This is a genomic window from Kitasatospora sp. Ki12 (assembly GCF_054601375.1).
This window is the reverse complement of record NZ_BAAIHT010000002.1, coordinates 1-112,894: the sequence shown is the minus strand read 5'-3', so window position 1 is coordinate 112,894 and position 112,894 is coordinate 1. Positions and strand designations below refer to the sequence as shown.

At 74.5% G+C, this 112,894-nt stretch carries 103 protein-coding genes, 1 tRNA gene and 1 pseudogene; 56 read left to right on the top strand and 49 right to left on the bottom strand.

From position 1 onward, the window contains the following. Positions 1-36 precede the first annotated feature (36 nt). The 7 genes from ACYP53_RS18200 to ACYP53_RS18170 all read left to right on the top strand — a co-directional run bounded on the left by ACYP53_RS18200 (position 37) and on the right by ACYP53_RS18170 (position 8,426). Positions 37-519 (top strand): GNAT family N-acetyltransferase, encoded by a 483-nt coding sequence (locus ACYP53_RS18200; protein ID WP_189922603.1) that lies wholly within the window; start codon positions 37-39, stop codon positions 517-519. Positions 520-594: 75 nt separating this feature from the next. Continuing rightward, complete coding sequence (locus ACYP53_RS18195; protein WP_459648087.1) at positions 595-1,515, top strand: TauD/TfdA dioxygenase family protein; 921 nt, start codon at positions 595-597, stop codon at positions 1,513-1,515. A 128-nt stretch (positions 1,516-1,643) separates the two neighbouring features. Next, positions 1,644-2,849 carry an acetylornithine deacetylase gene (argE, locus tag ACYP53_RS18190; RefSeq protein WP_459648086.1) on the top strand — a complete coding sequence of 402 codons (1,206 nt, stop codon included), beginning with the start codon at positions 1,644-1,646 and terminating at the stop codon, positions 2,847-2,849. A 120-nt stretch (positions 2,850-2,969) separates the two neighbouring features. Then, positions 2,970-4,238, top strand: coding sequence for an MFS transporter (locus ACYP53_RS18185; RefSeq protein ID WP_189922610.1), 1,269 nt, complete (start codon positions 2,970-2,972; stop codon positions 4,236-4,238). A gap of 81 nt (positions 4,239-4,319) precedes the next feature. Continuing rightward, entirely contained in the window at positions 4,320-5,762 is a 1,443-nt protein-coding gene (locus ACYP53_RS18180; protein WP_459648085.1) for a hypothetical protein, read from the top strand. A 28-nt stretch (positions 5,763-5,790) separates the two neighbouring features. After that, a complete protein-coding gene (locus ACYP53_RS18175) occupies positions 5,791-7,023 on the top strand; it encodes a hypothetical protein (protein WP_459648084.1) in 1,233 nt (410 codons plus the stop codon). A gap of 83 nt (positions 7,024-7,106) precedes the next feature. Beyond that, positions 7,107-8,426 carry a cation:proton antiporter gene (locus ACYP53_RS18170; protein WP_189922616.1) on the top strand — a complete coding sequence of 440 codons (1,320 nt, stop codon included), beginning with the start codon at positions 7,107-7,109 and terminating at the stop codon, positions 8,424-8,426. A 70-nt stretch (positions 8,427-8,496) separates the two neighbouring features. On the opposite strand, the gene yczR is transcribed toward ACYP53_RS18170, so the two are convergent. Further along, complete coding sequence (gene yczR, locus ACYP53_RS18165) at positions 8,497-9,939, bottom strand: MocR-like transcription factor YczR (protein WP_459648083.1); 1,443 nt, start codon at positions 9,937-9,939, stop codon at positions 8,497-8,499. 213 nt (positions 9,940-10,152) lie between these two features. Between yczR and yczE the strand changes: the two genes are divergently transcribed. Next, positions 10,153-10,839: a membrane protein YczE gene (gene yczE / locus ACYP53_RS18160; RefSeq protein WP_459648082.1), complete on the top strand. Its 687-nt coding sequence runs from the start codon at positions 10,153-10,155 to the stop codon at positions 10,837-10,839. Between the two features lie 150 nt (positions 10,840-10,989). After that, positions 10,990-13,053 carry a sensor histidine kinase gene (locus ACYP53_RS18155; protein WP_459648081.1) on the top strand — a complete coding sequence of 688 codons (2,064 nt, stop codon included), beginning with the start codon at positions 10,990-10,992 and terminating at the stop codon, positions 13,051-13,053. 88 nt (positions 13,054-13,141) lie between these two features. On the opposite strand, the gene ACYP53_RS18150 is transcribed toward ACYP53_RS18155, so the two are convergent. Further along, a complete protein-coding gene (locus ACYP53_RS18150; RefSeq protein ID WP_189922624.1) occupies positions 13,142-13,363 on the bottom strand; it encodes a hypothetical protein in 222 nt (73 codons plus the stop codon). 318 nt (positions 13,364-13,681) lie between these two features. Between ACYP53_RS18150 and ACYP53_RS18145 the strand changes: the two genes are divergently transcribed. Continuing rightward, positions 13,682-14,299, top strand: coding sequence for a TetR-like C-terminal domain-containing protein (locus ACYP53_RS18145; protein ID WP_459648080.1), 618 nt, complete (start codon positions 13,682-13,684; stop codon positions 14,297-14,299). 27 nt (positions 14,300-14,326) lie between these two features. On the opposite strand, the gene ACYP53_RS18140 is transcribed toward ACYP53_RS18145, so the two are convergent. From ACYP53_RS18140 to ACYP53_RS18130, 3 genes are all read right to left on the bottom strand, one after another. Continuing rightward, entirely contained in the window at positions 14,327-15,691 is a 1,365-nt protein-coding gene (locus ACYP53_RS18140; protein ID WP_459648079.1) for an FAD-dependent oxidoreductase, read from the bottom strand. A gap of 158 nt (positions 15,692-15,849) precedes the next feature. Next, the gene (locus ACYP53_RS18135) at positions 15,850-16,701 is read right to left on the bottom strand and encodes a slipin family protein (RefSeq protein WP_459648078.1); all 852 of its coding nucleotides are present in this window, start codon (positions 16,699-16,701) and stop codon (positions 15,850-15,852) included. 135 nt (positions 16,702-16,836) lie between these two features. Next, entirely contained in the window at positions 16,837-18,273 is a 1,437-nt protein-coding gene (locus ACYP53_RS18130; RefSeq protein WP_459648077.1) for an MFS transporter, read from the bottom strand. 153 nt (positions 18,274-18,426) lie between these two features. Between ACYP53_RS18130 and ACYP53_RS18125 the strand changes: the two genes are divergently transcribed. Beyond that, a complete protein-coding gene (locus ACYP53_RS18125) occupies positions 18,427-19,350 on the top strand; it encodes a LysR family transcriptional regulator (protein ID WP_459648076.1) in 924 nt (307 codons plus the stop codon). A gap of 27 nt (positions 19,351-19,377) precedes the next feature. Here ACYP53_RS18125 and pdxR read toward each other — a convergent pair whose 3' ends face one another. Continuing rightward, positions 19,378-20,778, bottom strand: coding sequence for a MocR-like pyridoxine biosynthesis transcription factor PdxR (gene pdxR / locus ACYP53_RS18120; protein ID WP_459648075.1), 1,401 nt, complete (start codon positions 20,776-20,778; stop codon positions 19,378-19,380). A 46-nt stretch (positions 20,779-20,824) separates the two neighbouring features. Here pdxR and ACYP53_RS18115 point away from each other — a divergent pair, with 46 nt between their 5' ends. Then, on the top strand, positions 20,825-22,009 hold the full coding sequence (locus ACYP53_RS18115) for an MFS transporter (RefSeq protein WP_459648074.1): 1,185 nt from the start codon (positions 20,825-20,827) through the stop codon (positions 22,007-22,009). A 164-nt stretch (positions 22,010-22,173) separates the two neighbouring features. Further along, positions 22,174-22,851: a pyridoxamine 5'-phosphate oxidase family protein gene (locus ACYP53_RS18110; RefSeq protein WP_459648073.1), complete on the top strand. Its 678-nt coding sequence runs from the start codon at positions 22,174-22,176 to the stop codon at positions 22,849-22,851. A gap of 44 nt (positions 22,852-22,895) precedes the next feature. Here the strand turns inward: ACYP53_RS18110 and ACYP53_RS18105 are convergent, their stop codons facing one another. Beyond that, positions 22,896-24,125, bottom strand: a complete 1,230-nt coding sequence (locus tag ACYP53_RS18105) for an MFS transporter (protein ID WP_459648072.1) — start codon at positions 24,123-24,125, stop codon at positions 22,896-22,898. A gap of 55 nt (positions 24,126-24,180) precedes the next feature. On the opposite strand from ACYP53_RS18105, the gene ACYP53_RS18100 reads away from it, so the two are divergent. The 4 genes from ACYP53_RS18100 (at position 24,181) to ACYP53_RS18085 (ending at position 28,300) form a co-directional block, all read left to right on the top strand. Next, positions 24,181-25,170, top strand: coding sequence for an ArsR/SmtB family transcription factor (locus ACYP53_RS18100; RefSeq protein ID WP_459648071.1), 990 nt, complete (start codon positions 24,181-24,183; stop codon positions 25,168-25,170). Between the two features lie 166 nt (positions 25,171-25,336). Continuing rightward, positions 25,337-26,575, top strand: coding sequence for a styrene monooxygenase/indole monooxygenase family protein (locus tag ACYP53_RS18095; protein ID WP_459648070.1), 1,239 nt, complete (start codon positions 25,337-25,339; stop codon positions 26,573-26,575). 187 nt (positions 26,576-26,762) lie between these two features. Beyond that, positions 26,763-27,308, top strand: coding sequence for a hypothetical protein (locus ACYP53_RS18090; RefSeq protein ID WP_459648069.1), 546 nt, complete (start codon positions 26,763-26,765; stop codon positions 27,306-27,308). Between the two features lie 80 nt (positions 27,309-27,388). Further along, positions 27,389-28,300, top strand: a complete 912-nt coding sequence (locus tag ACYP53_RS18085; RefSeq protein WP_459648068.1) for a squalene/phytoene synthase family protein — start codon at positions 27,389-27,391, stop codon at positions 28,298-28,300. Between the two features lie 47 nt (positions 28,301-28,347). On the opposite strand, the gene ACYP53_RS18080 is transcribed toward ACYP53_RS18085, so the two are convergent. The 4 genes from ACYP53_RS18080 to ACYP53_RS18065 form a co-directional block, all read right to left on the bottom strand. Continuing rightward, complete coding sequence (locus ACYP53_RS18080) at positions 28,348-28,956, bottom strand: response regulator transcription factor (protein WP_189922658.1); 609 nt, start codon at positions 28,954-28,956, stop codon at positions 28,348-28,350. Then, positions 28,953-30,128: a sensor histidine kinase gene (locus tag ACYP53_RS18075; protein WP_459648067.1), complete on the bottom strand. Its 1,176-nt coding sequence runs from the start codon at positions 30,126-30,128 to the stop codon at positions 28,953-28,955. Before ACYP53_RS18075 ends, ACYP53_RS18080 begins: the two co-directional genes overlap by 4 nt. Before the next feature lie 16 nt (positions 30,129-30,144). Then, positions 30,145-30,597: a hypothetical protein gene (locus ACYP53_RS18070; RefSeq protein ID WP_459648066.1), complete on the bottom strand. Its 453-nt coding sequence runs from the start codon at positions 30,595-30,597 to the stop codon at positions 30,145-30,147. A gap of 91 nt (positions 30,598-30,688) precedes the next feature. Then, entirely contained in the window at positions 30,689-31,600 is a 912-nt protein-coding gene (locus tag ACYP53_RS18065) for a S41 family peptidase (protein ID WP_459648065.1), read from the bottom strand. 58 nt (positions 31,601-31,658) lie between these two features. Between ACYP53_RS18065 and ACYP53_RS18060 the strand changes: the two genes are divergently transcribed. The 14 genes from ACYP53_RS18060 (at position 31,659) to ACYP53_RS17995 (ending at position 50,560) form a co-directional block, all read left to right on the top strand. Further along, complete coding sequence (locus ACYP53_RS18060) at positions 31,659-32,165, top strand: ArsR/SmtB family transcription factor (protein WP_459648064.1); 507 nt, start codon at positions 31,659-31,661, stop codon at positions 32,163-32,165. A gap of 529 nt (positions 32,166-32,694) precedes the next feature. Beyond that, complete coding sequence (locus ACYP53_RS18055; protein ID WP_189922666.1) at positions 32,695-33,789, top strand: sugar ABC transporter substrate-binding protein; 1,095 nt, start codon at positions 32,695-32,697, stop codon at positions 33,787-33,789. A 168-nt stretch (positions 33,790-33,957) separates the two neighbouring features. After that, on the top strand, positions 33,958-34,746 hold the full coding sequence (locus ACYP53_RS18050) for an ATP-binding cassette domain-containing protein (protein WP_189922668.1): 789 nt from the start codon (positions 33,958-33,960) through the stop codon (positions 34,744-34,746). Then, a complete protein-coding gene (locus ACYP53_RS18045) occupies positions 34,743-36,011 on the top strand; it encodes a sugar ABC transporter permease (RefSeq protein WP_459648063.1) in 1,269 nt (422 codons plus the stop codon). Before ACYP53_RS18050 ends, ACYP53_RS18045 begins: the two co-directional genes overlap by 4 nt. 225 nt (positions 36,012-36,236) lie before the next feature. Further along, positions 36,237-36,401 carry an SflA family class IV lanthipeptide gene (locus ACYP53_RS18040; RefSeq protein ID WP_189922671.1) on the top strand — a complete coding sequence of 55 codons (165 nt, stop codon included), beginning with the start codon at positions 36,237-36,239 and terminating at the stop codon, positions 36,399-36,401. 50 nt (positions 36,402-36,451) lie between these two features. Further along, positions 36,452-39,031: a class IV lanthionine synthetase LanL gene (lanL, locus tag ACYP53_RS18035; protein WP_459648062.1), complete on the top strand. Its 2,580-nt coding sequence runs from the start codon at positions 36,452-36,454 to the stop codon at positions 39,029-39,031. A gap of 485 nt (positions 39,032-39,516) precedes the next feature. After that, a complete protein-coding gene (locus tag ACYP53_RS18030; RefSeq protein ID WP_189922675.1) occupies positions 39,517-39,687 on the top strand; it encodes a thiazolylpeptide-type bacteriocin in 171 nt (56 codons plus the stop codon). Positions 39,688-39,741: 54 nt separating this feature from the next. Further along, complete coding sequence (locus tag ACYP53_RS18025; RefSeq protein WP_189922677.1) at positions 39,742-39,942, top strand: thiazolylpeptide-type bacteriocin; 201 nt, start codon at positions 39,742-39,744, stop codon at positions 39,940-39,942. Between the two features lie 182 nt (positions 39,943-40,124). After that, entirely contained in the window at positions 40,125-42,821 is a 2,697-nt protein-coding gene (locus tag ACYP53_RS18020) for a lantibiotic dehydratase (RefSeq protein ID WP_459648061.1), read from the top strand. A 333-nt stretch (positions 42,822-43,154) separates the two neighbouring features. After that, entirely contained in the window at positions 43,155-44,318 is a 1,164-nt protein-coding gene (locus ACYP53_RS18015; protein WP_459648060.1) for a hypothetical protein, read from the top strand. Continuing rightward, complete coding sequence (locus ACYP53_RS18010) at positions 44,315-46,033, top strand: hypothetical protein (protein ID WP_459648059.1); 1,719 nt, start codon at positions 44,315-44,317, stop codon at positions 46,031-46,033. The genes ACYP53_RS18015 and ACYP53_RS18010 overlap by 4 nt, the downstream gene beginning before the upstream one ends. Then, positions 46,030-47,991 carry a TOMM precursor leader peptide-binding protein gene (locus ACYP53_RS18005; RefSeq protein ID WP_459648058.1) on the top strand — a complete coding sequence of 654 codons (1,962 nt, stop codon included), beginning with the start codon at positions 46,030-46,032 and terminating at the stop codon, positions 47,989-47,991. Before ACYP53_RS18010 ends, ACYP53_RS18005 begins: the two co-directional genes overlap by 4 nt. 58 nt (positions 47,992-48,049) lie before the next feature. Further along, positions 48,050-49,720 carry a thiopeptide-type bacteriocin biosynthesis protein gene (locus ACYP53_RS18000; protein WP_459648057.1) on the top strand — a complete coding sequence of 557 codons (1,671 nt, stop codon included), beginning with the start codon at positions 48,050-48,052 and terminating at the stop codon, positions 49,718-49,720. Between the two features lie 66 nt (positions 49,721-49,786). Then, positions 49,787-50,560, top strand: coding sequence for a GNAT family N-acetyltransferase (locus ACYP53_RS17995; RefSeq protein WP_189922697.1), 774 nt, complete (start codon positions 49,787-49,789; stop codon positions 50,558-50,560). An 83-nt stretch (positions 50,561-50,643) separates the two neighbouring features. Here ACYP53_RS17995 and ACYP53_RS17990 read toward each other — a convergent pair whose 3' ends face one another. Next, a complete protein-coding gene (locus tag ACYP53_RS17990) occupies positions 50,644-51,387 on the bottom strand; it encodes an SOS response-associated peptidase (RefSeq protein WP_459648056.1) in 744 nt (247 codons plus the stop codon). Between the two features lie 93 nt (positions 51,388-51,480). Next, on the bottom strand, positions 51,481-52,224 hold the full coding sequence (locus ACYP53_RS17985) for an AraC family transcriptional regulator (RefSeq protein WP_189922701.1): 744 nt from the start codon (positions 52,222-52,224) through the stop codon (positions 51,481-51,483). A 54-nt stretch (positions 52,225-52,278) separates the two neighbouring features. On the opposite strand from ACYP53_RS17985, the gene ACYP53_RS17980 reads away from it, so the two are divergent. Then, a complete protein-coding gene (locus ACYP53_RS17980; RefSeq protein WP_459648055.1) occupies positions 52,279-53,532 on the top strand; it encodes an MFS transporter in 1,254 nt (417 codons plus the stop codon). Here ACYP53_RS17980 and ACYP53_RS17975 read toward each other — a convergent pair. Further along, on the bottom strand, positions 53,522-54,370 hold the full coding sequence (locus ACYP53_RS17975) for a PaaX family transcriptional regulator C-terminal domain-containing protein (RefSeq protein ID WP_459648054.1): 849 nt from the start codon (positions 54,368-54,370) through the stop codon (positions 53,522-53,524). The two genes, ACYP53_RS17980 and ACYP53_RS17975, sit on opposite strands and share 11 nt — an antisense overlap. Before the next feature lie 75 nt (positions 54,371-54,445). On the opposite strand from ACYP53_RS17975, the gene ACYP53_RS17970 reads away from it, so the two are divergent. Then, the gene (locus tag ACYP53_RS17970; RefSeq protein ID WP_459648053.1) at positions 54,446-55,513 is read left to right on the top strand and encodes an alpha/beta hydrolase family protein; all 1,068 of its coding nucleotides are present in this window, start codon (positions 54,446-54,448) and stop codon (positions 55,511-55,513) included. Continuing rightward, on the top strand, positions 55,510-56,706 hold the full coding sequence (locus ACYP53_RS17965; RefSeq protein WP_459648052.1) for a saccharopine dehydrogenase family protein: 1,197 nt from the start codon (positions 55,510-55,512) through the stop codon (positions 56,704-56,706). The genes ACYP53_RS17970 and ACYP53_RS17965 overlap by 4 nt, the downstream gene beginning before the upstream one ends. Positions 56,707-56,745: 39 nt before the next feature. On the opposite strand, the gene sigJ is transcribed toward ACYP53_RS17965, so the two are convergent. Continuing rightward, positions 56,746-57,762 (bottom strand): RNA polymerase sigma factor SigJ, encoded by a 1,017-nt coding sequence (gene sigJ / locus ACYP53_RS17960; RefSeq protein ID WP_459648051.1) that lies wholly within the window; start codon positions 57,760-57,762, stop codon positions 56,746-56,748. 91 nt (positions 57,763-57,853) lie between these two features. Here sigJ and ACYP53_RS17955 point away from each other — a divergent pair, with 91 nt between their 5' ends. Continuing rightward, positions 57,854-58,303: a hypothetical protein gene (locus ACYP53_RS17955; RefSeq protein WP_459648050.1), complete on the top strand. Its 450-nt coding sequence runs from the start codon at positions 57,854-57,856 to the stop codon at positions 58,301-58,303. A 7-nt stretch (positions 58,304-58,310) separates the two neighbouring features. Here the strand turns inward: ACYP53_RS17955 and ACYP53_RS17950 are convergent, their stop codons facing one another. From ACYP53_RS17950 to ACYP53_RS17930, 5 genes are all read right to left on the bottom strand, one after another. Beyond that, the gene (locus ACYP53_RS17950) at positions 58,311-60,383 is read right to left on the bottom strand and encodes an alpha-galactosidase (protein WP_459648049.1); all 2,073 of its coding nucleotides are present in this window, start codon (positions 60,381-60,383) and stop codon (positions 58,311-58,313) included. A 148-nt stretch (positions 60,384-60,531) separates the two neighbouring features. Next, positions 60,532-62,922, bottom strand: a complete 2,391-nt coding sequence (locus ACYP53_RS17945) for an RICIN domain-containing protein (RefSeq protein ID WP_459648048.1) — start codon at positions 62,920-62,922, stop codon at positions 60,532-60,534. 240 nt (positions 62,923-63,162) lie between these two features. Continuing rightward, on the bottom strand, positions 63,163-63,747 hold the full coding sequence (locus tag ACYP53_RS17940) for a rhodanese-like domain-containing protein (protein WP_459648047.1): 585 nt from the start codon (positions 63,745-63,747) through the stop codon (positions 63,163-63,165). Between the two features lie 54 nt (positions 63,748-63,801). Further along, the gene (locus ACYP53_RS17935) at positions 63,802-64,563 is read right to left on the bottom strand and encodes a sulfite exporter TauE/SafE family protein (protein WP_459648046.1); all 762 of its coding nucleotides are present in this window, start codon (positions 64,561-64,563) and stop codon (positions 63,802-63,804) included. Next, on the bottom strand, positions 64,560-64,988 hold the full coding sequence (locus tag ACYP53_RS17930; protein WP_459648045.1) for a rhodanese-like domain-containing protein: 429 nt from the start codon (positions 64,986-64,988) through the stop codon (positions 64,560-64,562). Before ACYP53_RS17930 ends, ACYP53_RS17935 begins: the two co-directional genes overlap by 4 nt. A gap of 308 nt (positions 64,989-65,296) precedes the next feature. Here ACYP53_RS17930 and ACYP53_RS17925 point away from each other — a divergent pair, with 308 nt between their 5' ends. Beyond that, the gene (locus tag ACYP53_RS17925) at positions 65,297-66,682 is read left to right on the top strand and encodes an MBL fold metallo-hydrolase (RefSeq protein ID WP_459648044.1); all 1,386 of its coding nucleotides are present in this window, start codon (positions 65,297-65,299) and stop codon (positions 66,680-66,682) included. 284 nt (positions 66,683-66,966) lie between these two features. Here ACYP53_RS17925 and uppS read toward each other — a convergent pair whose 3' ends face one another. From uppS to ACYP53_RS17910, 3 genes are all read right to left on the bottom strand, one after another. Next, positions 66,967-67,743 carry a polyprenyl diphosphate synthase gene (uppS, locus tag ACYP53_RS17920; protein ID WP_459648043.1) on the bottom strand — a complete coding sequence of 259 codons (777 nt, stop codon included), beginning with the start codon at positions 67,741-67,743 and terminating at the stop codon, positions 66,967-66,969. 66 nt (positions 67,744-67,809) lie between these two features. Beyond that, positions 67,810-68,598, bottom strand: coding sequence for a hypothetical protein (locus tag ACYP53_RS17915; protein ID WP_459648042.1), 789 nt, complete (start codon positions 68,596-68,598; stop codon positions 67,810-67,812). Next, positions 68,595-68,894, bottom strand: coding sequence for a PadR family transcriptional regulator (locus ACYP53_RS17910; RefSeq protein ID WP_459648041.1), 300 nt, complete (start codon positions 68,892-68,894; stop codon positions 68,595-68,597). Before ACYP53_RS17910 ends, ACYP53_RS17915 begins: the two co-directional genes overlap by 4 nt. An 84-nt stretch (positions 68,895-68,978) precedes the next feature. On the opposite strand from ACYP53_RS17910, the gene ACYP53_RS17905 reads away from it, so the two are divergent. Next, a complete protein-coding gene (locus ACYP53_RS17905; protein WP_459648040.1) occupies positions 68,979-70,040 on the top strand; it encodes a hypothetical protein in 1,062 nt (353 codons plus the stop codon). Positions 70,041-70,218: 178 nt separating this feature from the next. Here ACYP53_RS17905 and ACYP53_RS17900 read toward each other — a convergent pair whose 3' ends face one another. The 7 genes from ACYP53_RS17900 to ACYP53_RS17870 form a co-directional block, all read right to left on the bottom strand. Further along, entirely contained in the window at positions 70,219-71,388 is a 1,170-nt protein-coding gene (locus ACYP53_RS17900; protein WP_459648039.1) for a copper resistance D family protein, read from the bottom strand. A gap of 110 nt (positions 71,389-71,498) precedes the next feature. Then, complete coding sequence (locus tag ACYP53_RS17895; RefSeq protein ID WP_459648038.1) at positions 71,499-72,635, bottom strand: hypothetical protein; 1,137 nt, start codon at positions 72,633-72,635, stop codon at positions 71,499-71,501. After that, positions 72,632-73,183, bottom strand: a complete 552-nt coding sequence (locus ACYP53_RS17890; RefSeq protein WP_459648037.1) for a MarR family winged helix-turn-helix transcriptional regulator — start codon at positions 73,181-73,183, stop codon at positions 72,632-72,634. Before ACYP53_RS17890 ends, ACYP53_RS17895 begins: the two co-directional genes overlap by 4 nt. 197 nt (positions 73,184-73,380) lie before the next feature. Beyond that, positions 73,381-74,328 (bottom strand): M48 family metalloprotease, encoded by a 948-nt coding sequence (locus tag ACYP53_RS17885; protein ID WP_459648036.1) that lies wholly within the window; start codon positions 74,326-74,328, stop codon positions 73,381-73,383. Beyond that, positions 74,319-74,759, bottom strand: a complete 441-nt coding sequence (locus ACYP53_RS17880; protein WP_459648035.1) for a BlaI/MecI/CopY family transcriptional regulator — start codon at positions 74,757-74,759, stop codon at positions 74,319-74,321. The genes ACYP53_RS17885 and ACYP53_RS17880 overlap by 10 nt, the downstream gene beginning before the upstream one ends. Before the next feature lie 297 nt (positions 74,760-75,056). Next, positions 75,057-76,238 carry a cytochrome P450 family protein gene (locus ACYP53_RS17875; RefSeq protein WP_459648034.1) on the bottom strand — a complete coding sequence of 394 codons (1,182 nt, stop codon included), beginning with the start codon at positions 76,236-76,238 and terminating at the stop codon, positions 75,057-75,059. A gap of 7 nt (positions 76,239-76,245) precedes the next feature. Beyond that, entirely contained in the window at positions 76,246-76,473 is a 228-nt protein-coding gene (locus ACYP53_RS17870; RefSeq protein ID WP_459649857.1) for a hypothetical protein, read from the bottom strand. Here ACYP53_RS17870 and ACYP53_RS17865 point away from each other — a divergent pair. After that, positions 76,391-76,606: pseudogene (locus ACYP53_RS17865) on the top strand (AbfB domain-containing protein); the annotation flags it as partial. The gene ACYP53_RS17870 and the pseudogene ACYP53_RS17865 overlap by 83 nt on opposite strands. 271 nt (positions 76,607-76,877) lie before the next feature. Here the strand turns inward: ACYP53_RS17865 and ACYP53_RS17860 are convergent. Further along, positions 76,878-79,133, bottom strand: a complete 2,256-nt coding sequence (locus ACYP53_RS17860) for an MMPL family transporter (protein WP_459648033.1) — start codon at positions 79,131-79,133, stop codon at positions 76,878-76,880. A gap of 154 nt (positions 79,134-79,287) precedes the next feature. On the opposite strand from ACYP53_RS17860, the gene ACYP53_RS17855 reads away from it, so the two are divergent. Next, complete coding sequence (locus tag ACYP53_RS17855) at positions 79,288-79,962, top strand: TetR/AcrR family transcriptional regulator (protein WP_459648032.1); 675 nt, start codon at positions 79,288-79,290, stop codon at positions 79,960-79,962. Positions 79,963-80,017: 55 nt separating this feature from the next. Here ACYP53_RS17855 and ACYP53_RS17850 read toward each other — a convergent pair whose 3' ends face one another. Beyond that, on the bottom strand, positions 80,018-80,179 hold the full coding sequence (locus ACYP53_RS17850) for a LuxR C-terminal-related transcriptional regulator (protein WP_459648031.1): 162 nt from the start codon (positions 80,177-80,179) through the stop codon (positions 80,018-80,020). A 9-nt stretch (positions 80,180-80,188) separates the two neighbouring features. On the opposite strand from ACYP53_RS17850, the gene ACYP53_RS17845 reads away from it, so the two are divergent. Then, a complete protein-coding gene (locus ACYP53_RS17845) occupies positions 80,189-80,461 on the top strand; it encodes a hypothetical protein (RefSeq protein WP_459648030.1) in 273 nt (90 codons plus the stop codon). A gap of 77 nt (positions 80,462-80,538) precedes the next feature. Here the strand turns inward: ACYP53_RS17845 and ACYP53_RS17840 are convergent, their stop codons facing one another. After that, entirely contained in the window at positions 80,539-81,366 is an 828-nt protein-coding gene (locus ACYP53_RS17840; protein ID WP_459648029.1) for a class I SAM-dependent methyltransferase, read from the bottom strand. A gap of 276 nt (positions 81,367-81,642) precedes the next feature. On the opposite strand from ACYP53_RS17840, the gene ACYP53_RS17835 reads away from it, so the two are divergent. Continuing rightward, entirely contained in the window at positions 81,643-82,584 is a 942-nt protein-coding gene (locus tag ACYP53_RS17835) for a TIGR01777 family oxidoreductase (protein ID WP_459648028.1), read from the top strand. 104 nt (positions 82,585-82,688) lie between these two features. Then, on the top strand, positions 82,689-83,561 hold the full coding sequence (locus ACYP53_RS17830; RefSeq protein WP_459648027.1) for a hypothetical protein: 873 nt from the start codon (positions 82,689-82,691) through the stop codon (positions 83,559-83,561). Between the two features lie 229 nt (positions 83,562-83,790). On the opposite strand, the gene ACYP53_RS17825 is transcribed toward ACYP53_RS17830, so the two are convergent. The 3 genes from ACYP53_RS17825 to ACYP53_RS17815 form a co-directional block, all read right to left on the bottom strand. Then, a complete protein-coding gene (locus tag ACYP53_RS17825) occupies positions 83,791-84,057 on the bottom strand; it encodes a hypothetical protein (protein ID WP_459648026.1) in 267 nt (88 codons plus the stop codon). A gap of 127 nt (positions 84,058-84,184) precedes the next feature. Then, positions 84,185-84,619: an SRPBCC family protein gene (locus tag ACYP53_RS17820; RefSeq protein ID WP_459648025.1), complete on the bottom strand. Its 435-nt coding sequence runs from the start codon at positions 84,617-84,619 to the stop codon at positions 84,185-84,187. 46 nt (positions 84,620-84,665) lie between these two features. After that, entirely contained in the window at positions 84,666-86,588 is a 1,923-nt protein-coding gene (locus tag ACYP53_RS17815) for a condensation domain-containing protein (RefSeq protein ID WP_459648024.1), read from the bottom strand. Between ACYP53_RS17815 and ACYP53_RS17810 the strand changes: the two genes are divergently transcribed. Further along, the gene (locus ACYP53_RS17810) at positions 86,544-87,023 is read left to right on the top strand and encodes a hypothetical protein (RefSeq protein WP_459648023.1); all 480 of its coding nucleotides are present in this window, start codon (positions 86,544-86,546) and stop codon (positions 87,021-87,023) included. The genes ACYP53_RS17815 and ACYP53_RS17810 overlap by 45 nt on opposite strands. A gap of 72 nt (positions 87,024-87,095) precedes the next feature. Here the strand turns inward: ACYP53_RS17810 and ACYP53_RS17805 are convergent, their stop codons facing one another. The 4 genes from ACYP53_RS17805 to ACYP53_RS17790 form a co-directional block, all read right to left on the bottom strand. Next, complete coding sequence (locus ACYP53_RS17805) at positions 87,096-87,884, bottom strand: SDR family NAD(P)-dependent oxidoreductase (RefSeq protein WP_459648022.1); 789 nt, start codon at positions 87,882-87,884, stop codon at positions 87,096-87,098. A 59-nt stretch (positions 87,885-87,943) separates the two neighbouring features. Next, positions 87,944-88,762, bottom strand: a complete 819-nt coding sequence (locus ACYP53_RS17800; RefSeq protein WP_459648021.1) for an AfsR/SARP family transcriptional regulator — start codon at positions 88,760-88,762, stop codon at positions 87,944-87,946. Positions 88,763-89,043: 281 nt separating this feature from the next. Next, complete coding sequence (locus ACYP53_RS17795; RefSeq protein WP_459648020.1) at positions 89,044-90,669, bottom strand: serine/threonine-protein kinase; 1,626 nt, start codon at positions 90,667-90,669, stop codon at positions 89,044-89,046. A gap of 136 nt (positions 90,670-90,805) precedes the next feature. Further along, positions 90,806-91,984 carry a Rieske 2Fe-2S domain-containing protein gene (locus ACYP53_RS17790; protein ID WP_459648019.1) on the bottom strand — a complete coding sequence of 393 codons (1,179 nt, stop codon included), beginning with the start codon at positions 91,982-91,984 and terminating at the stop codon, positions 90,806-90,808. A 219-nt stretch (positions 91,985-92,203) separates the two neighbouring features. Here ACYP53_RS17790 and ACYP53_RS17785 point away from each other — a divergent pair, with 219 nt between their 5' ends. Both ACYP53_RS17785 and ACYP53_RS17780 read left to right on the top strand, forming a co-directional pair. Further along, positions 92,204-93,838: an alpha/beta hydrolase gene (locus ACYP53_RS17785; protein WP_459648018.1), complete on the top strand. Its 1,635-nt coding sequence runs from the start codon at positions 92,204-92,206 to the stop codon at positions 93,836-93,838. A gap of 112 nt (positions 93,839-93,950) precedes the next feature. Next, positions 93,951-95,855, top strand: a complete 1,905-nt coding sequence (locus ACYP53_RS17780; RefSeq protein WP_459649782.1) for a glycoside hydrolase family 5 protein — start codon at positions 93,951-93,953, stop codon at positions 95,853-95,855. A gap of 38 nt (positions 95,856-95,893) precedes the next feature. Here ACYP53_RS17780 and ACYP53_RS17775 read toward each other — a convergent pair whose 3' ends face one another. From ACYP53_RS17775 to ACYP53_RS17760, 4 genes are all read right to left on the bottom strand, one after another. Further along, entirely contained in the window at positions 95,894-96,595 is a 702-nt protein-coding gene (locus tag ACYP53_RS17775; protein ID WP_459648017.1) for a phosphotransferase family protein, read from the bottom strand. Further along, positions 96,583-97,122, bottom strand: a complete 540-nt coding sequence (locus ACYP53_RS17770; protein ID WP_459648016.1) for a GNAT family N-acetyltransferase — start codon at positions 97,120-97,122, stop codon at positions 96,583-96,585. The genes ACYP53_RS17775 and ACYP53_RS17770 overlap by 13 nt, the downstream gene beginning before the upstream one ends. Positions 97,123-97,199: 77 nt before the next feature. Further along, the gene (locus ACYP53_RS17765) at positions 97,200-98,588 is read right to left on the bottom strand and encodes an MFS transporter (RefSeq protein WP_459648015.1); all 1,389 of its coding nucleotides are present in this window, start codon (positions 98,586-98,588) and stop codon (positions 97,200-97,202) included. A 138-nt stretch (positions 98,589-98,726) separates the two neighbouring features. Continuing rightward, positions 98,727-99,080, bottom strand: a complete 354-nt coding sequence (locus ACYP53_RS17760) for an ArsR/SmtB family transcription factor (RefSeq protein WP_459648014.1) — start codon at positions 99,078-99,080, stop codon at positions 98,727-98,729. Positions 99,081-99,367: 287 nt separating this feature from the next. Between ACYP53_RS17760 and ACYP53_RS17755 the strand changes: the two genes are divergently transcribed. Together ACYP53_RS17755 and ACYP53_RS17750 are read left to right on the top strand one after the other, a co-directional pair. After that, positions 99,368-100,693 carry a S28 family serine protease gene (locus ACYP53_RS17755; RefSeq protein WP_459648013.1) on the top strand — a complete coding sequence of 442 codons (1,326 nt, stop codon included), beginning with the start codon at positions 99,368-99,370 and terminating at the stop codon, positions 100,691-100,693. Positions 100,694-100,719: 26 nt separating this feature from the next. Next, entirely contained in the window at positions 100,720-101,157 is a 438-nt protein-coding gene (locus tag ACYP53_RS17750; protein ID WP_459648012.1) for a hypothetical protein, read from the top strand. A gap of 70 nt (positions 101,158-101,227) precedes the next feature. Here ACYP53_RS17750 and ACYP53_RS17745 read toward each other — a convergent pair whose 3' ends face one another. Together ACYP53_RS17745 and ACYP53_RS17740 are read right to left on the bottom strand one after the other, a co-directional pair. Then, positions 101,228-101,650: a nuclear transport factor 2 family protein gene (locus tag ACYP53_RS17745; protein ID WP_459648011.1), complete on the bottom strand. Its 423-nt coding sequence runs from the start codon at positions 101,648-101,650 to the stop codon at positions 101,228-101,230. 149 nt (positions 101,651-101,799) lie between these two features. Beyond that, the gene (locus ACYP53_RS17740) at positions 101,800-103,704 is read right to left on the bottom strand and encodes an FG-GAP-like repeat-containing protein (protein WP_459648010.1); all 1,905 of its coding nucleotides are present in this window, start codon (positions 103,702-103,704) and stop codon (positions 101,800-101,802) included. A 231-nt stretch (positions 103,705-103,935) separates the two neighbouring features. Here ACYP53_RS17740 and ACYP53_RS17735 point away from each other — a divergent pair. The 4 genes from ACYP53_RS17735 to ACYP53_RS17720 all read left to right on the top strand — a co-directional run bounded on the left by ACYP53_RS17735 (position 103,936) and on the right by ACYP53_RS17720 (position 106,820). After that, positions 103,936-104,012: transfer RNA gene (locus ACYP53_RS17735), tRNA-Met, on the top strand. 417 nt (positions 104,013-104,429) lie between these two features. Next, positions 104,430-105,266: a Rossmann-fold NAD(P)-binding domain-containing protein gene (locus ACYP53_RS17730; protein ID WP_459649781.1), complete on the top strand. Its 837-nt coding sequence runs from the start codon at positions 104,430-104,432 to the stop codon at positions 105,264-105,266. 119 nt (positions 105,267-105,385) lie between these two features. Further along, entirely contained in the window at positions 105,386-106,033 is a 648-nt protein-coding gene (locus ACYP53_RS17725) for a hemerythrin domain-containing protein (RefSeq protein ID WP_459648009.1), read from the top strand. Positions 106,034-106,304: 271 nt separating this feature from the next. Then, on the top strand, positions 106,305-106,820 hold the full coding sequence (locus ACYP53_RS17720; RefSeq protein WP_459648008.1) for an anthrone oxygenase family protein: 516 nt from the start codon (positions 106,305-106,307) through the stop codon (positions 106,818-106,820). Between the two features lie 136 nt (positions 106,821-106,956). Here ACYP53_RS17720 and ACYP53_RS17715 read toward each other — a convergent pair whose 3' ends face one another. After that, positions 106,957-107,484, bottom strand: a complete 528-nt coding sequence (locus tag ACYP53_RS17715; RefSeq protein ID WP_459648007.1) for a MerR family transcriptional regulator — start codon at positions 107,482-107,484, stop codon at positions 106,957-106,959. An 86-nt stretch (positions 107,485-107,570) separates the two neighbouring features. Between ACYP53_RS17715 and ACYP53_RS17710 the strand changes: the two genes are divergently transcribed. The 3 genes from ACYP53_RS17710 (at position 107,571) to ACYP53_RS17700 (ending at position 109,454) form a co-directional block, all read left to right on the top strand. Continuing rightward, complete coding sequence (locus ACYP53_RS17710) at positions 107,571-108,398, top strand: oxidoreductase (protein WP_459648006.1); 828 nt, start codon at positions 107,571-107,573, stop codon at positions 108,396-108,398. 285 nt (positions 108,399-108,683) lie between these two features. After that, complete coding sequence (locus tag ACYP53_RS17705) at positions 108,684-109,007, top strand: hypothetical protein (RefSeq protein WP_459648005.1); 324 nt, start codon at positions 108,684-108,686, stop codon at positions 109,005-109,007. A gap of 66 nt (positions 109,008-109,073) precedes the next feature. Beyond that, positions 109,074-109,454 carry a hypothetical protein gene (locus ACYP53_RS17700; RefSeq protein WP_459648004.1) on the top strand — a complete coding sequence of 127 codons (381 nt, stop codon included), beginning with the start codon at positions 109,074-109,076 and terminating at the stop codon, positions 109,452-109,454. A gap of 73 nt (positions 109,455-109,527) precedes the next feature. Here the strand turns inward: ACYP53_RS17700 and ACYP53_RS17695 are convergent, their stop codons facing one another. Beyond that, the gene (locus tag ACYP53_RS17695; RefSeq protein ID WP_459648003.1) at positions 109,528-110,865 is read right to left on the bottom strand and encodes a M64 family metallopeptidase; all 1,338 of its coding nucleotides are present in this window, start codon (positions 110,863-110,865) and stop codon (positions 109,528-109,530) included. 196 nt (positions 110,866-111,061) lie between these two features. On the opposite strand from ACYP53_RS17695, the gene ACYP53_RS17690 reads away from it, so the two are divergent. Then, positions 111,062-111,538: an NADAR family protein gene (locus ACYP53_RS17690; RefSeq protein ID WP_459648002.1), complete on the top strand. Its 477-nt coding sequence runs from the start codon at positions 111,062-111,064 to the stop codon at positions 111,536-111,538. A gap of 54 nt (positions 111,539-111,592) precedes the next feature. After that, entirely contained in the window at positions 111,593-111,916 is a 324-nt protein-coding gene (locus ACYP53_RS17685) for a hypothetical protein (protein WP_459648001.1), read from the top strand. Positions 111,917-111,956: 40 nt separating this feature from the next. Here ACYP53_RS17685 and ACYP53_RS17680 read toward each other — a convergent pair whose 3' ends face one another. Beyond that, complete coding sequence (locus tag ACYP53_RS17680; protein WP_459648000.1) at positions 111,957-112,634, bottom strand: hypothetical protein; 678 nt, start codon at positions 112,632-112,634, stop codon at positions 111,957-111,959. Between the last annotated feature and the right edge of the window lie 260 nt (positions 112,635-112,894).

The following is a 112,894-nucleotide window of genomic DNA, read 5'->3' as shown; positions in this document are numbered from 1 at the left end:
CCGGTCCCGTCGCCCCGAGCACGGAACGGGAAGGACATGGCGACTGCTGCACACGGCGCTGCCGTCGGGATCCGGCCGGCCGCGGCCGCGGACGGCGAGGTCCTCGCGGAGATAGCGCGCGAGGCCTACGGGAAGTACCTCGGCCTGGTGGACGAACCGCCGGCCCCCCTGCTGCTCGACTACCGGGAGGTCGCGGCGTCCGGCCGGTGCCACGTCGCGGTCTCGGACGACGGGACGCTCGGGATGGTGACGGTGGAGACGCCGGAGGACGGGGACCCGTACCTCGTGCTCCGGAACCTCGCGGTGCGGCCGTCCTGCCAGGGGCGGGGCATCGGGAGGAAACTCGTCGCACTCGTCGAGGAAATGGCGCGGTCCGCCGGGCTGCGCGGTGTCCGGCTGTGGACCCGGGTGGAAATGGTCGACAACATCGCCTTCTACCAGGGCCTGCGGTACGAGGTCACGCACACCGAGCGGAACGAGCATTCGCACCGGGTATTCCTGCGCAAGGAAATCGCCTGAGACCGGATCCGGTTCCGCGTGGGTGTCGGGGCCGGGTAAACCCAGGTAAAGCGGAACAACGACGGAAGGAATGAAGTGACCGCTGAATCCACGGTCGTCGCGACCAGGGTCTCCGAGACGTTCGGCGCGGAGGTGAAGGAGCTCCGGCTGACCCCCGAGGTGATCCAGGAGCACGGACGCGCGATCTACGAGACGTACCTGGACCACAAGGTCCTGGTCTTCCGCTCCCAGGACATACCGGCGAGCACCTTCGCCCGGTTCGGCACCATCTTCGGCCGGCCCGAGGAGCACCACGTCATCAAGCTGCGCCACCCCGAGGAGCCGACCCTCTCCCTGCTCTCGAACCAGAACGAGCCGGGCCGGAACAAGGAGATGAAGACCTCCGGCCAGGGCTGGCACTCGGACTACTCCTACAAGCTCGTCCCGGGCAGCGCGACGATGCTGCACGGCCTGGAGATCCCGGCGGAGGGCGGTGACACCCTCTTCGCCAACGCCGAGGCGGCGTTCGAGGCGCTGCCGGAGGAGCGCAAGGCGTACCTGCGGACGCTCCGGGTGCGTCACCAGTACCGGTGGTCGCCGGACCGCGAGGACCCGTGGGCGCGGTGGAAGTACATCGGACCGGAGGAGCGCGAGCAGACTCCGGAGATCACCCACCCGCTGGTCCGCCGCCACCCGGACACCGGCCGCGAGACCCTCTTCATCCAGCCCCGGATCATCGGCAGCGTGGTCGGCATCGACGGGCTGCCCGAGGCGGAGAGCACGGCCCTCATCGAGGAGCTGATCGCGCACATCACCAGCGAGCCGTACGTCTACCGGCACCGGTGGAGCCCGCTGGACGTGGTGGTCTGGGACAACCGGTGCGTGCTGCACTCGGCGACCACGAAGGACCTCGACGAGAAGCACGTACGGAAGCTGCTGCGGCTGACCACGCACGGCCAGCCGGTGACGCCCTCGCTGCCGGAGGTCGGCCACAGCCGGCTCTCCCCGAAGGCCTGAGACCGGGGGAGCGCCCCTCGGCGCCGGACCGCGCCCGGGCCGGCGCCGAGGCCCAGGCCCCCACAGACAGTCCGTCCGACCGTCCGCCTGACCGTCCGACCGTCCGTCCGACCCGTGAGCGAGTCACCATGGCATCCGGCATTCCCCTCCGCCCGTCCGACGGCGACCTGTACTCCCGCATGCTCGAAATCCTCGAACGGCTGGTGGGGTTCGACACCACCAGCCACCGGTCGAACATCGAACTCCTCGACTACGTACAGGAGTTGCTGTCCGGCAACGGCATCGAGAGCCGGCTCCACTGGAACGACGAGCACACCAAGGCCAACCTGGTGGCGACCGTCGGCCCCGGCGCGGCCGGCGCGGACGGCGAGCGCGGCATCGTCTGGTCGGCCCACACGGACGTCGTCCCGGTCGACGGGCAGGCCTGGGACACCGACCCCTTCGCCCTCACGCTCACGGACACCGTCGCCATCGGCCGCGGCACCGCGGACATGAAGGGCTTCATCGCCTGCTGCCTGACGATCCTGTCCCGGGTGGACCACGAGCGCCTCACCGTCCCCGTCACGCTGGTGCTCACCTACGAGGAGGAGGTGGGCTGCGTCGGTGCCCGCCGGCTCGTCGAGGAACTGCGCGGCTGGGAGGGCAAGGTCCGGGGCTGCATCGTCGGCGAGCCGACCGGCCTGAAGGTCGTCGTCGGCCACAAGGGCAAGCAGAACCACCGGATCAGCTTCAAGGGCGAGCCCAAGCACGCCGCGCTCGCCCCGCTGCTGCCCAACCCGATCACGGCCGCGGCCGCGGTCATCGGCCGGGCCGACATCCTCAACGAGACCTTCCGGGTCCAGGGGCCGCACGACGACCGGTTCGCCATCGGCCACTCCTGGATCAACGTGGGCCGGGTCGAGGGCGGGGTGAAGCCCAACATCGTGCCCGAGGACTGCGTGGTCGAGTTCGAGATCCGCAACATCCCCGACCACTCCTGCGACGGCATCGCCGCCGAACTCGGGCGCTTCGCGACCGGGGAGGTGCTGGCGGGCATGCGGGCCAAGTCCGACGCCGTCGAGGTGCGCACCGAACAGCTCACCGACACCCCGTCGTTCGCCATCGACCCGGAGCACGAGTTCGTCACCTTCGTACGGGAGGCGCTCGGCGCCAAGGAGGACCCCGAGTTCGTCCCCTTCGGCACCGAGGCCGGCCTGATCTGGGGGCACGCCCGGATCCCGACCGTCGTCTGCGGGCCCGGCGCCATCACCGAGGCGCACACCGCGAACGAGTTCGTCGCCCTGGCCCAGCTGGAGCAGTGCCTGCACTTCCTGCGCTCGCTCCCGCTCGGCTGACGGGCCCGGACGACCCCGCGCGACACGGACGACCCCGCGCACCACGGACGACCCCGCGCACCACGGACGACCCCGCGCACCACGGACACCGCGATCGTCGCATCGCAGAGGGAGAACCGAGTGAAGAGCGACGGCTCGCTGACCACCGAGGCGAGGCCGGACGGCGAGGAGGAACGGCCCGGACTCGGGCGGCAGTTCACCACCCTGTGGACCGCCGCGTCCTCCTCGTCGATCGGCGAAGGGGTGTCGATGGCCGCCGCACCCCTGATGGCCAGCACGTTCACCGACGACCCCCGGCTCATCGCGGGCGTCAGCATGGCCCTGACCCTGCCGTACGCGCTGTTCGGCATCCCGGCCGGCGTGCTCGTCGACCGGGTCGACCGGCGCCGGACGATGGTGCGCATCGACCTCTTCCGGGGCTGCCTCATCACCGGGTTCGTCCTGTCGGTCGCGCTGGGCTTCGGCAGCCTCTGGGCGCTGTACGCGTGCTTCTTCCTGATCGGCACCTGCGAGACCTTCTTCCGCAACGCGGCGCAGATCCTGGTGCCGTCCGTGGTGCCGGAGAAGCACCTGGTGGCCGCGAACGGGCGGATCATGGGGTCCGAGACGGTGGGCAACCAGTTCGTCGGCCCGCTGATCGGCTCGTCACTGTTCCTGCTCGCCCCGGCCGTCCCCTTCGGGGTCAACGCCGCGACCTTCTTCGCCTCGGCGTTCCTGCTCACCCGGCTGCGGCTGCCGCAGGGCGACCACCGGCCCCGGCCGGCGGCCGGGCGCCCCCGGCTGATCACCGACATGGCCACCGGACTGCGCTGGCTCTTCGCGAACCGTCTGCTGCGCACCCTGTCCTTCACCGCCGGCGCGATCAACCTGGTCTACACCGGCGCCCTGGCCGTGCTGGTGGTCTACGCGCACCGAGAGCTGGGCCTGTCCGACCTGGGGTACGGCGGACTGGTCGCCTGTCAGGCGGTGGGCGCGATCAGCGCCGCCAAGCTGTCGCCCTCGCTGGTGCGCCGGATCGGCAACGGCTGGGCGCTGGTGAGCGTGGTCACCGCGATCGGGTGCAGCAACCTGGTCATCTGGCTCGTCCCCCGGGTGTGGGCGGTCGGGGCGGCCCTGGCCCTGGGCGCCTGCGCCTCGGTGACCTGGAACACGGTGGCGGTCGTGCTGCGGCAGACCCTCGTCCCCAAGGACCTGCAGGGCCGGGTCAACAGCATCTACCGGCTGTTCGCCTGGGGCGCCCTGCCGCTCGGGGCGGGCCTGGCCGGCGTGGTCTCCAAGAGCCACGGCACCCCGGCCGTGTACGCGCTCGGCGTGGGGCTGATGGCCGTCGTCGCGATCCGGCTGGCCTTCGGCCTCCGGACCTGGTTCCCGACGCCCGCACCGCGCTGAACCGCGCCCGCACTCTCCCCCCCCCAGCTCACAGCCGTCCCCCCGCACCCCGTTCCGCCGCGACCGAAAGAGAAGCTCCCGATGACGCCACAACTCCCCACCACCGCGCGCGTTCCCCGGTCCGGGATCGGCGCCGAGTACCTCGACGTCCTGAAGCGGCGGGGTGCCGAGCCCGGCGAGCTGATCGAGCACGTCGTCGCGGACGACCTCGTCACCGTGGCCTACCGGGGCCGGTTCCTGGCCGCCCCGGTCTTCCTGTCGGCAGCCGAGCGCGCCCTGGTCGCGGCCGACCTCCTCCAGGTCCACCGGCTGCTCACCGAACTCCCCGAGCGGCTCTTCGACGGCGATGTAGCGGCGATGGCCCGCGCCGTCGGGATGACCGACACCCAGACCGACATCGTCCGCCGCGCCACCACGGCGGATGCGCCGCTCGTACCGCTCGCCCGGTCCGACCTCTACCGCGGCGCGGACGGCTTCAAGCTGCTGGAACTCAACATCACCAGTGCCCTGGGCGGCTTCGAGAACGCGGGCATCAACCGGGCGATGCTGGCGCACCCGGCGCTGTCCGAGTTCGTCGCGGGACGGAAGCTCGGCTACGTCGACACCTTCGCCGGCATCACCAGGACGCTGCGCGCCGAGTGCGCGCGGCACATGGAGCCGCGGGGCCGGCGCCCCGTCGTGGCCCTGGTCGACTGGCCGGAGAGCTTCAAGTCCTACGAGCCCCGGCTGAAGGTCATGGCGGCGCTGTTCGACCGGGAGGGGATCGACGCCGTCCCCTGCCACGTCGGCCAGATCGGCGAGAACGGCGGCCGCCTCGAGGTCGCGGGCCGCGCCATCGACGTGCTGTACCGCTTCTTCCTCGTCGAGGAGATCGCCACGCCCGCCGACGCGGCGTTCGTCGAGCCGCTGCTGCGCGCCTTCGAGGAGGGCCGGGTGGGCATGTTCAGCCGCCTGGACGCGGAGCTGTACGGCAACAAGGGCGCGCTCGCCATGCTCTCCGACGACCGTAACCGGCACCTCTTCACCGCCGAGGAGCGGGCCTGCGTCGACCGCTTCCTGCCGTGGACCCGGCACGTCAGGGCCACCGCGACCGACGCCGAGGGCCGGGAGCTGGACCTCCTGCCGTACGCCGAGGCGCACCGGGAGGACCTGATCCTGAAGCCGACGCTGCTGCACGGCGGCAGCGGCATCGTGCCCGGCTGGACGGTGGGCCCCGAGGAGTGGCGGGCCCGGCTGGCCGAGGCACTGGACGGCCCCTACGTGCTCCAGGAGCGCATCAAGCCGATCCCCGAGGTCTTCCCCGCGGACGACGGCGACGGCACCCAGGAGCTGTTCCTCAACTGGGGCGTGTTCCTCACCGATCCGCTGGTCACCGGGGGCGACGGCTACAACGGCTGCCTGGTGCGCGGGAGCACCGATCCGGAGGTGGGCGTGGTGAGCATGAACGGCGGCGCCCGGGTCGCCTGCTCTTTCTACGAGACCGGCGAGACCGGTGACGCCGCCCCCGCCGTCGACCCGGCCTGACGAACGCGCGCCCCGGAAGGACGTACCGATGAAGATCGCGGTGATCGACGGCTACTCGACCGGCCGACTGCTCGTCTCCGCCCTGCGCGACCGCGGTGCCCGTTGCGTGCACGTGCGGTCCTCCCCGGACATGCCGGAGTACTTCACCCGCGCCTTCGACGCCTCCGACTACACGGAGCTCCTGGACGGCGGCGGCGACCCGGCCGAACTCGCCCGGATCCTGGCCGCGTCGGGCGTGGACCGGGTGGTGGCCGGCACCGAGTCGGGGGTCATCCTCGCCGACACCCTCACCCACCTGATGGGCCTGCCGGGCAACCGCGTCGAGACCCTCGCCGCCCGCCGCGACAAGCAGGCGATGGCCGACACCGCGTCAGCCGCCGGCGTCGCCGTGCCACGGGGCAGGCGCTTCGAGGAGGCCGACGCGGCCGCCGCCTGGCTCGAGGCGAGCGGCCTGACCGAGGCCGTGGTCAAGCCGCCGAACAGCGCCGGCACCGACAACGTCCGGTTCTGCCGGAGCGTCGACGAGGTGCGCGACGCCTGCAAGTCCGTCCTGTGCGCCGACAACCTCTACGGGCAGCCGAACACCGCCGTCCTGGTCCAGGAGCGGGTGCACGGCGTCGAGTACTACGCCAACACCGTGTCGCACGACGGGGTCCACCGCTTCGCGGAGTTGTGGAGGTACACCAAGCGGGCCGGCAGCGTCGGCCACCCCGTCTACGACTACGAGGAGCCGGTCCCCGTCGACTCGGCGGAAGCGGCACCCCTGCTCGGATTCGTCACCGCGGCCCTGGACGCCCTGGGCATCGTCTCCGGGGCGGCCCACACCGAGGTGATGACGACCGCCCGCGGCCCGGTGCTGATCGAGACCGGCGCCCGGCTCGGCGGCGGCACCGCGCCCGCGGTGGTGGAGAAGTACGCCGGGGTCTCGCAGACCTCGCTGCTGGCCGACACCCTGCTCGCCCCCGAGCGGCTCGCGGCCTTCCGGGACACCGCCGTCAGCTGGTCCGGCGCGCTGCGCAACGTCGCCCTGATCAACCCGGCCGCCGGGATCGCCGGACCGCTGGACTGGACCGAGCGCCTGCGGGAGCTGCCCACTCTGGTCCACCTCGCGCACGGCGTCGCCCCCGGCCGGCACCTGCCCGCGACCAGCGACCTGATCAACAGCCCCGGCTACGTCTACCTGGCCGCCGAGGACCCGGCCGAGGTCGAGCGCGACTACCGGGCCCTGCGGGCGCTGGAGGAGGACGGCCTCTACACCTGACCGGGACGGCTACCGGCGGCAGGACCCGTACCACCCCGGCGCGCACCCGCGCACCCGGTCCCCTCTGCATGAAAGGACGTCGGATGGTACTGGCCACGGCGCCCGTACCCGGCATCAGCCACGGCCACCTCCTGGTGTTGCTGGTCCAGGTCGGTACGCTGCTCGCCCTCGCGACCGGCCTCGGCCGGCTCGCCCTGCGCCTCGGACTGCCGGCGGTGGTCGGCGAACTCCTCGCCGGCATCGTGGTGGGGCCCTCCGTACTGGGCGGCGCGGCCCCCGCGGTGTCCGACTGGCTGCTGCCCAGGAACGCCGAACAGATGCACCTGCTCGGCGCCATCGCGCAGTTGGGCGTCCTGCTGCTGGTGGGCATCACCGGCGCCCACATCGACCTGGACCTGCTGCGCCGCAAGCGGGGCGCCATCACCTGGGTCAGCCTCGGCAGCGTGCTGCTGCCGATGGCGCTCGGTATCGGCCTGGGCTTCCTGCTGCCCGGGTCGATGCTGGGCAGGGCCGGTGACCGCACCACCTTCGCCCTCTTCATCGGCGTGGCCGTCGCGGTCAGCGCCCTCCCGGTGATCGCGAAGATCCTGATCGACATGAGGCTGCTGCACCGCAACGTCGGCCAGGTGATCATCGGCGCCGCCGCCGTCAGCGACATCCTGGGCTGGCTGATGCTGTCGGTCGTCTCGGCCATGGCCACCGAGGGCCTGCGGGCCGGCGTGGTGGCGGAGTCCGTCGGCTACCTGCTGCTCGTCCTGGCCGTGACGGCCTTCCTGGCCCGCCCGCTGATCGGCCGGCTGCTGCGGCCGATCGAGCGGGCCGAGAACGGGCGGGAGCTGGGCGCGGCGACCGTCCTGGTGCTGATCGTGTTCGCCGCGGCCGGCACCCACGTGCTCGAGATGGAGCCGATCCTCGGCGCCTTCCTGTGCGGCATCGTCATCGGCTCCCTCGGCGCCGGGGCCCGGCGCTTCCTGGACACCCTGCGGCCGTTCGTCATGGCCGTGCTCGCGCCGCTGTTCCTGGCCACCGCCGGACTGCAGGTCGACCTGACCGCGCTCAAGGACCTCTCGGTGCTCGGCGCCGCGCTGGTCACCCTGCTCGTCGCCGTCGGCGCGAAGCTGGTCGGCGGCTACGCCGGAGCCCGGCTGGGCCGGCTGGACCACGACGAGGCCGTGGCCATCGGCGCCGGGCTGAACGCCCGCGGCGTGGTCGAGATTGTCCTGGCCTCCGTCGGCCTGGGCCTCGGCGTGCTCAACACCGCCTCGTACACCGTCGTCGTCCTGGTGGCGGTGGTCACCTCGGTCATGGCGCCGCCGCTGCTGCGCCGGGCGACCGGCCGGATCGCCCAGACGGCCGGCGAGATCGAACGCGAACGGGACTACGCCACGCAGCTGGTGGCCTGACCGGCGGCCCGGGAGGCGCGCCACACCCTTCCCGGGCCGGTCAGAGCACCGAGTCCCTGACCAACGAGTCTCAGACCACCAGGTGCGGCCGTCGCGCCGGCGACGGGGCCCGCAGCCCCTCGGCCATGGTCGCGGCCATCCGCCGCACCGCCTCGTGCAGGACGGCGGGCGGCATCGTGTACGGGATCCGCAGGCGGTTCTCGAAGACGCCCGGATCGGTGGCGAAGCAGGCGCCGCTCTCGATCCGCACGCCGTGGTCCAGGAGCCGTTCGGCGAGGGCGGTCGCGACCGGCGCCCCGAGGTCGACCCAGAGCGAGAGCCCGCCGGGCGGCAGCTGCCAGCTCCACCGGGGGAGGTGCTCGGTCAGGGCGTCGGCCAGCGCGGCGCGCTGACCGCGCAGCGCGTCCAGCTGGCCGCGCTGCGGCCCGTCTCCGGCGTCGAGCAGGGTGTGGGCCAGCAGCTGGTCCAGGACGGAGCCGCCCAGGTCGGTCGCTATCCGCTGGCCGGCGAGCTCCGTCACGAGCTGCGCCGGCGCGCGCAGCCAGCCGATCCGCAGCCCGCCCCAGTGGGTCTTGCTCATCGACCCGAGGGTGATGACCCCGCCCGCGCCGCCGGACAGGGCACGGCTCGCGAAGGGGGCCGGGGCCGGGCAGTCGAGGGCCAGGTCGGCCATGGTCTCGTCGATCACCAGCCAGGTGCCGTACGCCCGGGCCGCCCGGGCGATCCGGGCGCGGCTCTCCTCGGGCATCAGCAGACCGGTGGGGTTGTGGAAGTCCGGGGTGAGCAGGGCCAGCCGGGGGACCGCCCCGCGGAACGCGGCCTCGACGGCCTCGACGTCCCAGCCGTCCTCCGAGACCGGGGTGGGCACCAGCCGCAGCCGGGCGCGGCGCACGGCCTCCAGGGCGTTGGGGTAGGACGGGTTCTCCACCAGCACCCGGTCGCCCGGCGCGGCCAACAGCCCGAGGACCAGGCTGAGCGCGTGCTGGGCGCCGGAGGTGATCAGGACCTGGTCGGGCACGGTCGGCAGCCCGCGCCGGGTGAACCGGTCGGCCACCGCCGCCCGCAGACCGGGCAGCCCGTACGGGTGGTAGCCGGAGCCGCGGGTGTACACGGCCAGTTGCGGGGCCACCCGGGCGAGGGCGTCGTCCAGCACCTCCGAGGGCAGCCCGGGGGCCGCCCGGGCCAGGTCGATGGCGGCGTCGGGGGCGGGCAGCGCCCGGCTGACCCTGTGCGGCACGACCTCCTCCGGCAGGGCGGTCCAGGTGCCGGAGCCCCGCCGGCTGTGGGCGTACCCGTGCTCGCGCAGCAGTTCGTAGGCGGAGGTGACGGTCGGTCTGCTGAGCCCGAGTGAGGTGGCCAGCGCCCGCTCGGCGGGGAGCCGGACGTGCAGCGGCACCCGGCCGTCCAGGATCAGCGCGCTGATCCCCTCGAACAGGTGGCGGTAGACCGGCCGGGCCCCGCTCAGGCCGGGCAGCAGGGCGGCCAGCTGTCGTGCGCCGAGCGCCTGCGTCATCGGACCGTGTCCCTCGGATCGGCGCCGTGTCCCGCGGAGCGGTGCTGCCTCCCTCGGAGCGGCGCTGCGTCATCCGGACTGGCGCTGCGTCATCCGGATTGGCTATGGGGAACATACCACTTGCCGCCGATTGGCCATCCAATTCCGGTCGGCGGCCCCGGAGACTCCTCGTCAGGTGCACGGCACAGCGCACCAGGACCGGAGGAACACCCCATGCCCGTCACCACCTCGCCGCCCCGCCGTCCGGCCGCCGGACGCGCGCCGCTGCCGCCGCTCGGCTACCTGCCGCTCGCGGAACGCCCGGTGCAGCGCCTCGCCCGGCTGCTCGTCGGGCTGGCCCTGTACGGGTTCAGCCTCTCCCTGCTGGTCCGCGCCGCTCTCGGCGTCAACCCCTGGAGCGTGCTGTACCAGGGTCTGCAGCACCACTCCTCGCTGAGCTTCGGCACGATCAGCGCGGTGGTGGGCGTGCTCGTCCTGCTGGCGTGGGTGCCGCTGCGGCAGAAACCGACGCTCGGCACCTTCGCCAACGTCCTGGTGCTCGCCTTCTCCTCCGACCTGGGGCTCGCGGTCATCCCCGAGGACCTCGGCATGGCGTCCCGCTGCTTCCTGCTGCTGGCGGGCATCCTCCTCAACGGGTTCTCCGTCGCGGTCTACGTCGGCGCCCGGTTCGGGCCGGGCCCCCGGGACGGACTGATGACCGGGCTGGCGGCCACGACGGGCCGCTCGGTGCGGTTCGTCCGGACGGGGCTGGAGGTCACGGTCCTCGCGGCCGGCTGGGCGCTCGGCGGGACGGTCGGCCTCGGCACGGTCCTCTACGCCCTGCTGGTCGGGCCGGTCACCCAGTTCTTCCTGCCGTACTTCACCTACCGCCGGCCCGCCCCGGCCGCTGACCCCGCCTGACGCGACGGTTCGACGAGCCCGTCGCGCGGCGCCCCCGGCCACCCGTCCGGGGGCGCCGCGCCCCGCCGGGGCCACTGCCTCATGTGCCCGGGACACCGGGTGCTGGACACTGCTGCCATCCGGTGGGTCCGCGGAGAGGAACGGGTGCTCATGGCCACGGAGAGTGTGCGGAGAGCCTGGTGGCGGCCCCGGTCCGGCCCGGCGGAGCGGCAACTGGCCCTGGCGGGGCTGTGCGCCGTCGTCTGCCTGGTGGCCGGCGGCCTGTGGATCGGCTACGTGCTGAGCCACCGGGGCGCACCCGGGATCTCCGTGCCCGCCCACCACCTGGCGGTGCTGGGCTACGGCCTCGCCGCCGTGGCCGGCGGGGTACTGCTGCACGCCCACCGCCCGGGCAACCAGCTCGGCTGGGTCCTGCTCTGCTACGGGACGGCGCTGATCGTCCCGCTCGCCGCCCAGACCCCGGTCTGGGTCGAGGTGGGCGACTCGCGGGTGGTCGGGGCCGTCGTGGTCCTGGTGTCGGCCGGGTACACCGTCAGCGGCACCATCTGGCACGCCCTGCCGCTGTGGCTGCCGTACGGGACGCTGCCGAGCCGCCGGTGGTGGTACGCGATCGGCGCGGTGGCGCTGTGGATGCTGCCCCAGGCCTGCTACTACGTGTACCAGCCCACGGTGTTCGGCCGGCCCAACCCGCTGGCGGGAAGCACGGTCGCGAGCTGTCTGCGGACCTTCAACGACCGGCTGCACACCACCCAGCTGATCGTGTTCGTCGTGCTGGCCGTCCTGGTGGTCCTGGTCCCGCTCGCCCGCACCCGCGGGGTGTCGCGGCGGCGCCGGCAGAACGTCCTGCTCGGCCTGGGCGTCTACCTGTTGTGGGGCGGTGCCGAACTCGGCTACTACTTCGACGACCAGAGCACGCCCTCGTACGTCGCCTTCGCGGTCACCTCCGCGCTGTGGACGCTCACCCTGGCCGCCGTCGTCGTCCGGGACGGCTCCTGGCGGCTCGACCGGGCGGCCCGCCGGGTGCTCGTGGGCCTGCTGGTGGCCACCGGGCTGGTCGTGGTGTTCGTCCTGGTGGCCTGCGTGCTCTCCACCATGCTGATGCCCGGGCGGCGCGGCGCCGGGGCGCTGTTGCTGGTCGCCCTGGTCTTCCTGCTGGCGGCCGGGCTGCCCCGGGGCGTGCGCTGGGCCTCCGGCGTCGTGGACCGCTGGTACTACGGCTCGCGGGCGCAGCCCTACCAGGTGCTGCGCAGCCTGGCCGGACGGGTCAGCCAGACCGTCGACCCGCAGGACGTGCCGGCCGTGCTGTGCGCCACCGTCGGTGACGAACTCCGGTTGTCCAGCGTGGCGTTGACCGTCTCCACCCGCGGCGGCGAACGCCCGCTGGCCGCCTTCGGGGACGGTTCCGGCAGCGTCGAGGGCTTCCCGCTGGTCCACCGCGGCGCCGAGATCGGCCGGCTCACCGTCGCCCCGCGCCCCGGCCAGCTGACCCTCGACGACAGCGACCGGGACATCCTGCGCTCGCTCGCCGACCAGGCCGCGCCCGCCGTCGCCTCCCTCCGGCTGATGGAGGACCTCCGGGCCAGCCGCGAGCAGATCGTCGCGGCCCGCGAGGAGGAGCGCCGCCAGCTGCGCCGCGACATCCACGACGGACTCGGCCCGATGCTGGCCGGCCTGCGGCTGCGGCTGCAGGGGGCGGCCGCGGTGGACGACCCGGCGCGGTTCTCCGGTGCGCTGGAGCGGGTCGCGGACGACCTCGCGACGGCCGTCCGGGAGGTCCGGCGGATCACCGACCGGCTCGGACCGACGGCACTGGGCGACTACGGGCTGTCCCGGGCGCTGGGCCGGCTCGCGGAGACCTTCAGCGGTGCGGACCTCTCCGTCACGGCCCGGCTGGAGCCGGACCCGCTGCCGGAGCTGCCCGCCGCCGTGGAGGTCGCGGTCTACCGGATCACCGCGGAGGCGCTCAACAACGTGCTGCGGCACGCCCGGGCGCGCAGCGCCACGGTGTCCGTCCGGGTGGACCCGGGGGCGCTGGAGCTCGTCGTCGAGGACGACGGGCAGGGCCCCGGCCGCAGCGGCCCGGCGCACCCGGGGGTGGGGCTGCGGTCGATGTCCGAGCGGGCCGCCGAGATCGGCGGCAGCTGCACCGTCGACGCCCTCAACCGCGGCACCCGGGTGCACGCGGTGCTCCCGCGGCGCCCCGCGCGCGGCTGAGCGGGGCTGAGCGGCGCGGGTCCGCCCCCGGCGCGGACGGGCGGCCGGGGGCGGGGACGGCTGGCGGACGACGGGATCGGCGGCGCCGTCAGTTGCAGTTCGGCGGATTGGGGCACTTGTGGGTGGGCCTGCCGGAGGAGTGCCCGGTGCTCGGCCGCCGTCTCCGGCCGCCGCCCCCGTGGCCTCCGCGGCTTGTGCCGCCCTCGACCCGGCACCGGCAGGCCCGGGCCGCTGCGGCGAGGCTGACGACGGCGAAGACCGCCGCGGCCGCGGCCGCCAGCAGTGTCGCACCGCCCGTTCTGTCGGTCATGGTGACCTCCACGGTGGGTTCCGCGGGCCGGTCGTTCCGGCCCGCTCCTCCATGCCACCGCCGGTCGCGCCCCATCCGCATGGGGCGACGGTCCTGATCCGGTCCCGCCGGGTGAGAGCGTGGTCGCGTCGAGTGCTGCCGACCGAGCGATGGGAACCCCTGTTCGAAGCGTATCCGGGCGACCACCCGCCGCAACTCGGCCGCGGGCGCGCGGTTGGGAGGGGAACGGGTTCGTTCACTAACATCGAAGGTGGTGGCGTGAGAGGGGAAACGCCGTCGCCGTGATCGAGGAAGGACGACGGACGAAGGTGCACAGCCATGACCGCTGAAACGGATGCCGTACCGGGACCGGTGGCCGGCCCCCCGCTGCGGCGGCGCGGTGAGGCGCTGGAGAGCGCCATCCACGAGGCGGTGCTCCGGCAGCTCACCACCGACGGCTACGCCCGGCTGACCATGGAGGGGGTGGCCGCCGCCGCGCAGACCGGCAAGGCCGCGCTCTACCGGCGCTGGACCTCTAAGGAGGAGCTGGTCATGGACGCGCTGCGGGCGAGCCTGCCCCCGGCCGGGCCGGTCCCCGACACCGGCAGCCTGCGGGGGGACCTGCTGGCGGTGGTGGCCGGGCTGCGGGCGGCGATGTTCAGCGACCTGGGCGCCGCCGTGCGGGCGATCATGAGCGAGCTGGACCACCGGCGGGCGCACGCCTTCGTCGCGATCGTGCTGGAGCGGGTGGTCGAGCCGACGACCGCGCTGATCGCCGAGGTCCTGGAGCGCGGCACCGCGCGCGGCGAGGTCCGGCCTGGGGCCGTCACCCCGCTGGTCACCGACGTGGTGCCGGCGCTGATGCTGTACCGGATCAAGATGTGCGGCGGGGACGTGGTGCAGCTCGACCCGGCGGAGATCGTGGACGAGGTGCTGCTGCCGATCGTCCGCCCGTGAGGGCCGGACGACCGGCAGCCGCCGGTCTCACGCCCCGCTGTGGCGGAGCATCTCCTCGCGCTCGACGACCTTGACCCGCTCGCGGTCCTCGGCCGCGCCGAGCGCGCGCTCGTGGGCGTCGAGCTCCTGCCAGCCCGCCCAGGTGGTGTAGCGCACGCCCCGGTCGCGCAGGTGCTCCTCGACCGCCGCCGGGTCGGGCTCGACGGCGCCGGGCAGGCGGCCGGTCGCGTGGTCGTCCAGCAGGCAGGCCACGGTCTCGTTGGCGTCGCCCTTGGTGTGGCCGATCAGGCCGACCGGGCCGCGCTTGATCCAGCCGGTGACGTACGTGGCGGCGCGGTGCGAGCCGTCGCCGTCCAGGACCCGGCCGGCCGCGTGCGGGACGGTGCCCGAGACCGGGTCGAAGGGCAGCTTGGGCAGCTCGTCCGAGTAGTAGCCGACGGCCCGGTAGACCGCCCGCACGTCCCAGTCGGTGAAGCGGCCGGTGCCGCGGACGTTGCCGGTGCCGTCCAGCTCGGTGCGCTCGGTGCGCAGCCCGGCCACCCGGCCGTCCGCGCCGAGGACCTCCACCGGGGACTCGAAGAAGTGCAGGAAGATCCGGTGCGGGCGGTCGCCGACGTCGCGGATCGCCCACTTCTCCAGGGTCGCCGCGACCAGGTCGACGTGCTTGACGGCGCGGCGCTCGGCGATCGAGCCGGCGTCGTACTCGATGTCCTCGGGGTCGACGATCACCTCGATGGTGGGGGAGTGGTCCAGCTCGCGCAGCTCCATCGGGCTGAACTTGGCCTGGGCCGGCCCGCGGCGGCCGAAGACGTGCACCTCGCGGGCGCGGTTGCGGCCCAGGCCCTCGTGGACGTTCGGGGGGATCTCGGTGGGCAGCAGCTCGTCCGCGGTCTTGGCGAGGATCCGGGCCACGTCCAGGGCGACGTTGCCGACGCCGAGGACGGCGACCTTCTCGGCCTCCAGCGGCCAGTCGCGGGGCACGTCCGGGTGGCCGTCGTACCAGGAGACGAAGTCGGCCGCGCCGTAGGAGCCGTCCAGCCCGATGCCGGGCAGGTCGAGCGAGCGGTCGGCCATCGCGCCGGTGGCGAAGACCACGGCGTCGTAGAACCGGTGCAGGTCGTCCAGGGCGAGGTCGGACGGGTAGTCGACGTTGCCGAAGAGCCGGACCTGGGGCTTGTCGAGCACCTGGTGCAGGGCCGTCACGATGCCCTTGATGCGCGGGTGGTCGGGCGCGACGCCGTAGCGGATCAGGCCGAACGGGGCGGGCATCCGCTCGAACAGGTCGATCGAGACCCCGGGCGTCCCGGCGGCGTCGGACTTCAGCAGGGCGTCCGCGGCGTAGATGCCGGCGGGGCCGGCACCGACGATCGCGACTCTGATCGGACGGGGCATGGCGGTCCTCCGGGCGGGCGCGGCGACAAGTGGTCTGGACCCTTGCAGCCAACCCGGAGGTGGGGCGGTGGTGTAGTCGGCTCCGGTCTATGACCTCATAGAGACGACCTATGGGTGAACGGCCGGTCCGGGCGGGTGCCAGGACCGGCCGCGCGGCGTCAGCTCCGGTCGGCGGGGGCCTGCCCGGGGACGGCCGGCGGGGCCGGGGTCCCGGCGGCGGCGCTGTCGTCCGTGCCGCTTGTGCCCTCGGCTCCGCCGGTGATCCGGGTGGCGGAGGCCTCGAAGAAGCGCAGCAGCTCCACCGGGAAGGGCAGCACCAGCGTCGAGTTCTTCTCCGCCGCGACCTCGACCACGGTCTGCAGCAGCCGCAGCTGCATCGCCGCCGGGGTCTCGGCCATCTTGGCGGCGGCCTCGGAGAGCTTGGCGGCCGCCTGGAACTCGCCGTCGGCGGTGATGATCCGGGCCCGGCGCTCGCGGTCCGCCTCGGCCTGGCGGGCCATCGAGCGCTTCATCGAGTCGGGCAGGCTGACGTCCTTGATCTCCACCCGGTCGATGTGCACGCCCCAGCCGGTCGCCGGGCTCTCCAGCATGACCTCCAGCCCCTGGTGCAGGTTCTCCCGGCCGGAGAGCAGGTCGTCCAGCTCGCTCTTGCCGATGATCGAGCGCAGCGAGGTCTGGGCGACCTGCAGCATGGCGAAGGCGTAGTTCTGCACGTCCACGGTGGCCCTGATCGGGTCCATCACGCGGAAGTACAGCACCGCGTCGACGCTGACCGAGACGTTGTCCTTGGTGATGCCCTCCTGCGCGGGCACCGGCATGGTGACGACCTGGACGTTGACCTTGCGCATCCGGTCCACCAGCGGCATCAGCAGGGTGAGGCCCGGCTCGCGGACCTGCGGGAGCACCTGCCCGAGCCGGAACACCACACCCCGCTCGTACTGCTGCACCACCCGCACACCCGTCATCAGCCACAGCAGGAGCACCACGGCGACGATCACGACGACTGCCACGATTCCGACCCCCCGTTCGCGGCGCGACCGGGCCGGGACCGAACTGGCCCTGTCGCCCGGTGCGGGCCGCGCAGCACAGTATGCGCCCGCGGCATCGGGCCTGACAGGGGTGTGCGCAGCGGTTTTGACGGATCTTTAGCGCACGCCGGCCCGCTCGGTCTCCCGCACGGGTTCGGCGGTGGCCGGTACGGTCCGGCAGCGCCGGCCGGCCACCGCGTTGAGCGCCGCGACCGCCAGGCCCAGGCCGAGCGCGATCAGCCAGGCCCGCCGCTGGTCCAGGTGCGGGCCCGCCGCGACCGAGGCGAGCACCGCCACGCCCAGGGTGTTGCCGAGCTGCCGGGAGGTGGTGGCCAGCGCGGAGGCCACGCCCGCCTGCTGCGCGGGCAGACCGGTCACCGCGGTGTTGGTGATCGGCGGGTTGACCAGGCCGAAGCCCAGCCCGAGGGCCAGGTACCCGGCGGCGTACGGCGGGTAGGCGTCGCCCCCGGCCGCCAGCGCGAGCAGGCCGGCGCCCAGGGCGAGCAGCAGGCCGGAGCCCACCAGGAGCCGGCGCGCCCCCACCACGGGGATCAGCCGGCCGCTCAGCGGGGAGACCACGGCGATCGCCAGCGTAGCCGGGAGCAGCGCCAGCCCGGTCCCCAGCGCCGAGAGGTGCCGCTGCTGCTGCCAGTACACGCTGGAGACGAAGAGGAACCCGGCCAGGATCGCGAACACCAGCACCGCGCTGACCGTGGCCGCGGTGAAGGTCGGGCGGCGCAGCAGCGCGAGCGGGAGCACCGGGTGCGCGCGCCGCCGTTCGACCGCCACGAACGCCGCGCCGCCGCCCAGTGCCAGCACCGCGCAGACCACCGTGGTGACGCCGCCGAAGCCCTGGTGGGCGCCGTGGATGAGCAGTTCGGTGACGCCGAAGACCGCCACCGCGCCCAGCGCCAGCCCGGCAGGGTCGAGCGGACGGGCCGTACCGCCCCTGGTCTCCGGCACCCGCACCGACGCCGCCAGCACCAGCGCGACCACCGGCAGGTTCACCAGGAAGATCCACCGCCAGCCCAGGGCGTCGATCAGCGAACCGCCGACCAGCGGGCCGAGCGCCGCGGCCAGCCCGAAGATCGCCGCCCAGAAGCCGAGCGCCCGGGCCCGGCGCACCGGATCCTGGATCGCCGTGGTCACGGTGGACAGCGCGTTGGGCCCGAGCAGCGCGGCGCCGAGGCCCTGGACGACCCGGACGGCGATCAGCTGGTCGGCGCTGCCGGCGAGCGCGCAGCCCAGCGAGCCGATCCCGAAGACCAGCAGACCGGCGCGGAACATGGTGCGCCGCCCGAGCCGGTCCCCGAGCGAGCCGGCCAGGAGCAGCAGCACCGCCAGGGTGAGCGTGTAGGCGTCCACGATCCAGGCCAACTGCGATGAACCGGCGGACAGTTCGGTGCGCAGGGAGGGCAGGGCGACGTTCACCGCGGTGGAGTCCAGGCTGGTGACGAACAGCGAGGCGCCGCAGACGGCGGTCAGCCCGGCCGGGCCGAGGGGGCGGCGCTCGCGCCGCGTCCGGTGGCCGGGTTCGGGCACGGCAGAAGGCATGGGGGACCCCTTCCGGGTCGAGGCGGGAATCGGCGACGGGCAGGGCGCCCCGGTGCGGACACCGGTCGGGCGGGCTGCGGTCGCTCTGCCTCGAACCTAGGCGGCCTGCTGATTTGCGGCAATCGGCAAAACGGCAACTGATAGTTTCACCTGGTGCAACTGTCCTCGGTCGACCTCAACCTGCTGGTGGTCCTGGACGCCCTCCTGGAGGAGGGCTCCGTCACCCGGGCCGCGCACCGGCTCAACCTCTCCGTCCCGGCGACCAGCCGCGCCCTCGGCCGGCTGCGCCGCACCTTCCGGGACCAGCTGCTGGTCCGCTCCGGCCGCGGGCTGCGGCCCACCGCCGCCGCCGTCGACCTCCGGCCGCGCCTGCGGCTCTGGCTCGAACAGGCCGAGCAGCTCCTCGACCGCCAGGCCCAGCCGCTCGACCGGAGCCTGACGGTCGTCGCCCCGCAGGACCTGATCGTGACCAGGAGCGCCGACCTGCTCGCCCGGCTCGCCGTGGACGCCCCCGCCGCCGAACTGCGCCTGCTGGCCTCCGACGGCGGGCGGGACGGCGCCGAGGCCGTCCGGGACGGCACCGCCGACCTCGCGGTCGTCGTCAACGCGGCCAAGTACCCGGACCTGCGCTCCCTCGGCCTCGTCCGGGCCGGGCTCACCGCCGCCGTCCGGGCGGGCCACGACCTCACCCGCGGCGAGGTGACCGCCGAGCGGTTCGCCGCCGCCGGGCACGTCCTGGTCTCCCGCAGCGGCCGCCCCGAGGAGGCGCTCGACCGGGAACTGCGCGAGGCCGGCCTGCCCCGCACCGTCCGCTGCGTCGTACCCGGCTACCTCGCCGCACTGCACCTGGTCGGCCGCACCGACCTGGTCACCCTCGCCCCCGCCGCCCTGGTCCGCGAACTCGGCCCGGCCCTCGGCGTCCTCCCCGTCCCCGCACCCGCCCGGCTGCGACCCCTGCGCGTCACCCTCCTCTGGCACCCCCGCCGCGACCAGGACCCCCTCCTGCGCCTGCTCCGCGACGGCCTCGCCGCCCTCGCCGCCGACCTCACCGGAGCCGGGGACGAACCGCCGCACTGAGCCGTCGCGGAGGGTCGCCCCGGGGGCTCAGCGCAGCAGGTCCCCGACGGCCGCGATGCCCGCCGCGATGGCGCGCTCGGTGACGTCGCCGAAGCCGAGCACCAGCCGGGGCGGGTCGCCGGCGCCGGAGGCCCGGTTCGCGCTCATCCCGTACAGGCCGACCGAGCGCTCGCGGGCCGCCGCGACCACCCGCCCCTCGTGCGCGCCCTCCGGCAGCCCGGCGACGGCGTGGAAGCCCGCCGCCAGGCCGGTGACCGGCAGGCCGGGGGCGTGCTCGGCCAGCGCGGCGAGCAGCGCGGTCCGGCGGGACGCGTAGAGCGCGCGCATCCGGCGCAGGTGCCGGTCGAAGCGGCCGGACTCGATCAGCCGGGCCAGCGCCAGCTGGTCCAGTACGGGGGACCCCCGGTCGTCGATCTGCTTGAGCTCGCACAGCCGGTCGGTGAGGGCCGGCGGGCAGAGCACCCAGCCGGTGCGCAGTGCGGGCGCGAGCGACTTGCTGACGGTGCCGATGGCGACCACCCGGTCGGCGGCCAGGCCCTGCAGGGCGCCCACCGGTTCGCGGTCGTACCTGAACTCGGCGTCGTAGTCGTCCTCGATCACCACCGCGTTCCGCGCCCGGGCCCAGTCGATCAGGGCGAGTCGCCGCCGCGGTGCCAGGGCGACCCCGGTCGGCCACTGGTGGGCGGGGGTGGTGACCACCGCGCGGGCGTCGGTGGCCGCCAACGCGTCCACGACCAGGCCCTGTTCGTCCACCGGTACCGGGACGGCCCGCAGGCCGGCCACGGCGGCGGCCGCCCGGACGGGGCCCGGCGAGCCCGGGTCCTCGTACGCGACGGTGCGCACGCCCGTGCGGGCGAGGGCGCGCAGGGTGAGCGAGAGCCCCTGGGCGTAGCCGGAGCAGACCAGCAGGTGGTCCGGTTCGGCGGCGGCCGCGCGGACCCGGCGCAGGTACCCGGCCAGCACCTCGCGCAGCGCCGCGGCGCCGCGCGGGTCCCCGTAGTCGAGCGCCTCCCTCGGCAGTGCCCGGCCGGCCTCGCGCACCGCCCACAGCCAGTCGGCCATCGGGAAGGCCGTCAGGTCCGGGACGCCGTGCCGGAAGTCGGCCAGCAGCCGGGGCGCGGGGGCGGCACCGGCGGTCGGCGCGGGCGGGGCGGCCGCTCCGGCGGCGACCCGGGTGGCGGACCCGCCACGGGTCACCAGGTAGCCCTCGGCGAGGAGTTGGGCGTAGCAGTCCTGGACCAGGCCGCGTGAGAGGCCGAGCGTGCGGGCGAGCTCCCGGGAGGACGGCAGCCGCTCACCGGCCGCCAGCCGTCCCGTGCGGATCGCGCAGCGCAGGTGGTCCTCCAGCTGCGCGCGCAGCGGCCGGCCGCCGCCGCGGTCGAGGACCAGCAACAGCTCGGGCGAGAAACCGGACCACTCCAGCGGCATGGAATCGGATCTTACCGGTGGTCCGGTGGGCCGATACCGTCACCGGGTGACCACGACGACGATCAACTCCCCTTCCCCGGAGGCCGGTTCCGGCCGGCCGCCGCTGCTCACCCGGGCGCTGCTGCTGCGCTTCGTCTCGCTGCTCGGCTCCGCCGTCGGCTTCAACCTGCTGCTGTCCGCCGTTCCGCTGTACGCCCAGGAGTCCGGTGGCGGCGACCACGCGGCGGGGCTCGCCACCGGGGCGCTGATGCTGGCCACCGTGGCCGGTGAGCTGGCGACGCCGGCGCTGACCGCCCGGTACGGCTACCGGCTGGTGCTGGCGGCCGGGCTGGTGCTGCTGGGCGCGCCCGCGCTGGTGCTGGCCGTGACCGGCGGGATGGTGGCGGTGGTGGCGGTATGCCTGCTGCGCGGGCTGGGCTTCGCGCTCGCGCTGGTCGCCGGCGGGGCGCTGACGGCCTCGCTGATACCGGCCGAGCGGCGCGGGGAGGGGCTCGCGCTGGTCGGGCTGGTCTCCGGCCTGCCGTCCCTGTTCGGGCTGCCGCTCGGCGTCTGGCTGGGCCAACACGTCGGCTGGGGCTGGGTGTTCGCGATCGGGGCGGCCGCCCCGCTGGCCGCCGTCGCCTCCGTGCCCGCGCTCCCGGACCGCACCCGGGCCGCCGGCCCGTCGGTGGGCCTGCGGGACGGGCTGCGCAGCGGCGCCCTGCTGCGGCCCGCCACCGTGTTCGCCGCCACGGCGCTGGCGGCCGGGATCATCGTCACCTTCCTGCCGCTCGCCGTGCCCTCCGCCACGGCCGTCGCCGTCGCGCTGCTGGTCCAGCCCGGGGCGATGACGCTCGCCCGCTGGCTCGCCGGGCGGCACGGGGACCGGCGCGGCCCGGCCCCGCTGGTGCTGCCCGCCCTGCTGGTCTCGGCCGCCGGTGTGCTGCTGCTGGCGTGCACGGGCAGCGCGGTCGCGGTGGTCGCCGGGGCGGCGGTGTTCGGGCTGGGCTTCGGCGTCGCGCAGAACGCGACGCTGGCGCTGATGTACGCCCGGGTGCCGCCGTCCGGGTACGGCACGGTGACCGCGCTGTGGAACGTCGCCTACGACGGGGGGATGGGCATCGGCGCGGTCGCCTTCGGGGCGGTCGCGGGCGGGACGGGCTACCCGTGGGCGCTGCTGCTCACCGCGGCCGTGATGCTCGCCGCGCTCGCCCCGGCGTGGCGGGACCGCAGGAGCGCCGCGGCGCGCTGACGCCCCGTCGGCCGGGCGCGCGACGACACGCACGGGCCGCGCAGCTGCTCGACTTGCCGCGGACCGGGCGGTTGGATGGATCCGCCCCGGTCAACCGGACGGAACCGCACCGGACTCCGCCCGGACGCGGCCCGAACACCCCGGCGAGCCGAGGAGTCACCCCCGTGCACGACAGCCCCGACAGCCCTGACACCCACGACAGCCCCGACCCGGTCGTGGTGGCCCGGCGGATCGCCGAACGGTGCCAGGAGCTGGGCCTCGACGACGAGGACCTGGCGCGCCGGGCGGCGATGGCTCCCGGCTACCTCCGCCATCTGCTCGTCGCCGGGCCCGGCTTCGACCCGGCGGGCTTCGTCCGGATCGCCGCCGTGCTCGGCAGCAGCCGCGACGAGCTCCTGTACGGCCGCGCCGACGCCGCGCCCGGCCACGGCGGGCCCGGGCCGCACCCCCGGTTGCAGAACCTCACCGAGGCCGAGTGCTGGCAGCTCGTCGGCACCCACGGCGTCGGCCGGATCGCCCTGCCGGTCGAGCCGGGGCCGGTGGTCCTGCCCGTCAACTACGTGGTCGACCGGGCCTCCTTCGCCTTCCGCACCGGCGAGCACAACACCACCGCCCCCGCCGAGGGCGCCGCGGTCTCCTTCCAGGTCGACCGCATCGACGAGCACGTCGGCCGCGGCTGGAGCGTCCTCGCCCTCGGCCCGGCCCACTACGTGACCGACCCGGCCGAACTCCACCACCTGACCGGTCTCCCCGGCGCCTCCCCCTGGGCGGGCGGCGACCGGCCGCGCTGGGTGCGGATCCGCCCGGAGGAGGTCACCGGCCGCCGACTGGTCACCGGCTGACCCCGCCGCGGCCGGACGCGGCGGGTCCTGCCTTCCGGGGCCGTTCACTGTGACCCCGGCCAGGGGTGCGGGGCCGCTGTCAGGTGGCGGGCCAGGGCGAGGGTGGCGAGCAGGGCGAGGAGGGTGCACACGCCCCACCAGCCCGCCCGGCTCCAGACCTGGACGCCGAGCCAGGAGCCGGCGGTGCCGCCCAGGTAGGCGCAGGTCATGTAGGCGGTCCGGAGGCGGCCGCGGGCGTCCGGCCGAAGGGCGTTCACCCGGGCCTGACCGGCGACCATGCCGCACTGCATGGCGACGTCGAGCAGCAGGGTGCCCAGGGTGAGGGCGGTCAGGCCGAGCGGGCCGCCCTGGCGGCCGGCGGCGAGGACGGCGGCCGCCGCGAGGACGCCCAGCAGGCAGGCGAGGTTCACCGGGTCGGGGCCGTGGCGGTCCACCAGCCGTCCGGCGTACGGGGTGCAGAGCATGGTGGCCGCGCCGACCAGGGCGAGCAGCCCGACCGCCCGGGCGTCCAGTCCGTAGGCCGGGCCGGTGAGCAGCAGGGCCAGACAGGTCCAGACGGCGGAGAAGCCGGCGAAGACGCTCGCCTGGTACACGCAGGAGCGGCGCAGCTCGGGTTCGGTGCGCAGCAGGCGCAGCGGCTCGGCGAGCAGGGCCGGGTAGGGCGCGCGGGAGGGGGCGGTGGTGGACGGGACGGTGCGGGCCAGGACGGCGGCGAGGAGCAGGGTGAGGGCGGCCGCGGCCAGGTACGGGGCACGCCAGCCGAGCCACTCGCCGAGGGTGCCGCCGAAGGTGCGGGCGAGCAGCATGCCGCCGGTGGAGCCGCTCAGCAGCGCGCCGATCACCGCGCCCTGGCGGTCGGCGGCGGCCAGGTTCGCCGCGAGCGTCCCGACGACCTGGGCGGCGACCGTGGTGAGGCCGACGGCGGCGCTCGCCGCGATCAGGACGGGCAGGGTCGGCGCGCAGCCCGCGGTGAGCAGGGCCAGGCCGGTCAGGGTGAGCAGCGCGACGAGCAGCGGACGGTGGGGGAGCCGGTCGGCGAGGGGCACGAGCAGGACGATGCCGGCGGTGTACCCGAGCTGGGTGGCGGTCACGACCAGGGCCGCCGCGTCGGGTGTCACGCGCAGTCCGGTGGCGATCAGCGGGCCGACGGCCTGGGGGAAGTAGAGGTTGCCGACCGCCACGGCGCAGGCCAGGGCCAGGAGGAGGACCAGCCGACGGGTCAATCCGTCGGCCTGGCCGGGAGTGTCGGCGGTGCGGCGCACGGGAGTTGTCATGGCGCCAGTGCACGGGAACGCCGCGGCGCCGCCAATCGATGTAGCGTGGCGCTTAATGATCAGCTTCGTCCTGGACGTCGAGGACCTCGCGGACACCCGGTTCGCGCTGTCGCCCCTGCACGAGGCGGTGCTGAGCCTGCGGGTGCTGCAGGACCCCGGGCTGTCGGCGCTGCACCTGCCGTGGCGCCGCGCCGTCCTCGCCCGGCTGGGCGCGCTCGACGCCGGGCTGCTGTTGGCCCTGGTCGCGCGCAGGCGAACCGTCCCCGACTTCCTGACGCCGGTGCCGGCCGTCTTCGCTCCGAGCTTCGAGGAGGAACTGGCCGTGGTGTGCCGGACCGCGCCGGAGCTGGTCCGCCGCGACCTGGTGGCGACGCACGCGCCGGATCCGGTGCCCGAGGCGCTGCGGGCGGTCGTCGCCGGCGACGACGCCGCGGTCGCCGGGCTGCGCGACGGCCTCTGCGAACTCCTGCGCCGGTACTGGGAGTCGGCGATCGAGCCGGAGTGGCCGCGGATGCGCCTGGTACTGGAGGCGGACATGACCTACCGGGCCCGGCGGCTCGCGCTCGGCGGCGCCCGGCTGCTGTTCGCCGACATGCACCCGGACCTGCGCTGGCGGGGCGGCGTGCTGCACATCGACCGGATGATCAGCCGGCACCGCGTCGCGGCGGCGGGCCGGGGGCTGCTGCTGATGCCGTCCGTGTTCGCGCACAAGCCCGCGCCGCCGCTCAGCCCGGAGGAGCCGCCGAGCCTGGTCTACCCGAGCCGGGGCGTGGCCACCCTGTGGGACACCCCGCCCGCCGCCGACCCGACCGCCTTGGCGGCGCTGCTGGGCGCGCCGCGCGCCCGGCTGCTGGTCCTCCTGGCGGAGCCCTCCGCCACCGTCGAGCTCGCCCGCCGGCTGCGGGTGACGCCGAGCGCCGTCTCCCAGCACCTGCGCGTCCTGTTCGCCGGGGGACTGGTCGCCCGGGCCCGGGACGGGCGGCAGGTCCTGTACCGGCGCAGCGCGTTGGGTGACCAGCTGGTGGCCGGCCGGGCGGCACCGTGACGGCCCGGCCGTTGTGCTGACGGACCGTGAGCGGAACCGCCGTCCCCGCCGGCCGGCCTGCCGCACGGCCCGTGGACGAGCGCGCCGATGACTGGTATCCAGACCACTGGGCAGCCGGACGGAACGGGCCGCCGGGCCGCGACGTACCACCAGGAGAGCAGGGGCGATGCGCAGAATTCTGATCGTCGGCGCCGGGCAGGCCGGACTCCAACTGGCCCTGGGACTGCAGTCCCACGGCTACGACGTGACGGTGCTGACGGACCGCGGCGCGGACGAGGTGCGGGCCGGGCGGGTGCTGTCCAGCCAGTGCATGTTCGAGTCCGCGCTGAGCACCGAGCGCGCCCTGGGCCTGGACCTGTGGGCCGACGAGGCGCCCCGGATCGAGGGCGTCGGCCTCTCCGTCCCCGGGCCGGACGGGACGCGGGTGATCGACTGGGTCGGGCGGCTGGACGCCTACGCGCAGTCCGTCGACCAGCGGCTGAAGATGTCCACCTGGCTGGAGGCCTTCGCCGAGCGCGGCGGCCGGGTCGAGCTGCGCAAGGTGACCGCCGCCGACCTGCAGCACCTGGCCGGCTCGTACGACCTGGTGCTGGTCGCCTCCGGCAAGGGCCCGCTGGGCTCGCTGTTCGAACGCGACCACGCGCACTCCCCGTTCGAGCGCCCCCAGCGCGCGCTGTCCGCCGTCTACGTGCACGGGCTCGGGCCGCGCCCCGAGCACGACTTCCCGGCGGTGCGCTGCAACGTGGTGCCCGGAATCGGCGAGTTGTTCGTGATGCCGGCCCTGACCGTGTCGGGGCCCTGCGACATCGTGCTCTGGGAGGCCGTGCCGGGCGGACCGGCGGACGCCTTCGACGGGATCCGTGACCCGGCCGAACACCTGCGGGTGACGCTGGAGTTGATGAAGACCTTCACCCCTTGGGAGTACGACCGGGCGCGCAAGGGCCTCGAACTCACCGACGCCGGTGCCACCCTGGCCGGCCGCTTCACCCCGGTGGTCCGCCGCCCCGTCGGCGAACTGCCCGGCGGTGGCACGGTGCTGGGCGTCGCGGACGTGGTCGTCACCAACGACCCGATCACCGGACAGGGCGCCAACACCGCCGCCAAATGCGCGGCGCTCTACCTGGCCGCGATCCTCGCCCACGGCGACAAGCCCTTCGACCGGGACTTCCAGCAGGCCGCCTTCGACGCCTTCTGGCAGGTCGCGGGCCCGGTCACCACCTGGACCAACGCCATGCTCGCCCCGCCGCCCCCGTTCGTCCTCGACCTGCTGGTCGCGGGTGGGCGGCACCGGGCCGTCGCCGACCGGTTCGCCAACACCTTCGACGACCCGGCGGACGCCGAACGCTGGTACCTCGACCCGGACAAGGCGGCCGCCTACCTGGCCTCGCTCACCTCGGGAGACTGACCGTACGCCCGGAAAACGGGGGAACACCCGAAAAACGGAGGAAAGTCCGGAATCTGAAAGGTCAAAAGCTTCCCAAGTCGGGTGCGGGCGGCCGTCGATCATGGTGGGTTCGTCTCGCCCCCGCCGAGGGGGACATCCGGCTCGGCACGACGAGCGGTACGGACATCCGGAGAACGGGAGACACGTGGTGGCGGTCGACGGGGGCAACATGGCCCAGGCAGTGATCGATACGGCGTACAACGAGCGCAAACGGCTGTACACCGGCCGCAGCCGGACCACCACGATGGTCGTGCTGGGCGTCCTGGCCGCGATCGGCATCTTCCTGGCGCTGGTCGTCGGCAAGTCCGACCCGGACACCGCGCCCACCTGCGACGGCCACACCATGACCCGGACCAGCGAGTGCCGGATCTGGTCCAACCACGGCGGCGGGGGCACCTACTCCTACGACGAGATGATCGACCGCCGGGAGTCCTCCAACGGCGTGTGGCGGGGCATAGGCTTCGGCGCCGCCGGGCTCGCCGCCGTCCTGATGGTGGTGGCCTACACCAAGCTGAACCCGAACCGCCCCTGGGGCAAGCCGGTCAGCGCCGCCTGCCCGCGCTGCCGGGAGCTGAACCTCCGGGAGAAGCTCACCGTCCACAGCATCACCAAGGGCCGGACGACCTACCGCTACAGCGGCATCGTCACGCTCTGCACCCCGGCCTGCGGCTTCTCCACGATCCGCCAGCGCTGACGCTGCCGGGCCCCGGCCGGGACCGCCCGACTCCCGCCCACTACGCTCGGTCCCTCACGAACAGGATGTGGGTGGACCGAGTGAGCAGGTGGGAGCGGGCGCTGGACGCGGCCGGCGTGCACGACCCCGGGCTGCGGGCCGACTTCGGCCGGCAGCGGGACCGGGTCAGCCGGTACAAGCGCGAGGTCACGCTGGCGGCCGGCCTGCTGCTGCCGGACCGCATGGTCCCGCCCGTGATCGCGGCGGCCGCCTTCATGCACCACACCGACACCCTGCTCGACAGCGGCCCGCTCGCTGAACGCCGGGCGGCCTCCGCCCGCTGGCGGCGGGACGTCACCGAGAGCCTCGCCGTCGGCCGCACCGACGATCCCGACCTGCGCCCCCTGCTGCACAGCGTCGAGGCGCACCCCGCCCTGCGCGACCGGGCCCTGGACTTCCTCGCCGCGGCGGACGCCGACCTCGACTTCGCCGGCTTCGCCACCGAGGCGGACTACCAGGCGTACGTGGACGGGTACTCGCTGCCCGGCTTCATGGTCGTCGCCGCGCTGCTCGGCCCGGACGGCGACCAGAGCGCCTACCGCGCCGCCTGCCGCACCTTCATCGACGCCAGCCAGCGGCTCGACTTCGTCAACGACCTCGCCGAGGACCTGGCCGAGGGCCGGCTGACCGTTCCCGAACAGACCCTGCGGGCCCACGGCGTCACCCGGGCCGACCTGGAGCAGGCCCGCGACCTGCCGGCCGTACGGGCACTGCTCGGCGAACTGCTCGACCTGGCCGACCGCACCCTCGCCGAGGGCCGGGCCGTGGTCGACCTGGTGCCGGCCGCGCACCGGCCGATGGTGCGGTGCATCGTCGGGGTCGAGGAACTGACCGGCGTCGCCGCCCGCGCCGACCTGGGCGCGCTGCTGCGCCGCTCCGCGAGCCCGGCCAAGTTCGCCGCGCTGCGGCTGCTCGCCCGGGAGTACCTCCGGGCCCGACGGCTGCGCGGCTGACGGCGCACGGCTGTGCGGCTCTCAGCCCCGTACCGGGCCTGGCCGGGTCAGAGCCAGCCGCGCTCGTCCGCGACCCGCAGCGCCTCCGTACGGTTGCGGGTGCCGGTCTTGGCGATGGCCGAGGAGAAGTAGTTGCGGACCGTCCCCTCGGAGAGGTACAGCTTCGCGGCGATCTCGGCGACCCCGGCGCCCGGGCGGGAGGCGTTCAGCACGTCGCGCTCGCGGGCGGTGAGCGGGGAGGTGCCTGCGGCCAGGGTGGCGGCGGCGAGCTCCGGGTCGACCACCCGCTCCCCGGCCGAGACCCGGCGGATCGCGTCGGCCAGCACCTCGGCGGGCGCGTCCTTGACCACGAAGCCGACCGCGCCGGCCTCCATCGCCCGGCGCAGGTAGCCGGCCCGGCCGAAGGTGGTGAGGATGACGACCCGGCACCGCGGCGCCCGCTGGGCCAGGACGGCGGCCGCCGCCAGGCCGTCCAGACCGGGCATCTCGATGTCGAGGAGGGCGACGTCCGGCCGGTGCTCGCGGGCCGCCTCCGCCACCTGGTCGCCGCGGCCGACGGCGGCGACCACCTCGAAGTCGTCCTCCAGGTCCAGCAGGGCGCACAGCGCGGTGCGCACCAGCTCCTGGTCCTCGGCGAGCAGCAGACGGATCGTCATGGCGTCCCTTCGTGCGGAGAGTCGGGGCGACCGGACGGGACGGTCACCAGCAGCCGCCATCCGCGCGGGGCGAGCGGGCCCGCCTCGACCGTACCGCCCGCCGCCGCGACCCGTTCGCGCAGGCCGGTGAGGCCCTTGCCGCCACCCCGGATGCCCCGGCTGCCCCGGCCGCCTCGGGCACCGTGAGCGTCGGGTCCCGGGCCGTCGTCGCGGATCTCCACCGAGGTCGCGGTGAGCACCACCGAGCAGCGGTCGGCGCGGGCGTGCCGGACCGTGTTGGTGATGCCCTCGCGCAGCACCCAGCCGAACAGCTCGCGGTGGTCCGGCCCGACCGCGTCCGCCGCCGACGGCAGGTCGGCCACCACCCCGGCGGCGCGCAGCAGTTCGCGGGCTCGGGCGAGCTCCCCGGCCACGGTCACCTCGCGGTAGCCGGTGACGGCCGCACGCACATCGGCCAGCGCCTGCCGGGAGAGCGACTCCACGGCCGCCATCTCGGCGACCGACCGGCCCGGGTCCCGGTCGGCCAGCCGCTGCGCCAGCCGGGACTTGACGGTGATCGCGGTGAGGGAGTGGCCGAGCAGGTCGTGCAAGTCGCGGGCGATCCGGTCGCGTTCGGCCTCGGAGGCCAGCCGGGCCACCTCCGCCCGGGCGGCGACCAGCTCCCGGTTGGTGGCGGCGATCTCGGCGAAGGCGCGGCAGGTGAGCGCCGTGAACAGCAGCGCCAGCGCCTGGAACCCGCCCGGCCCGGAGTGCCAGGGGCGCACCGCCCAGGGCAGCAGGAAGGCGGCCAGCGCGGCCCCGGTCACCACCGTGGCGGCGTGCTCGCGCCACAGCACCGCGACCGCGGAGACGACCACCGTGGCGAGGAAGAAGGCGTCCGCGTGGGCGAACGGCAGCGCGGCGAGGAACAGGACGGTCATCACCGCCAGCAGCGGCACGATCCAGGTCCGTCGGCCGCGCTCCAGGGCGACGGCGGTGAGCGCGTAGCAGAGGCAGAACGCGGTGACCACGGCGTACCCGGCGGCCGCCGCCGCCCCGTCGACGGTGCCGCCCACGGCGACGGCGGTGAGTGCCGGGAAGACCAGCATGCCGGCGCCCAGCAGCAGGCGCCGCCGGCCGTGCCCCCAGCGGTGGGCGGCGCCCGGCGTCGTCCCACGGTCGAGGTCGGTCACCCTCGCGTCCCTTCCCTCAGAGCCTGGCGAACAGGGTACGCAGCCGCCGCCCGTTGACCGGGACGGCCACTCCCAGCAGCGCGAGTCCGCACAGCCCTTGCTCGACCTTCATCCACACCGGGAAGACCCCCGGCAGGACGATGATCGTGGCGATCGCGGCGAGCATGACCGCCGAGACGATCCGCAGCCGCCGGAACGCCCCCCGGGAGCCGCGGGCCGCACGGTCGGTGAGCAGCAGGGTCACGGCGGCGCTGATCACGACGATGGTGCCGCGGACCCAGACCGCCGGGGTGACGAGGGAGTGGTGGTCGCGGAGGACGAAGGCGGCCACCAGGGTGAGGACGCTGAGGCCGAGGTAGGCGAGGACGAACCGCCGTACGGTGCGGAAGGCCCGCCGGGTGTCGCCGTGGAGCGGGCCGGCGGCTTCGGGGCCGGGGCCGGGACCGGTGCGGGTGTCGGTGGAGGTCATGCACCCATCGTGGCCACGGGCCCGGTGCGCGGTGCAGTGTGCTCCCGCACCGACGCACCATGACAATTGTCAGCGGGAGGGGCTGCGGCTCCTAGACCAGGCGCGTCACGGCCAGGGCCAGTGCGCGGTCGAGGGCCGCGTCGGCGTCGCACGGGACGTCGGGCCGGACGCCGGTGCCCTCCCAGTTGGTGCCCGAGACCGGGTTGACCGCGCGGGCGACGGGCACGCTGAGTTCCAGGTGCGGGTGCACCGTCCAGCCGTCGCGCGGGTGGGCGCCGCCGCGGGTGGCCTCCCCGACGACCTCGGCGCGCCCGAGCTGCTGCAGGTCGTAGGCGAGCTCCTCGGCCGCGGAGAAGGTGTTTCCGCTCGTCAGCACGTAGACCGGTTTGTCGGCGCCGAACCGGGCACCCGGTACGAACGGGGGAGTCCAGGACTGCTCGGCCACCTCGCCCTGCCGCGAGACGAGGGTGTTGAGGTGGGTGCGGCCGTCGAGCAGGTAGCCGCAGACGAAGGCGACCGTGTCCGGGTCGCCGCCGGTGTTGCGGCGCAGGTCCAGGATGAGGGCGCGGGCGGGGGCCGCCAGGGAGAGCGCCGCGGCCAGCGGCTGCGCGGCCCAGTCCAGCGGGAACACCTTGGGTCCGATCTCCAGGACCGCGACGCCGCCGTCGAGGAGCTCCACGCGCGGAACGCCGCCCAGGGAGGAGTCGAAGTCCCGGCGCATCGCGGCGAGTACCGCCGCGCCGCGGTCCGGCGGCACGGGCACGGCGTGGTACTGAAGGGCCAGGTGCAGGTCGCCGTTGACGGACCGCAGGTCCGTGGTGACCGCGTCGGCCAACTCCTCGGCGGATTCGGTCCGGTAGGCGCCCTCGGCGTTCCGGCGCCGCAACAGGGCCGTCAGTTCCCGGGCGGTGTCGGGGAAGACGTAGTGCTCGCCGACCAGGTCGGCGATCGACTCGACGACGACGGCGGCGTCCAGCGCTGGTGGCGAAGTGGTGGAGGTCATGGGAGGGAGTACACCAGCGGGCTTGCCAGAGCGTCAAGCGTACTTAACGCTTGATCTGGTGAGCCATCAATCAGACGAAGACGTCCAGCGGATCAGCACGCCTCAGCAGCACACCGCACTCGCCCACCCCGTGCGCCAGCGCCTGCTCTTCGCCCTGAGCGGCCGGCCGTCGACGATCAGCCGGCTCGCCGCGCAGCTGGGGGTGAACAAGGGCAGCGTCTCCCACCACCTCAGGGTGCTGTGCGAGGCGGGGCTGGTCCAGGACGCGGGAACGCGGCAGGTGCGCGGCGGTACCGAGAAGTACTACCGGCGGACCGCCGAGCGGCTCCTCGTCGCCGAACCGCAGGCCGAGGGCACGGCCGCGCTGTTCGGCGCGGTCGCCCAGGAGCTGGACCGCTCGCCCGCCGACCACCTTCTGACGCTTCGTCACATCAGGCTCAGCCCGGCCAAGGCGGCGCGGCTGGCCGAGGCGCTGGCCGCACTGGTCGACGAGACGGAGGAGGATCCGGAGGGCGAGCCGGTGCACGGGCTTCTGGTGACGCTCTATCAGCAGGCCGGTGTGTAGGGCCTGTTCGCCGGACATCGTGTCGCGGTACGACCGGCGACACGCATCGCCCCCGGCGTGAACGTTCGCTTGACGTTCCGCGGCCCGGATCGGCTCCGCGGCGCGGCGGCCGGCCCGATGGGTGCTCCCGGTGGGTGCGCTCGGCGGGTGCGCTCGGTGGTGCTCCCAGTGGCGGCCGGGCCGGGGGTCCGAGCCGGGGACCGGGTCCGATGCGCGGACTCTATCCCAGACGACACATCTTGAACGCGCGGGGCTCCTGGGTGGCCAGGTAGCGCCCGGCGCCCCGGTGCGGTGCCCCGACGGTGCCAGGTGGGCTGTCCTGCGGATGGTCGTCGTCACCGAATGTTTCCCGGCGGTTTCGTTGCGTGCTCATGACGCCCGGATCTGTGATGTCTGTGTTCAGGAAGATAACGAAAAGGCCCCACGTCATCTCGTCTTGGATTTACTTCTTGACTCCATTCGGCATGTGCGGGTTGACTCCCTCACACCCCGCCGCACCGTCGCGGCGACGTCAGGGAGGCACCCCCACATGAACGCAATGATGCGTCGCGCCGTTATCGCCACTGCGGCCGTCTCGATGGCTCTGTCCATGGCCGCCTGCGGCAAGGCCGGCAGCGACAAGAAGGACTCCGCCGCCTCCGGCGACAACAAGTCCATCGGTCTGCTGCTGCCCGAGAACGCGTCCTCGACCCGCTACGAGTCCTTCGACCGCCCGTTCATCGAGGCCAAGGTCAAGGCGCTGTGCGCGGACTGCAAGGTGCTGTACAACAACGCCGAGGGCAGCGCGTCCAAGCAGAAGCAGCAGTTCGACACCCTGATCGCCCAGGGCGTGAAGGTGATCGTGCTGGACGCCTTCGACGCCACCTCCACCCAGGCCTGGGTCAAGGAGGCCGCCGACAAGGGCGTCAAGGTCGTGGCCTACGACCGCCTGGCCACCGGCCCGGTCGCCGCCTACGTCTCCTTCGACAACGAGAAGGTCGGCGAGCTCCAGGGCCAGGCCCTGGTCGACGCCCTGGCGGGCAAGGCCGCCGACGCCAACGTCGTCATGATCAACGGTGACTCCGCGGACCCGAACGCCGGCCAGTTCAAGGCCGGAGCGCACAAGGTCCTCGACGGCAAGGTGAAGAAGGTCGTCTACGAGCAGTCCGGTGAGTGGAAGCCCACCGTCGCCGGCCAGAAGATCGGCGCCGCGATCACCGAGCTCGGCAAGGACGGCTTCCAGGCCGTGTACTCCGCCAACGACGGCATGGCGGGCGCGATCATCACCCAGCTCCAGGGCGCGGGCATCAAGGTCCCGGTCGGCGGTCAGGACGCCGGCCTCGACGCGATCCAGCGCATCGTCAACGGCGACCAGGCCTACACGATCTACAAGGCCTACCGCCCGCTCGCCGACAACGCCGCCGAGCTGGCCGTCGCGCTGCTCCAGGGCAAGGACGTCAAGTCCGTGGCCACCGCGAGCGTCGACAGCGCCACCGACAAGGGCATCCCGGCCAAGCTGCTCGACCCCAAGGTCGTCACCAAGGCCAACATCAACGACACCGTGATCGCCGACGGCCTCTACAAGGCCGCCGACATCTGCACCGCGGACTACGCCGCCGCCTGCGCCACCGCCGGCCTGAAGTAGCACCGTCCGGGCGGAGCTCCCCCTCACCCCGGGGAGCACCGCCCGCACCGCGCGGCGGGCCACGCCCCGCCCCGGCACCCCCTTTTCGACGTTCACCCGCCCGCCCGCACGGCGCGCGGGCCACCCCGGCCGCCCACCCACCGTCACGGCGAGCGCGGGAAGAAGGAGATGGTTCACGTGACAGGCGCACCCGTACTGGCGTTGCGCGGGGTCTCCAAGCGCTTCGGCGCCGTCCAGGCACTGACCGACGTGCACCTGGAGGTACACGCCGGCGAGGTGGTGGCCCTGGTGGGCGACAACGGCGCCGGAAAGTCCACGCTGGTGAAGACCATCGCCGGAGTGCACCCGATCGACGAGGGAACGATCGAGTGGGAGGGGCAGTCGGTCACCATCGGCCGACCGCACGACGCCCAGGCGCTCGGCGTCGCCACCGTCTACCAGGACCTCGCGCTCTGCGACAACCTCGACGTGGTCGGCAACCTCTTCCTCGGCCGCGAGCTGAGGCGCTTCGGCACGCTCGACGAGGTCGCCATGGAGAAGCGCGCCCGGGAACTGCTCGACACCCTCTCCATCCGCATCCCGAGCGTGCGCATCCCGATCGCCGCGCTGTCCGGCGGCCAGCGCCAGGTGGTCGCCATCGCCCGCGCCCTGGTCGGCGACCCCAAGATCGTCATCCTGGACGAGCCCACCGCCGCGCTCGGCGTCGAGCAGACCGCCCAGGTCCTCGACCTGGTCGAGCGGCTGCGCGACCGCGGCCTCGGCGTGATCCTGATCAGCCACAACATGGCCGACGTCAAGGCCGTCGCCGACACCGTCGCGGTCCTGCGCCTGGGCCGCAACAACGGCGTCTTCGAGGTGGCGAACACCTCGCACGAGGAGATCATCTCCGCCATCACCGGCGCCACCGAGAACGCCGTCACCCGGCGCCAGGCCCGACTCGCGGAGGACGCGAAGTGACCACCGACCAGACCACCACCCCCGCCGCTGCGGCGGACGCGGCCCCCGCGGTCGACCCCCGGCTGCTCGTCCGCGAGGCCGGCCTGGCCGGCTACGTCGCCGAGTTCAAGCGGAAGATGAAGAACGGCGACCTCGGCTCCGTTCCCGTCGTCCTCGGCCTGATCCTGATCGGCGCCATCTTCCAGGGCATCACCGGCGACTTCCTCAACGCCGACATCCTCACCAACATCACCAAGTGGATCGCCGGCCCCGGCCTGATCGCCGTCGGCATCGTCTTCGTGCTGCTGCTCGGCGAGATCGACCTCTCGCTCGGCTCCGTCGCCGGTGTCTCCGCCGCGATCGCCGCCGTGCTGTCCGCGCGCTCCGGCTACAACGAGTGGCTCTCCTGCCTCATCGCGATCGCCGCGGCCGTCGCCATCGGCGCCCTGCACGGCTTCTTCTTCGCCAAGATCGGCGTACCGGCCTTCGTCGTCACCCTCGCCGGCCTGCTCGCCTGGAGCGGCCTGCAGCAGTACGTGCTGGGCGACAAGGGCACCGTCAACGTCGTCAACGACGGCGTCCTGGCCAACCTGGACACCTACTTCCTCGGTGACGGCGACATCGCCTACACCTGGGGCCTGGCCGTCCTCGGCATCGCGCTCTTCGCCGCCGGCCAGCTCCTCGACGCCCGCCGTCGCGCCGCCGCCGGCCTCGCCGCGCGTCCGACGAGCGAGATCGCGCTGCGCACCGGGGTCCTCGCCGCGATCGCGCTGACCGCCGCCTACATGCTCAACCAGGACCGCGGCCTGCCGCTGCCGCTGGTGGTCTTCCTGGGCGTGGTCGTCATCACCGACTTCGTCCTGCGCCGCACGAGCTACGGCCGGCAGATCTTCGCCGTCGGCGGTGGCGTGGAGGCGGCCCGCCGCGCGGGCATCAACGTCGCCTGGGTGCGGATCTCGGTCTTCATGATCTCCGCCGGCATGGCGGCGCTCGGCGGCCTGTTCATCGCCTCGCAGCAGGGCTCGGCCGACAAGCTGCTGGGTGGCGGCAACGTCCTGATGAACTCGATCGCCGCGGCCGTCATCGGCGGCACCAGCCTGTTCGGCGGGCGCGGCAAGACCTGGTCCGCCCTGCTGGGCATCCTGGTCATCCAGTCGATCATCACCGGGCTCGACCTGGTCCACGTCGACCAGGCGATCCAGTACATGATCACCGGCGCCGTGCTGCTCGCGGCCGTCGTCCTGGACTCCGTCTCCCGCCGCACCCGCAAGACCGCCGCACGCTGACCCCTCGGCGCACGCGGCACGGGCCGGTCCGGTACCCACCCCCTCGGGTACCGGGCCGGCCCGCTCGCGTCGTACCCGTGGGCACACGCGGTGTCCACAAACGGAACCACCCTTTGACGTAGGCGGGTTCCCTCCTCCCGGGCCCTGTCGCGGCCTGTCGGGCGTGGCTAGCATGGGGCAGCTCCACGAAAGGTTCCAATGACCAGAACCACAGGGAGGACCCCCATGAGTGCACTGGTGACCGACGTCCGCGACGCCGGCCTGCTGGACATCGACGAGGACGCCATCGCGTTCGAGGACGCCTTCGACGCGGACCTCACGCCGGTCGCTTGTCTCGCCGACCCGTGGGTCACGTACGTCCCGACCCGCTTCCCCTGCGAAGACTTCTGATCCCGGCGATCCGACCGGAGGACAGCGGAACCGGGGGAGGGAACGGACCCTTGAGCACACCACCCGCCCCCGCCCCCGGCTCCGCCGACGGGCTGCGGCGCAGCGTCGAGGCGCTCGCCGCAGCTGCCACCGGTACCGCTGACGCCGCCGCGCGCGGACCGCTGCGCACCGACGGACAGTGGTGGTACCTCCAGGACCGGCGGCTGCCGGAACTGGCGCACGGATGGAAGCTGCACGTGTCCGCCCGCCCCGGCGGACTCGCGGACCTGCTGGGGGTGGTGCTCCCGATCCTGCTGCGCCACACCTGCGACGTGAAGTTCGCGCACAGCGCGGCGGTGCTGCAGGAGCTCAACAGCGGCCGGCACGGCGGCGCCGCCGTCGGGAAGGCCGTGACGGTCTACCCGCGGCCGGACGAAGTCCGTGCGCTGGGGCAGGAGTTGGCGCAAGCGTTGGACGGCTGGGCCGGTCCCGAGGTGGTCAGCGACCGCCGGATCAGGCCGGACTCCCCGGTGTACTACCGCTACGGTCCCTTCCGGGTCACGGAGGAGGAAGCGGAACGCGGCATGGCCGGCCCCGACGGCTCGCGGTTCCCGGGCCTGGCAGAGGCCCGCTACCGTCAACCGCCCTGGGCGAACGACCCGTTCGCGCCGGAGGGCGACTCCGCCCGGACGGCGACCACCCGGGTCGGCGACGGCCGCTACCGCATCACCGCCGGGATCTCCCGCGCGCCCAGCGGCCACGTCTACCGCGCCCTCGAACTCGCCACCGGGCGCGAGGTGGTGGTCAAGCAGGCCAGGGCCTTCGTCGCCGAGGACGGCGCGGGCACCGACGCGCGCGGCCGGCTGCGGCACGAGCGCCGGGTGCTCGCCGCACTGGCGGGCGTGTCCGGGGTGCCTCCGCTGGTCGACTACTTCCGGCACGGGACCGACGAGTACCTGGTCAGCGGCGCCCGCGGCCGGCGCGACCTGCGGCGGGAGGTCCTGACCTCCGGCCCGTACACCGCTGCCGAGGACGGGGGAGAGGGCGAGGGCGGGCGCGACGGCCGGGCGCTGGCGCGCGAGCTGCTGCGGATCCTGGACGCGGTGCACGCGCGCGGCGTCGTGGTCTGCGACCTCAAACCCGCCAACGTGGTGCTCGACCAGGACGGCCGCGCCTCGCTGGTCGACTTCGGCGTGAGCGCCCTGGCCGGCGACCGTCCGGCCGGGGCCACCGCCGGCTACGGCCTGCCGGGCGGCACCGGCCACGACCCCACCGAGGACCTCTACGCGCTGGGCACCACCCTGCACTACGCCCTCACCGGACTCGACCCGGTCGTCATCGACCCCGATCCGGAGACGAACCGCGACCGGACCGTGGCCTGCCTGCGCGCGGCCCTTCCGGAAGCGGACGCGCTGGTGGACCTGGTCGCGGGGCTGCTGAGCTTCGACCCGGCGCGGCGCGCCGAGGCGGCCTCGGGGCTCCGGCGTTCCGACCCGACCGTCCTCACACGGCGCCGGCCCGCGCGGCCCGGGCGCGCGCCGTTGGACGAAGCGCTGGACCACACCGTCACCACCTGCGTCCGGATGGCCCGCGAGCTGGTCGCGGCCGGCCCAGGCACGGAACGGCCGCGCACCCTGCTCTCGCTCTACGACGGCGCGGCCGGGCTCGGCCTCGAACTGCTGCAGCACCCGGAGCGCCCGGACGCCCGCTCCGCCGCCGCCGACCTCGCCCGCTGGACCGCCGCCCACCCGGCCCTCGACCGGCTGGACGACTCCCTGTACCAGGGCCGGGTCGGCGTCGAGCTGTTCCTCGCGGAGGCGGCGGGGGTGCTGGGGACGGAACCGCCGGAGGCTGGCCCGTCCTGCACGCCTGGTCGGAGCGCGGGGACGGGCACGGGGACGGGGACAGATCAGATCGGGGGCGCGGCCGGGATCGGCACCGGGCGGTTGCTGCTCGCGGAGCTTCGCGGCCCGGAGGCCGACGGGCACCGGGAGTCCGCCGCCCGCTGTGCGCTCCGGCTGACCACCGGGCCCCTCGACGAACCCGAGGACGAGCCCAACCCCGGTACCGCCGCCCTCGCGGAGGGCTTCGCCCACGGCCGCGCCGGCATCGCCCACTTCCTGCTCGCCATGCCCGACGAGGCGTCCCGGCACACAGCCCGCCGGATCGTCGACGGCCTCGCCGCCGACCTCCCCCGGATCGCGGACGCCGCGCTCCGGCCCGGTGCGACCCGCCGCTACCTCTCCTGGTGCCGGGGGCTGGCAGGACTCGGCACACTGCTGGTCCAGGCCGGACTGCGGTACGGCGACCAGGAGTTGCTCGACCTGGCCGCCGACGCCGCCGACACCTGCCGGACCCTCGCCCCGCGGACCGCCCAGGTGTACCGCTGCTGCGGCCTGGCCGGCGTCGGGGACCTCCTGGTCGACCTGGCCGTGGCCACCGGGGACAACCGCCACTGGACGGCCGCCGAAGAGCTCGCCGGCCTCCTCCTCACCCGTGCGGGCGGCCCGCCGACCCGGCCGGTCCTCGCAGGCCGGCAGCCGGACGCCGAGGCCCGTGCCTGGGCGGTCGGCACCCCCGGCGTCACCACCTTCCTGCGCCGCCTCTCCCGCCGCGGCGGCCCGGTGCCGGGACTGCTGCCGCTGAGCTGAGCCGCCCCGGCAGGGCACGTGAGAGGTCCTCCGGGAGGCGCGCGGGAGTTCGTCGCGGAGCGCCGGGTGCCTTCCCGCGGAACGGCTGCGAAACGCCCGGCCGAGTGCGCCGGAAATTCCCCCATCGAGCGGGTGCGGACGGCCGCGCCCGCCATTCGGCGTGCTTCTCGATTCCCGCTCAGGAAAAGGTCGTTCGACCGCTGTCGGAGGCAGAACATCGCAGGTCGGTGGCGGATCGCTCAAGCGCCGCTGAAGTGGCGGCGGCGATGCGCCGTCGGGGCACGGACTACCGGCCAAACGCCCGGCGGACCGTATCGCCGGCCCGTTCCCGCGGCCTAGAGTCGACCTCGGGCGGCGCGACGCCAGGGTCCGAGGGATCCGCGGTCGACGCACCCACGGGGGGCCCGGCACATCCCGCAGCACCACCCACCTCGCAGGCGCGTCCCGGCCCGGCCGGCCCGTCTGCCACCTCAAGGGAGTCCGCCATGTCCGACAACACTCTCGACCTCCAGGACCTCGACCTCAGCGAGTTGACCGTCACCTCCCTGCGCGACACCGTCGCGCTGCCGGAGAACGGCGCCTCCTGGGGCTCCTGCTCCTGCCAGGCCTCGTCCTCCTGCGCCCAGCCGCAGGACATGAGCGCCCCGATCGGCTGACGTTCCGTCAGTTCACCGTCCGGCCCAATCCGTTCGAGATTCCGGGAGACCGCAATGTCCGATCAGGCCCAGCGCGAGCTCACGCTCGCCGACGTACTCGACCTCGACAGCCTCGACCTGGGGGAGCTGACCGTCACCTCGCTGCGCGACACCGTCGCGCTGCCCGAGACCGGTGCCTCCGGTGGGGTCAGTTCGAGCTCCTGCGGATCGTCGTCCTGCGGCGTTCCGCACCCGCCGGTCCTCGAGACCTACTGAGGTCGGTAGCAGGGCACCACCCGCACCACCCGTAGGCCCCGCACCACCCCGTGAGCTCCGCAGCACTCGCAAGCCCTGCACCACCGCGCACCTGATACGCAGCAAGGCCGAACCCGGCGCGTTCGCGCGGACGCGCCGGGTTCCTGCCGTGCACCGCCCGAGTCCCGTCGGAGGGAGCAGCCATGCCGAACCGAACCCTGCCACGCCCCTCGCTCCCCGAGGCCCCGGCGACCGCCGCGTACACCGCGCGCCACGCCCTGGTGCGCGCCACCGTCCTCGCCCGGCCCGCGCAGTCCACCGCCTCGGCAGCCGTCCGGAGCCTGCTGGCCGAACTCGGCGCCGTGGAGGCCGTGGACGCGGCGCTGCGGCCCGAGCTCTGCGACGACCTGTACGACAGCCGCGCCGGCCACGACGAGGAGTTCCACCGTCGGATCGTGCTCACACTCCGCCGCGACCTGCACAACGGGCGCCCGCCCCGCCCCGCCCTGCTCGACCGGCTCGCCGACCTGCCGCAGCGCGTCCCCCGGCTCGCCGAGTGGCTGGAACTGCGGCTCCGACGAGCCGAGTTGACCGCCGCGCTGGCGGACGCCGTGCCGCCCGCGCTGGCCGCCGAGCGCGCGGCCCTCGTCGGGCTCTGCGGCGAACCCGCCTTCGCCCGCGCCATCGCGCTCACCAGCGCCGACCTGCTGCGCGCGGTCGCCAACACGGCCCGCGAGGCGGGGGCGACGGGGACGAAGTCCGGGCGGGCCCGTAAGGAGGAGGCCGCCGTGCTGCGCCACGCGCTGCGGGCCACCACCAAGACCAGCCCGCTCTCCTGGTTCACGGCGGTCGGCTGGTCCGCCGGGGACGGGACGGCGGACGGGATGGCGGACGGGATGGCGGACGGGTCGCTGGACGGGACGGCGGACGGGGTAGCGGATGACCCTGCCGGGCTTCCGTACGCGGTGGTCCGGGAGAACCGGACGCTGGTCGCCGCGCTCGTCCAGGCCCTGCTCGACGACCCCCGGCGCAGCCGCACCCTGCCGCACCGGATGGCCGGCGCCGCCCGCGTCGCCGACGGCCGGGCCCACTACCTCCGCAGCGAGGTGGTGTTCGCGGGCGGACGCTACCTGGTCACCCGCGAGGAGGAGGTCGAACTGGCTGCCCGGCCCGAACTGGCGCTCCTCGCCTCGCTCACCGCGACCCCGGACACTCCCGAGCGGCTCGCCACCCGCCTCGCCGCCGCCCTCGGACGCCCGGACGGCGACCCCGCCGTGCACCGCTTCCTCGGCCAACTCCTGGCCGCCCGGCTGCTGGTGCCCACCGACCCGGTCGATCCACAGGCCCCGCAGCCGCTGCGCGGCCTCGCCGACTGGCTCCGGCAGTGGCCGGAGGACGCCGCGTTCGTCGCGGCCGTCGAGCGCCTGGCGTCCGGTACGGCCGAGGTGGCGGACGCGCCCGGTGAGCGCCGGCCGGCGCTGCTGGCCGGCCTCGCCGCCGACTGGCGCCGGGTGCTGGCCGACGCCGGCCGGCCGGTGCCCGAGGACGCCGCGCCGCTCACCGTCCTCAGCGAGGACGTGCACGCGCCCGCGCCGCCGCACCGGCCGTCGCCCAGTGCCGCCGACCGGGTCGCGCTCGCCGAACTCACCGCACTGGCCGAGCTGTTCGACCACGGCCACCTGATGCGACGGGCGGCCCGCGACCGGTTCGTGGCCCGCTACGGGATCGGCGGGGTGTGCGCCACCCCGTGGGAGTTCGGCGCCGAGACCGCCCAGGCCTGGTCCGAGATGGCCGTTCCGGACGAACTGAACGCCCTGCGACGGGAGTTCGCCGCCGTACCGGAGACGGACGGCGAGCTGGTGCTGCCCGCCGACCGGGTCCGCGCGCTGGCCGGCCGGCTGCCCGGCTGGACCGCCGCCCGACCGCTCAGCTACTCCTGGTTCGTCCAATGCGACGCCGCCCAGGGCCTGTTGGCCGTCAACCACGTCTACGGCGGCTGGGGCCGCTTCACCAGCCGCTTCCTCGACGCCACCGCGCCCCGCGCCGCCACCGACGTCGCCCGGCAGATCCGCCGGGGCCTCGGCGAGGGCGCCCGGGCCGCGCAGGTCCGGCCGGTCGGCGGCTTCAACGCCAACCTGCACCCGCTGCTGCTGGACGAGGAGATCGGCCCCGACCGGCGGTGGACCGGCCTCACCGAGGACGACCTCGACCTCGTCCACGACCCCGCCACCGACCAGCTCCGCTTCCGGCTGCGGAGCACCGGCGAACCGCTGGACGTCCTCTACCTCGGCTTCCTCGCCCCGATCATGCTGCCCCAGCGGCTCGCCCCGCTGCTCGCCGACCACCCCAACGGTGTGGTCGACTTCCGTCCACTGCTGCCCCGCACCGCCGTCGACGCCCCCGGCGGCACCGTCACCCGCACCCCGCGCATGCGCCACCGGCACGTCGTCCTGGCCCGCCGCCGCTGGCAGCTGCCGCCCGCCGTCCTCGACGCCCTGCGCGCCGACCTCGCCGCCGACCCGGGCCCCGACGGCGTCCCGGCGCGTACCGTCGCACGCTGGCGCGCCCGACTCGGGCTCCCCGAACAGCTCTTCCTCCACCCCGTGCAGACCGCCGCCACGACCACGGGCACGCCCGCCGACGCCTTCGTCGCGCACCTGCGCGCCCCCAAGCCGCAACCCGTCGACCTCGGCAACCCGCTGCACCTGTGCCACCTCGCCAAGTGGCTCACCCGCTACCCGAACGGCGTCGTGCTGGAGGAATCCCTGCCCGCCGTCGCCGGCACGGCGGAACCGGCCCGGGCGGTCGAGCTCGTGGTGGAGACCTACCGCCCGGGCCGGGCGGGCGTCGGTGGTGGCGTCGCCGTCGACGGCGGCGCTGGTCCGGAGGGGGCCCGGTGAGCCGCGTCGTGATGCGGCCACGACCGGCCGGTGCCGCGCCGGTGAGGCCGGTGCTCCGAGCGGTCTCCGGCTCGGCCGCGAAGGGGCCCGGCCGCCGTCCGAGCCGGCGGCCCGAGGGGGCGGGTGTGCGGTCGCCCTCCCGGGCGTCGCGCTCCGGTGCCGGAGCTCCGGGGCGCCCGGATCGCTGCCTCCCCGCCCGCCGTTCTCCGTCCCGCTCGCCGTTCTCCGGTCCGTCGGCCGTTCTCCGGTCCGTCGGCCGTTCTCCGGCCCGTCGGCCGGTCCCGTGTTCGTTCGTCCGTCCCAATCCGTCCCGCAGCGCTGAGGAGGCGTCCGATGAGTGATCCGGCCGACGGCCCGGAGGCCGTGACCGCCCGTGATGTGGTCCTGACCTACTACCAGCCCGTCAAGGCCCGCGCGCTGCGCGAAGCCGTACTGCCGCAGGCCCGGCAGGCGGCGGCGGAGGGGCTGGACGCGCACGTCGAGCGGCACTGGCGGTTCGGCCCGCACCTGCGGCTGCGGCTGCGCGGTCCGGGCCCGCGGGTTGCCGTCGCGGCGGAGCGGGCGGCGGAAGCGCTGCGGGCGTGGACGGCGACGCACCCGTCCGTCGCCGACCGGACGGACGAGCAGCTGCTGGCCGAGGCCGCCGTCGCCGGACGGGTGGAGCTGGTCGCGCCGCCGTACGGACCGCTGGTGCCGGACAACACCGTCCGGGTGCTGCCGGTCGATCCGGCCGAGGAGGCCTCGCTGAACGCCCTGCTGGGCGCCGAATCGGCCGCCCTGCGCGACGAGTTGCTCGGCCGCGGGCTGCCCGCGATCGGCTCCGGGTGCGACTTCCTCGGCGCGCACGGCGACGCGTCCGAGGCCCGGGTGCAGCTGGTGGTGGCGGCGCTCGCGGCGCACGCCACCGCGCACCCGGACGGGCTGATCGGCGGCCACTACTCGATGCTGTCGCACCTGGAGGACTTCCTCGTCCACGAGGACCCGGACGGCAGCCTGCGGGCCGCCTTCGAACGGCGCTGGGAGCGCGTCGGCGACGCGGTCACCCGGCTGGTGGGCCGGATCACCGACGGCGGCGCCCAGGGCTGGGAGCGGGACTGGGCGCACTGGTCGGCCACCGCCTGGGCCCGGGCGGAGGGCCTGCTGGCGGCCGGGGCCGACCTCGGCGGCAGTCGCGAGGAGTACCGGGAGCGCGCGGCCGGCCTCGGCGACCCGGACACCGCCGCCCGCTGGGACTTCGACCTGCGCACCCGCTACAGCGAGTTCCACCGGCTGCTGCACCGCTCCGACCCCGCCGGCACGATGTGGACCCGCCCGGACTACCTGATCTACCGGGCCTGCACCAACGGCCTGTACCGGCTGCTCTCGATCTGCGACGTCCGGCCGGTGGAGCGCTACCTGGCAGCCCACCTGGTGGTCCGCAGCGTGCCCGCGCTCACCGGGCACCGGTGGCAGGACCGGGTGGACGAGGTCATCGCCGTGGTGGAGGGCGCCGCATGACGGGCGACGGGTCGGCCACCGGGGTGGTTGTCGAGCCCGGCGCCGTACGGCCCCATCTGCGGCCCCACCTGCGGCCCGGGGTGGCGGTGACCCCGCTCCGGGAGGGCCTGCACCTGCGCGGGCGCGGCACCGGCCTCACCCTGGAGGGCAGCCGCGCGCTCCCGGAGCTGTGGAAGCTGCTCGCCGCCCGGCTCGCCCCCGGTCAGGAGGCCGCGGAGCCCGTCACCGAGCCGAAGGTCGCGGCGGCGCTGGCCACCGTCACCGCCCGGCTGCGCGAGCACGACCTGATCGTGGACCACCCGGCGGGCGCCCGGCTGCCCGACTGGCCCGGCGCGGTGGCCGACGAACCCGGCGTCGCCGCGGCGGCCCTCGCGGCCGCCCGCCCGGTGGTGGCCGCCGCCGACCCGGACGGCCCGCTGGGCCGTGCGGTGGCCCAGGCCCTGGCCGCGGGCGGGACGGCCGCACCGACCGTGGTCGCCGAACCCGGGCTGCCTCCCGGGCGGGTGGTGGCCTCGGCGGGCGAGCCGCCGGTCGCGGTCGCCGTCCAGTGCGGTACGGACGGCGGCTTCGTCACCGAGCCCGCCGACCCGGGCCGCGCCCGGGCGGACGCCACCGCCCTCGCGGCCCGGCTGGGCTCCGACCTTGGCGCCGACCCTGGCACCGTACGAGCCGTCTCCGCCCTGCCCGTTCTGCTCGCCGCCGCCGCTGCCCAGCGGCTGCTCTGCGCGGTAGCCGGTCTGCCGGACCCGGGTGAGCCGGGCGACGACCCGCGCCTGCTCGGCGGCCGCCCCGCCGTCCTGCTCGCCGAGGCCCGTCCGCCGCGCGCCGAGCACCACCCGTGGGCAGCCGGCCCGGGCCCCGTGGCCGCACCGCCCGGGGACCTCGCCGAGGCGCTTCGCCGGGTCACCGCCCTCGGCGACGCCCGGCTGGGCGTCCTCGACGCGCCGTCCCCCGGTGGCCTGCCGCAACTGCCCGCCGCCTTGGTCTCCTGCGGCACGCCCACCGGCACCCTGGTGGCCGGCGCGGCCCGGACGGACCTCGCCCGGCTGGCCGCCGCCTGCCGGTCCGCGGAGCTCCACCTGGCCGCCGTCGACGGGGGAACGGCGCCGGTGGTCGGCGCCGACCCGGACCACGCCCTCGGCCGGGCCCTGCGCCGCGCGGCCCTCGCCCGGGCCGTGCCGACCGGTCCCGCGCTACCGGAGGCGGCCTGGCGGGAGCATCCGCAGGCGGCGCACTGGTGGGAGACGCTGGCCCGCTGCCTCGGCCGCTCACCAGAATTGACGGTCCGTCAATTCACGGACGCCCGGGTGTTCCAGGCGGAAGTCGAAGGTGCCCGGGCCCTCGAAGCCACCCCCGCCGACGCCGTCGCCCACGCCGCTCTGGCCGCCCTCACCCGTCTGCTCGCCCGGTCGAGCGGCCTGACCGCTGCCCACCGCACCGCCCTCACCGGCGCGGCCGCCCCGCTCGCGGCCGCGAGCCGCCACCCGGCCGCCTGGACCGACGAGGGCTGGACCGACCGCTGGCTCGCCGAACTCGCCGACCATGAGGCGGACTTGCGTGCCGACCTGGGCCGGCTGACCGGCCTGCGCACCACCCCCTGGCGGCCGGCCACGCCCGCGGCCCGCGCGTTCGCCGGCGCCCTGGACGGCTGCGGTTTCACGGCCCTCGTCCCGGCTCCCGGTCCGGCATCCGTCTCGGCAGGAGACGCCCGATGACCGACCTGCCCGTCCTCACCCCGGCGCAGGCCCTGGCCACCACCAGCGGTACCGCCGTCGTCCACCTCACCGAATGGACCCTCGGCCTCGCCACCCGGCTCAGCCGGCACGCCCTGGACCACCCCGTACGCCTGGTGCCGGTACGCGAGGACGGCGCGCTGACCCTGGTCGGCCCGGTGCTGCACCCCGGCGCGCCGGCCTGCCTTGGCTGCACCGAGTACCAGCGGCTCGCCACCGCCGGCGGCCGGGTGCCCTGGCAGAGCCCCGCCCTGGCGCTCGCGGGTACAGGCACCCCGGCCTTCGGCGCGGCGGTGGCCGCGCTCGCCGCCGAACTGGCCGAAGCCCCGACGGGCGATGCGGGCGATACGGGCGATACGGGTGGTGCTGACGATGAGGGTGATGCGGCTGTCCACGTCGTGAACGGCGCCCGCGCCACCTGGTCCACCCATCGGGTCCGCCCCGTCGGCGGCTGCCCGGTGTGCCATCCGCTGCCCGCCGACTCGCCCGAAGCCGCCCGGCTGCCCGCGACACCCCGCCCGCTGCCCGACCCGACCGTCCTGCGCGGCCCCAACGACCGTACGGGAGCCGAGCGGCTGCGGGCCGAACTGTACGACGAACGCTTCGGCCCGGTCCGCCGACTGTTCCGTACCGAGGACTCCGCCTTCGCGCTCACCACCGCCTGGGTGGCCGACGGCCGGGCGGTCGACGACGGCGGGTACGGGCGGGCTGCGGACTTCCGCTCCAGCGAGCGGGTGGCGCTGTTCGAGGCCGTGGAACGGTACGCGGGCATGCGGCCGCTCGGGCGCCGGACCGTCCTGCGGGCCTCCTACGCCGAGCTCGCACGCGACCTCGGCCCCGGAGCGGTCCTCGACCCGGTCCGGCTCGGCCTGCCCGACCTCACCCACCCCGGGCACCCCGCCGCCACCGCCACCGCCACCGTCCCGTACCGCCCGGACCTCGTACTCGACTGGGTCCACAGCTGGTCGCTCACCCACCGCCGCCCGGTCGCCGTCCCCGAGCACGCCGCCTACTGGGAGCTGCCCGACCGCGAGCGCCCCCGCGTCGTCTACGAGTCCTCGAACGGCTGCGGGCTCGGCAACAGCCCCCAGGAGGCAGCGCTCTACGGCCTGTTCGAGGTCGCCGAGCGCGACGCCTTCCTGATGGCCTGGTACGCGCGCACCCCGCTGCCCGGCATCGCCGTCCCCACCGAGGACCCGCAGATCGCCGACCTGGCCGCCCGGGCCCGGCTGCTCGGCTACCGGCTCACCCTGCTCGACGCGACCAACGACCTCGGCGTCCCGGCGGTGCTCGCCCTCTGCCGCCACGCGGGCCGCCACGCAGGCCGTCATGCCGGGCGCCCCACCGACAGCCACCCGGACGCCCCGCGCACCTTCCTGGCCGCCGGCGCCCACCACGACCCGCTGACGGCGATCCGCTCCGCCGTCGCCGAGGTGGTCACCAACGTCCAGGAGGCCCCGCACCGCTCCACCGCCCCGGGCGGTCCGCGCGATCCGGAGCGGCTGCGGCCGATGCTGGAACGGCCCGATCTGGTCGTCGGCCTGGACGACCACGTCGGTCTCAACGCCCTGCCCGAGGCGCAGCCCCGGCTGGACTTCCTCTTCGCCGGCCCGCCCCCGGTGCCCTGGCGCGAGCGCTGGCCCGAGGCCCCCGCCCCGGTCGCCGACCTGACCGAGCTGCTGGAGCGGACGGTCACCCGGCTCGCCGGGGAGGGCCTGGAGGTCCTGGTGGTCACCCAGGACGAGCCCGGCGTCCGCGACCGGCTCGGCCTGCACTGCGCCAAGGTCATCGTCCCCGGCGCGCTGCCGATGACCTTCGGCCACCTCAACCGGCGCACCCGGGGCCTGCCGCGCCTGCTGGAGGTCCCGTACCGGCTCGGCCGCACCCCGGGCCCGCTGCGCCACGACGAACTGCCGCTCCACCCGCACCCGTTCCCTTAGCGCCCTGGAACCCTCGGAGCCCCAGCCGTCCGGGAAGGACACGACGACCATGCAGGACATGAGCACCACGAAGGACCCGGCGCAGCCGCGGGCCGCCCGCTGGCGCAGCCTCCACCTCGCGCTGCCGCTGCCCGCCCACGAGGCCGACGCCTTCCTCACCGCCGACCTCGCCCCGCTGCTGGACGAACTCGCCGACACCGACTGGTTCTTCATCCGCTACGGCGAGGGCGGCCCCCATCTGCGGATCCGCCTGCGCACCCCGGGCCCGCCGCCCGCCGAGCGCGCCGCCGACCTCACCACCGGCCTCGCCACCGACCTCACCCGGCTCGCCGCCCGCCGCACCCCGCTCGACGGCCCCTGGACGCCCACGCACGGCGAGGTCACGGAGGTGCCGTACCAGCCGGAGACCGAGCGCTACGGCGGCCCGGCGCTGCTGCCGATCGCCGAGGAGGTGTTCACCCACTCCACCCGCACCGCCGTCCAGGCCCTGCGGGCCCTCGAAGCGGCCCCCGGGTCCCGGCTGCCGCTCGCCCTCGACCTCGCGCACACCACCGCGTCCGCCCTCGGCCTCGACGAGCTCGCGGCTTCGCGCTGGCTGCGCCGGCACGCCGCCTCCTGGCGCTGGGTCACCGAGTTCCGGGCGCTGCCCGGCGCCGCCGTGCACACCCGGGTCAACACGGTGTTCGCCCGGCAGCGGCAGGCCCTGGCCGGGCGGGCCCGGGCGCTGCGCGCGGCGCTGGACGCGGGCACGGCCGCGCCCTGGCTGGGGGAGTGGGCCGCACGGGTCGCCGACGCCGACGCCAGGATGCGGGCCGTCGCACCTCCGGAGGCAGCGGACCGCCTCCTCTGGGTCTGGGCCTCCCAGCTGCACATGCTGTTCAACCGGCTCGGCGTCGGCCCCGACGAGGAACGGGCGGTCTGCCGCCTCGCCGCCCGGACCCTGCTGGAGACCGCGCAGCCGTTCACCTTCTTCCCCACCGACCACCACGCCCCGGACCACCAGTACCTGGAACGCAGCAAGTTCCAGATCGGCCGCACCGAGGACAGCACCCTGCGCGACCTGCCGCCCGCCCCGGCCCCGCGGCCGCAGCCCGGCGACATCCTGCTGCCCGGCGCGCCCCTGCCGGCCGTCACCCTCGCCGAGGCCCTGCACACCCGCCGCTCCACCCGGGGCCCGCTGACCGGCCCGCTGACGGCCGCCACCCTCGGCGGGCTGCTGTGGTCCGCGTACGCCCCGGGCGAGGGCACCGGCCACCGCCCGTACCCCAGCGCGGGCGCCCTGCACACCGTCCGGCTGCGCCTGGTCGCCCTCGCCGTGGACGGCCTGCCGGCCGGCACCTACCAGTGCCTCCCGGTCCACCGCAGCCTGCGCCCGATCGGCCCGGCGCCCGCCCTCGACGACCTCAAGGCCCTCTCCTCCTACACCGCCCGCCCGGCGGCCGACCCGGCCGCGATCGGCATCGACGACGCCCCCGCCGTCCTCGCCGTCTACCTCGACCTGGCCCACCTGCGCCGCCGCTACGGCCTGCGCGCCCTGCGCCTGGGCCTCCTGGAAGCCGGCCACCTCACCCAGAACCTCCTCCTCACCTCCGCCGCCCACGGCCTCGGCACCACCCCCCTCGGCGGCCTCCAGGACGACCTCGCCCACGAACTCCTCGGCCTGGACGACCTCGAGGAGCCGATCCAGTACCTGCTACCGCTGGGGAGGCCGAGCACCCTCACCCCGTGAATCACGGCACCGCCCGGCTGACCGCCAACTACGGTGTACGGCAAGGGAACCCGTAGAGTGCCGGGCATGACGGATGACGTGGTGCGGCGGATCAACGACTTCCTGGCCGGGTTCGCCCGTCGGCGCGCCGAGCGCACGGTCGAACTCCCGGGCGGGTTCGCGGTGTTCGACGACCGCTTCGCGGGCTCCTGGTCGAACAACCAGGTCTTCGTCGACCGTGCCGACGCCGACCCGGCCGCCCTGCCGGGCCTCGTCGACGAGGTGATGGGCGACCGGCCGTTCCGCGTGGTGTCCGTGCTGGACGGCGAGTTCGGCGACGCCTGCGTCGAGCCCTTCGAGCGGGCCGGTTACCGGCACAGCACCTACCTGGTGATGCTGCACACCGGCCCGGTCCCCGCCGCCGCCGACGGCCGCACCGTCGAGGAGGTGGATCTGGAGGCGCTCCGGCCGCCGCTCGCGGCGAGCTGGCGCACGGCCCTCCCGCAGGCCGACGAGGAGGTGGTCCGCCTGCTGGTCGACCGGCGCGTGGCCACCCTCCGCGGCGCCGAACACGTCCACTTCCTCGGCGCCCGGGCGGAGAACGGCGAGGTCGCCGCCTGGACGGACCTCTACCTCGAACCCGCCGCCGGGACCGCCCAGATCGAGGACCTGATGACCGCCGAGGACCACCGCCGCCAAGGCCACGCCGACGCCGTCCTCGCCGCCGCCCTGCACCGCGCTGCGGCCGCCGACTGCGGCACCCGCTTCCTGATCGCCGAGTCCGACGACTGGCCGCGCACCTGGTACGCCCGCCGGGGCTTCGAGGTCATCGCGCACTCCCACGGCTTCGAGCGCACCTGAGCCGGGCGCCGAGGCGTCCTTAACGGTCCGCAGTCTTTCCGCCGTCTCGCCTTCGTCTCGCCTCCGTCTCCCGGAACGGTCGGTCAGTCCGCGAGGCCCAGGGGGTCGGGGGCGGTGTCGAGGAGTTCGGGGCCGTTGTTGCGGACGCTGTTGACGGTGGTGGGGACGGCGCGGACGCGCAGGTCGCCGTCGGCGGGGCGGCGGAGGAGGTGGTGGAGTTCGGCGGGGTCGGTGTGGGCGGGGGAGAGCCAGCCGGGGAGGTCGTCGGGGGCGATGGTGAGGGGCATCCGGTCGTGGACGCGGCCGGCGCTGTCGGTGGCGTCGGTGGTGATGACGGTGGCGGTGGCCAGCCAGGCGAGCGGGTCGTCGTCGGCGCGGGTGCGGTCGCGCCAGAACTCGTAGAGGCCGGCCATCAGCATCACGCCGCCGGTGCTGAGGAAGTACGGCTGCTTGTACGCCTTGCGGTCGGCGGTGGCGGGGACCTCGCGCCACTCGAAGTAGCCGTCGGCGGGGATGACGCAGCGGCGGGCGGTGAAGGCCTTGCGGAAGGCGGGCTTGGTGTCGACGGTCTCCGAGCGGGCGTTGATCATGCGGGCGCCGCCGGACGGGTCCTTCGACCAGGAGGGGACGAGGCCCCAGCGCAGCGGGCGCAGGTGGCGCAGCAGCTCGCCGGTGTCCCGGTCGACGCGTTCCAGGACGGCCGGCACCGGGTCGGTGGGGGCGACGTTCCAGCTCGGCGCGAAGGTCTCGGCCGGGTCCCAGCGGAGCTCTCCGAGCAGCGAGACGAGGTCCTGGGGCGTGGTGGTGGAGACGAAGCGGCCGCACATGCCCCCCAGCCTGCCACCAGGGACGGACAACCGGGCCGCGACCGGGCCGCGCCCCTGTCACGACCGGCCCGCGACCGGCCGCACCCCGCCGGTTCAGGGCGGTGCCTGCCCGCCCGGGGTGTGGCCGAAGGTGCGGCGGAAGACGTCGATGAAGGCGCTGGCGGAGGCCCAGCCGCAGCGGTGGGCGACGGCCGTGACCGGCAGCCCCTCGGCGAGCAGCACCAGGGCGTGGTGGAGCCGCAGCTGGGTGCGCCACTGGGGGAAGGTCATGCCGAGGTCGGCGCGGAAGAGCCGGGAGAGGGTGCGGTCGCTGGCGCCGACGGCGCGGCCGAGCTCGGCGAGCGTACGGCGGTCGGCGGGGTCGGCCGTCAGCAGGGTGCACGCGGCGCGGAGCACGGGCGCGGTGGCGGCGGGCAGGTGGAGCGGTTGCTGGGGCGAGGCGCGCAGCTGGTCGAGCAGGACGGCGCGCAGCCGGGCGCGTTCGGGGCCGCGGTCGTCGGGGGTGCGGGTGTAGGCGACGATCAGTTCGCGCAGCAGCGGGCCGACGGCGAGGACGGTCGGCCGGTCGAGGGCCAGCGGGTTCTCGGTGGCGGGCAGGCCGACGAGGTGGAGTTCGAGTGCGCCGTGGGCCTGGTGGGCGTGGACGGTGCCGGCCGGGATCCAGATGGCGCGGTTGCCGGGGGCGACCCAGGAGCCGGCGTCGGTGGTGATGGCGAGGACCCCGCGGGCGGCGTAGGCGATCTGGTGGTCGTCGTGCCGGTGCGCGTCGATCCCGCCGCCGGGCGGCAGGAGTTGGGCGCGGGTCGGGGCGACGGGGTCATGGCGGATGTTCGGCATCGCCTGGCAGATTATCGGAAGTCCGACAGGGGGTGTGGCCCCGAGCATGGCGGCATGCCGAAACGTACGCACGACAACCGCTCGATCCTCCTGCTCTCGCTCGGGCACTCCTGCGTGGACGTCTACCAGGGCGCGGTGGCGGCCCTGGTGCCGTTCTTCGCAGCCGAGCGCCACTACGGCTACGCCGCCGTGTCCGGTGTGGTGCTCGCCGCCTCGCTGCTGTCCTCGGTGGCGCAGCCGCTGTTCGGGGCGCTCACCGACCGCCGTCCGCTGCCCTGGCTGCTGCCGGTCAGCACGCTGCTGGGCGGGGCGGGCATCGCGCTGAGCGGGGTGAGCGGCTCGTACGGGCTGACGCTCGCCTTCGTGGCGCTGTCCGGGGTCGGGGTGGCGGCCTACCACCCGGAGTCGGCGCGGGTGGCGCGGCTGGCGGCGCGGCGGGCGTCCGGCGGGCGGGGCGGCCACCGGGGCATGGCTTGGTTCTCGCTGGGCGGCAACCTGGGCTTCGCGGCGGCCCCGCTGCTGGTCGCCGCCGTGGTCGGCACCGGCGGGCTGCGGCTGACCCCGCTGCTGGCGCTGCCGGCGCTGGCCGGTACGGCGCTGTGCCTGCCGGTGCTGCGCGAGCTGGAGCGGCGGCGCGCGTCCGGCGCCGGGCCGACGCCGCCCGCGGTCGCGGACGACCGGGCGTCCTTCCTGAAACTGTCGCTGGCCGTCGTGTGCCGGTCGATCGCCTTCGTCGGGCTGAGCACCTTCCTCTCGCTGTTCGTCACCCAGCGCCTGGGCGGCGGTGCGGCGACGGGTACGGCGGCGCTGGTGGTGCTGTACGCGGGCGGCGCGGTGGGATCGGTGCTGGGCGGCGCGCTGGCGGACCGGTGGGGGCGGGTCGCGGTGGCCCGCTGGTCGTACCTGGTGGCGGCGGTCGCGGTGGCCGGGGTGCTGCTGGTGCCCGGGCCGGCGCTGTACCTGTGCGTGGCGCTGACCTCGGCGGGGCTGTACGTGCCGTTCTCCCTGCAGGTCACCCTGGGGCAGGACTACCTTCCGTCCCGGATCGGCACGGCGAGCGGGATCACCCTCGGGCTGACGGTGAGCATCGGCGGCCTGGCGGGCCCGCTGATCGGTGGGCTCGCGGACGCGACCTCGCTGCGGACGGCGCTGCTGCCGCTGGTGCTGATGCCGGTGCTGAGCTGGGCGCTGTTCCGGACGCTGCCGGAGCCGGTGGCGCCGGAGGAGCCGGAGCCGGTGATGCCAGAGCAGGTGGCGCCGGAGGAGCCGGAGCCGGCGGCACACGAGGCGGCGCCGGTCAGGCCGTGACCGCCGCGACGACCTCCGCGTAGGTGTCGAACAGCCGTGGCGCGCCCGGCCTGGGGTCGGCGAGCAGCAGCGCCCAGCAGCGGGCGACCAGCTCGCGGGCCCCGGTGCCGGGCCACGGCTGCGGCAGCAGCTCCGGGGGGAGCAGCGGGTCGGGTTCCACGGCCTCGGTGAAGGCGGCGGCGAGCTCCACGGCGAGGGTGAGGAGTTCGGCGTCGCCGAGGCCGCCCTCGGTCAGCCGGGCCAGGCGGTCGGCGGCGGTCCCGGCGAGGCGGCGGTGGCCTTCGGCGACCTCGTCCAGCGGCCACCAGAGGCGGGCCAGCTCCTGCGGGTCGTCGGTGTCGCCGCTCCGCAGGTCGGTGGTGCTGAGGAGGGTGAGGTTGCCGAGGACCCCCAGCGGTTCGGCCGCCGCCCGGACGTCGGGCTCCCAGGGGTGCGGTGAGACGTAGAGGCCGTTCTGCACGGGGGCGCCGCCGATCCGCAGCAGGGCTTCGCGCAGAGCGTCGCGGGCGGCGCGGTCGCGCTCGGGGACGGCGAAGCCGGCCAGGTGCCAGACGCCGTCCCAGGGGGCCTGGCCGCGGTCCTGGGCGTACATGAACGCGAGGTGGTCGAGATCCGGTTCCATCGCCCGGGTGGTCGCGGCGGTGGCGCGCAGCAGGGCCCGGCGGCCGCGGCCCTCCTGGACGAAGCGGCCGTCGGCGGTGAGGCGTCTGACGGTCAGCCGGACCTGCTGGTCGGTCATGCCGAGGTGGCCGGCCACGGCGTAGAGGTCGCCGCAGTCGACCGTGCCGTCGGTGCGGACCAGCGCGTCCACCAGTACCCGGGTCGGGATCTCCTGCATGACGATCATCATAGTGCGTTCATCTCTGATACGGTCGTTTTCGAAACGATCGATTTTAGGGTGAACGATATGGGGATGTTGGGCAGACACCGGTGGCTCTGGGGGTCGCTGCTGTCCGTGGTGCTGCTGGTAGCCGGCGCCGGCGGCTGGGTCGTGTACCAGAACGAGTACGACCTCACGGAGGAACGGGTCACCATCACCGGCGGCAAGCAGCCGCTCCAGGGCGTCCTGGCCCGCCCCACCGGAGGCCGCGGCCCGTACGGACTGGTCGTCTTCGTCCACGGGGACGGGCCCACCGACGCCACCCACGACACCTTCTACCGGCCGATCTGGGAGGCCATGGCCGCGGCCGGCTACGCGACGCTCTCCTGGGACAAACCCGGCGTCAACCACGCCCCCGGCAACTGGCTGGACCAGAGCATCCAGGACCGCGCCGACGAGACCGTCGCCGCCATCGCCTGGGCCAGGACCCAGCCCGGCATCGACCCGACCCGGATCGGCCTGTGGGGCGCCAGCCAGGCCGGCTGGGTGATGCCCAAGGCCGCCCGGCAGTCCCCGGACGTGACGTTCGTGATCGCCGTCGCCCCCGCGCTCAACTGGCTCCGGCAGGGCCGCTACAACCTGCTCGCCGAACTCCGGGCCCGGCACGCCTCGCCCGAGGAGACCGCGGCCGCCGTCGCCCGCAGCGACCGCAACCTCGCCGCCCTCCAGGCCTCCGGGACCTTCGAGCAGTACCGGGCCGCCGGCGGCGACACCGACGGCCTCACCCCGGAGCGCTGGGCCTTCGACAAGCGCAACCACCGCTCCGACGCCACCGAGGACCTCACCGCCCTCCGGGTGCCGGTCCAGCTCGTCCTGGGCGGCCAGGACGTCAACGTCGACAGCGACGAGACCGAGGCCGGCTACCGACGCCTCCTCACCGCCCCAGGGCAGCTCACGGTGGAGCGCTTCCAGGACGCCACCCACAACATCGTGCCCAAGGACGTCGAGGACTCCGAGCTCAGGAGCACCTTCCTCGCGATCGCCGCACCCCGCTCGCTCTTCACCCCCGGCTACCTCGACGGCATGCGGCGGTTCCTGACCTCGCTGGACCGGCAGGACCATCAGGACCGCCAGGACCAGCAGGACCACCGGAAGGGATGACGACGATGAAGGTGCTCGCCCTCGGCGGAGCGGGCGCGACGGGCCGGGTCGCCGCCCGCGTCGCCGCCGCGCTCCCCGGCGTCCGTGAACTCGTGATCGCCGACCGCGACCTGCCCGCCGCCCGCCGCACGGCCGCCGCGCTCGCCACGACCACGGCCGTCCCGGTCCGGGCACTGGGGGTGGACGTCACCGACGGCACGGCCCTGGACACCGCCCTCGCGGACGCCGACCTCGTGCTGAACACCGTCGGCCCGTACTACCGCTTCGGCCTCGACGTGCTGCGCGCCGCGATCCGCGCCCGCACCGACTACCTGGACATCTGCGACGACTGGGAGCCCACCGTCGCGATGCTGGGACTGGACGACGAGGCCCGCGCCGCCGGGGTCCGCGCCGTGATCGGCATGGGCGCCAGCCCCGGCGTCAGCAACCTGCTCGCCGCCCGCGCCGCCGCCCGCCTCGACACCCTGACCGACCTGTACACCGCCTGGCCGGTCGACGTCGGCCCCGAGGCCGGCAGCCTGTCGGCCGACACCACCCTCCGCGACCCGGGCGGCGCCGTCTCGGCCGCCGCCGTGCACTGGATGCAGCAGATCAGCGGCACCGTCGCGGTGGTCGAGGCGGGGCGGATCGTCCGGCGGCCCCCGCTGCGCCCCGTCACCCTCGACCTGCCCGGCGGCCACCGGGGCACGGCGTACACCGTCGGCCACCCCGAACCGGTCACTCTGCACCGCAGCCTGCGGCCCGCCGGCGCGGCCGCCAACCTGATGGTGGTCCGGGCCGGCACCGCCGCCTACCTCGACGTGCTGCGCGAGGACCTCGACGCCGGGCGGCTCGGCAACGAGGCCGCCGCCACCGACCTCGACCGCCCCACGCTGCGCCGCACCCTGCGCGCCGCCCTCCGAACCCCGCGGCTGCGCGGCCCGGGCACCCTCCCGCCCTTCTTCGCCGCCGCCACCGGGACGCGGGACGGCCGTCCGGCGGCGGCGCTGGCACGCCTCGCCGGCGCGGACGGGCTGCTGGCGGACATGGCCGAGGCGACCGGCGTGCCCGCCGGGCTGGCGCTGGCCCAACTGCTGGACGGGACGGTCGGGTCGGCGGGAGTGCACCCGCCCGAGGTGGCGATCGACGCCGAGCGGTTCTTCCGCGACCTGGCGCGGGAGCGCCCGGGGGTGGAGGTGGTGGAGGAGCTGTAGCGGGCGCCGCAGCCCAGGAGCGGCGCGTCAGTCACCGCCTCAGCCCGGGAGCGGACCGTCCTCCGCCCACGGGCGCAGCTTCTCCGGGTTGCGGACCGCCCAGATGTGGGTGATGCGCTCGCCGTCCACGCCGAACGCCGCCACGGTCGCGGTGACCCCGGCGTACCGGGCGACCAGACCGGGGCGGCCGTTGACGGTCCGTTCGAGGAGGGTGAGCCCGGGGGCCTTCTCGGCGAAGTGGACCAGGTACTGGGCGATCCGCTCCGCGCCCACGACCGGGCGCAGGGCGGCGCCGACCGTCCCGCCGCCGTCGGCGGTCATCGAGGCGTCGGGGGCGAGCAGGTCGACCAGCGCAGCGATGTCCCTGGCCTCCCAGGCCTCCTTGAAGTGCCGCACCAGACCGGCCTGTCCGGCCCGGGGCGCGGTCGGGGCCTGCGCGGCGCGCACCCGGCGGCGCGCCGAGGTGGCCAGCTGCCGGCAGGCCGCCGGGGTCCGGCCGACGATCTCGGCGACCTCCGGGAAGGGGTAGCGGAAGACGTCGTGCAGGATGAACGCCACCCGCTCGGCCGGCGTCATCGCCTCCAGGACGACGAGGAAGGCCATGTTCACCGACTCGTCCAGGGTGACCTGGTCGGCGGGGTCGGCCGGCTGCGCCCCGCCGCCGCCCGTCCCGCCGATCCACTCCGTACGGTCCGGCAGCGGCTCGGGGATCCACTCGCCGACGTACCGCTCGCGCCGGGCCCGGGCCGACCCGAGCAGGTCCAGGCAGACCCGGGTGGCCACCGTGGTCAGCCACGCGCCGGGCGACAGCACGGCCGCCCGCTGCCCCGGCGTCATCGCGTACCAGCGGGCGTACGTCTCCTGCACGGCGTCCTCGGCCTCGGCGAGCGAGCCGAGCAGCCGGTAGGACAGGTTGATCAGCTGCCGCCGCTCGCCGACGACCACGCTCAGGTCGGGCTCGGACCGGTCCTGCCCCGGCTCGGAGCGCTCGTGCCCTGTTTCGGACCGGTCGTACCCCGGCTCGGACGAGGCGCTCGGGGTGCTCGGGGTGCTCATGGAACTTCGCCTCACACTTCGCGGGCCTGTGTCGTCGGACGATCGGGACACTATCGATCAACCGCCGCGAGGCAGAAGAGGGGACCGGATCATGGCCATCGGAGCGACGGCGGGCACGGCCAATGGCACGACGGGCACGACGACGGCGGACACCACCGCGGGGCCGCGCACCCGCACCTTCCTGCGGGTCGCCGTGGCCCTGCAGACCGCGACCGTCTTCCTCCAGGCGGTCAGCGCGGGCCTGCTGCTGTCCACCTCCTACGGCGAGACGCTGCACGGCGTCGGCGCGCGGGTGATGTACGGCGCCTCGATGCTGTACGTGCTCGCCGCCGTCCTGGCCTGGCGCCCGGGCGGCGGATCGCCCCGGCCGATCCTGCACGCGACCGGCTTCCTGGTGCTCGCCTCGGCGCAGGTGGTCCTGGGCGTCGCGCACGTCCCGGCGGTGCACGTCCCGCTGGGCGTGCTGATCTTCGGGCTGAGCGTGGCGGCCCTGGTCCGGACGCCGGCCGCCCGCGCAGTGCGGCGGTCCGACGCCCGGTAGCGCTCGCTCAGGAGGTGAGGGTCCAACTCCGCCCGGCGGGCGGGTCGGTGGTGACCGGTGTGCCCGGCGTGGCGGTCGCGGTGCCGAGGTCGAGACCGGTGGCGACGTTGGTGACGGTCAGGGCGCCGGTGGCCGGGTCCTGCCGCACCTTCCACTCCTGCCACGGGTTGCCGGGGGCGAGGTCGAGCAGGTAGGCGCTGTCGCCGGCGGAGGCCCCGGCCGAGAGCACGGTGTGGCGGTGGGTCGCGGTGTCGCAGCCGTCGGTGATCCGGACGGTGCCGTCCGGGTTGCCGGTGAACGTCCACCGCTGCGCCGGGTCCCCGCCGCGCGGGGCTTCCAGGTCCGTGGTCGAGGTGAGCGGCGAGGTGCAGGATCCGGTCAGGCTCAGGGCCAGGCCGCCGGTGGTGAGGCCGTGGTACCGGCCGTCGTCGACCACGCCCGTCGCCCCGCCGGCCGGCTGCGCGGCGAGCCGGTAGAGGGCTGCCCCGTGCGGGGGTAGCGTGGAGCCGAGCGGGCCGGTGACGGTCGAACTCGCGCCAGTCCACAGCTCTTTGGCGCGGTAGCCGGTGCCGGTGCCGGTGCCGGTGAGCCCGAGTTCGGCGAGGCTGGTGCCGACCGTCCGGGCCGTCGTCGGGTCCTGGTTGACCAGCAGGACGGCGGTGTCGCCGCCGGACAGCCGCCGCTTGAGCACGACCGGTGCCCGCCCGTCGGCCGGCTTGGCACCGACCAGGGTGGCGGGCTCGGCCAGGCCGTCCTGGTCGACGGCGATCACCTCGCGGTTCTTCAGGATCGCGAGGCTCTCGGCGCTGATCCCGGTGGACCAGGTGTAGCCGTCGGCGCTGTGCCGGGACTGCTCGGCGGTGCGCAGGTCGGCGCCGGAGATCAGCGGTGCGGCGAGCATGGCGAGGACCGAGGTCTCGGTCCGGGACTCGTCGTCGGTGAAGGGCTTGTGGCAGGGGCAGGTGTCGGTGGTGCCGTACAGGCCGTAGACGTCCTGCCAGCCGGTGAACATCATGTCCAGGTCGTTCCAGCTGCCCGGGCGGACGTTGCCCGGGTAGCGCAGCGCGGTCTGCAACTGCCCGTTCCAGAGCACCCCGTCGAGCTCGCTGTCCCGGTCCCCGCCGATCCGGCAGAGGTGGGCGACCTGGCCGCACCAGACGCCGGTGGGCGCGTAGCCGGGAGCCTGGAAGGGGGCGGTGCCGGCGGCCCGGACGACCGGGTCGGTGCGGGCCGGGTCGTCGGCGGCGAGCAGGTGCGGGACTCCGGTGTGGACGGGCTGGGCGGAGACGCTGAGCGTGACCTTGGGCCGGCCCTGCGCGGCGGAGGCGGCGTCCAGGGCGCGCTGGAAGGTCTGCACCCGGGTGTAGATCGAGCGGGTCAGCTCCTTTCCCTCGCCCTGGGTACCGTAGTCGTGCCCGTCCGGGCCGGTGACCGGCGGGCCGTACGGGCAGTCGTCGTACTTGACGAAGTCGACGCCCCAGGCGACGAAGTCGGCTGCGTCGGTGCTCTCGTGGCCGAGACTGCCGGGGTGCATCTGGCAGGTGAGGTAGGTGTCGGTGGCGTAGAGGCCGAACTTCATGCCCTTGCCGTGCGCGTACCGGGCGAGGTACTCGATGCCGTTGACGGTACGGCCGTTGACGGTCTGCGCGGGGAAGTGGTCGGGGCGCGGGACGAGGTGGCCGGAGGTCGGGTCGGTGCCGGTGCCGTCGCTGCCGCCGACCGGGTGCCCGGCGTCGTCGTGCAGCTGGAGGCCGCCGTCGGCGTTGCGGACCAGGTCGGTGCTCTGGCCGTCGCGGTGCCAGAGCGACCAGCCGTCGTCGATGGTGACGGTGTCGTAGCCGGCCGCGACCAGGCCGTTGGCGGCCATGAAGTCGATGGTCTGGACGACCTGTTCCTGGGTGACCTCGGTGCCGAGGGAGTTCCAGGAGTTCCAGCCCATCGGCGGGGTCAGGGCGTTGCCGTTGCCGAGCGCGGCGGCGGGGGCGGCCGCACCGAGGCCGGCGGCGGTGAGGCCGCCGGTGGCGAGGGCGAGTGAGAGCAGGGTGGCCGTGAGGCGGTGGGGGGTTCGGGTTCGGCGCATGCGCGCGCTCCTGGGGTGTGGGGGTGGGGGTGTGACTGACCGTCAGGAGGGACGGGGGCGAGGGGGAGCCGCGGCCGGCCGGGTGGGGCCGGCCGGCCGCGGGTGGTGCGGTGTGGGGGTAGGTGGCGCGGTGGTGCCGCGTGGGGGATCAGTCGGTGACGGCCGCGGTCGCGGTGCGGCCGGGGGCGAGGGTGACGGTGGCGTAGGTGTACGTGACGCCGTCGACCGTCCTGGTGCGGGCGTCGCGCGCCACGCCGTCGACGGTCAGCCGCGGGTGCTCACCTCGGAAGCGGGCCTCCCAAGTAAGCGCACCCGAGCCTGTGTTGGTGACGGTGCTGGAGCGCTCGCCGTCGTGGCGGACGGTCACCGTGCCGCCGCCGACCGGGATGGAGGCGACCTGCAGCCAGCCCATCGAGGCGGGCAGCCGGGAGGTGGTGGCGAGGGCGCCGGCGGCGGCGTCCGGCTCCACGCCGAGCAGGCCCTGGACGGTCTGGGCGAGCAGGGTGAACGGCACCTCGGGGTAGTCGCCGTTCAGCATCTGCCCGCTCGCGTGCCGCTCTCCGGCGCTCCGGTGGATGTACCGCATCCACTTCCAGGCGGTGGCGCCGTCCTGGTTGGCGAAGAAGGCGTCCGGCAGGTAGGTGTAGGCCTCCAGGTTGGCCGAGCGCTCCGGGCCGGAGTCGGCGGCGTCGATGGCGGCGAGGTAGCCGTCCCGGCGCGGGCCCGGGTCGAGCAGCTGCTTGACCGGCATCAGCACGCTCGCCTCGTAGCCCCAGCCGGCGACCGGCTGGCCGGCGGTGTCGTAGCCGTGCACGACCTCGCCGGGCCGCTGATCGTCCACGCTCCAGCGGGAGTTGACGTACGACCGCAGCGCTTCGGCGGCGCGCCGGTGGTCGGCGGCGGAGGCGGCGTCGCCCCGGGCCTCGGCCAGGGTGGCGGCGGCGAGGTAGGCCTGGTACTGGGCGCCGAGCGCGTCACCGGCCTCGGCGTAGGTGCCGGCGGCGTTCTCGGCGTAACTGGCGGTGCCGGCGAAGATGCTGCGGCTGGTGGCCTGCGGGATCGGCAGGCCGCCGTTGTCGACCGGGCCCGGGTGGCGGGTGATGAACGGGCCGAGGGTGTTGCGGACGTACGTGCCGAGGGCCGGGTCGTCGGCGTAGTCGCGGTCGCCGGTCCACCGGTAGGCCTCGCCGGCCTTCTGGACGAGCTCGAACGGCGCGGGCAGCTCGCGGACGAAGCGGTTCGGGCCGCGGTAGTCGATCGCACCGTACGACCGGGCGTCGAAGTTGAGTGCCCAGACCGGGTAGAGCCCGTTGGTCTCGGTGGCGGAGTCGGCGAAGCCGCGCAGCATGGTCTTGTTCTCGGCGTCCAGGCCGAGCAGGTGGGCGCCGACCAGCTGGTGGGCGAAGTCGCGGCTGTAGAAGGCGGACCGGAAGGGGTAGCCGGCCCAGTAGGTGGCGTCGTAGGTGGTGCTGCCGGTGCCGCCCGGGTGGTTCTCGTCCATGTCGAGCACGCCGGAGGTGCCGGCCTGCTGGACCCAGCTGTTGGCCTTGGTCTTGGCCCAGTCGAACAGGGCGACGACCTCGGGGTCGGAGGAGCTGGCGACCGGGTCGTTGGGCGCGGACGGGGCGACGGCGGCGTCGTCCACGTTGACCCAACCGGTGGGCGAGGACCCGATGGTGAGGACGACGCGGTCGCCGGGGGCGACCCGGACCCGGGGCAGGGTGTACTTGGCGTAGACGGGCTGCTCGGGGAGGGTGAGCGAGCGCACCACGGCGCCGTTGACGCTGACCGAGAAGGTGCCGCCGGCGCCGCCGGTCGCGATCCAGGCGGACAGGTCGTGGCTGCCGGCGGCGGTGGCGGTGGTCTGCCGGCTCACCGTGAAGCCGGTTCCGGCGTCGAGGTAGGCGAGGCGGGTGCCGCTGTGCGGGTTGTTGACGGCGATGCCGGTGTGCTCGGTGAGGGTCCAGCCGTCGGCGCCCTGCTCGAAGCCGGGGTTGGCGAGGACGAGGGGCTCGGTGCGGGTGAGCGTCCAGCGGTGGGCCGGCCGGGCGTCGCAGTGCCGGGGCGTCGGGGACCTGCCGTCGTCGGGGTCGGCGCTCAGACAGGCGTCCGAGCCGCGCGCGGCGAGGGTGTACGTGCCCTGCGGGGCGCGGGAGACGGTGAAGCGCTCGCCGCCGGGGGAGGTGCCGCAGTCGGCGGCGACGGGCGGGCGGCCCGGGCCGTCGAGGGTGAGGCAGCGGCCGCTCGCGGCGTTGACCAGCAGGTAGTCGCCGCCGGTGCGGCGCAACTGCCAGCGCTGACTGAGCAGTCGCTGGCAGTCCGCGCCGACGACCGGGGTGCCGGGGGCGGTCCGGGCGTACTGCGGGGCGAGGCAGCTGCCGTCGAGGGCGGAGCCGAGGACGTAGCTGCCGCCGTCCACCAGGGGCGCCCGGTCGAGGGGCTGGCCGTCCGCGAAGGCGGGGCCGCCGCCGAGGGCCTGGGCGGCGAGGACGGCCAGGAGCAGGAGACCGGACGGTAAGGCGCGGGTGCGGGGTGGCATGGCAGGTCCTCTTCCGGTCGGGGTGGTTGACTACCAGGGCGTTTGAACGTTCAAATCAGGTCGACAGGCTCGTCGCATGTGATGGGTGACATTTCACATGTTCAGACAAGCCGCGTCAACGGCCCGGGCGGCACTTCGTCACCCGGAACGGCGCTGACCCCTGCCCGACGGGGGTGGGCAGGGGTCGGCGCCGGTGGCCGGGCGGGCAGGGGCCGCCGTCGGCGATCGCGCGGCCGGGGTTCAGCGTCCGAGCGCGGCGAGCCGGTCGAGGGTGTCGAGGGTGTCGTCCAGAGTCGGGCCGCCCGGGCGGGGGCGGTTGTACGGCAGCTTGGCGAGCAGCGTGCCCATCGCACAGGTGTCGGACAGTGCGGAGAAGGCGAGCCCGGCGCCGACCGCCGCGGAGACCCGGCGGGCGCCCGGCAGAGCCAGGCCCGCCAGCAGTCCGGCGAGGACGAGCGAGCCCGCCACCAGCCGGACCTGGCGGTCCATCGCCCACACCGCGCGGGCGCCGGCGGCCTTCTCCAGCGGCTGCCCGGCACCGGACCAGGCGTTGGTGCCACCGGCCAGGGTGAGGGTGGCGATCCCCGCGTCGGCCAGCCGGCGGCAGGCGGTGTCGGCACGCGGCCCGGCGGCGCAGACGACCGCCAGGTCGCTCCGCTCGGCGGCGCCGCGCAGCGCGGGCAGGGCGTGGTCCAGCCGGTCGAGCGGGATGTTGAGCGCACCGGGGATGTGTCCGGCGGCGTACTCGCCGGGGGAGCGGACGTCGATGAGGGTGAGCTGCCCGAGGCGGGGCGTGAGCTGCTCGACGGTCAGCGGCGTGGTCATGGGGGGTCCTCTCGGGATAGGGGAATTGACGGGGGATCAGGTGCGTCCTGGCGGTCAGCCCAGGGAGGTGGCGAGCATCAGTGCCGCGACACCGAGCAGGGCGACGGCGAAGGCCTTGCGCAGGCTGCTCCCGCTGAGCTTGTCGGCGAGCCGCTTGCCGTCCCAGGCGCCGAGGATCGCGGCCCCGGTGAAGGGCGCGGCCACCGCCCAGTCGACGGCGCCGGCCGCGCCGAGGCGGGGCAGCAGGGCGGCGAGGGAGTTGGCGGCGATGACCAGCAGGCTGGTGCCGACGGCCTCCGCCATGGTGAAGGCGAGCACCGAGAGCAGGGCGGGGACGGCGAGGAAGCCGCCGCCGACGCCGAGCAGCCCGGTGACGGTGCCGAGCCCGGCCCCCGCTGCCGTGGAGAGCCCGGGCCCTGCGGCAGTCGCGCCCTTGGATGAGCCCTCGGGCGCGCTCCCGGCCGGCAGCAGCATCCGCCAGGCCGCGAGCGCCGCCAGCACCGCGAAGGCGACGGTCAGCAGCGCGCCCGGCAGGTGCGCGGACAACGCCCCGGCGACGGCCGCCATCGGCAGCCCGGCGGCCGCGAACAGCGCGCCCGTCCGCCAGCGCACCCGGCCCGCCCGGGCGTGGGTGAGCAGGCCGGTCAGCGAGGTCGCGGCGACGATCACCAGACTCGCCGTGGTGGCCAGCGCCGGGGTGAAGCCGAGCAGGTAGACCAGGGCGGGTACCGCGAGCATGCTCCCGCCCCCGCCGAGCGCGCCCAGCGCCAGCCCGACCACCGCACCGGCGACGAGCGCCAGCAGCAGCGCGGTCATCTGAGGTGCCCGGCGTCGCCGGTGGCCGGAAGCCCGGTGTGGCCACCAGGTGTGGTGGCCGGCAGCCCGTCCCGCGCCCAGCCGCCCATGCCGCCGACCACGTTCACCGCCTCGATGCCCCGCCGGGCGAGCAACTCCGCCGCGCGCCGGGAGCGGTTGCCGGAGCGGCAGATCGCGAGCACGGTCCGTCCCGCCGCCCCGGGCGGCAGCGGGGCGCCCGCAGCCAAGGCGATCAGTGGCTGGTGCAGCGCGCGGGGGGCGTGACCGGCGGCGAACTCGTCGGCCTCCCGCACGTCGAGCAGCACGGCGGCGCCGGTACGGGCGAGCTCCCACGCGTGGGTGGGGGCGGTCTGTCCGGGGGTGTCGCGTCCGGGAGGGTTCCATCCGGGGGCGATCCGCCCGGAGGCGTGCGGCAGCTGGGACAAGGGGGTCTCCAATGGTGCGGGCCGGACCGCACTCGGTCCGGCGGATCGGGGGTGCCATGGCCCGCCCGCACGGCCCGACGGGCCCGCTGCGTACGGCGGTGTCGGCGCTTCCTCGGCCCCGCCCGTACCTGCTCCGGTGGCGGCGGCCGATCCCCTCGCCGGCCACCATAGTACCCCCAGGGGTACTATCGAAATCGTTCGGAGATACCCCCTCCCGTATTTTCCGAGGTAGCCGTATGCTGGCAGAAATACCGAGGGGGGTATCAAGACCGCGCCGCGGCGCCCGACGCCGCCCAGGAGGGTTACCCGTGTACTTCGCCCAGTTCTACCTCGACTGCCTCTCCCAGGCGTCCTACCTGATCGCCGACGAGCGCACCGGCCGGGCCGTGATCGTCGACCCCCGCCGTGACGTGGACGAGTACCTCGCCGACGCCACGGCGCGCGGCCTGACCGTCGTCGGAGTCATCAACACCCACTTCCACGCCGACTTCCTGGCCGGCCACCTCGAACTGGCCGACCGCACCGGCGCCTGGATCGGCTACGGGCGCCGCGCGGAGACCGAGTACCCCATCCGCACGCTCGCCGACGGCGAGCGGATCGAACTCGGCGACGTCACCCTGCAGATCCTCGAAACCCCCGGCCACACACCCGAGTCGATCAGCATCCTGGTCTTCGAGCAGCCCGACGACACCGTCCCGTACGGCGTGCTCACCGGCGACGCGCTGTTCATCGGCGACGTCGGCCGCCCCGACCTGCTCGCCTCCACCGGCGTCACCGCCGCCGAACTCGGCGCCATGCTCTACGACAGCGTCCACCGCAAGCTCATGAGCCTGCCCGACGAGACCCTCGTCTTCCCCGCCCACGGCGCCGGCTCCGCCTGCGGCAAGAACCTCTCCACCGACCGCCGCTCCACCATCGGCGCGCAGCGACGGACCAACTACGCCTGCCGGCCCATGAACCAGGACACCTTCGTCCGCATCGTCACCGCCGGCCAGTCCGCCGCCCCCGCCTACTTCGGTCACGACGCCGCCCTCAACCGGCAGGACCGCCCGCTCCTCGACCGCACCAACGCCGCCCGCCCCCTGTGTCCCGAGGGCTTCAAGGAGGCCCACACCGCCGGCGCCGTCGTCCTCGACGCCCGCAACCCCCAGGACTTCGGCGCGGGACACCTCCGCGGCGCCGTCAACGTCCCCCTCGACGGCCGCTTCGCCGAACAGGCCGGCACCGTCCTCGCCCCCGACAGCGACATCGCGATCATCGCCCCCCAGGATCGCGAGGACGAGGTCATCACCCGCCTCGCCCGCATCGGCTTCGACCACATCGCCGGCTACCTGCGCAACCCCGACACCGCCCTGCCCGCCCTCGCCGACCACCTCACCCCCGCCAAACGCCTCACCGCCGACCAGCTCCGCACCGTCCTCGCCAGCGACCAGCCCCCCACCGTCCTCGACGTCCGAACCTGCGGCGAACGCGAAACCGGCACCATCGAAGGCTCCCTCCACATCCCCCTGACCGAACTCCCCACCCGCCTCGACGACATCCCTACCGACCACCCCCTCGTCGTCCACTGCGCCGGCGGCCACCGCTCCTCCATCGCCGCCAGCCTCCTGCGCCACCACGGCCACCCCGACGTCTCCGACCTCCTCGGCGGCTACACCGCCTGGCACACCCTCACCCACCCCACCCAGGACTGAACCCCGCCCGCCCCCGACCCGCGGGACGGGGGCGCTACCTTGAGGTTCCGAATCACGCGGCCGGGCCACCGACAGGCATGGCCGTGAGGGGCCGGACCGGTGCGCTTGCTTCCGGCCGACCGAGGTCTACGGGTCGGCCCCGTCCGCTGCCTGACCGCGCCCGCCACAGCCCCGAGGTCCCGTACGGCCCGCGGAGTGCGGGACCTCGGTCATCTCGGGTCCGGGGAATCGATCCGGGGGCCTGACCGGCGCCAACGGCGGTCGCCGCCCTGCGAGAGCCGGGCTCAGCTGCCGTATCGCCGTTGCCTGGCCGCGAAGCTGCGGACGGCGCGCAGGAAGTCGACCTCGCGGAAGGCGGGCCAGTGGGCCTCGCAGAAGTACAGCTCCGAGTAGGCGCTCTGCCACAGCAGGAAGTTGGAGAGCCGTTGTTCGCCGCTGGTGCGGATGACGAGGTCGGGGTCGGGTTGGCCGGCGGTGTACAGGTGCGGGGCGATGGCCTCGACGGTCAGGGCGTCGGCGGCCTCGGTCAGTGACGCGCCCGACTCGGCTCGCGCGTACATCAGGTCGCGCACGGCGTCGACGACCTCCTGGCGGCCGCCGTAGCCGACGGCCAGGGTGACGTGGGCGCCGGTGGTGCAGGTGCGGGTGGCCTCGACGGCCTCCTTGAGGGCGCGGGCGGTGCTGTCGGGCAGGGCGTCGGTCATTCCGGCGAGGTGGACCTGCCAGCGGGCGTCCGGGCGGGTGAGGCGATCGACGACCACCTGCTCGATCAGCCGCATCAGGTAGGCGACTTCGGTGTCACCGCGGCGCTGGAGGTTCTCGGTCGAGCAGACGAAGACGGTGATGTGCTTGATCCCCAGGACCTCGCACCAGGAGAGCACCTCCTCGACGTGTTCGGCGCCCGCCTTGTGGCCGAGGCTGGGGCTGGCCATGCCCATCTGCCGGGCCCAGCGGCGGTTGCCGTCCATGATCAGCCCGACGTGCCGGGGGAGCGGGCCCGCCGTGACCTCGCGGCGCAGGCGGCGGGTGTAGAGGGAGCGGAGCAGGTCGGGCACGGTCACCGTCCAAGTGGGATGGGGGCGGCCCGCCGGTTCGGGCGAGCCCTGGTCGAGCGGGTGTCGCGCGGCTCACCGGGCCGACGGCAGGTCGCGCAGGTCGCGCAGGGTGCCCGCGCACACCGCCGTCAGCAGGAGCAGGCCCAAGCCGATGGCGGCGCCGAGCGGGTGGAGTCCGGCACCGGCGACGGAGAGGCCGAGGATGGTCGCGCCGCCGGTGGCGCTGGCGGCGGCGAGGGTCCGGACGCCGGCGCGGAGGCGGCCGGTGCCGGGTGGCACGACGGTGTCCGCGCCGACGCCGGTGAAGATGCGGGGGATCTGGACCGCGCCGAGGCCGAGGGAGATCCACCAGGCGGCGAGCACGGCGGTGCGCAGGGTGGGCGGCGAGGCGTCCGCGTCGACGCCGCCGTGGACCAGGACGACCACGGCGGTGCCGAGGAGCGTCGGCACGGCGAGGCGGCGCAGCGCCCAGCCCAGCAGCGTGGTCGTGGCGCGCAGCGTGGGCCGGGGCCGGGGCGCGACCAGGGTGATGCCGAGCAGCAGCAGGGTGGTGCAGCCGTGCATGACCCCCTCTCGGAGGCCGTCGGCGGGCAGCGGGGCGGCCTGCTCGGCGGCCAGGTGGCTCAGGAACCAGGCGGTGAGGGCGACCGTGATGCCCATGGTGGCCACCCGCCGCTGGCGCTGTGCCGGGGAGTCGGCGGGCCAGTGGGCCGGGTGCAGCCACATGTCGACGATGCCCGCGACGAGGTTGGGCCAGGACTTCCAGCCCGCGCCCCGGGCCTCGTCCTCCACCATCGAACCCCAGCGTTCGCGGAAGGCTTCCGGGTAGAGCCTGACCAGGCTTCGGGTGACGACGCTCATGCCGGGTTCACCCCCAGGCGCCGCAGTCCGGCGTTGGCGACCCGGGCCATGGCGCGCAGTTCGCGTTCCAGGACCTCGCGGCCGTGGGGCGTGAGCTGGACCGGGCGCTGGCGGCCCTGCCCGTCGAGCGGCTCGATCAGCCGCTTCGTCTCCAGCCTGGCCAGCGCCCCGTAGAGGCTGCCGGGGCCCAGTCGCTCCCCGGTCAGCTCCTCGATCGCCGCGTTGATGGCGTATCCGTGCAGTGGCCCGTCGGCCAGCGCGCAGAGCACCAGGGTCTGGGCGTCGTTGGCTTGCATGTCGCTCCTCCCGATCTGACGGAGCACCATACTACGTGGTGCGAAGTACGTGCCACGTACTACGCGATGTGTACTATCGCCGTCATGCGTGATGACATGACGAGCGATCAGCTGGACGTCGGGCACCCCGTCAGGCCTGCCGCTGCCGCGGCGCTGGCGACGTCCGCCGTCGGCGCCGCCGCCTTCACCGTGTTCGCCTACCTGACGACACAGGTCCGCGTGGTCCGGGCGGGCAGCCCCTGGCAGGGCGATCCGTACGACGCCGTGGTGACCTTCACCATGTTCTTCGTCCCCCTGCTCGCTGCGCTCGGCGCGGTACGGGCGCTGCTGTGCCGCCGCGACCGGCCGCTGCCGCGCTACCGGATCGAGCAGGTGCTCCGGGCCGGGCTGGTCTGCACGCTGCTCGTCGCCGCCACCTTCGCCACCGACTGGGCGGCGGTGGCCGCGCGGGCGGACCGTGCGTCCTGGGACAGCGGCACCACCCCCTGGCTGATCGCGTCGCTGCTGCCGCTCACCGGGGTGGCGGCCGGGAGCCTGCTGCTGCACCGCCGGGCGATGCGACGGCTACCGAAACCGGTACGCGGGGCCGACGACGCGGCCGACGGTGCGGGCGGGGACTGGCTGGACGACCTCGCGCCCCTCGCGACCCTGCTCGCCGGCACCCGCTCCCGCCCGGGGCGCGCACTCGCCGCACTGATCGGCCGCGGCGACGTGCTCGGCTTCGTGCGCCTCCGCTTCGCCCCGCTCGCCGCCGCGGCCGCCCTCGCCGCCGGCCTGCTGGTCGCCACGGGGCTGGCCTCCGGCGAGGGCTGGCCCGGGGCACTGCTCTTCACCGTGGAGGCCGCGGTCTTCGCGGGCGGCACCTTCGCCTTCGTGATGATCTGCAACAGCGTCCTGCGGTTCGCCGCGCCTCCTCCCGCATCGAGGATGCGACGGGCCGCCCGGATCGCGACCACCGCGGGCGCGTCGGCGCTGCCGGTCTCGTTGGCGCTGCGGGACACCGCCTGGCAACTGCTCGGGCTCGGCGACCAGGTCGACTCCGTCGGGCCGTGGGCGGCCTTCATGCTCGCCTGCGCGCTGCTGACGGGCGCGCTCACCTTCGGTGTGGCCGCGGCCGGAACCGCTGCGACCGGAACCAGGGAGTGACAGCTGCAGACGCCAGGGCGGCCAGCCGCTGCACGGCGGTTGTCACGTCTCTCGGGGTCAGGGCCCGCTGGAGTTCGTCGAAGCCCCCGCCGGATCGGCGGGGGCTTCGACCTGCGGAGCGGGCGCCGTACGGCCCCGTCTCCCCGGCCGCTTGTGCGGCTCGGTGGGGGTGTTCGGTTCAGGCGGCCGTTACCGCCGGGCGGCGGGAGAGGGCGTCGGAGGCCTTGGCCGTGGCGTAGAGGGAGACGGCCAGCGCGATGGCCAGGGCTGCGCCGGCGGCGAAGACGCTGCCGGAGGAGACGGCCTTGGCGCTGCCGGCCTCGGTACGGGCGGAGCCGGCGATGAAGGGCATCACCACGAGGACGGCGAGGCCGAGGGCGACCTCGCCCCAGACGACCTTCGGGAAGTGCCGCAGGGTCAGGTGCAGCAGGGAGGAGGTGTCGTCGGCGCGGCGGGCCTGGGCGATGCGGGGCATCAGCCAGAACTGGTTGAAGGCGCCCGCGGCGACGAGGCCGGCGACCAGGAGGATCTTGACGAGCAGGGCGATGCCGTAGCCGGTGGTCCACAGCTGGGAGATCGCACCGACGTGCTTCCAGCTGAGCCAGAGGCCGGAGACGGTGACGGCGGCGACGCAGACCATGGCGACGAGGCTGAACCGGCGCCACATGTCGGCCCAGAGAAGACCGGCGCCGTCGCCGAGGCGGCCACGGGTGCCGGCGAGCGCGACCAGAAGGGCGAGGCCACCGAGCCAGACGACGCCGGAGATGATGTGGGTCTGGTCGAAGGCGAGGTCGAGCCAGCGGTCGAGGTCGGCGGGCTTGGTGGCGGGGACGGCCGCGATCAGGGTGACGGCGAGGGAGAGCGGCAGCGCGGTGAGGGCGATGGCGTCCGTGTGGCGGCGGGCGGCGGGCACGAAGAGGGCGATCAGGGCCGCGGCCGTCACGGCCAGGACCGCGTTCTGGACCAGGTAGACGGTGCCCTGGGCGATCCAGGCGCCCTTCGCGGCCGGGGCGTGGAGGTAGTTCCAGATCCGGTCCGGGGCGAGGGCGTCGCCGAACGGCATGCCCTTGCCGGCGCGGGCGAGACGGGCGGCGAGCTGGAAGTAGCCGGCGGCCAGCAGCACCACCCCCGCCCAGGCGAGGTAGGTCGCGGATCTACCTCGCAGGACCTCGGCGTCCTGGCGGCTGGTTTCCGGGGCGCGCAGTGCGGGGCGCACGGTGGTCGCGTACGTGACGGTGGCGCCGATTGCTCCGCTGAGGCCGATGAAGTAGCCGGCCTTGGTGAGGACCCGCCAGAGCTGGGGCATGGTGTATCCGGCCGTGTCCGCGGCCAGCAGGGCGTGATGCATAAGGTGAGGCTAGCCTAAATAAGGGTCTCCTAAGTCACCTGGAGGACCGTGGCTGTTCAATCGTCATCATCTTGTGAGCTGCGCCCTCGGCCCCCCCGGGGGGCGCCGGGTCAGGCGCCCGCCGGCACGGCCGTGGCAGGAGCGGCGGCCTCCTTGCGGGTGAGCGCGAGGCCGTAGCGGCGCAGGAGGAGGACGGCGGTGGTGGCGAGGCCGATGAGCAGCCCGAGCCAGAGGCCGCGGGTGTCGCCGCCGAGAGGGTCGGCGAGGAGCCAGGTGGCGGGCAGGCCGACGGCCCAGTAGCCGATGAGGGTGATGCGAAAGCCGCTCCTGGTGTCGTCGAGGCCACGCAGCAGGCCGACGCCGATGTTCTGGGCGCCGTCGAAGAACTGCAGGACGGCGACCACGACGAGCAGGCCGGCGGCGATCCGCAGGCCCTGCTCGTCGGCGGCGGAGTTCGGGTCGAAGTAGGGGCGCAGGACGAGGTCGGGGAGGACGAGGTAGACGATGCCGACGAGGGTGGTGACGGCGGCGCCGCAGGCGAGCACGGTGTTCCTGATGCGGCGGTCGGCCTCCCGCACCACCTGAGCGGGGTCGTGGCCGGACACCTCGGCGGCGACCTCGGCTGCGGCCGCGAGCCAGTGGGCCGCCGCGACGGCGGCCGCGGTCGGGTCCACGGTGGAGAACAGTTCGGCCGGGCCGAAGGGGTCCTGCTCCAGCAGGCGGTCCGCGGCGGCGACCTGGACGGGGGAGGCGTCCTCCCGGCTGAGCAGGACGGCTTGCTGGGCACGGCCGGTCAGGTCGCCGAGTTCGGCGCTCTCCACCGCGCCGAGCTCGGTGGCGGCCTCCGCCAGGACGGCCTTGGTGAGGCCGGGATCGGCGAGGTCGCCCAGGGTGCGGCCGACGCGGTGAGCCGATTCGAGCAGGTGGCTGCGGGAGACCAGCGCCACGCTGCTGCCGGGTGGGGCAGGCCGGGCGATGGCCTCGGCCACCCCGTCGAATTGATCGCGGTCCTGTCCACGCGGTCGGCCCGCGGTGCCGGGCGCCGGAGAGCCGGCGGCACCGTCGGGGTGGGTGTACGCACGCCAGGCCGCGTCGGAGAGCTGGGTGAGGGCGCGGGAGAGCCCACTGAGCGTGGACGCGGGTGCGTCGGCGGGGAGGAGGCCGATGTGGGCGGCGAGGTTGCCGTCGCCGGTTCCCCAGGAGGCGATCAGCTCGTGACGGTCGGGATCGACGCTGTAGTGGGTCACGAGTCGCTACCTCCGGGGGTGTCGCAGTCCTGGACGACCCATCTCCGCCGCTGTCCGTCGGTGAGCACCCATCCGGGACCCGACTGCGGGTGGTGTTCCGCGCCGCGGGCGGCTGCCGCGCACACCCGCCGTAGCAGGGAGTTGAGCTCGACGCGCTGTTTCTTCGTCAGGGGCGCCAGCAGGTCCTCCTGCAAGGACGACGCGTCGGTGTGAAGTACGTCCAGTGCGGCCTGGCCCGATGCGGTGATCGTCAGTACCTCCTGCCTGCCGCCGACATGGACGACCATCGACTGCAGCAGGCGTGCCGACAGGAGATCGTCGAGTGCCTGGTCCACCTCGGGCGCGGGCGCCGTCACACGGGTGGTGAGGTCGTGGCGGCCGTGAGGGCCGTGCCGGGCCAGCGTCGACAGCAGTGCGTGGTGGGTCGAGGTCAGCCCCCGGTGTTCCAGCCGCGCTGCCAGGGAGCGCTCGACGGCCCTGCCGGCCGTCGCCAGGAGGTAGACGGTCTGCTCGAAGGGGCTCGTCGACCCCGTCCTCCCGTCGTACACGCCAGGTCCAATCGTCCGCAGTGGTCACCGTGGTCACCGGCCAGGGCCACGGAGGCGGAACCCGTGCGGGCACGCCGAGCCCCGAGACCGGGGTGAACACGGTCTCCGATGGCCGGCGGGCGGCTGCGGCACGGCCCGCACGGGTAAGCCGAGCCTTACCATATCCGGGCCCGCACGTTTGGTCTACATCGATGTCGTCAGACGGTGTCGTGGGCCCGGAGGGTCTGGGCGGCGAATTCGACGTACTCGTGCAGTCCGTAGGCCGAGGCCACACCGAGCAGGGCCGTGACCGCGACCGCGGCGAGCAGGGCGGCCGCGGTGCCCGCCCTGCGGCCGGTCGGCCGGGCGGGCTCGGCGGCCAGCAGCGCCTGGACACGCCGGGGCACCGGGCCGGAGCTCACCGAACGCAGCGGGCCCGCGTCCGGGCGTGCGGACGGTGATCCGGCCAGCGCCGCCCGGGCGATGGCGGTCGCGGCGGTGCGCCGGTCGGCGACCGCCGAGGCGGCCTGCTCGTCGGCCCACCGCTCCAGATGGAAGTCGAGGTCGGCGCCCAGCCGGCCCAGCGCCGGATGCACGGCGGCGGCGAGGGAGGGGGCGGCCGACAGCAGATGGTGGCGCCCGCGCAGGTGGGCGCGCTCGTGGGCGAGGAGGACCACACACTCCGCCGGGCTCAGCACGCGGAGCATGCCGGCCGAGACGACGACCCGGCCGGGGCGCCCGCGGTGGCCGGGCAGGGCGAAGGCTTCCGGGTCCTGGCCCGCGACCACCAGCAGGTCGCCGTCGTTCGTCGCCCCGCCGGTCAGCTCCCAGGCGCGGGCCAGAAGCACGCGGTGCCCTCGCCACCGCGACGCCAGCCGCGCGGCCTGGACGGCCAGCAGTACCCCGGCGGCACCGGACACCGGCACGACGGCCGGCCAGTGCGCGACGACGGTGGACAGCGGCAGGTGCTCCAGGCCCGCCAGGAACGGGACGTGGAACAGGCCCGCGATCGCCGTCATCGTGCCGGTCGCCAGGAGAACGGCCGCGCCCGCGAGCGTGAGCGAGGCCTCTCGCGGAGGCAGCAGCAGGGCGAGGCGACGGGCGGCCGGCACCGCGGCCCAGGGAAGCAGCACGGACAGGGCGACGAGCACGAGGATCAGGCCCATGCGCCGTCCTCGGCCTCGGGCTCGCCGGAGTCCGCCGCGCTCGAGGCCCCGGTGGTCGCGGTCCGGGTGTCGAGGAGCAGGCGACGCAGGACGTCCTCGTCGTCCTCGGAGAGGGAGGAGACGAACCGCTTCAGTACCAGGTCGCGCTGGGGCTCCTTCTCCAGCTCCCGGCGCATGCGTCCGGCCGCCAGCCCGGCGGCGTCCTCCACCGGTGCGTAGGCGAAAGAGCGCCCGGGGCGAGTGCGGACCAGCGTCCCCTTCTCGTGCAGGCGGGTGAGGATCGTCGCCACGGTGGTGCGGGCCAGCCCCTGGTCCAGCGCCTTCTTGACCTGCTGGGCGGTCAGCGGCTCCCCGGCCGCCCACAGCACCGCCAGCACGTCCGCGACCAGCTCGCCGTGCGGACGCCTGGCGTCCCGACCGTCCCTCACCATCGTTCTCCCTGTCCCGACGCACGCAACGGGCACACCCCGGACGCCGGCCCTGGCCGGCGACCCGGACCCGCCCACGCCGGTATGGCGAAGAGGAGGACAGCCTGTGTGGCTTAGGTGTGCCTCATCAAACTTTACGGTGCGGTACTCCCGAGCTGCCGGGCGCCTGGTCTTCGTCGGACGTGGGACGCGGAACGGCGGCCCACCGCAGGGCGCGGTCCAGAACAGGGTGGAAGTGGTTGACTCCGACTGAGACCACCGTGGTGACAGGGCGGGAAACCTCCCCGGGCCGGCCACGGCCTACAGGCGCACCGGCAAGGAGACGAGTCCGCGGACCAGGCGGGAGTGCCGCCAGGAGAGTTCGTCTGGCGCAACTGCCAGCTGCATGCCGGGAAAACGCTCGAGCAGGACCCGCAGGACGATCTCGACCTCGGCGTGGGCAAGCGGCGCGCCCACGCAGCGATGGATGCCGTGGCCGAAGGCGAGGTGGCTGGCCGCGTCGGGGCGGTCGAGGTCGAGCCGGTCGGGGTCGGCGAACCGGGCAGGGTCGCGGTTGGCCGCGCCGGGACAGACGAAGACCGGGCTTCCGACGGGAACCTCGCTGTCGTCCAGTCGCACGGCTCGGGGCGCCCAGCGCCAGGTCGCGATGCTCACCGGTGAGTCGTAGCGCAGCAGTTCGTCGACGGCGGCTGCGATGCGGTGTGGGCCGGCCACCAGGTGCTGCAGGTCGTCGGGATGCCGAAGCAGCGCGAGAACCGCGTTGCCGATGCCCGCGGTGGTCGTCTCATGGCCGGCGATCAGCAGCAACACGGCGAGGGAGAGCAGCTCGTCCTCGCTGAGCCGGTCTGCGTCGTCGTCGTGGACCGCGATCAGGTCGGAGAGCAGTGAACGGTCTGGGCGGGCACGCTTGCCGGCGATCAGTTCCGCCATGTAGCCGGCCAGGGCGTGGGATGCCGCGTCGATCCGCGTGTGGTCGCCGGTGGCGAACAGGTCGGTCGACCAGGTGCGGATGGACGGCCGGTCAGCCGGGGGGACACCCAGGAGCTGGCAGATGACGGTGACCGGCAGGGGAGCGGCCAGCTCTTCGACGAGGTCGACCTCGGTGCCTGGCTCCCACATCCCGACGAGCTGCTCGGCGAGGGTGCGGATGTAGGGTCGCAGGCCGTCGACCCGGGCCGGAGTGAACGCCTTGGTCACCAGCCGCCGGAGCCGGGTGTGCTCCGGCGGATCGGTGGCGAGCATGGTGCGGGAGACGGCCGGGTGCAGGGATCGGCCGGACGGCCGGTCGGCGAAGTACGCTCCGGTGTCCTTCGACAGGGAGGCGGTGAAGGCGCGCCGGGCGGCGGCGTAGCCGGTGACGACTGTCGCGGTGCCCGCATCGTCGCCCATGGGGACCTGGAGGACCGGGGAGATGGCGCGGAGGGCGTCGTAGGTGGGGTACCGGTTGCGGTAGAAGGCCGGGTCGGCGAATGGGGAGGCCATGTCGATCCTATGCCGCTTCGAGCGTCGTCTGCCGCTGGGCGGCGACGGCGGTGCGGACGATGTCGGAGGTCGTGTACTGCTCGGAGCCGGAGCGTAGCCAGATTTGCCTCGGCTCGCTGGTATCGCTGGTATCGCTGGACTTCGGCGGCGGCGGCGCCGGCGCCTTCGCCCAGGACGCCACCTTCTGACCCAGCACGGGCAACAGCGGGGTCGGCACCTCCTTCCAGTCCGTCAACTTCCCGACGAAGTACATCCGGCACTACAACTACACGGCCTACACAGCGAGCAACGGCGGCTCCAACAGCTGGGACAGCGGCACCAGCTGGGCCGCCGACCCCAGCTGGCTGGTCGCCCAGCCCTGGAGCTGAACCACCGGGGCAGCACCACCATGCACCGGGCCCGGCCCGGCCCGGACCGGCACCGCTTCGCCCGCGGAGGCGGGCCGGGCTCGCGCGACGGAGGAGCGGATGGACGTCAGTGGACCAGTACCGCGCGGTTTCCGGGCGCGTCAGCGTCCGCGGCCGTGTCGGAACGCTTCACCGGCCTCCACGCCGAGCCCACAGCCGCCATCGCCGACCCCGGGTGATTCAGGAGAGCGGACCGCAGGCGTCGTGGGACGCCCGCGGTCCGCTGGTGCGGCTAGCCGACCGCCGCCGGGGAGCGGGGTGCCTCGGTGGCGGGCTTCGGCTGGTAGAACTCGGTGTGTCCTTCGACGTGGAGGTGGGGCAGGCGGCGGTCCAGCCAGGCGGGCAGCCACCAGTTGCCGCGGCCGAGCAGGTGCATCACGGCCGGTACCAGCAGCAGTCGGACCAGCGTGGCGTCGATCAGGATGGCCGACCCCATGCCGACGCCGATGACCTTGATCGGCAGGTCGGGCGCAGGGACGAAGGCCGCGAACACGGCGACCATGATGGCCGCCGCCGCGGTGATCACCCGCGCGGTGCCCGCCAGTCCGCTGACGATGGACTCCGCGTTGTCGTTGCTGCGCAGCCAGGCCTCACGCATCCGACTGACCAGGAAGACCTCGTAGTCCATCGAGAGGCCGAACAGGACGGCGAAGGTAAGCACCGGGACGAAGGCCGGCAGCGGGGTGGGGCTGTCGATGCCGATCAGTCGGCCGGCGGTGCCGCCTTCGAGGACGAGGGCGACCACGCCGTACGCGGCGCCGACGGAGAGCAGGTTCATCACGGCGGCCTTGAGGGCGACGGCCAGGCTGCGGAAGGCCACCAGGAGCAGGAGCATCGACACCGTGACCACGCCGCCGACCAGCAGCGGGATGCGGCGGGCGATGTTGTCGGTGCTGTCGATCGCGCTGGCGGTCGCCCCGCCGACGTGCACCCGGACGCCGGGGCCGACCGCGGCCGGGACGACGTGATCGCGGAGGTCGCGGACCAGGGTCTTGGTGGCGTCGGACTGCGGACCGCTGTCCGGGACGACGGTGAGCAGCAGCGAGCGGCCGTCGGAGGCGGGCACCGGAGGGGTCACGGCCGTGACGCCGGGCACCGCCTTCAGCGCGGTGGGCAGCGAGGCCGCCGCATCGGCGGGGGTGCCCGGCGCCAACTCGGCGACCAGGACCAGCGGTCCGTTGCTGCCCGGGCCGAAGCCGGCGGCCACCGTGTCGTACGCCAGCCGGTTCGAGCGCCCGGCGGGGTCGTTGCCCGCGTCGGGGAAGCCGAAGCGCACGCCCAGGAACGGCGCCGCGAGCGCCAGCAGGACGACGACCCCGGTGACGGCACCGAGGACGCGGTGGCGCTCGACGAGCCTGCTCCAGCGCAGCCAGCCGGCGCCCACCGAGCTCTCACTCCGGGCGGCGCGGCGCTGGGGCATGGGCAGTCGGAGGCGCTCGATGTGTCGGCCGAGGTAGCCGAGCAGCGCGGGGAAGAGCGTGGCGGACGCGGCGATCACGACGAACACGGAGAGGATCGCCGAGACGGCGGCGCCGCGCATGAACGACAGGCCCATCGCGAACAGTCCGAGCATGCTGACGACGACGGTCATTCCGGCGACCACGACCGCGCGGCCCGCAGTGTCCAGCGCGGCGACCGTGGCGGCCTCGGGGTCGAGCCCCTCGGCGCGCCACTCGCGGAACCGGGTGACCAGCAGCAGCGCGTAGTCGATGCCGACGCCGATGCCCAGCATCGCGGCGAGCGAGGTCGACCAGTCCGGGACCGGCATGATCGCGGCGAGGACCGGCAGCAGGGCGCTGCTGACCGCGAGCCCGCCGAGCGCGGTGAGCAGCGGCAGGCCGGCGGCCACGACCGAGCCGAAGGTGATCACCAGGATCAGGGCGGCGGCCGCGATGCCGATGCCCTCCGAGCCGATCGCGCCCTGCTCGGCCTGCTGGACCGTCATGCCGCCGAGGTGGACGCGCAGGCCGCCGTCGACGGGTCGGGCGAGGTCGAGCAGCCGCTGGGTGTCGGCCTTCGGCATGTCGGGGGCGACGGCGACGTCCAGGTGGATCTGCCCGAGGGCGGTGCGGCCGTCGGCCGACACCTTGCCGCGCGGGCCGTACGGGTCGTCGATGCCGCTGACGTGCGGCACCTCGGCCATTCGGGCGAGCAGGTCCTTGACCCGGTCGCGGGTGGCGGCGTCGGTGACGCCGCCGTCGGAGGTCAGCACCAGGCTGATCGATTCACCGCCCAGCCCGGGGAAGTCCCGTGCCAGCAGTTGCTGGGCCTGCTTGGAGTCCGAGCCGGGCGCGGAGTAGTCGGCGCTGTACTTGGCGCCGAGGCCGGCCGAGAGGCCGAAGGCCGCGGCGGCGGCGAGCAGCCAGAGCAGCACCGTGCGGCCCCGGTTCCGGAAGCTCCAACCGGCTATTCGGCCGAGCGGGCCGGGCCTGTGCGGCCCGCTCTCCCCGGCGGTCGGCCGCCGGTCCTCGCGCAGTCCCTGGGACATGTGGTCCTCTCGTACGTCGTCGGGGGCCCCGTCCCCCGGCAAAGCGTTACGCTTCATAACGCGTCTTACGAGGCGTAACGTTTACGTCGACGGGTACGGATTGTCAACGCGGTGCCGGGCGCAGCGAGCCGATGGAGATGCCGAAGGAGATGCGATGACGGGTGGGTCGACCGATGAGAGCGGGGGGCGGAGCCGCCGTGAGCGGCTGCGCGCCGACACCGTGGAGGAGATCAAGCACGCGGCCCTGGGCCTGATCGTCGAGCGCGGCGCCGCGAACCTCCGCTTCACCGACATCGCCCGCAGCATGGGGATGACCCCGCCCGCGCTGTACCGCTACTTCGCCGACCGGGACGAGCTGCTCACCGCCCTGGTCGCCGACTCGTACGACAGCCTGTCGGACGCGTTGACGGCGACCCGCGGGACCGTGCCGCCGGACGACCTGGACGGACGCTTCGTGGCCACCTGCACCGGCTACCGCACCTGGGCGCAGCGGCACCCGGAGCGCTTCGCCCTCATCTTCGGCTCCCCCGTGCCCGGGTACGCGGCCCCACCGGACGGACCGACCGTGGCGGCCGGTCAGCGGGCGATGGAGCACATGGCCGAACTCGTCGCCGACACGGCCGAACGCGGCCGGCTCGGCCGCCCGCTGGTGCCGGACGCGGCGGAAGCCCTGATGCTGGCCTGGGCCACCGTGCACGGCTTCGTCACCCTCGAGGCGTACGGCCATTTCCACGCGCTCGACCAGGACACGCGGGACCGTCTCTTCGCCGTCCAGGCGGGCGTCGCCGCGCGCACCGCGGGCCTGTCGTCGGCCGTGGACCAGTGGTGATCAAAGCCCGCGCGGCAGACGGCCACGGCTCGATGCGGTGTGACTGTCCGCAGGATCAGGCCCGTAGGAAGTGCAGGACGGCGAGGACGCGACGGTGCCCGTCGACGTCGACCGGCAGATCGAGCTTGGCGAAGATGTTGCCGATGTGCTTGTTGATGGCGGCGTCACTGAGGAAGAGTTCCGCGGCCAGATTCGCGTTCGACTTGCCCTGCGCCATCAGGCCCGGATGAAGTCCGCCGGCGGCACGGTCGGACAGCTGCTGGCGTTCGCCGTCGGGGAGACCGCCTTGGTGGTCGGCGTCGGTGCGGTGCTCGGCGCCCTGGTGACGCTGCCGCCGCCGGCCGGGATGGCCTCCGGGCTCTCGCAGGTCACCAAGGCGGACGTCGGGCTGAACCTGAACCTCTCCGTGCTGGCCGCGGTGATCCTCGGATCACTGGCCCTGGCGGTCACCGCGAGTGCGGTGGTCACCTGGAGGACCCTGCGCCGCGCGGAGATCTGAGAGCTCGACCGAAGACCGGGGGAGCTCTTCGGCCCCGTTGCCGGCGGCCCTGACCACAGGCCGCCGGCCGCCGGCCGTCAGGACCGACGGACGCGCAGCACGCTCGTCAGCATCGGGAGGGTGAACTCGCCGTCGGCGGTCTCCGGCCGGGTCGCGAGGTAGGCGCGGGCGCGGCCCAGCCTGTCCTGCCGTTCAGCCGCCGGCATGACCAGCATCCCGGCCTTCGTCCCGAGGGTCCCGACGAGGGAGTCGGCGGTCCGGAGCTGCCCGTGCGGGAATTCCGCCTGCTCCGGCGAGTCGAACCGGGCGTCGCCCTTGCGGGGGAGGTGCAGGTTCGCCGTGGCGGTCCGCCAGCTGCCGGGCACGTCACGCGGGCCGATCGCCGCGCTGCCGGTGACCCGGGCGAGCCCGGCCACCCAGTCGACGCCGTCGTCGAAGACGTTCCACAGTCCCGCCAGGACTCCGCCGGGTGCGAGGACCCGGGCGATCTCCGGCCCCGCGAGGTCCATGTCGAACCAGTGCATGGCGTTGCCGGAGACCACGGCGTCGACTGATCCGTCCGGGAGCGGAATGCTCTCGGCGCTGCCAGGCAGGGCGTGGACGGCGGGGAGGGTGCGGCGCAGTTCGGCCAGCATCGCCGGGTCGGGCTCGACCGCCACGACGTCGATGCCCAGCGCGAGCAGGGTTCCGGTGAGCTTGCCGGTCCCGGCGCCGAGGTCGAGCACCCGCCCGCCGGGCGCCGCTTCGATTGCCCAGCGCACGGCGGCGTGGGCGTAGTCCGGGCGGTGCTCGGCGTAGGCGCCCGCCGCCGTGCCGAACGACGAGCTGTGGCGCAGCCGTTCGGCGGGCGCGGTCCGCCCCGCGTCGCCCTCGTGGTGTTCCGTGCCGTGGTCGGTCCGCCTCATCGCGGCTCCTCTCGTCCTCGGGCCCGCGCCGGGTGCGCGGCCCTGGGGTGGTTCAGGAGTCGTGCTATCGGTTCGATGTATCGATCCGATACATCGGCACGATAGGGAGCGGGAGCGTTTCGGCGCAAGGGTCGGCCTTCGCTGACCGGTGATCAGGGCGACTGTGAGGGGGTCGGGCTGGAGCGGGGCTCCGGTGGCGGCCGGGCCGGGCGGCCAGGCAATTGAACGCGTTCAGAATTCTGGGCTACGCTGGTCCGCGAAGATGAGGGGGAACGCATGAAGATCGTCATTCCCGGTGGATCCGGTGCCCTCGGCACGCTGCTCGACCGCAGCCTGACCGCCGCCGGACACCACGTGGTCACCCTGAGCCGCAGGCCCGTCGGGCCCCGGCAGGTCGGCTGGGACGGGCGGACGCCCGGCGCCTGGACGGAGCAGATCGACGGCAGCGACGTCGTGGTCAACCTCGCCGGCCGCAGCGTCAACTGCCGCTACACGGACGAGAACCGGCGCGCCATGATGGACTCCAGGGTCCTCTCCACCCGCGCCGTCGGCCAGGCCGTCGCGGCAGCGCGGCGCCCGCCCGCCGTCTGGCTGCAGATGAGCACCGCCACGGTCTACGCCCACCGCCACGACGCCCCCAACGGCGAGCACGACGGCCTGATCGGCGGCGGCGAACCCGGCGCCCCGGCCTCCTGGCAGTACAGCATCGACGTCGCCCGCGCCTGGGAAGAGGCCCAGGCCGAGGCCGACACCCCGCGCACCCGCAAGGCCGCACTGCGCACCGCCGTCGTCCTCGGCCCCGAGCGCGGCGGCGCCCTCGACTCGCTCTCCTGGCTGGCCCGGCTCGGCGCCGGCGGCCCGATCGCGGGCGGCGCCCAGTACGTCTCCTGGATCCACGAGCGCGACTTCGCCCGCGCCGTCGACTTCCTGATCGCCCACGAGGACCTGAGCGGGCCGGTCAACCTCGCCGCCCCGAACCCGCTGCCCCAGCGCGAGTTCATGCGCGACCTGCGCGCCGCCTGGGGCATGCCGCTGGCCCTGCCCGCCACCCGCTGGATGGCCGAACTCGGCGCGTTCGCCCTGCGCTCCGAGTCCGAACTGCTGCTCAAGAGCCGCCGGGTCGTCCCCACCCGCCTGGTCGACGCCGGCTTCACCTTCGAGTACCCGCGCTGGCCGGCCGCCGCACGCGACCTCGTCCGGCGCCTGCGGGGGAGGTAGGGCGGCGGCGGGATCGTCACGGGGCCGTCACAGCCGCGCGGGCGCGCTTGTCCGGGGCGTACACCCACCGCGAAGGTGGGAGCACGCGCGGGGGAGGAGGCGGGATGACGACGCTGCGACTGGCGTTCATGCGGCGGTGGGCGGACGCCGCCGGGATCGGCTGCGTACTCGGCCTGATCACCGTGATCGTGCTGAGCGAGACCGGCGCCACGGGCGTCGGGACGACCCTGCTGACCGCCGCCGCGGTCGCCGCCGTCACCGGCGCCGCCGGGCCGCGGACCTTCCGGCTGCGCGAGGAGGAAGCCGGCCTCACCCTGGTGCGCCTGCTCGTCCCCACGCACTACACCTGGGAGCAGATCCGCGGCCTGGCCATGGACTTCGGGGAGGAGCAGGACGGCGGCGCCCACCGGGTCCGCCTCCGGCTGCGCCTGGCCGACCCGCCCGGCCGCTTCCAGGGCCCGCTCCTCGGCGAGCTCACCGTCACCGAGGACGACCGGCCGCGCGGCGTCGAACCGCGCGCCCTCGCCGAGCTGTTCGCCCTCTTCGGCCGGCACGGCCTGCCCGTCGACCGTCCGGAGTTCGCGAACGCCGTGCTCTCCGCCCACGGGCTGCCGCCGCTCCCGCCCCCGCCCGTACGGTCCGTGCCGGTCGGGCCGGTGCCCACCCCCGAGGAGGCGTACGCGCACGCGCCCGCCGAGGCGGCGGAGCGCCGCGACCTCGACGCGTACCGGTCCCGGAGCAACGAACCGCTCCGGCGCCGCCGCGAGCACCTGCTGCGCCTCGCCGCACTGCGCGACCGGGCGGCGCTGGGCGTCGGGGACGCGGACGCGGCGCAGGTGGCGGAGGCGCGGTTCGCGGCCCGGCGGCTGACCGAGCACGACGGCGTCACCGCCGAGGACGCGGACCTTCGCGGGTACGTCCGCCAGCAGTACCTGAACCGGCACCGGAGCCCCGCCGACCGGCGGCGCGGCCGCTGAGCGGTCGCGGTCGGCGCGGTCCCTGTACGCGTGCCGGGTCCGGCCGTGCAGTGCGCCGGTCGGCCACACCTTCTACCTCCAGCGCCGGTCGCTCGAGCGCCACGACGGCGACGTCTACCGGCAGCCCGGGAACGCTCCGCGCGTCCCCCTCACCTACTCGATCCGCGCCGAGAAGGTTTGAGCCGCGCGGGCCGTCCCTCGCTCTGCCCGGGCCCGGACGGCGGGGTCGTCAGGAGGCGGCCAGGGCCCGTTCGCACTCCCGGCAGCGGCGGTCCGCCAGTTCGGGCGGGTACCAGGGGTCGCCGGGCCGGGCGGGGGCGTAGTGGCTGTGCTCCATGGATCGGGTGTCGCGCCGGCACAGGGTGGTCGGCTGGGGGTCCTCGGGGACGTCGGGGTCGGCACCGGCGGCGTGGACGGCCAGTACTCCGGGCCCGACGCCCTCGGGGCCGAGGAGCGTCTCGGGCGCCAGCTCGAACAGCACGATGATCGAGGCCATGTCTCCGACGGTGCGTCGCTCCGGGCCGCTCCGCACCCCGGGCCGGTCAGGCGTGGGACGGGCGCTGCCGGGGTTCACCCGTCCGGCGAGGCATGAGGTGTCGGGCCGCGGCTGGGCGCAGCCGGCGCTACGGCTCCAGCAGCCGGTCCAGGACCCGGCCGAAGACGAGGCGGCCGGCCGCCGCGATCAGTGGATCGGCGGGCCGGGGCAGCCCGGTGATCCGAAGTTCCTCGGCCCAGCGGGCCTCGCTGCCGCCGTCCACGGCCCGGACCCGCAGGACCGCGCCGCCGCGCACCGGCCGGCCGCGCTTGGCCAGTCGGCAGAGGCCGTCGCGCCCGGGTGCGGGAGCGGTCAGCTCGACGATCTCCATCGGGTCGTCGAAGCGCAGCGGCCCGAGCGACGTCCGGGCCAGGACGAGGTCGCCCACCTCCCGGCCGGTGCCCCGGGCGACCGTGACCCGGGTGAACGGCACCCGCTCGCCGTGCCGGGGCCAGGCGGTCAGCCGCTCCCAGCAGACGGACGGCGGGAGCGGCGAACGGCGGGTCAGTACGAAACGGGCCATGCCGCCCACCGTAACGCCGAGCCGCCGACCCGCCCCGGCGCCGCCCCTACCCGCGGCCCGCCAGCAGCTCCGCCACCGCCGCCAGGCCGTCCTCCTCGCCGAGCAGCACCACCAGCGGCGGCCGGGCCGGCGCCCCGAGCCGGGCGATCTCGTACGCGGTCAGGCCGAGGCCCGGCGGGGCGACCAGCGCTACCGGCGTACGGGCGTCCAGCAGCGGGCCGAGCACCGGGCGGTACGCGGCGGGCGGCGGGTCGTCCCCGACGGGGCGCAGCACGCCGAGGGCCTGCGGGCCGGGCCAGCCGCGGGTGCCGTCGGGGTGGCGGGTGTGCGGCGCGCCGGGCGGGGGGAGCAGCAGGACCCAGCCCGCGCCCGGACGGGTGGCGGGGTGCAGCACCTCCAGCCGCACAGCCGGGGTGCGGGCGGCCTCGGTGGCTTCGGCGGCCGCGGTGCCCGGGCCGTCGGTGAGACCGGTCCCGGGCTCGCCCAGCCGGGGTGCCGGCTGCCCGGCGAGCGCGGAGCGCAGCACCTCGGTGGTGCTGAGCCCGCTCGGCAGGTCGGGGAAGGTGCGCAGCAGGTGGGCGCTCTGGCTGAGGAGTTCGACGGCGTCCTGGTCGGCGAGCAGGGCGCGGTCGTGGGTGGTGGTGAGGACCAGTCCGCCGGTGGCGTCGTAGTGGGCGGCGAGGGTGATCGGGTAGGAGGTGAAGGTGCCGGACGGCACCGGGCTCTCGACGTGGATGCCGTGGGCGGCCAGGTCGGTCTCGAGCCGCAGGTGGTGCGCGGCGGTCGGCTGGTGTTCCAGGACGACCAGGCTGTTCGGCCGCTGTCCGCGCGCGCCGGGCGTCCAGCGGTGCGCCTGCCCGGGGGAGACCCACTCGTAGCCGGCGAGGTCGAGCACCCCGTCGCGCAGGGCCGCGAGCAGCTGGGGCACGGTGGTGGCCGGGTGGACCCGGACGGTGATCGGCAGCGGGTTGCGCAGGGCGCCGGGCAGCCGTTCGACGCCGTCGAGCGGGATGCCCCGGCCGGAGACGGTCACCGCGAAGCCGACCCGGACCGCTCGGGCCGGGCGGCGGGGCGGGCCGGACTGCGCGGCGCGGTAGAGCAGCAGGGCCCAGGCGGCCTGCAGGGCGCTGCTCTCGCCGGCTCCCCAGGCGGCGGCCCAGCCGCGCAGCCGTACCGCCTCGTACGGGGAGAGCCGGCGCCGGGCCCGGCCGCTGCCTGGTCGGTTGGGGTCGGAGGTACGGTTCGGGTCGGTCCGGCGCGGGTCGGGTACGAGTGGCAGGACGGTGGTGGCGGCGGGCCGGGTGGACCAGAACTGCTCTGCCGCGTCGGTGCCCTGGGCCTGGAGCCAGCGCGCGTGGTCGCGGACGTCGGGCCGGCGTTCGCCGCCGGGCAGGACGCCGTCGGTCAGGTAGGCGCGGTAGAAGGACTGCAGCAGGAGGCGGACGCTCCAGCCGTCGAGCATGGCGTGGTGGTAGCTGAGCAGCACCCGGGTGGCGGGCCCCTCGTCGGCGTCCGGCGGGGCGTCGAGCAGGGTGGCGCGCAGCAGGGCGGGGCGGCGCAGGTCGAAGCCGCGGCTGCGGTCGGCGGCGAGCAGTTCCTCCCAGTCGGCGGCGCCGTGGGGGTGCCGGGTGACCTCGGGGACGGCGTGTTCGTGCAGCACCATCCAGGGGTCGCCGGTGCCGTCCTCCGCCCAGTCGAAGGCCGCGCGCAGCACGGTCTCGTGGTCGATGACGGACTGCCAGGCGGCGGTGAACCGTTCGGTGTCCAGGGGGCCGTGCCAGTTCCAGGACAGCTGCTCGATGTGCCGGCCGTCGTGGTCCGGCGGGTCGAGCACCTGGCGGAGCATCTCCCGTTGCAGGGCGCTGGTCGGGACGGTGACGGGCTCGGGCGGGTGCGCGAGCGCCTCCCGAAGGGCGTCCAGCAGGTGGGCGGTGAGCCCGGGCGGGGCGGGCCGCAGCCCGAGGAACACCCGGGGTGCCGTGCGGCCGTCCTGTCCGTCCCGGATCAGCAGCGCCCGCAGCCGGGGGCCGGCGGCCAGGCCGCGGCCGAGTTCGGTGAGCAGCCGGTCGAGGCCGGCCGGGCCGTCCGCCGTCCGCTGCCAGAGGAGTTCCCCGTCAGCCTCGGGTTGGACGGCCCGCAGGGCGGCGCGCAGTACGTCCGGCTGGTGGCTCCGATGCAGTTCGACCAGCAGGAACTCCCGTACCGGGCCGGGTCGGTGGGCGATCCGGGGCGGGGGCGGCGCCGTCCGGACCGCTGCCCGGGCCGCCGCCTGGCAGCGGTCCGGGCCAGTGCGGCGCTCACCGCGCCCGGGTCGAGCCGTCTCGGCGGGCGGGCGGCGGGCAGGCAGGGCTCGGGCGCTGGAGCGCCGGACACCAGCAAGGTGACGGGTGCGCTGGAGAACTGACGGTTCGTCATCACTGATCAGCGGGCACCGGAGCCCGAGTCCTTCCCGTGGGCCGGCCAGGTTCGCGCCGGGTTACTGGGTGGCGAGTCCGCCGCAGACGTTGAGCGCCTGGGCGGTGATGCTGGCGGCGGTCGGGGAGGTGAGGTAGCCGGCCAGCGAGGCGACCTCCTCCGGGGTGGTGTAGCGGCCGAGCGGGATGTGCGTCTGGAAGTGCTGGTGGATGGTCTCGGGCGTGGTGTTGTAGGCGGTCGCGTACTCGTGGTGGATGCGGGTGGTGTGCGGGGTCTGGACGTAGCCGGGGCAGATGGCGTTGACGGTGGTGCCGGTGGGGGCCAGTTCCTTGGCCAGCGCCCGGGTGAAGCCGATCACGGCGTGCTTGCTCGCGGTGTACGGCGCGCCCAGGGTGACGGCCTGTTTCCCGGCCGTGGAGGCGATGTTGATGATGCGGGGGTGCGTGGTGCTGGTGATGTGGCCGTGTCGCAGGGTCTCCCGGGTGACCAGGAAGACGGCGTTCAGATTGGTGTCGATGACGTCGTACCACAGGTCGTCGGTGGTGGTCGCGGTCGGTCCGCCGCCGGTGCGGCCGGCGTTGTTGACCAGTACGGTGATCGGCCCGTGCTCGGCGACGGCGTGCCGGATCAGTCCGGCGACCTGGACGGGGTCGCGGACGTCGCAGGTGGCGCCGTCGGCCTGGTGGCCCTCGTCGCGCAGGTCGGTCAGCGCCTGGTCGATGTCCGGGGCGGTGCGGGCGCAGATGAAGACACGGTGGCCGCGGCTGCCGAGTTCGCGGGCGATGGCGAGACCGATGCCGCGGGTGCCGCCGGTGATCAGGGCGAGGGGTTTCTCGGGTGCGGTGGTCATGACGCGTCCTGTTGGTGAGGGCTGGGAGAGGTCGGCGGGGACGGCCGTGCGGACGGTGCTCAGGCCGAGTACAGGTTGTAGGTGGTCGGGTGGGCGGTGGTGGGCGTGTTGAGGGTGGGGTCGAGGGTGAGGATGGCGTGTTGCAGGTGTTGCAGGTGCGGGGAGGGCTGGATGCCGAGTTCGGTGGTCAGCCGGTGCCGCAGGTGGTGGTAGGTGGTGAGGGCGCTGGTCTGCCGGCCGGCCCGGTAGAGCGCGACCATGGCCTGGGCGTGCAGGCCCTCGTGGTGCGGGTGCTGGTGGGTCAGGTGGGTGAGCTCGGGGATCAGCTCGTTGTGCCGGCCGAGCCGCAGGTCGCTGTCGATCCGCCGTTCCAGGGTGATCAGCCGGCTCTCCTCCAGCCGCATGATCTCGATGGTGAGGATCGGTCCGGGCCGCACGTCGACGAGGGCGGGGCCGTGCCAGAGCGCGAGGGCCTGGCGGAAGTGGGTCGCGGCCTGGTGGTCGTGGCCGTGGTTGAAGGCGTGCTGGCCCTGGGTGATCAGCAGGTTGTAGGTGTGGACGTCCAGGTCGTCCGGGTGCGCGGTGAGCTGGTAGCCGCCGTGGCGCGTGGTGAGGATGTCCTTGGCGGTGATGTGCGGGGTCGGCCCGAGGGCCTGGGTGATCCGGCGTCGCAGCTGCAGGATGTACGTCTGCATCGTGGTGAGCGCCTGTCTCGGGGGGTCGTCGCCCCAGATCTCCTCGATCAGGGTGGCCGTGGGCAGGATCCGGTTGGGGTAGAGCGCGAGGAGGGCGAGGATCTGGCGCTGCTTGGCGGCGGAGGGGACGACGGAGATGCCGTTGAGGCCGGCGGTGAGGGGGCCGAGGACCTTGAGCTGCATGGCGGTTCTCCTTTCGTACGCGGGACGGTGGGTTGCGATCGGGATGGCCGGCAGGGTGGGGAGCGGGGCGGCGAGTGGAGCGGTGCCGGATGTGTGTTCGACTTGAAGGAATGGTGGGGGGATGCGACGCACCATAGTTGCGGCGCGAGGGTGCGGCCGGATTCCTCTAGCACCCGTCGAGCGCGGTTCCGGGCGCCCTGGTGCCGGCTTCCGGGCGGAACACGGCGGCGGGGCGGCACCCGTGCGTGGGTGCCGCCCCGCCGTGAACGGGTGACGAGGGGCTACTTCCTCCGCAGATCCCCCGAGAAGCCGCCGACCAGCAGGTGCAGACTGCCGTCCGGATTGCGGGTGTAGACCTGGTCGTGCGGGTCGGGGGCGCAGCCGCTGAGCGAGTTCATCGGTGCGGTGCGCAGGACCACCCGGTCGGCGCTCGCCAGGACCAGGTTGGCGACGGCGTCGCAGTAACGGGTGCCCAGGCCCTCGTTGTTGTGGATCTGGGCGACCGGGTCGTTCGGCCGGCCCTGGCTCAGGACGATCGTGAAGTCGGGCTTGAGGAAGGTCTGCTGGCTGCCCAGGGTGCCCTGCCAGGTGCCGAGGAAGTCGGCCGGGATCGCGCCCTCGGGGGCGGCCGTGCCGGTGGCCGCGGTGGTGCCCGGCGCCGTCGTCGGGGGGCTCGGCTTCGCGGCGCCCGCACCGTCGTCGCGGGTGGCGAGGAAGACCGCCGTGCCCGCCACCGCGACCGCCAGCACGGCGGCGAGGACCAGGGTGCCGAGACCGGCGCGCCGGCCGGGCGGCGCCGGGTGCGCGGCCCGGGGGGCCGTGAACGGGCCCGGGGCCGCGGGGCCCGTGCCGGGCTGTGGGTAGGGCGGGTACGGCGGGTACTGCCGCGACGGCCCGGCGGTGGCCGGGGAGAGCGGCAGCGGCGGGGCGGCCCATTCCGTCGGCGGGCCGAACTGACCACTGGGAGCGGGTGGTTGCGCAGGTCGCGGCGCCGGGGTCTCGCCGTCCAGGTCCAGCAGCTCGACCGCCAGGACGGCCAGCGCGCCGGCGATCGCCGGCGGCAGCCAGTCCCGCCGCTCCAGCCGCTCGCCCGCCGCCCGGTCGTGCGCCGTCAGCCGCTCGCGGAGCTGCTCGGGGGTGGGGCGGCGGTCCGGGTCCTTGGCCAGGCACTCCGCCACGACGGCGTGCAACTCCGGGTCGGCGATGTCGAGTTCGGGCTCCTCGTGGAGCACCCGGTAGAGCAGCACCGCCGCGCTGACCCCCGAGCCGAACGGCGCGGTCCCGGTGGCCGCGTAGGCCAGGACGGCGCCCAGCGAGAAGACGTCGCTCGCGGGCCCGACGCCCCGGCCCTCGGCCTGCTCGGGGGAGAGGTAGCCGGGGGAGCCGACCACGAGGCCGGAGCGGGTGAGCGCGGTCGCCGCGTCCAGCGCCCGGGTGATCCCGAAGTCGATCAGCCGCGGGCCGTCGAGGGCCAGCAGCACATTGGACGGCTTGACGTCCCGGTGCACCAACCCCCGTTCGTGCACGGCTCGCAGGGCCTCGGCGAGCCCCGCTCCGAGCGAGCGGACGGCCGGCTCGGGCAGCGGCCCGAAGCCCCGTACGGCGGTGCTCAGCGAGGGGCCGGCCACGTACCCGGTGGCCACCCAGGGCTGGGCTCCCTCGGTGTCCGCGTCCAGCACGGGGGCCGTCCACCGTCCGCCGACCCGCCGGGCGGCGGCCACCTCGTTGCGGAACCGCACCCGGAACTCCGGGTCCGCCGCGTACTGGTCGTGCACCAGCTTGACGGCCACCGTGCGCCCGCCCGCCGTGCGGCCCAGGTAGACCCGGCCCATGCCGCCCGCACCGAGTCTCCGCAGCAGGCGGTACTCGCCCACCTGCCGCGGGTCCCCGTCCCCCAGCGCCTCCACGCCGAATCTCCCCTCGCCGCGTCCGCCCCCGTACTCCACGCCAGACGGTACCGTCCGAAGGGGCGGTTCCGGTCGCGGACGCCGAGGCGGGCGCCGGGTGCGGGATCCGGTGCGGACGCGGCCGAAGGGGGCTCGCTCAGCCGCGGGCGACGCCGCTGGAAAGGCCGTCGGGCGCGCCGTGCGGAAGACCGTCGGGCGCGCCCTCCGGAGCGCCGTCGGGAGTACTGCCCGCGGCCGCGGCGGCCGGGGAGGCGGCCGGCTCCGCGAGGTGTGCCCGCTGGTCCTGCGGGTAGAACTGCCGGGCCCAGTGCCGCATCGCGCCGATCGGCCCGTCGCCGGCGGCGAGCCGGGGCGGCGACACGTACTTCTTGGTGGACCAGATCGGGAAGTCGGCGGCGGTGAACTCGATGTTGCGCTTGAACATCGGGCCCGCGAGCAGCGCCGTCCCCGCGCGGCTGACCGCCCGGGCGACGGCCGGGGGCAGGCCGGCCGGCTCCCGCATGACGAAGCGGCTCGCCTGCCGGAGCTGCATCCGGCCGGGGGCGACCTGGGTGGCCATCACCAGCGAGCAGATCTCCAGGCCGAGCGAGGGCGTGCGCACATCGGTGTGCAGGGCGGTCAGGCCGTAGCCGTTCACCTCCACGTCGACCTGGCGCATCCCGAGCAGCGGGAAGGTCTCCCGCACCCGCATGGAGATGCGGAAGCGGGTGCCGTCGAACTCCACCGGGGCCGCCAACTCGCCCTGCGGCCAGCCGTGCAGGGTGACGAAGTGGCCCAGGTCGAAGGAGTTCTCCATGACGTCCTGGGCGTAGCCGGGCATCTCGAAGGAGGCGTACCGCAGCGGCTGCCGCCCGTCGCCGAGCACGTGCCAGGACGGGACCTCCCAGTCCGGCTCCCGCCCGTCGTGGTGGCGCCAGACCAGGACGGCCTCGTTGACCTCGCGCACCGGCAGCTGCGCCAGGGCGGCCTTGGGCGGCGGGCTGTCGTAACCGGTGCGCACGCAGTGGCCGTCGGCGTCGAAGGCGAACCGGTGGAAGGGGCAGACGAGCTGGTCGCCCTCGACGGCGGCCAGGCCGAGGTGGGCGCCCAGGTGCGGGCAGTACGGGCGGATCGCGCGCAGGCGGCCGTTCCGCAGCCGGTACAGCACGACGTCCTCGCCGGCGAGCTGGCGGGTGAGGACGGTGCCGGGCGGGAGCTCGGCGGAGAAGGCGAGGGCGGACCAGCCGTCGGGGTACGGGAGCGCGGGTGGCAGGGCGACATCGGCCGCTGTGGGGCGGGAGCTGACGGGGTGGACGTGTTTGTGCGACACGTGCATGGACTCTCCTGTCGGGTCCGTCCGGCGCCGCCCCTCCCAGGCGATTAGCGCTCGAACGGAATGCTTTCCCGATGCTAGCCACGGTTGGTGAGTACTCGCACGGACAACCTCCCTGGAGGGGTGTAACTCTGATGATCAGTCAGGCTGAAGTGGTCAAAGCTTGGTAAATTCCGGTCAGCCCACTAGATGTACTATTGCACATGTCACATCATGCTCCCCATGAGAAAAGCCATCGCCCTGCTGGCGGCCGTCACGGCCGTCGCCGCCCTCGGCGGAACCTCCGCCTCCGCCGCCGGACCGGACGGCGCCGACCTCGCCGACAGCGGTCAGGGAAAGCTCACCTGGAGCTCCTGCGAAGACGCCGCCACCCCCGCGCTGCAGTGCGCGATGCTCGACGTGCCGGTGGACTACGCCGACCCGCACGGGCGGAAGATCCGCATCAAGCTGAACCGGCTGCCCGCCACCGCGCCCAAGGACAAGCAGCAGGGCCCGATCCTGCTCAACCCCGGCGGCCCCGGCGACTCCGGGCTCTGGATGCCCGCGTACATCTCCACCAAGCTCCCGGCGGATGTCGCCTCGACCTACGACTGGATCGGCTTCGACCCGCGCGGCACCAACGGCAGCGACCCCCACGTGGTCTGCGACGCCCACTACTTCGACGGCGAGCGCCCGGACTACCAGGTGAGCCAGGGCACGTCCAAGGCCTGGCTGAAGAAGGCGGCCGGCTACGCCGCCGACTGCGCGGCCGACTGGTCCTGGCTGCTGCCGCACATGACCACCGTCGACAACGCGCGCGACATGGACAGCATCCGGCGGGCGCTCGGCGCCCCGAAGATCAATTTCTACGGCGGCTCCTGGGGCACCTCGCTGGGCTCCACCTACGGCCAGCTGTTCCCCTCGCACGTGCGCCGGATGGTGCTGGACAGCATCGTCGGACCGACCATCAGCTGGTACGACCACAACATCCTGCAGGACAAGGAGCACCAGCGCCGCTTCGAGGCCTTCGCGGCCTGGGCGGCCAAGGCCGACTCCGTCTACCACCTGGGCACCGACGCCGCCGCCGTCCAGCAGGCCTACCGCCAGGTCGAGGACGCCCTGCGCAAGGACCCGGTGGACGCCGCCCCCGCGCCGGGCAGGATCGGCCCGGCCGAGTTCGAGGACACCTTCTACGGCGGCGGCTACAACTTCCTGCGCTGGCCCCGGATGGCCACCGTGCTCTCCGCCTACCTCACCCAGCACGACACCCGGCCGCTGAACATCGCGTACAACCGCTACGCCGCCCCGGGCGCCGACGACGGCGCCTTCCCGGCCTACAACGCGGCGCAGTGCACCGAGAACGCCTGGCCGCGGGACTGGGAGGTCTGGAAGAAGGACCAGGCCAAGGTCGACGCCGTCGCGCCCTTCTACACCTATAACAACATGTGGTACAACGCGGCCTGCATGTTCTGGCCCTACCAGGGCAACCCGGCCGGCCGGCTGAAGATCACGGGCAAGGGCCTGCCCCCGGTCCTGCTGTTCCAGGCCACCGAGGACGCCGCCACCCCGTACGAGGGCGGGCTCGCCATGCACGACGCGCTGCCCGGCTCCAAGCTGGTCGTCCAGAACGGCGGCAGCTTCCACGAGATCCTCTTCCACGGCAACGCCTGCCTGGACGACACCTTCACCGCGTACCTGCGCGACGGCAGCCTGCCCCAGGGCAAGGGACGGATCGCCAAGACCTGTGCGCCCGAGGCCGATCCGGACCCGGTGTTCGTGACCCCGCCGCCAGCCGCAGCCAAGGCCGCACCCTCGGTGAGCACCGGGACCGGCCTCGCGCCGACCGACCCCGAGGCCGTGCACGGCGTCCTCCGGTAGCAGGTGCACAGGCGGGTAGCCCGCGTCGACCGCGGGCTACCCGCCAGTCACATCTGGGGCTATGGTCGGTCCCCGTCAAATCCCCGCCACCCTCACCTCCACCGGGATGACCATGAGAAGACTCGGAACGCGCCTGCTCGCCCTGGCCGCCTGCCTGCCCGTGATCGCCGGGATGACGGCGGGCGCCGTCGTCGCCGCTCCGGCAGCGGCCACCGCCGCGCAGACCACCTCCTGGACCGGCCCGCTCAGCACCCGCGGGCGCTACATCGTCGACGCGGACGGCAACCGCTTCAAGCTCAAGGCCGCCAACTGGGCCGGGGCCCAAGGCACCTGGGAGGGCAGCGGATCCGCCGACGACCCCGCGAACAACCAGGCCGGGCAGGTCTCGCACAACATCCCGCTCGGCCTGGACCGGGTGCCGATGGCACGGCTGCTGGCCGACTTCCACGGGCTCGGCCTCAACAGCATCCGGCTGCCCTTCGCCAACGCGATGGTCCACGACACCACGCCCGTGCCGGACTCGGCCGTCGCCGCCAACCCGCAACTGCGCGGCCGCACCCCGCTGCAGGTGTACGACGCCGTGGTGGGCGCGCTCACCGCCGAGGGCTTCGCGGTCATCCTCAACAACCACACCACGAGCTACCGCTTCTGCTGCGGCCTGGACGGCAACGAGCGCTGGAACAGCGGCCAGTCCACCGCGCAGTGGTCGGACGACTGGGTGTTCATGGTGAACCGCTACCGGGCGAACAAGCGGGTGGTCGGCGCCGACCTGCGCAACGAGGTCCGCCGGGACACCTGGGACGACCCCAACTGGGGCCTGGGCGACGCCCACGACGAGTACACCGCCTTCGAGGAGGCGGGGAACCGGATCCTGCAGGCCGACCCGGACATGCTCGTCGTCATGGAGGGCATCAACTGGTACGGCATCCCCGCGGCGGTCTTCAGCCACGGCCGCCCGATGCTCACCCCGGTCCGCACCCTCTCCCACACCCTCGTCGACTCCGGCAAACTGGTGTACGCCGCGCACTTCTACGCCTACACCGGGCCCGCCAACACCGGTGCGGGCAGCGGCCCGGGAGCGACGAACGACCCCCGCTACCAGGACTTCACCCCCGAGCAGCTCGCCCAGGTCGTGGACGACGAGGCCCTGTTCGTCACCCAGGCCGGGCAGCACTTCACCGCCCCGGTGTGGATCAGCGAGTTCGGCGCGGGCGGACGCGGCTCCACCGACGCCAAGGAACAGGCCTGGCTGCACACCTTCACCGACCTGCTCGCCGCCCGGGACACCGACTTCGCCATCTGGCCGCTGGTCGGCTGGGCCGACGCCGCCGGACGACCCCAGGACACCTGGGCGCTGCTCTCCTACGACCCCGCCGGCCGGCGGCTCGGCCTGACCGACCCGGGCGACTGGCGGGCCGCCGACTGGACCAGACTGGTCGACGCCCCGTCACTGACCGGCCCGGTCGCCCGGGTGAACCACTGGAACCTGCTCGACCTCGACCACGGCGACCAGAACGTCTCCCGCCGGATGCTGGCGCTCCCGGACTGGAGCAGCGGCAACCGCAAGGGCGACTGCCCGGACGGCCAGCGCCTCACCGGCCTCGGCCGCGGCGACAGCCGGGGCCTGTGCACCGACGCCGGGGGCCCCGCGACGGGCAGCGGCGACTGGATCACCGTCACCGACGAACGGTACGTCACCGGCGACTGGGCGTCCGGCTACAACAAGCTGCAGTGCCCCGACCGCACCTTCGCCGTCGGCTACAGCGTGCACGGCGACGCCATGGCGGCCCTGCTCTGCGCGCCCGCGGCCGGGCCGCTGCCGCTGAACGGCCGCGGCGTCTGGTTCGACCACGGCGACAACCGGCCCGCGGCCGGCGGCTCGGCCGCGAGCGACTGGGCGCCGGGCCACTACAAGGGCCAGTGCGCCGACACCGAGTACCTTGCCGGGGTCGCCTACACCTGGAAGTGGCTGCACTACGGCGTCCCGGACGCCCTGCTCTGCCGCCCGCTCGCCTGACCGGGGGTCGTGACCGGGGCCCGGTCAGCCGGGCAGGGTCAGCCGGGCCGGAGCGGATCCTCCGCCCAACCGGCGGTGGCGCGACCGCGGTCCCGCCACTGCCGGACGCCTGGCCCGTCCGGGTCCCACCGGCGGCAGAACTCCTCCAGCCGCGCGCAGGCCGTGAGCATGGCGGCCCGGCGCCGCGGCCACGGCGGCGCCGGGCGACCGTAGGCGCCGAAGAGTTCGCCGAGGGCGCCGGCCTGGTCCGGGTGGTGCGTGCGGACGGTCCACTCGCACCAGGCGAGGTCCTCGACCGGCTCGCCGCGGTGCGCGAACTCCCAGTCGATCAGGCCGGTGACGGTGAAGCCGACCGGGTCCAGCAGGAGGTTGTGGGGCCCGAAGTCCCCGTGGACGAGGACGGATCCGGCGACGGCCGGGCCGTCCTCGACCACGGCGGCGTCGACGGCGTGGAGGAGGCGCAGCACCCGCCCGCAGGCGGCGAGGACCTGCGGCCCGTGCCCGGCGTCCAGCAGGTCCTGCCCGGGCGCGCCCGGCAGGTGGCCGAGCGTGATCGCGCCGGGCTCCACGGCGAGCACCGGTGGCACCGGCAGCCGTCCGCGCAGCCCGGTCAGCACCCGCCGCTCGCGGGCCGCCCGCGCCTCGGCGTCCGGCCCCCGGTAGCGCTTCACCACGACCCGGCCGTCACCCGTGGTGTCGTTGGTGTACCCGTGCCGCATCGGCCGGTTCATTCCTGCCATTCCTGCCATTCCTCGGCGAGCAGTCCGAGCACCGCCTGGTCCAGGAACTCCCCGCAGGCCCAGGCCGATCGGCGCAGCCGCCCCTCGACCGTGAAGCCGGCCCGGATGGCGGCCCTGATCATCGGCTCGTTGTCCGTGAGCGTCTCCAGCTGGAGCCGGCGCAGGCCGAGCACCACGAATCCGTACCGGCAGAGCACCCGTACGACGTCCACCGCGAGCCCGCGCCGCCGGTGGCCCGGCCGCAGGGCGAGGCCCAGGTGGGCGCTGCGGTTGTGGGTGTCGATGCCCCACAGCAGGGCCTCCCCGGCCAGTTCTCCGGAGGCCGTCTCGACCACGGAGAAGCAGGCGGCCTCCTCGGACGGCCCGGTGACCGCGTACGGCGACTGCGCGGATCCGGGCGGGAGGGGCCGCCAGGGCCGGGAGTCGGCCCGCGAGCGGGTCGCGACGTCGTCGTACAACTCGGCCTGGAGCACGGGGACGTCGTCCTCGTGGCGGGCCCGGAGGGTGATGTGGCTGCCTTGTAGCATGTCACATTGTCTACACCGGGCGACGCTTCCGTGGCCACCGCTTTTCGCCGCCGACGCGCGCGGTCGGCCGGAGTGGGTCAGCCGCTGGTGACGCGGGCGCGGGTGCGGGCACCGGCGCCGGCCGGGTGGGGCCAGCGGTGGTGGTGCTGGTCGATGACGTAGCGGTGGTCGTGCTGCCAGCCGCCGCCGGCGGTCGGATGCGCACCGGTGAGGTGGGGGTGGCCGGCGGGCAGGTCGGTGTGCAGGTGTTCCAGCGCCTCGGGGTCGCGGGCGGGCCACAGGGTGACGGCCCCGGAGGCGGCGGCGAGTGCGATGACGCCGAGGACGGCGGCGGTGACGGGCAGTCCGGCGGAGGCGGCGAGCCACCCGGCCAGCGGGTAGGTGAGCAGCCAGCAGGCGTGCGAGAGCGAGAACTGGGCGGCGAAGGCGGCGGGCAGGTCGGCGTCCGAGGCCGAGCGGCGGATCAGGCGGCCGCCGGGGGTGAGCACGGCGGAGCTGCCCGCGCCGACCAGCGCCCAGGCGGCGAGCAGCGCGAGCCATGTCCCGGTCCCGGCGGGGGTGGCGGCGATCGCGGTGACGGCGGCCAGCACGGCCGGCAGGGCGAAGGCGGCGGGCAGCATCACCGCGCGGTCGCCGGCCCGGGCCAGCAGCCGGGGGAGCAGGAGCGCGGTGAGCAGCGAGCCCACCCCGTAGGCGCCGAGGGCCAGCGAGACGGCCCCGGCCGGGCGGTGGAAGTGGTCGCGGACGAGGTTGACGGTGTCGACGAACACGATGGCGCCGGCGGCGGCCACCGCGAGGTCGAGGGCGAGCAGGGCGCGCAGCCGGGGCGTGGCCCGGAACAGCCGGGTGCCGAAGGCGGCCTTGGCGGGGAAGCCTCCGCCGCGCTGGACCGGCGCGGGTTTGGGCAGGACGGCGGAGACGACCAGCGCGGCGGAGGCGAGGAAGCCGACCGTCGTCCCGGCGAACAGCCAGTCGTAGGAGACCACCGAGAGCAGCAGCGCGGCCAGCGCCGGGCTGAACAGCGACTCCAGGTCGTAGGCGAGCCGGGACAGCGACAGGGCGTTGGTGTAGTCGCGTTCGGCGGGCAGCACGTCCGGGATGGTGGCCTGGAAGGTCGGGGTGAAGGCGGCGGAGGCGGCCTGCAGCAGGAAGACCAGCAGGTAGACCTGCCAGACCCGGTCGACGAACGGCAGGGTGAGCGCCACCCCGGCCCGGGTGAGGTCCATCGCGACCATCAGGGCCCGCCGGGGTATCCGCCCGGCGAGCGCACCGGCGAGCGGCGCGACGGCGACGTAGGCGACCATCTTGATCGCCAGCGCGGTGCCGAGCACCGCCGAGGCGTCGGCGCCGGCGATCCGGTACGCCAGCAGGGACAGCGCCACGGTGGCCAGGCCGGTGCCGACCAGGGCCACGACCTGGGCGGTGAAGAGATGGCGGTAGGCGCGGTCGCGCAGTACGGACAGCATGGGCCCCGTCCCGGTTCGCAGCGGCGTGGTGGGGCCATCATATTCAACATGTGCGTACGCGTGCACCTATTCCCGGGAGGATCGCACCGCCCCGGTTGACGGCGGCGGTCCGTCGTGCGCCGGTCAGTCCTGCGATCGTCAGTCGTGCGGCGGCAGGTGGCCGATCTGGTGGTCCGCGACGTTCAGTGCCTCGTCCACGAGCCGGCGCAGGTGCCCGTGGCGCAGCGAGTACACCACCCGCCGCCCCTCCTTGCGGGTGGCCACCAGCCCCGCGAGCCGGAGCTTCGCCAAGTGCTGGCTGACGGACGGCCGGGCGGCGCCGGTCGCCTCGGTCAGCGTGGTCACGTCCGCCTCGCCCCGGCCCAGCCGCTCCAGCAGCGCCAGCCGGGTCCGGTCGGCCAGCAGCGCCAGCACGGACGCGGCGACGTCCAGGCGCTCCTCGGCCCGCTGCTGCGAGCGATGCGCATCTGCCAGATCGGTGCCGGTGCTCATCCGCCCATCGTAGGGCGTACCCGTGCGCACATGCTCACCTGTTGCCGTCGCTCCTGCGGGTCCCGCGTTTCCCGCCGGACAGGGCGCGTGCGGGCAGCGGTCCGCTGCCGGGGCCGGCGGCTCATGGAACGGCCGCTGTTTCGCCTTGGCCGCCCCGGTGGCCGCCTGACCACCGGAACCGGGTCGGGGTCTCCCTCCCAGGAGGGAGACGGACCCCTCCCCGGCGGGATCCGCGCGGGTCGCGGCCCCGGTTGACTGGAGATCAACGACGACCGGGGAGGACACCCATGAAGCGCGGGCGAATCGGACGACTGGTGGCCCAGGCGGCCGCGGCGGTGCTGCTGGCCGGGACGGTGGCGGTGCCCGCCGCGGCGGCCGAGGCCGGACCGGCCGACATCCGGGCGGCCATCGAGGCGGTGCCGGGCCTGCGGATCGTGGAGGAGAAGCCCGCCGCACCCGGGTTCCGCTTCTTCGTCCTGACGCTGCACCAGCCCGCCGACCACCGTCACCCCGAGCGGGGCGGCTTCGAACAGCGGCTCACCCTGCTGCACCGGGGCACCGACCGCCCCACCGTGCTGTACACCAGCGGCTACACCGTCTCCACCGGCCAGTACCGCTCGGAGCCGGCCGAACTGCTCGACGGCAACCAGGTGAGCACCGAGCAGCGGTTCTTCGGCACCTCCCGGCCCGAACCGGCCGACTGGGACGACCTCGACATCCAGCAGGCCGCCGCCGACCACCACCACGTGATCGAGGCGCTGCGCGCCGTCTACCGGGCGCCGTGGATCTCCACCGGCGGCAGCAAGGGCGGCATGGCCACCGTCTACCACCGCCGGTTCTACCCGCAGGACGTGGCCGGCTCGGTCGCCTACTCGGCGCCGAACAACGTCGACGACCGCGACGACACCGCCTACCTCGACTTCCTGCGCACCGTCGGCACCCCCGAGTGCCGCAGCGCGCTGCGGGCCGCGCAGCGCGCCCTGCTGGAGCGCCGCACCACCCTCGTCGCCCGCTACCAGGCGTGGGCGGACGCCAAGGGCGACGCCTTCCGGCTCGTCGGCAGCGCCGACAAGGCCTTCGAGATCGCCGTCCTTCGTGCCCCGTTCATGTTCTGGCAGGGCCGCGGCCAAGCCGCCTGCCCGGCGGTCCCGGCCGCGGACGCCTCCGACGACGCCCTCTACGGCTGGCTCTCCGAGGTCGCCCAACTGCCGGTCTACGCCGACGCGGTGGCCGACCAGTTCGTCCCGTACTTCTACCAGCTGGGCACCCAGCTGGGCTACTTCCCGGTCGAGACGGACCACCTGGCCGACCTGATCCGCTACCCCGGCGCCACCGAGCCGCGCACCTTCGTCCCCCGCGACATCCCGATGCGCCACCGGCCGCAGGCGATGCGCGACGTGGACCGCTGGGTCCGCACGCGCGGCGAGCACCTGATGTTCGTCAACGGCGCCGCCGACCCCGCCGTCGCCGAACCGTTCCGGCTGGGCGCCGGCTCCCAGGACTCCTACCTCTACCAGGTCCCGGGCGGCACCCACTCGACCCGCATCGCCCAACTGCCCGCCACCGACGCCGCCATGGCCACCGCCACCCTGCGCCGCTGGGCGGGGGTGTAGGGCGCCCGCCCGCAGGAGCGGGGCGTATGGTGCCGGTCATGGGGAGTCGAATACGTGAGGACCGGCCGCTGCGCGGCATGCTCGAGTGGCTGGGGGCCGACGATCCGGAGTCGGCGCGCCGGCGCAGGGCGCTGGCTGCTGCGTTGGTCGTGGTGGCGCTGCTCGGGTCGAACGCGTGGGGGCGAACGGAGGCCGTGACCTGGTCCGGGATGTGGATCGACGCGACGGACGTGCTCCAGTGCGCGGCATTGATCGTCACCGCGTTTCTCCTGGTGTGGCGTTCGCGGTCGGTCGCGTGGGCCGGCGCCGTGAGCGTGACCCTGGTGCTGCTCGGTGCCTTGTTCGACGTGATGACGAGGGAGGGCGACGGCACTTCGTACACGGCACTCGCCGTGTCCCTGCTGATCAAACTGCCCACCGTGGTGGTGCTGGCGGTCCTGGTCAGGCGTGGCAGGGAGTGGTGACGGACCGGCCGCCGGTGGTCCGGGGCGGCCGAGCCGCCCCGGACCCGGCCCGGCGTCGGTCGGCGGGCCGTCAGTCGACCAGGGCGGGGGAGAAGTAGTCGCGGAGGCGGGCGATCCTGCCGTCGCGGATGCGGAAGATCTGGACCAGGGAGACGACCAGGTCGTCCTCGTCGCCGTCCTCGCCGTCCCGGTCGAAGACCGTGTCGATCTCGGCGATGAAGACGTCCGGGTCGGCGGTGGTGTGCAGGACGAAGCCGGACTTGTGGACGTTCGGGACGCGGCCGTCCGAGCCCTGCTGCTCGTAGTAGGCGGCCATGGTGGCGCGGATCGCCTCGCGGCCCTCGATCCGCCGGGGGAGGGCGGCACCGGCGGGCAGGAGCGGCACCTCGAGGACGCCGTCCTCGGTGAAGTTCTCGGCGAGGGCGTCCGCGTCGCGGGTCAGCGGGCCCGCGTGGACGTAGCTCTGGAAGATCTCCTGCGCGGTTCGGGACACGGTGGCCTCCCTGGGTACGGGCTCGGGTACGGGTTCGGGCGCGGAACGGGATCGGACGCGAAGCGCCGCGCCCATCCCATCACGCCGCCGCCCGGGGGCGGGCCGGTTTCACCCGACCCGGCCCCCCGGGCGCCGACGGTTCCGCCGGGTCAGAGCGTGGCGCACTGTCCGAGGCGCCGGCCGCCGACGGTGTCGGGGAGCCCGGCGTCGGTCGGCGGCGGGGTGTTGCGGGTGCAGATCAGCGAGCCGTCGATCCGGGCGGCCGAGACCTGGGTGCCGCCGGTGTTGGCCCGCAGGACCAGGGAGCCGCGGACGTGGTCGGGGCCGCAGCCGTGGTCCGGGTCGCCGATCACGACCGGCCCGCCGGTGCGGCCGATCGCGGCGATCCCGTCGACGGTGCTGGAGCAGACGGTGACCCGGCTCGCGCGCTCGGCGGTGAGCGCGCCGGTGACGGTGGAGTCGGCGAGGTAGAGGGAGCCGCCGGGCCGGACCGCCACCGTGCCGACCGTCGCCCCCAGGACGCAGGTTCCGGGCCCCGCGTTCACCGTGTCCGCCGGGCCGCGGACGGTGGTGGTGCAGTCGACGGTCTGGGTGAGGTCGGCGGAGCGGCCGGGCAGGTACCGGCCGTCACCCGGGTAGGCGGCCGCCACGGTGTGCCGGCCGGGGGCCAGGCCGGTGAGGGTGAGCTGCGCCCGGGCGCAGGCCGTGCCGGTGACCGGGCCGAGCGGGGCGCTGCCGAGCGTGCTGCTGCCCTCGGTGAAGGCGACCGTGCCGGTCGGCGGGGTGGTCAGGGCGCCGGCGAGCGGGCAGACGGTGTCGGTGAAGGTGACCGGCGCCCCGTACGCGGACGGGTTGGGGGAGGAGTCCAGCGTCGACCGGACCGGCGCCTTGGCCTGGTTGAGCAGCACCTCGGCGGTGCTCTCGGCCTCGCTGGGCACCGCGAGGTCCGGCAGGCCGTCGCCGTCGAGGTCGGCGGCGGCCACGTCGCGGGCGTCGGTGCCGCCGTCGTAGTCGTCGGCGGGGCGCAGGGTGCCGTCGCCGTTGCCGAGCAGTACGGAGACGGCGGAGACGCCGTTGATGTCGGAGGCGCTGACGGCGAGGTCGGGCTTCCCGTCCGCGTCGAAGTCGGCCACCGTCAGGCCGTTGGGGCCGCGGGACGGGAGCGGGAAGGTCGACCCGGGGCTGAAGGTGAGGTCGCCGTTGCCGAGCCAGACGGTGAGGTACGGGTGGAGGTCGGGGAAGAGGCCGTTGGTGACGGCCAAGTCGGGCCGGCCGTCGCCGTTGAGGTCGGTCGCCACGACGGCGGTCGGCGCCAGCCCGGCGGGGAAGGAGCGCTTGGGGCGGAAGGTGCCGTCGCCGTTGCCGGGGAGGACGGAGACCGTCTCGTCGCACAGGTTGGTGACGGCCAGGTCGAGCAGGCCGTCGCGGTCCAGGTCGACGACGGCGGCCTCGGTGGCCCCGTTGTCGGTGGGGTACCTGACGCCCGGTTGGAAGGTGCCGTCGCCGTTGCCGAGCCAGACGTCGACGCTGCTCAGCCGGTCCAGGCCCATCACCAGGTCGGCCTTGCCGTCCCGGTTGAAGTCGGCGGCGTGGACGAAGTTCGCCGATTCCCAGGTGTTCAGGGCCTGGTGGGGCTGGAAGGTGCCGTCCCCGTTGCCGAACAGGAGGGAGAGTTTGGACGGGATGTAGCTGCCGACCGCGAGGTCGGGCCGGCCGTCGCCGTTGAGGTCGGCGACCGTGATGCTGCCGGGGTAGCTCTCGGTGGCGAAGGAGAGCCGGGGCCGGAAGGTCCCGTCCCCGTTGCCGAGCAGCACCGACACCGCGTCGGCCCCGACGTCGGTGGTGATCAGGTCCGGCCGGCCGTCGCCGTTCAGGTCGGCGACCGCGATCCGGTTGGGGTCGGCGCCGGTGGCGTAGCCGGCCTTCGGCGCGAAGAGGCCCGCCGCCCAGGCACCGCCCGGGACGGCGACCAGCACCGACACCGCCAGCAGCAGCGCGGCCGCGGCCGAACCGAGGACGCGTGCGGCGTCCCTGTTGACTCTCCTGGTGCTCATCCCGCTGCCCCTGCTCCTGTTGTGCCGCGTCGCCCCACGGTGGACGCTCCCAGCAGGATCATCACTCACAGTGATGACGTGCTGGCGCACCGACACCCCGGGTCGATGCCCCGGGCCGGCCTCCCGAGCCGGCCTCCCGACCTGGGGCCGTCCTCGTGGGGCCCGTGGCGGGTGCCGCAAGGAAAAGCGATTTCGCATTCACGGGGTTTACCTCTAAGCTGGTCTTACCGACGCGGGGTGGAGCAGCTCGGTAGCTCGCTGGGCTCATAACCCAGAGGTCGCAGGTTCAAATCCTGTCCCCGCTACCACCGGAGCCGGGGTCGACGCGTTATCGCGTCGGCCCCGGCTCTTTTTTGTGCCCCGGCTCGCCCGGATTCCTCACCGCGCCCCCCGCCTCGCCCTTCCATTCGGAATTCGCGGAGGTTTCCGCCCGTGGTCGAGGAGGGGTCGAGAGGTGCTGGAAAGAACTTTCGGGCCCCTTCGGGGTGTGTTGTGGTGGGTGACGGACGGCCCCGGGCCGCCGGCACGAGAGCGGCCGGGGGCGGGCGGAGCACCGCTGGTGAGCGGTGTAGACGCTCGCGCATGGAGCTGAGTGCGGTGGCTATGGTTCGCCGGACCCGGGGGGATTTGAATGGTGCCACGACGACGAACCGATCCGGCGCAAGGGCGCTGCGGGAAGTCGGACTCCTGTGATTCCTCCGTGTCTACGAATGAGGGTGATCGTGATGGCTGGTGTGGTGGATCTGTCGACGGACGCTGGTGTGGTGCTGGTGGTCGGTGGGACGGGTAAGACGGGTCGTCGGGTGGCGGATCGGCTGGTGGCTCGTGGGTACGGGGTGCGGGTGGGTTCGCGGTCGGGTGGGGTGCCGTTCGACTGGGATGACGAGGGGACGTGGGAGGGGGCGTTGGAGGGGGTGAGTGCGGCGTATCTGACGTACTACCCGGATCTGGCGTTTCCTGGTGCGGTGGAGGCGGTGGGGGCGTTCTCGCGGTTGGCGGCGGCGCGGGGTGTGGGGCGGTTGGTGCTGTTGTCGGGGCGTGGTGAGGAGGCGGCGGAGGCGGGGGAGAAGGCGGTGATGGAGTCGGGGGCCGCGTGGACGGTGGTGCGGTGTGCGTGGTTCGACCAGAACTTCAGTGAGTCGTTCTTCCTGGAGCCGGTGCTGGCGGGGGAGTTGGCGTTGCCGGTGGGTGGTGCGGTGGAGCCGTTCGTGGATGTGGAGGACATCGCGGAGGTGGCGGTGGCGGCGTTGACGGAGGCGGGGCATGCGGGGGAGGTGTACGAGTTGACGGGGCCGCGGTTGCTGTCGTTCGCGGATGTGGCGGTGGAGTTGTCGCGGGCGGTGGGTCGTGAGGTGCGGTTCGAGGCGGTGTCGCTGGAGTCGTACCGGCGGGTGCTGGTGGAGGCGGGGTTGCCGGCGGATTTCGCGGAGTTGTTCTCGGTGATCCTGGACGGTCGTAACGCGTCGTTGGGTGACGGGGTGCGGCGGGCGTTGGGGCGGGAGCCGCGGGACTTCGCGGACTACGCCCGGGAGGCCGCCGCCTCCGGCGTGTGGAACGCATGAGTCGTGTGGAACGCACGAGTCGTGCGGAACGTATGAGCGGGCTCGTCCCGGCAGGCCCCGAGCGGCCGCCTCCGGACGGGCGTCGGAAGGGTAACTGAACGGACTCTGGAGGTCTGGTCATGTCGGACGGCACAACGGTCTGGTCGAGTGAGCGGGGCATCGGCGCACTGCCCGGCCCCATCAAGGGCTTCGGCCTGATGCACGTGGCGATGCGCCGGGACGCGGCGCGGCTGAGCGCGGTCGCCGCGCGTGGCGCGTCGGGTTCCACGGCGGAACTCGCGGAGTGGTTCGGGCGGCTGCGCGCGGTGATCGACTGGCACCACCACAGCGAGGACGAGATCCTCTGGCCGTACCTGCGCGGCCGGGTGCCCGGCTTCGACGGCAACGGGGTCCTGGAGGAGGACCACGAGGCGCTGGACCGGACGATGCGACGGGTGGCGGGGGTGCTCGGCTCCGGGTTGCGCGCCGAACTCCCGGAGGCCGCCAAGGCGTTCGAGACCCTGGTTCGCGACCACCTGGGGCACGAGGAGCCCGTGGTGTTCCCGGCGCTGGCCGGCCTGCCGGTGGACGAGTACCTGCGGGTCGAGCGCCGGATCATCCAGAGCGCGCCCACCCAGGTGATGACCTACCTCCAGCCCTGGATGTTCGACGGCGCGGACCCGGACGCCGTCCGGGCGGTCTCGGCGACCATCCCGGCCCCGGTGCGGCTGATCGGGCGGACGGTGCTGGAGCGGAGGTACCGGCGCAGCCTGGCGCCGGTGCTCTGAATCGGCCCGTGCACCGCAGGGCGGGTGTACCGCAAGTCGGCGGCACCGCAAGGCGGCGCAAGTGCCCTCCCGCGGGCCGGGGTTCCGGTTGTCGCGGTTCCGTTGCGCGGCGCACCGCACGGTGGGCGGTGTCGTGTGCACCACGTTCGTCGGCACCGCAGCCCGCGGGCCGGGAGAGTGAAGAGGTTCTGGGATGCGTTCGGATCAGACCGCGGTTCCGCTGTCATACTCGACACCGTCGGCCATCGGAGGTGTGGGGGTGGGAAGTTCGGTGCAGTCCATCGGACACAGCAAGGCGACTGGGCCGCTGCTTACGGGTGCGACCATCGCGATGGGGCTGATGGCGGGGTTGTTCTTCGCCTTCGACGTCTCCGTGATGCCGGGCCTGGCGGCGGGTGACGACCGGACGTACGTCACGGCGATGCAGCACATCAACAAGTCGATCGAGAACGGGCTGTTCGGCCTGGTATTCGTCGGCGCCTTCGCGGCGACGGGCCTGGCGGCCTGGCTGCTGCACAAGGCGGGCCGTCGGCAGGTGGCGCTGTGGGCGGCGGCCGCGACGGTGCTCTATGTGGTGGCGCTGCTGGTCACGATGGGCGTCAACATCCCGCTGAACAACCAGCTGGCGGCGGCCGGCGACCCGGGGCAGATCACCGACTTCGCCGCCGTGCGGGCCAAGTTCGCCGACACCTGGGTGCCGGTCAACATGCTCCGCACCGCGCTGTGCACGGGCGGTCTGCTGGCGCTGACCCGCGCGCTGGTGCTGCACGGCCGCTCCGGCCGCTGAGGCCCGTCCGCACCGCTTCGGGTGCCCGTCCGCCACGTGCGGACGGGCACCTGCGCGTCCGGGCCCGGACCCGGCCGCCGGGTGTGCCCCGATGTGCGTTGCCCGTACGTCAGTTGCAGCGCCTGAGTAGGAGTACTCAGACGCTGGTGCTGCACCGGTCTCGGGTCGCCGTCGCCGTTGCCTCAGGTTCGGGATCGGGGGCGGGGTCGGCCTCACCCGGGGCCTGGCAGCGCCGGTCCACCTCCTCCGAGCCGCTCCTGCCGTCCGGGTGGGAGGGGTTCCAGAGCCGGTCGGCCTCGCCCCGGGCGAGATGCTCCTCGTAGATCCGCACCTTGAGCCGCATCACGTCCAGGGTCCCCCGCAGCTCCCGGATCTGCTCCTCCACGTGATCCTGGTGCAGGCGCAGCAGTTCGAGCCGCTCGGGCTCGTTGCCCGGGCCCTGACGGACCAGCTCGACGTACTGCCGGATCAGCGCCAGCGGCATGCCGGAGGAGCGCAGCTTCGTGCAGATCGCCAGCCACTCCAGATCCTCCTCGTGATAGATCCGGCGGCCGTTGGACAGCCGGCGCACAGGGTTGGCGAACAGGCCCTCCCGCTCGTAGAACCGCAACGCGTGCACGCTCAGCCCGCTGCGCTGCGCCACCTCACCGATGCTCAGGTCCATGAGCGCCCTCCCTCACCCAGCTGTTGATCTAGACCCGACTCTAGGGTCTAGCGTCGAGCCGTCCGACCATCGGAACGGGAGAGAACATGAGTGTGTGGTTTGTCACCGGGGCATCGCGGGGGATCGGCGCGGAGATCACCCGCGAGGCGCTGGAGCGGGGGCATCGCGTGATCGCGACGGCGAGGGACGCGTCGGCGGTGCTCAAGGCGTACCCGGGGGAGCCGGACGGACTGCTGGCGGTGAACGCGGACGTGACCGAACCGGCGCAGCTGACGGCCGCCGTGGAGGCCGGTCTGGCCCGGTTCGGCCGGATCGACGTGGTGGTCAACAACGCCGGGTTCGGTCTCGTCGGCGCGATCGAGGAGACCTCGGACGAGGCCGCCCGGGCCCTGTTCGACGTCAACGTCTTCGGCGTGCTCAACACCTTGCGGGCGACCCTGCCCACCTTGCGCGCCCAGCGATCCGGGCACGTCCTGAACATCGGCTCCGTGGCCGGCTTCGCCACCGCGCCGGGGGCGGGCCTGTACGGTGCGTCGAAGTTCGCCCTCGAAGGCATCTCCGAGGCGCTGCACGGCGAACTGGCACCCCTCGGCGTGCGGGTCACGATCGTCGAGCCGGGCGGCTTCCGTACGGACTTCCTGAACGACAGCAGCCTCCGGACCGAGCCGGCCACCATTCCCGACTACACCGAGGGCGCGGGACCGGTGCGTGCCGCGCTCGTCCAGTACGCGGGCCGCCAGCCGGGCGACCCGGCGAAGGCGGCCAGGGCCGTCGTCGACGTCACCGAGGCCGCCGAGCCGCCCCTGCGGCTGCAGCTGGGCGCTGACGCGGTCGAGCGCGTCGAGGCGAAGCTGGACCTGGTGCGGCGCGAACTCGACCGGTGGCGGCAGGTGGCGCTCTCGACGGCCATCTGACGGGCGCCCGGAGGTCGGCGTCCGGCGCCCGGCCTCCGGCGCCCGGCGTCAGGGGAGGGGTGCCGGGTGCGCCGGGGCGTGCGCCGGTGCGCCGGGTCGGTGACTACACCCAATTCACCTGACGGCACCCTGAGTTGGCGTGGGGCAAGGAAAGGGTGGAGCATGGCTGGGCCCGGCATGTTGCGGCGCGCTTGCGCCGCGGCCGCGGCACCGCAACGCGTGCTGGGGGAGGAGGTGGGTCCGGTGACTCCGGTGGATCGTCCGTTTCTGGTCCGGGGAAAGGCGGTGCCCCTGGCCAGGTACCTGGCCGAGGAGGAGATCGAGGGCCTGGTGGCCTGTTCGTGCATCGGGAACGAGGTGAGCATCGACCTCGCGGACACCCGGATCCTGGTGAGCCTGGTCGACGTCGCCGACGTGCTGAGGCTCAACTTCCACATGGTCCAGGACGGCCCGGCCAAGCCCCGCTCCTGGTCGCGCCGGCTGCCCGCCGGCACCGGCCCGCGCGACATCGCGGCCCGGATCGCGCTGGACGTCCGCACCCTGGAGCGGGAGTTGGCGCCGCTGCGACGCCGTCCGCCCACGCTGCCCGAGCAGCGCCGGCGGCGGTGACGGCGGCGGTAACGGCGGTGACGGCCGGGGGCTCGGCGGGGTTTGGCGGCGCTCTAGAGTGGCGGGGTGAACGATGATCATCCTCCCCGTATCGCCCGCGCCACCGCCGAAGCGGTCCTCGCCGAAGACCTCCTCGTCGAAGACCTCTTCGCCGACGGGCGGAACGTGCTGTGGCTGCTGGACGGCTTCGACGCGGACGACGGGCTGGGCTACACCCGCGAGCTGAACCGGGAGGAGTACCTGAGGGTCCGCCCCCTTTTCGAGCGCGCCCCAGAGGTCCGCCTCGGCGACGACGTCTGGATGCTGGCGGGCAACTACCGTGTCCCGCCGCGCCTGCTGGAACCACTGGGTGAGCTGCTCGGGCCGCCCGGCCCGGTGGAGGGACTGGAGTACTTCATCGGCGCCTACCAGGACCTGCCCGACGGTTTCGACGGTTCCGACGGGTGATCGGGGCCCGGCAGCGCATCGCTGCCAGGCCCCGACGGTCGCGGTGTCGGCCGGCGGACTTCCGGACGTGCTTCTAGCGCGTCACCAGCCAGGACAGGCTCGCGGTCAGGCCGGTGCGCAGAGCCGGGTCGGCCACGGCCGGGGTGGGGTCGGTGGCGACGGCGGTGAGCAGGTGCGGGCGCGTCCGGGGGCCGGTCAGCTTGAGGTCGGCGAGGTCCAGCGCGGTGCGGCCGGTGAGCCGCGGGAGCTCGCGGCCGTCCAGGAACCAGCGCAGCCGGGTGCCGGGCACCGGCAGGTCGACGGTCAGGCGGTCGGTGGCGGTGAGCCAACTGCCCGTCGCGGTGGGGCTGGTCAGCGGGGTCGCGTGGCGGTAGAAGCCGGCGATCATCGCCTCGCGCCCGGGCAGGTTGAACTCGCGGCCGAGCGAGCGCATGATCGAGTTCTCGGTCGGCCGGTACAGCCCGGTCGGGTAGTAACCGCCGCCCTCGTAGCTGCCGACCGTCCCGCCGTCCGGGGAGGCCTGCCCGAGCCAGCGGTACCACTTGGTGCCCTGCTGCCGCATCCGGTCGGCCGTCAGCGTACTGATGTTGGCCTCGGCCGGTTCGTCGCCCTGGTACGTCCCCTGCTCGGGGTAGAAGTACTCGTCGGCGAGCTTGCCCAGCGAGTGCCCGGTCTCGTGCACCGCGATCTGCCCGGACTTGGCGTTCCCGCCCGCCACCGTGGCGATGCCCTCGTAGCCGAGCGGGGACTTGACGTCGTTGTAGCCGGCGCCGCCGTACTTGGCGCTGTTGGCCACCACCAGCACCAGGTCCGCCTGCGGGGCCTTCGCCGCGTACCGCTCCACCGCCTTCTCGTCCACGCAGAGCAGCCGCTCCACGCCGTCGCACCAGAAGTACGAGCCGAGCGCGGTGTGCCGCACCGTCGCCTGGTCCGGATCCCCGGTCACCCCCGACTCCGGCGAAACGGCGGACACCGCCCAGACGTTGAACAGCCCGCGGTAGGTGGCGTACGGCTCGACGGCCGTCACCTCCTGCCACTTCGCGGCCGCGTCCGAGAGGAACTTCTGCTGCTCCTGCGCGGCATAGCCGTCGCCGATCACCACCACGTCCAGCTTGGTCGCCGGGTCCCCGCCGCGGACCAGCGGCGTCACCTCGCCGTCACCCTGCACGGGGGCGACACCCGGGGACGGCGCGGCGAGGAAGGGCGAGTCGGCCGGCGGCTCGGCGCGGGAGATGCCGCCGTCCTCGGCGAAGACCTCCACCTGACGGGTGGTCGGAGCCTTCCTTACGGGCGCGCTGTCGCCTGGCACGCTATCGCCGGGCGCGGCCCACGCGGGGGCGGAGCCGAGGATCGCGGCCGCGAGGGCGGCGGTGAGCAGGGCGGCGGTGGTCCTGGCAGGGGTGCGGTGCACGGGTGTCGTCCTCCCGGTGGGCGGTCTGTGGCCTGCCTCATTCCCGTGGCGAGGACCTGACAATCCCAGGATGGGCCATCGGGGTCGGCCGCGTCGGCAGCGGGGTGACGGCGGCGGGGTGACGGCGCGAAACCGGTTGCGAGTGCAGCGCGGGGCCTGAGACCGTGTGGGCTCCCGAAACCGCCACGAGGCTCGGATGACGATCTACTTCTACGGTGCCGACGAAGTCCCCTACGGCTGCTTCTCCAACTTCTCCGCGCACACCGTGGAGCTCGACGGGCAGGTGTGGCCGACCTCGGAGCACTACTTCCAGGCCCAGAAGTTCATCGGCACCCGTCATGCCGACCTCATCCGTCGAGCCCGAACGCCCCTGCGCGCAGCCGAGTTGGGCCGTGACCCGGCCAAGCCGCTGCGGCGGGACTGGGAGCGCGTCAAGGACGACGTGATGCGTCGCGCCGTTGCGGCCAAGTTCCGGGGGCACGCGGACATCCGGGGCATCCTGTTGGCCACCGCCGACGAGGAGATCGTCGAGGACACCACCACCGACCACTACTGGGGCCGTGGCAGGACAGGAACCGGCAAGAACATGCTCGGCCGGATCCTGATGCGCACGCGCCATCACCTTCGCACCGAGGAGCCGCGGTACTCCCACGCTGATCCCGGACCGCTGTGATCCTGTGCCCCCGACCCGTGCGGGCCGCAGCCGGTACCCCGCGCACCACGGATCGTGACCTGCGCCGAGGCGGTCACCGCCGTACGAGCATGTGCGCAGCTCGCCAGCGGGGGCGGCGGGGACGTCATCGCCTCGCAGGCCCTGCGGTACGTGGACCGAACCACCTGGGACGCCCCCACCGCCCGGGGACTCCAGGCGGCCGGCATCTTCATCTGCTTCACCGACGGCGGCGCGATGGGAGACTGCGCCTGCCTGCGGGACCTCCTGGTGAACGAGGGCAAAGCCCAGTTCGACAACCTGCTCCAGGGGGCCCTTCACAACTGGAGCGAGCCGCCCGCCCGGATGCGCGATGCGGCCGTGGTGCCGGTACCGCGCTGAACCTTGGCATGGGGTGGCTGATCTGCCACCGAGGTCTCCGTCAGAAGTTCCAGTAGTCGGCCGCCGACCAACTGACCGTCACCGCGACCAGCCAGCCCAGAACAGCAAGCGCGAGGGTCACGGCCAATGGCCACTGAAGCGAGACGAGAACGGCGGAACCCCCGATCGCCGTCACCGCGGTCGGGACGGACATCGACACCGCGACCCACCACTTGCGGGCCGGCGGCGCGGCCAGGCCGTGGGCGACCGCGGAAGTACCGATCCCGATCACCAGCGCGGCCTCGAGCATGGCCATCCAGAGAATGTGCAGGTGCTCGGCCTGGTGCCCCCGGTACGCGAGCCGGACCACTGCGCCCCGGTACACCCGCAAGTCCACGACGGAGCCGACCTCGACGTCCTCGTAGAAAGGCTTGCTCACGCTGTAGTCGCCGCTCGGAGCCGTCTCGCGCGCGACCGTCAGCATGTAGGACGTTGAGTCGCCGCCATCCTCGTACTTCTTCGTGACCCGCCCGCTCTCCTGGTGCAGACACTCGGCACCCGCCCCGGCCTCCGCCGTCCCACACACCGGGGCACCGCGATGAGCACCCGCGGCCTCGAAAGCATCCGTGAAACGGAAGAAGCCGAACCCCACGGCACACAGCCCGACGGCGACCAACAGCACCCGCCCCGCGACCCGAACAGCCAACGGCGCCTTCCGCCGTCGTCTCGGCTTGCTCACGTTCCCCGCCCATGCGTCCATCGCACCCCCACCACCCGTACCACGCCTGCACGTTGCGTCCCGTGGATCTTCCCGGGCGCAGACCGGATGATGCCAGGCGGACGGCGGCCGGCGCGAGGAATTGTCGGAGCTACACCTGAACCGGACGGCAAGGGCCGGGCACGGCTCGGCAGGGCACGCGAAGAGCCGGGAGCACCGCCCGTATAGCTGGAGGCGGTGGTGCCCGGCTCTTTCCGATGTTTCTTTTGTTTTTGTTGTTT

Coding starts and splice junctions, on each gene's coding strand:
- ACYP53_RS18040 (WP_189922671.1), top strand. CDS start 36,237: ATGAGTGCACTGGTGACCGACGTCCGCGACGCCGGCCTGCTGGACATC.
- ACYP53_RS17805 (WP_459648022.1), bottom strand. CDS start 87,884: ATGACCACCGCACCCGAGAAACCCCTCGCCCTGATCACCGGCGGCACC.
- ACYP53_RS17790 (WP_459648019.1), bottom strand. CDS start 91,984: ATGCACGTGTCGCACAAACACGTCCACCCCGTCAGCTCCCGCCCCACA.
- ACYP53_RS17915 (WP_459648042.1), bottom strand. CDS start 68,598: ATGAGCGTCGTCACCCGAAGCCTGGTCAGGCTCTACCCGGAAGCCTTC.
- ACYP53_RS17835 (WP_459648028.1), top strand. CDS start 81,643: ATGAAGATCGTCATTCCCGGTGGATCCGGTGCCCTCGGCACGCTGCTC.
- ACYP53_RS17730 (WP_459649781.1), top strand. CDS start 104,430: ATGGCTGGTGTGGTGGATCTGTCGACGGACGCTGGTGTGGTGCTGGTG.
- ACYP53_RS17710 (WP_459648006.1), top strand. CDS start 107,571: ATGAGTGTGTGGTTTGTCACCGGGGCATCGCGGGGGATCGGCGCGGAG.
- ACYP53_RS17880 (WP_459648035.1), bottom strand. CDS start 74,759: ATGGTGAGGGACGGTCGGGACGCCAGGCGTCCGCACGGCGAGCTGGTC.
- ACYP53_RS17820 (WP_459648025.1), bottom strand. CDS start 84,619: ATGGCCCGTTTCGTACTGACCCGCCGTTCGCCGCTCCCGCCGTCCGTC.
- ACYP53_RS17885 (WP_459648036.1), bottom strand. CDS start 74,328: ATGGGCCTGATCCTCGTGCTCGTCGCCCTGTCCGTGCTGCTTCCCTGG.
- ACYP53_RS18170 (WP_189922616.1), top strand. CDS start 7,107: ATGGTACTGGCCACGGCGCCCGTACCCGGCATCAGCCACGGCCACCTC.
- ACYP53_RS18175 (WP_459648084.1), top strand. CDS start 5,791: ATGAAGATCGCGGTGATCGACGGCTACTCGACCGGCCGACTGCTCGTC.
- ACYP53_RS17985 (WP_189922701.1), bottom strand. CDS start 52,224: ATGCCGAACATCCGCCATGACCCCGTCGCCCCGACCCGCGCCCAACTC.
- ACYP53_RS17975 (WP_459648054.1), bottom strand. CDS start 54,370: ATGCAGGAGATCCCGACCCGGGTACTGGTGGACGCGCTGGTCCGCACC.
- ACYP53_RS17855 (WP_459648032.1), top strand. CDS start 79,288: ATGACGGGTGGGTCGACCGATGAGAGCGGGGGGCGGAGCCGCCGTGAG.
- ACYP53_RS18020 (WP_459648061.1), top strand. CDS start 40,125: ATGCCGAACCGAACCCTGCCACGCCCCTCGCTCCCCGAGGCCCCGGCG.
- ACYP53_RS18180 (WP_459648085.1), top strand. CDS start 4,320: ATGACGCCACAACTCCCCACCACCGCGCGCGTTCCCCGGTCCGGGATC.
- ACYP53_RS18200 (WP_189922603.1), top strand. CDS start 37: ATGGCGACTGCTGCACACGGCGCTGCCGTCGGGATCCGGCCGGCCGCG.
- ACYP53_RS18050 (WP_189922668.1), top strand. CDS start 33,958: ATGGTTCACGTGACAGGCGCACCCGTACTGGCGTTGCGCGGGGTCTCC.
- ACYP53_RS18150 (WP_189922624.1), bottom strand. CDS start 13,363: ATGACCGACAGAACGGGCGGTGCGACACTGCTGGCGGCCGCGGCCGCG.
- ACYP53_RS17845 (WP_459648030.1), top strand. CDS start 80,189: ATGAAGTCCGCCGGCGGCACGGTCGGACAGCTGCTGGCGTTCGCCGTC.
- ACYP53_RS17970 (WP_459648053.1), top strand. CDS start 54,446: ATGTTGGGCAGACACCGGTGGCTCTGGGGGTCGCTGCTGTCCGTGGTG.
- yczR (WP_459648083.1), bottom strand. CDS start 9,939: ATGACGCAGGCGCTCGGCGCACGACAGCTGGCCGCCCTGCTGCCCGGC.
- ACYP53_RS18130 (WP_459648077.1), bottom strand. CDS start 18,273: ATGCCTTCTGCCGTGCCCGAACCCGGCCACCGGACGCGGCGCGAGCGC.
- ACYP53_RS18055 (WP_189922666.1), top strand. CDS start 32,695: ATGAACGCAATGATGCGTCGCGCCGTTATCGCCACTGCGGCCGTCTCG.
- ACYP53_RS17935 (WP_459648046.1), bottom strand. CDS start 64,563: ATGACCGCGCTGCTGCTGGCGCTCGTCGCCGGTGCGGTGGTCGGGCTG.
- ACYP53_RS17780 (WP_459649782.1), top strand. CDS start 93,951: ATGAGAAGACTCGGAACGCGCCTGCTCGCCCTGGCCGCCTGCCTGCCC.
- ACYP53_RS18145 (WP_459648080.1), top strand. CDS start 13,682: ATGACCGCTGAAACGGATGCCGTACCGGGACCGGTGGCCGGCCCCCCG.
- ACYP53_RS17945 (WP_459648048.1), bottom strand. CDS start 62,922: ATGCCACCCCGCACCCGCGCCTTACCGTCCGGTCTCCTGCTCCTGGCC.
- ACYP53_RS17725 (WP_459648009.1), top strand. CDS start 105,386: ATGTCGGACGGCACAACGGTCTGGTCGAGTGAGCGGGGCATCGGCGCA.
- ACYP53_RS18095 (WP_459648070.1), top strand. CDS start 25,337: ATGCGCAGAATTCTGATCGTCGGCGCCGGGCAGGCCGGACTCCAACTG.
- ACYP53_RS17955 (WP_459648050.1), top strand. CDS start 57,854: ATGGCCATCGGAGCGACGGCGGGCACGGCCAATGGCACGACGGGCACG.
- ACYP53_RS18025 (WP_189922677.1), top strand. CDS start 39,742: ATGTCCGATCAGGCCCAGCGCGAGCTCACGCTCGCCGACGTACTCGAC.
- ACYP53_RS17770 (WP_459648016.1), bottom strand. CDS start 97,122: ATGCTACAAGGCAGCCACATCACCCTCCGGGCCCGCCACGAGGACGAC.
- ACYP53_RS17875 (WP_459648034.1), bottom strand. CDS start 76,238: ATGGCCTCCCCATTCGCCGACCCGGCCTTCTACCGCAACCGGTACCCC.
- ACYP53_RS18100 (WP_459648071.1), top strand. CDS start 24,181: ATGATCAGCTTCGTCCTGGACGTCGAGGACCTCGCGGACACCCGGTTC.
- ACYP53_RS17940 (WP_459648047.1), bottom strand. CDS start 63,747: ATGACCACGCCGCTGACCGTCGAGCAGCTCACGCCCCGCCTCGGGCAG.
- ACYP53_RS18070 (WP_459648066.1), bottom strand. CDS start 30,597: ATGACCTCCACCGACACCCGCACCGGTCCCGGCCCCGGCCCCGAAGCC.
- ACYP53_RS17800 (WP_459648021.1), bottom strand. CDS start 88,762: ATGCAGCTCAAGGTCCTCGGCCCCCTCACCGCCGGCCTCAACGGCATC.
- ACYP53_RS18000 (WP_459648057.1), top strand. CDS start 48,050: ATGAGCACCACGAAGGACCCGGCGCAGCCGCGGGCCGCCCGCTGGCGC.
- ACYP53_RS17760 (WP_459648014.1), bottom strand. CDS start 99,080: ATGAGCACCGGCACCGATCTGGCAGATGCGCATCGCTCGCAGCAGCGG.
- ACYP53_RS17740 (WP_459648010.1), bottom strand. CDS start 103,704: ATGAGCACCAGGAGAGTCAACAGGGACGCCGCACGCGTCCTCGGTTCG.
- ACYP53_RS18065 (WP_459648065.1), bottom strand. CDS start 31,600: ATGACCTCCACCACTTCGCCACCAGCGCTGGACGCCGCCGTCGTCGTC.
- ACYP53_RS17825 (WP_459648026.1), bottom strand. CDS start 84,057: ATGGCCTCGATCATCGTGCTGTTCGAGCTGGCGCCCGAGACGCTCCTC.
- ACYP53_RS18030 (WP_189922675.1), top strand. CDS start 39,517: ATGTCCGACAACACTCTCGACCTCCAGGACCTCGACCTCAGCGAGTTG.
- sigJ (WP_459648051.1), bottom strand. CDS start 57,762: ATGAGCACCCCGAGCACCCCGAGCGCCTCGTCCGAGCCGGGGTACGAC.
- ACYP53_RS17990 (WP_459648056.1), bottom strand. CDS start 51,387: ATGTGCGGCCGCTTCGTCTCCACCACCACGCCCCAGGACCTCGTCTCG.
- ACYP53_RS17840 (WP_459648029.1), bottom strand. CDS start 81,366: ATGAGGCGGACCGACCACGGCACGGAACACCACGAGGGCGACGCGGGG.
- ACYP53_RS17980 (WP_459648055.1), top strand. CDS start 52,279: ATGCCGAAACGTACGCACGACAACCGCTCGATCCTCCTGCTCTCGCTC.
- argE (WP_459648086.1), top strand. CDS start 1,644: ATGGCATCCGGCATTCCCCTCCGCCCGTCCGACGGCGACCTGTACTCC.
- ACYP53_RS17850 (WP_459648031.1), bottom strand. CDS start 80,179: ATGGCGCAGGGCAAGTCGAACGCGAATCTGGCCGCGGAACTCTTCCTC.
- ACYP53_RS18010 (WP_459648059.1), top strand. CDS start 44,315: ATGACGGGCGACGGGTCGGCCACCGGGGTGGTTGTCGAGCCCGGCGCC.
- ACYP53_RS17765 (WP_459648015.1), bottom strand. CDS start 98,588: ATGCTGTCCGTACTGCGCGACCGCGCCTACCGCCATCTCTTCACCGCC.
- ACYP53_RS17715 (WP_459648007.1), bottom strand. CDS start 107,484: ATGGACCTGAGCATCGGTGAGGTGGCGCAGCGCAGCGGGCTGAGCGTG.
- ACYP53_RS17755 (WP_459648013.1), top strand. CDS start 99,368: ATGAAGCGCGGGCGAATCGGACGACTGGTGGCCCAGGCGGCCGCGGCG.
- ACYP53_RS18140 (WP_459648079.1), bottom strand. CDS start 15,691: ATGCCCCGTCCGATCAGAGTCGCGATCGTCGGTGCCGGCCCCGCCGGC.
- ACYP53_RS17965 (WP_459648052.1), top strand. CDS start 55,510: ATGACGACGATGAAGGTGCTCGCCCTCGGCGGAGCGGGCGCGACGGGC.
- ACYP53_RS17995 (WP_189922697.1), top strand. CDS start 49,787: ATGACGGATGACGTGGTGCGGCGGATCAACGACTTCCTGGCCGGGTTC.
- ACYP53_RS18015 (WP_459648060.1), top strand. CDS start 43,155: ATGAGTGATCCGGCCGACGGCCCGGAGGCCGTGACCGCCCGTGATGTG.
- ACYP53_RS17860 (WP_459648033.1), bottom strand. CDS start 79,133: ATGTCCCAGGGACTGCGCGAGGACCGGCGGCCGACCGCCGGGGAGAGC.
- ACYP53_RS17910 (WP_459648041.1), bottom strand. CDS start 68,894: ATGCAAGCCAACGACGCCCAGACCCTGGTGCTCTGCGCGCTGGCCGAC.
- ACYP53_RS18080 (WP_189922658.1), bottom strand. CDS start 28,956: ATGACGATCCGTCTGCTGCTCGCCGAGGACCAGGAGCTGGTGCGCACC.
- ACYP53_RS17775 (WP_459648017.1), bottom strand. CDS start 96,595: ATGGCAGGAATGAACCGGCCGATGCGGCACGGGTACACCAACGACACC.
- pdxR (WP_459648075.1), bottom strand. CDS start 20,778: ATGCCGCTGGAGTGGTCCGGTTTCTCGCCCGAGCTGTTGCTGGTCCTC.
- ACYP53_RS17785 (WP_459648018.1), top strand. CDS start 92,204: ATGAGAAAAGCCATCGCCCTGCTGGCGGCCGTCACGGCCGTCGCCGCC.
- yczE (WP_459648082.1), top strand. CDS start 10,153: ATGCCCGTCACCACCTCGCCGCCCCGCCGTCCGGCCGCCGGACGCGCG.
- ACYP53_RS17950 (WP_459648049.1), bottom strand. CDS start 60,383: ATGCGCCGAACCCGAACCCCCCACCGCCTCACGGCCACCCTGCTCTCA.
- ACYP53_RS17690 (WP_459648002.1), top strand. CDS start 111,062: ATGACGATCTACTTCTACGGTGCCGACGAAGTCCCCTACGGCTGCTTC.
- ACYP53_RS18105 (WP_459648072.1), bottom strand. CDS start 24,125: ATGACAACTCCCGTGCGCCGCACCGCCGACACTCCCGGCCAGGCCGAC.
- ACYP53_RS17905 (WP_459648040.1), top strand. CDS start 68,979: ATGCGTGATGACATGACGAGCGATCAGCTGGACGTCGGGCACCCCGTC.
- ACYP53_RS17900 (WP_459648039.1), bottom strand. CDS start 71,388: ATGCATCACGCCCTGCTGGCCGCGGACACGGCCGGATACACCATGCCC.
- ACYP53_RS18005 (WP_459648058.1), top strand. CDS start 46,030: ATGACCGACCTGCCCGTCCTCACCCCGGCGCAGGCCCTGGCCACCACC.
- ACYP53_RS17750 (WP_459648012.1), top strand. CDS start 100,720: ATGGTGCCGGTCATGGGGAGTCGAATACGTGAGGACCGGCCGCTGCGC.
- ACYP53_RS17830 (WP_459648027.1), top strand. CDS start 82,689: ATGACGACGCTGCGACTGGCGTTCATGCGGCGGTGGGCGGACGCCGCC.
- ACYP53_RS18155 (WP_459648081.1), top strand. CDS start 10,990: ATGGCCACGGAGAGTGTGCGGAGAGCCTGGTGGCGGCCCCGGTCCGGC.